The 114,151-nt window shown below is 73.7% G+C and carries 106 protein-coding genes (2 of these 106 cut by a window edge); 13 read left to right on the forward strand and 93 right to left on the reverse strand.

Annotation, left to right across the window (positions count from 1 at the left end; translation table 11 throughout):
* Positions 1–108, reverse strand: the 5' portion of a protein-coding gene (locus E8D37_RS02040) for an isochorismatase family cysteine hydrolase (RefSeq protein WP_136568117.1). 696 nt of this gene lie to the left of the window's left edge; the window shows 108 of its 804 coding nt (coding positions 1–108); its start codon is at positions 106–108; its stop codon lies off the left edge, out of view.
* A gap of 163 nt (positions 109–271) precedes the next feature.
* Here E8D37_RS02040 and E8D37_RS02045 point away from each other — a divergent pair, with 163 nt between their 5' ends.
* Positions 272–703 (forward strand): cupin domain-containing protein, encoded by a 432-nt coding sequence (locus E8D37_RS02045; protein ID WP_136568118.1) that lies wholly within the window; start codon positions 272–274, stop codon positions 701–703.
* A gap of 16 nt (positions 704–719) precedes the next feature.
* On the opposite strand, the gene E8D37_RS02050 is transcribed toward E8D37_RS02045, so the two are convergent.
* Genes E8D37_RS02050 through def form a run of 4 tightly spaced genes read right to left on the reverse strand, consistent with a single transcriptional unit; the run spans position 720 to position 4,108 of the window.
* Complete coding sequence (locus E8D37_RS02050) at positions 720–2,159, reverse strand: transcription antitermination factor NusB (RefSeq protein WP_136568119.1); 1,440 nt, start codon at positions 2,157–2,159, stop codon at positions 720–722.
* Complete coding sequence (locus E8D37_RS02055) at positions 2,152–2,604, reverse strand: MmcQ/YjbR family DNA-binding protein (protein WP_136568120.1); 453 nt, start codon at positions 2,602–2,604, stop codon at positions 2,152–2,154. Before E8D37_RS02055 ends, E8D37_RS02050 begins: the two co-directional genes overlap by 8 nt.
* Positions 2,601–3,563: a methionyl-tRNA formyltransferase gene (gene fmt / locus E8D37_RS02060; RefSeq protein ID WP_136568121.1), complete on the reverse strand. Its 963-nt coding sequence runs from the start codon at positions 3,561–3,563 to the stop codon at positions 2,601–2,603. The genes E8D37_RS02055 and fmt overlap by 4 nt, the downstream gene beginning before the upstream one ends.
* Positions 3,563–4,108 (reverse strand): peptide deformylase, encoded by a 546-nt coding sequence (def, locus tag E8D37_RS02065; RefSeq protein WP_136568122.1) that lies wholly within the window; start codon positions 4,106–4,108, stop codon positions 3,563–3,565. Before def ends, fmt begins: the two co-directional genes overlap by 1 nt.
* Positions 4,109–4,186: 78 nt before the next feature.
* On the opposite strand from def, the gene E8D37_RS02070 reads away from it, so the two are divergent.
* Complete coding sequence (locus E8D37_RS02070; RefSeq protein WP_136568123.1) at positions 4,187–4,825, forward strand: hypothetical protein; 639 nt, start codon at positions 4,187–4,189, stop codon at positions 4,823–4,825.
* Here E8D37_RS02070 and E8D37_RS20500 read toward each other — a convergent pair.
* The 14 genes from E8D37_RS20500 to carA form a co-directional block, all read right to left on the reverse strand.
* Positions 4,813–6,882 carry a primosome assembly protein PriA gene (locus E8D37_RS20500; protein ID WP_136568124.1) on the reverse strand — a complete coding sequence of 690 codons (2,070 nt, stop codon included), beginning with the start codon at positions 6,880–6,882 and terminating at the stop codon, positions 4,813–4,815. The genes E8D37_RS02070 and E8D37_RS20500 overlap by 13 nt on opposite strands.
* A gap of 44 nt (positions 6,883–6,926) precedes the next feature.
* On the reverse strand, positions 6,927–9,428 hold the full coding sequence (locus tag E8D37_RS02080) for a M4 family metallopeptidase (protein ID WP_136568125.1): 2,502 nt from the start codon (positions 9,426–9,428) through the stop codon (positions 6,927–6,929).
* Between the two features lie 119 nt (positions 9,429–9,547).
* Positions 9,548–10,744 (reverse strand): methionine adenosyltransferase, encoded by a 1,197-nt coding sequence (metK, locus tag E8D37_RS02085; RefSeq protein WP_136568126.1) that lies wholly within the window; start codon positions 10,742–10,744, stop codon positions 9,548–9,550.
* Between the two features lie 136 nt (positions 10,745–10,880).
* A complete protein-coding gene (gene coaBC / locus E8D37_RS02090) occupies positions 10,881–12,155 on the reverse strand; it encodes a bifunctional phosphopantothenoylcysteine decarboxylase/phosphopantothenate--cysteine ligase CoaBC (protein ID WP_240770138.1) in 1,275 nt (424 codons plus the stop codon).
* Between the two features lie 10 nt (positions 12,156–12,165).
* Complete coding sequence (gene rpoZ / locus E8D37_RS02095) at positions 12,166–12,486, reverse strand: DNA-directed RNA polymerase subunit omega (protein WP_136568127.1); 321 nt, start codon at positions 12,484–12,486, stop codon at positions 12,166–12,168.
* 54 nt (positions 12,487–12,540) lie between these two features.
* Positions 12,541–13,164, reverse strand: coding sequence for a guanylate kinase (gene gmk, locus E8D37_RS02100; protein ID WP_136568406.1), 624 nt, complete (start codon positions 13,162–13,164; stop codon positions 12,541–12,543).
* Positions 13,165–13,166: 2 nt separating this feature from the next.
* A complete protein-coding gene (gene mihF / locus E8D37_RS02105) occupies positions 13,167–13,493 on the reverse strand; it encodes an integration host factor, actinobacterial type (RefSeq protein ID WP_136568128.1) in 327 nt (108 codons plus the stop codon).
* A gap of 105 nt (positions 13,494–13,598) precedes the next feature.
* A complete protein-coding gene (locus E8D37_RS20505) occupies positions 13,599–14,048 on the reverse strand; it encodes a hypothetical protein (RefSeq protein ID WP_136568129.1) in 450 nt (149 codons plus the stop codon).
* A gap of 63 nt (positions 14,049–14,111) precedes the next feature.
* Positions 14,112–14,993 carry an orotidine-5'-phosphate decarboxylase gene (gene pyrF, locus E8D37_RS02115; RefSeq protein WP_136568130.1) on the reverse strand — a complete coding sequence of 294 codons (882 nt, stop codon included), beginning with the start codon at positions 14,991–14,993 and terminating at the stop codon, positions 14,112–14,114.
* The gene (locus tag E8D37_RS02120) at positions 14,990–15,949 is read right to left on the reverse strand and encodes a dihydroorotate dehydrogenase (RefSeq protein ID WP_168929579.1); all 960 of its coding nucleotides are present in this window, start codon (positions 15,947–15,949) and stop codon (positions 14,990–14,992) included. The genes pyrF and E8D37_RS02120 overlap by 4 nt, the downstream gene beginning before the upstream one ends.
* On the reverse strand, positions 15,946–16,806 hold the full coding sequence (locus E8D37_RS02125) for a dihydroorotate dehydrogenase electron transfer subunit (protein ID WP_168929580.1): 861 nt from the start codon (positions 16,804–16,806) through the stop codon (positions 15,946–15,948). The genes E8D37_RS02120 and E8D37_RS02125 overlap by 4 nt, the downstream gene beginning before the upstream one ends.
* Positions 16,803–17,915, reverse strand: coding sequence for a quinone-dependent dihydroorotate dehydrogenase (locus tag E8D37_RS02130; protein WP_136568133.1), 1,113 nt, complete (start codon positions 17,913–17,915; stop codon positions 16,803–16,805). Before E8D37_RS02130 ends, E8D37_RS02125 begins: the two co-directional genes overlap by 4 nt.
* 35 nt (positions 17,916–17,950) lie before the next feature.
* The gene (gene carB, locus E8D37_RS02135) at positions 17,951–21,346 is read right to left on the reverse strand and encodes a carbamoyl-phosphate synthase large subunit (RefSeq protein WP_136568134.1); all 3,396 of its coding nucleotides are present in this window, start codon (positions 21,344–21,346) and stop codon (positions 17,951–17,953) included.
* Positions 21,347–21,349: 3 nt separating this feature from the next.
* Positions 21,350–22,540, reverse strand: coding sequence for a glutamine-hydrolyzing carbamoyl-phosphate synthase small subunit (gene carA / locus E8D37_RS02140; RefSeq protein ID WP_136568135.1), 1,191 nt, complete (start codon positions 22,538–22,540; stop codon positions 21,350–21,352).
* A gap of 221 nt (positions 22,541–22,761) precedes the next feature.
* On the opposite strand from carA, the gene E8D37_RS19680 reads away from it, so the two are divergent.
* Entirely contained in the window at positions 22,762–23,223 is a 462-nt protein-coding gene (locus tag E8D37_RS19680; RefSeq protein ID WP_168929581.1) for a hypothetical protein, read from the forward strand.
* A 223-nt stretch (positions 23,224–23,446) separates the two neighbouring features.
* A complete protein-coding gene (locus tag E8D37_RS02150; RefSeq protein ID WP_136568407.1) occupies positions 23,447–23,881 on the forward strand; it encodes an aromatic ring-opening dioxygenase LigA in 435 nt (144 codons plus the stop codon).
* 48 nt (positions 23,882–23,929) lie between these two features.
* Here E8D37_RS02150 and E8D37_RS02155 read toward each other — a convergent pair whose 3' ends face one another.
* From E8D37_RS02155 to E8D37_RS02185, 7 genes are all read right to left on the reverse strand, one after another.
* On the reverse strand, positions 23,930–24,358 hold the full coding sequence (locus E8D37_RS02155; RefSeq protein ID WP_136568137.1) for an SHOCT domain-containing protein: 429 nt from the start codon (positions 24,356–24,358) through the stop codon (positions 23,930–23,932).
* Between the two features lie 26 nt (positions 24,359–24,384).
* Positions 24,385–26,898 carry an ATP-dependent helicase HrpB gene (hrpB, locus tag E8D37_RS02160; RefSeq protein WP_240770164.1) on the reverse strand — a complete coding sequence of 838 codons (2,514 nt, stop codon included), beginning with the start codon at positions 26,896–26,898 and terminating at the stop codon, positions 24,385–24,387.
* Positions 26,895–28,184 carry a dihydroorotase gene (locus E8D37_RS02165; RefSeq protein WP_136568138.1) on the reverse strand — a complete coding sequence of 430 codons (1,290 nt, stop codon included), beginning with the start codon at positions 28,182–28,184 and terminating at the stop codon, positions 26,895–26,897. The genes hrpB and E8D37_RS02165 overlap by 4 nt, the downstream gene beginning before the upstream one ends.
* The gene (locus E8D37_RS02170; protein ID WP_136568139.1) at positions 28,181–29,131 is read right to left on the reverse strand and encodes an aspartate carbamoyltransferase catalytic subunit; all 951 of its coding nucleotides are present in this window, start codon (positions 29,129–29,131) and stop codon (positions 28,181–28,183) included. The genes E8D37_RS02165 and E8D37_RS02170 overlap by 4 nt, the downstream gene beginning before the upstream one ends.
* The gene (gene pyrR, locus E8D37_RS02175) at positions 29,128–29,766 is read right to left on the reverse strand and encodes a bifunctional pyr operon transcriptional regulator/uracil phosphoribosyltransferase PyrR (RefSeq protein ID WP_136568140.1); all 639 of its coding nucleotides are present in this window, start codon (positions 29,764–29,766) and stop codon (positions 29,128–29,130) included. The genes E8D37_RS02170 and pyrR overlap by 4 nt, the downstream gene beginning before the upstream one ends.
* Positions 29,767–29,848: 82 nt before the next feature.
* A complete protein-coding gene (locus tag E8D37_RS02180; RefSeq protein ID WP_136568141.1) occupies positions 29,849–30,337 on the reverse strand; it encodes a hypothetical protein in 489 nt (162 codons plus the stop codon).
* A 22-nt stretch (positions 30,338–30,359) separates the two neighbouring features.
* Positions 30,360–30,791: a hypothetical protein gene (locus tag E8D37_RS02185; RefSeq protein WP_136568142.1), complete on the reverse strand. Its 432-nt coding sequence runs from the start codon at positions 30,789–30,791 to the stop codon at positions 30,360–30,362.
* A 164-nt stretch (positions 30,792–30,955) separates the two neighbouring features.
* On the opposite strand from E8D37_RS02185, the gene E8D37_RS02190 reads away from it, so the two are divergent.
* Complete coding sequence (locus tag E8D37_RS02190) at positions 30,956–31,366, forward strand: TIGR03618 family F420-dependent PPOX class oxidoreductase (RefSeq protein WP_136568143.1); 411 nt, start codon at positions 30,956–30,958, stop codon at positions 31,364–31,366.
* A gap of 9 nt (positions 31,367–31,375) precedes the next feature.
* On the opposite strand, the gene E8D37_RS02195 is transcribed toward E8D37_RS02190, so the two are convergent.
* Positions 31,376–32,395 carry an NADPH:quinone reductase gene (locus E8D37_RS02195; RefSeq protein ID WP_136568144.1) on the reverse strand — a complete coding sequence of 340 codons (1,020 nt, stop codon included), beginning with the start codon at positions 32,393–32,395 and terminating at the stop codon, positions 31,376–31,378.
* Positions 32,396–32,494: 99 nt separating this feature from the next.
* On the opposite strand from E8D37_RS02195, the gene E8D37_RS02200 reads away from it, so the two are divergent.
* Positions 32,495–32,722 carry a hypothetical protein gene (locus E8D37_RS02200; RefSeq protein WP_136568145.1) on the forward strand — a complete coding sequence of 76 codons (228 nt, stop codon included), beginning with the start codon at positions 32,495–32,497 and terminating at the stop codon, positions 32,720–32,722.
* Between the two features lie 11 nt (positions 32,723–32,733).
* Here E8D37_RS02200 and E8D37_RS02205 read toward each other — a convergent pair whose 3' ends face one another.
* The 10 genes from E8D37_RS02205 to E8D37_RS02250 form a co-directional block, all read right to left on the reverse strand.
* On the reverse strand, positions 32,734–34,200 hold the full coding sequence (locus E8D37_RS02205) for an FAD-dependent oxidoreductase (protein ID WP_240770139.1): 1,467 nt from the start codon (positions 34,198–34,200) through the stop codon (positions 32,734–32,736).
* A complete protein-coding gene (locus E8D37_RS02210; RefSeq protein WP_136568146.1) occupies positions 34,197–35,042 on the reverse strand; it encodes a DUF1206 domain-containing protein in 846 nt (281 codons plus the stop codon). Before E8D37_RS02210 ends, E8D37_RS02205 begins: the two co-directional genes overlap by 4 nt.
* Before the next feature lie 68 nt (positions 35,043–35,110).
* Positions 35,111–36,895, reverse strand: a complete 1,785-nt coding sequence (locus E8D37_RS02215; RefSeq protein ID WP_136568147.1) for a DUF5605 domain-containing protein — start codon at positions 36,893–36,895, stop codon at positions 35,111–35,113.
* A 57-nt stretch (positions 36,896–36,952) separates the two neighbouring features.
* Positions 36,953–39,823: an alpha-L-rhamnosidase gene (locus E8D37_RS02220; protein ID WP_136568148.1), complete on the reverse strand. Its 2,871-nt coding sequence runs from the start codon at positions 39,821–39,823 to the stop codon at positions 36,953–36,955.
* Positions 39,820–41,328, reverse strand: a complete 1,509-nt coding sequence (locus E8D37_RS02225; RefSeq protein ID WP_136568149.1) for a glycoside hydrolase family 43 protein — start codon at positions 41,326–41,328, stop codon at positions 39,820–39,822. Before E8D37_RS02225 ends, E8D37_RS02220 begins: the two co-directional genes overlap by 4 nt.
* Positions 41,325–43,790 (reverse strand): glycoside hydrolase family 3 C-terminal domain-containing protein, encoded by a 2,466-nt coding sequence (locus E8D37_RS02230; protein ID WP_136568150.1) that lies wholly within the window; start codon positions 43,788–43,790, stop codon positions 41,325–41,327. The genes E8D37_RS02225 and E8D37_RS02230 overlap by 4 nt, the downstream gene beginning before the upstream one ends.
* A 151-nt stretch (positions 43,791–43,941) precedes the next feature.
* On the reverse strand, positions 43,942–44,781 hold the full coding sequence (locus tag E8D37_RS02235; RefSeq protein WP_136568151.1) for an ATP-binding cassette domain-containing protein: 840 nt from the start codon (positions 44,779–44,781) through the stop codon (positions 43,942–43,944).
* Entirely contained in the window at positions 44,778–46,622 is a 1,845-nt protein-coding gene (locus E8D37_RS02240) for a dipeptide/oligopeptide/nickel ABC transporter permease/ATP-binding protein (RefSeq protein ID WP_136568152.1), read from the reverse strand. Before E8D37_RS02240 ends, E8D37_RS02235 begins: the two co-directional genes overlap by 4 nt.
* The gene (locus tag E8D37_RS02245; RefSeq protein WP_136568153.1) at positions 46,619–47,560 is read right to left on the reverse strand and encodes an ABC transporter permease; all 942 of its coding nucleotides are present in this window, start codon (positions 47,558–47,560) and stop codon (positions 46,619–46,621) included. Before E8D37_RS02245 ends, E8D37_RS02240 begins: the two co-directional genes overlap by 4 nt.
* A gap of 83 nt (positions 47,561–47,643) precedes the next feature.
* The gene (locus E8D37_RS02250) at positions 47,644–49,170 is read right to left on the reverse strand and encodes an ABC transporter substrate-binding protein (RefSeq protein WP_136568154.1); all 1,527 of its coding nucleotides are present in this window, start codon (positions 49,168–49,170) and stop codon (positions 47,644–47,646) included.
* A 344-nt stretch (positions 49,171–49,514) separates the two neighbouring features.
* Between E8D37_RS02250 and E8D37_RS02255 the strand changes: the two genes are divergently transcribed.
* Positions 49,515–50,081, forward strand: a complete 567-nt coding sequence (locus E8D37_RS02255; RefSeq protein WP_206055528.1) for a TetR/AcrR family transcriptional regulator — start codon at positions 49,515–49,517, stop codon at positions 50,079–50,081.
* 60 nt (positions 50,082–50,141) lie between these two features.
* On the opposite strand, the gene E8D37_RS02260 is transcribed toward E8D37_RS02255, so the two are convergent.
* The 24 genes from E8D37_RS02260 to E8D37_RS02370 all read right to left on the reverse strand — a co-directional run bounded on the left by E8D37_RS02260 (position 50,142) and on the right by E8D37_RS02370 (position 74,826).
* Entirely contained in the window at positions 50,142–51,590 is a 1,449-nt protein-coding gene (locus E8D37_RS02260; RefSeq protein ID WP_136568156.1) for an NAD(P)/FAD-dependent oxidoreductase, read from the reverse strand.
* Positions 51,591–51,694: 104 nt separating this feature from the next.
* Positions 51,695–52,099, reverse strand: coding sequence for a transcription antitermination factor NusB (gene nusB / locus E8D37_RS02265; protein WP_136568157.1), 405 nt, complete (start codon positions 52,097–52,099; stop codon positions 51,695–51,697).
* 10 nt (positions 52,100–52,109) lie between these two features.
* On the reverse strand, positions 52,110–52,673 hold the full coding sequence (gene efp, locus E8D37_RS02270; RefSeq protein ID WP_136568158.1) for an elongation factor P: 564 nt from the start codon (positions 52,671–52,673) through the stop codon (positions 52,110–52,112).
* Positions 52,674–52,773: 100 nt separating this feature from the next.
* Entirely contained in the window at positions 52,774–53,229 is a 456-nt protein-coding gene (locus tag E8D37_RS02275) for a type II 3-dehydroquinate dehydratase (protein ID WP_136568159.1), read from the reverse strand.
* A complete protein-coding gene (gene aroB, locus E8D37_RS02280) occupies positions 53,226–54,368 on the reverse strand; it encodes a 3-dehydroquinate synthase (protein ID WP_136568160.1) in 1,143 nt (380 codons plus the stop codon). The genes E8D37_RS02275 and aroB overlap by 4 nt, the downstream gene beginning before the upstream one ends.
* The gene (locus E8D37_RS02285) at positions 54,365–54,844 is read right to left on the reverse strand and encodes a shikimate kinase (protein WP_136568410.1); all 480 of its coding nucleotides are present in this window, start codon (positions 54,842–54,844) and stop codon (positions 54,365–54,367) included. Before E8D37_RS02285 ends, aroB begins: the two co-directional genes overlap by 4 nt.
* Before the next feature lie 41 nt (positions 54,845–54,885).
* Positions 54,886–56,073 carry a chorismate synthase gene (gene aroC, locus E8D37_RS02290; protein WP_206055529.1) on the reverse strand — a complete coding sequence of 396 codons (1,188 nt, stop codon included), beginning with the start codon at positions 56,071–56,073 and terminating at the stop codon, positions 54,886–54,888.
* Positions 56,074–56,134: 61 nt separating this feature from the next.
* Positions 56,135–56,851 carry a prepilin peptidase gene (locus tag E8D37_RS02295; RefSeq protein WP_168929582.1) on the reverse strand — a complete coding sequence of 239 codons (717 nt, stop codon included), beginning with the start codon at positions 56,849–56,851 and terminating at the stop codon, positions 56,135–56,137.
* Positions 56,852–56,855: 4 nt separating this feature from the next.
* Positions 56,856–57,752 carry a shikimate dehydrogenase gene (locus tag E8D37_RS02300; protein ID WP_136568162.1) on the reverse strand — a complete coding sequence of 299 codons (897 nt, stop codon included), beginning with the start codon at positions 57,750–57,752 and terminating at the stop codon, positions 56,856–56,858.
* Positions 57,739–58,938 carry an endolytic transglycosylase MltG gene (gene mltG, locus E8D37_RS02305; RefSeq protein ID WP_136568163.1) on the reverse strand — a complete coding sequence of 400 codons (1,200 nt, stop codon included), beginning with the start codon at positions 58,936–58,938 and terminating at the stop codon, positions 57,739–57,741. Before mltG ends, E8D37_RS02300 begins: the two co-directional genes overlap by 14 nt.
* Positions 58,935–59,405: a Holliday junction resolvase RuvX gene (gene ruvX, locus E8D37_RS02310; RefSeq protein WP_136568164.1), complete on the reverse strand. Its 471-nt coding sequence runs from the start codon at positions 59,403–59,405 to the stop codon at positions 58,935–58,937. Before ruvX ends, mltG begins: the two co-directional genes overlap by 4 nt.
* 15 nt (positions 59,406–59,420) lie before the next feature.
* The gene (alaS, locus tag E8D37_RS02315) at positions 59,421–62,096 is read right to left on the reverse strand and encodes an alanine--tRNA ligase (protein WP_136568165.1); all 2,676 of its coding nucleotides are present in this window, start codon (positions 62,094–62,096) and stop codon (positions 59,421–59,423) included.
* A complete protein-coding gene (locus E8D37_RS02320; protein ID WP_136568166.1) occupies positions 62,096–62,467 on the reverse strand; it encodes a DUF6167 family protein in 372 nt (123 codons plus the stop codon). Before E8D37_RS02320 ends, alaS begins: the two co-directional genes overlap by 1 nt.
* Entirely contained in the window at positions 62,464–62,994 is a 531-nt protein-coding gene (locus tag E8D37_RS02325; RefSeq protein ID WP_136568167.1) for a hypothetical protein, read from the reverse strand. The genes E8D37_RS02320 and E8D37_RS02325 overlap by 4 nt, the downstream gene beginning before the upstream one ends.
* A gap of 32 nt (positions 62,995–63,026) precedes the next feature.
* Positions 63,027–64,352: a replication-associated recombination protein A gene (locus E8D37_RS02330; protein ID WP_240770140.1), complete on the reverse strand. Its 1,326-nt coding sequence runs from the start codon at positions 64,350–64,352 to the stop codon at positions 63,027–63,029.
* Positions 64,353–64,411: 59 nt separating this feature from the next.
* Positions 64,412–65,641, reverse strand: coding sequence for a dipeptide ABC transporter ATP-binding protein (locus E8D37_RS02335; RefSeq protein ID WP_136568168.1), 1,230 nt, complete (start codon positions 65,639–65,641; stop codon positions 64,412–64,414).
* Positions 65,638–65,763: a hypothetical protein gene (locus tag E8D37_RS20675; protein ID WP_346763576.1), complete on the reverse strand. Its 126-nt coding sequence runs from the start codon at positions 65,761–65,763 to the stop codon at positions 65,638–65,640. The genes E8D37_RS02335 and E8D37_RS20675 overlap by 4 nt, the downstream gene beginning before the upstream one ends.
* On the reverse strand, positions 65,753–66,739 hold the full coding sequence (locus tag E8D37_RS02340; protein WP_346763577.1) for an ABC transporter ATP-binding protein: 987 nt from the start codon (positions 66,737–66,739) through the stop codon (positions 65,753–65,755). Before E8D37_RS02340 ends, E8D37_RS20675 begins: the two co-directional genes overlap by 11 nt.
* Positions 66,736–67,743, reverse strand: coding sequence for an ABC transporter permease (locus E8D37_RS02345; RefSeq protein ID WP_136568169.1), 1,008 nt, complete (start codon positions 67,741–67,743; stop codon positions 66,736–66,738). The genes E8D37_RS02340 and E8D37_RS02345 overlap by 4 nt, the downstream gene beginning before the upstream one ends.
* A gap of 185 nt (positions 67,744–67,928) precedes the next feature.
* Entirely contained in the window at positions 67,929–69,689 is a 1,761-nt protein-coding gene (locus tag E8D37_RS02350; RefSeq protein ID WP_136568170.1) for an ABC transporter substrate-binding protein, read from the reverse strand.
* Positions 69,690–69,770: 81 nt separating this feature from the next.
* The gene (locus E8D37_RS02355) at positions 69,771–70,778 is read right to left on the reverse strand and encodes an ABC transporter permease (protein WP_136568171.1); all 1,008 of its coding nucleotides are present in this window, start codon (positions 70,776–70,778) and stop codon (positions 69,771–69,773) included.
* A 172-nt stretch (positions 70,779–70,950) separates the two neighbouring features.
* Positions 70,951–72,735 carry an aspartate--tRNA ligase gene (gene aspS, locus E8D37_RS02360; protein ID WP_136568172.1) on the reverse strand — a complete coding sequence of 595 codons (1,785 nt, stop codon included), beginning with the start codon at positions 72,733–72,735 and terminating at the stop codon, positions 70,951–70,953.
* A 76-nt stretch (positions 72,736–72,811) separates the two neighbouring features.
* Positions 72,812–74,149 (reverse strand): histidine--tRNA ligase, encoded by a 1,338-nt coding sequence (hisS, locus tag E8D37_RS02365; protein WP_136568173.1) that lies wholly within the window; start codon positions 74,147–74,149, stop codon positions 72,812–72,814.
* The gene (locus E8D37_RS02370; protein WP_136568174.1) at positions 74,146–74,826 is read right to left on the reverse strand and encodes an MBL fold metallo-hydrolase; all 681 of its coding nucleotides are present in this window, start codon (positions 74,824–74,826) and stop codon (positions 74,146–74,148) included. The genes hisS and E8D37_RS02370 overlap by 4 nt, the downstream gene beginning before the upstream one ends.
* Before the next feature lie 145 nt (positions 74,827–74,971).
* Here E8D37_RS02370 and E8D37_RS02375 point away from each other — a divergent pair, with 145 nt between their 5' ends.
* Positions 74,972–76,198: a DUF349 domain-containing protein gene (locus E8D37_RS02375; RefSeq protein ID WP_136568175.1), complete on the forward strand. Its 1,227-nt coding sequence runs from the start codon at positions 74,972–74,974 to the stop codon at positions 76,196–76,198.
* Positions 76,199–76,285: 87 nt separating this feature from the next.
* On the opposite strand, the gene E8D37_RS02380 is transcribed toward E8D37_RS02375, so the two are convergent.
* The 26 genes from E8D37_RS02380 to thrS all read right to left on the reverse strand — a co-directional run bounded on the left by E8D37_RS02380 (position 76,286) and on the right by thrS (position 101,901).
* Positions 76,286–78,511, reverse strand: coding sequence for a bifunctional (p)ppGpp synthetase/guanosine-3',5'-bis(diphosphate) 3'-pyrophosphohydrolase (locus E8D37_RS02380; RefSeq protein ID WP_206055552.1), 2,226 nt, complete (start codon positions 78,509–78,511; stop codon positions 76,286–76,288).
* 199 nt (positions 78,512–78,710) lie between these two features.
* Positions 78,711–79,253, reverse strand: a complete 543-nt coding sequence (locus E8D37_RS02385; RefSeq protein ID WP_136568413.1) for an adenine phosphoribosyltransferase — start codon at positions 79,251–79,253, stop codon at positions 78,711–78,713.
* A gap of 17 nt (positions 79,254–79,270) precedes the next feature.
* A complete protein-coding gene (gene secF, locus E8D37_RS02390) occupies positions 79,271–80,515 on the reverse strand; it encodes a protein translocase subunit SecF (protein ID WP_136568177.1) in 1,245 nt (414 codons plus the stop codon).
* Entirely contained in the window at positions 80,515–82,377 is a 1,863-nt protein-coding gene (secD, locus tag E8D37_RS02395) for a protein translocase subunit SecD (RefSeq protein ID WP_136568178.1), read from the reverse strand. The genes secF and secD overlap by 1 nt, the downstream gene beginning before the upstream one ends.
* Before the next feature lie 5 nt (positions 82,378–82,382).
* Positions 82,383–82,754: a preprotein translocase subunit YajC gene (gene yajC, locus E8D37_RS02400; protein WP_168929583.1), complete on the reverse strand. Its 372-nt coding sequence runs from the start codon at positions 82,752–82,754 to the stop codon at positions 82,383–82,385.
* A gap of 232 nt (positions 82,755–82,986) precedes the next feature.
* Positions 82,987–84,051: a Holliday junction branch migration DNA helicase RuvB gene (ruvB, locus tag E8D37_RS02405; RefSeq protein WP_136568180.1), complete on the reverse strand. Its 1,065-nt coding sequence runs from the start codon at positions 84,049–84,051 to the stop codon at positions 82,987–82,989.
* Between the two features lie 17 nt (positions 84,052–84,068).
* A complete protein-coding gene (gene ruvA / locus E8D37_RS02410) occupies positions 84,069–84,680 on the reverse strand; it encodes a Holliday junction branch migration protein RuvA (protein WP_136568181.1) in 612 nt (203 codons plus the stop codon).
* Positions 84,677–85,285, reverse strand: a complete 609-nt coding sequence (gene ruvC / locus E8D37_RS02415) for a crossover junction endodeoxyribonuclease RuvC (RefSeq protein WP_136568182.1) — start codon at positions 85,283–85,285, stop codon at positions 84,677–84,679. Before ruvC ends, ruvA begins: the two co-directional genes overlap by 4 nt.
* Before the next feature lie 136 nt (positions 85,286–85,421).
* The gene (locus E8D37_RS02420) at positions 85,422–86,189 is read right to left on the reverse strand and encodes a YebC/PmpR family DNA-binding transcriptional regulator (protein ID WP_136568183.1); all 768 of its coding nucleotides are present in this window, start codon (positions 86,187–86,189) and stop codon (positions 85,422–85,424) included.
* An 80-nt stretch (positions 86,190–86,269) separates the two neighbouring features.
* Positions 86,270–86,899 (reverse strand): pyridoxal 5'-phosphate synthase glutaminase subunit PdxT, encoded by a 630-nt coding sequence (gene pdxT, locus E8D37_RS02425; protein ID WP_240770141.1) that lies wholly within the window; start codon positions 86,897–86,899, stop codon positions 86,270–86,272.
* Positions 86,900–86,943: 44 nt separating this feature from the next.
* Positions 86,944–87,999 carry a signal peptidase I gene (locus tag E8D37_RS02430; protein WP_136568184.1) on the reverse strand — a complete coding sequence of 352 codons (1,056 nt, stop codon included), beginning with the start codon at positions 87,997–87,999 and terminating at the stop codon, positions 86,944–86,946.
* Positions 87,996–88,622: a hypothetical protein gene (locus tag E8D37_RS02435; protein ID WP_136568185.1), complete on the reverse strand. Its 627-nt coding sequence runs from the start codon at positions 88,620–88,622 to the stop codon at positions 87,996–87,998. The genes E8D37_RS02430 and E8D37_RS02435 overlap by 4 nt, the downstream gene beginning before the upstream one ends.
* Entirely contained in the window at positions 88,606–89,310 is a 705-nt protein-coding gene (locus E8D37_RS02440; protein ID WP_136568415.1) for a signal peptidase I, read from the reverse strand. Before E8D37_RS02440 ends, E8D37_RS02435 begins: the two co-directional genes overlap by 17 nt.
* Positions 89,311–89,333: 23 nt before the next feature.
* On the reverse strand, positions 89,334–89,891 hold the full coding sequence (locus E8D37_RS02445) for an alternate-type signal peptide domain-containing protein (RefSeq protein WP_168929584.1): 558 nt from the start codon (positions 89,889–89,891) through the stop codon (positions 89,334–89,336).
* A 261-nt stretch (positions 89,892–90,152) separates the two neighbouring features.
* Positions 90,153–90,551 carry a hypothetical protein gene (locus tag E8D37_RS02450; RefSeq protein ID WP_136568187.1) on the reverse strand — a complete coding sequence of 133 codons (399 nt, stop codon included), beginning with the start codon at positions 90,549–90,551 and terminating at the stop codon, positions 90,153–90,155.
* The gene (locus E8D37_RS02455; RefSeq protein WP_168929585.1) at positions 90,548–91,168 is read right to left on the reverse strand and encodes a SipW-dependent-type signal peptide-containing protein; all 621 of its coding nucleotides are present in this window, start codon (positions 91,166–91,168) and stop codon (positions 90,548–90,550) included. The genes E8D37_RS02450 and E8D37_RS02455 overlap by 4 nt, the downstream gene beginning before the upstream one ends.
* Entirely contained in the window at positions 91,158–91,745 is a 588-nt protein-coding gene (locus E8D37_RS02460) for a signal peptidase I (RefSeq protein ID WP_136568189.1), read from the reverse strand. The genes E8D37_RS02455 and E8D37_RS02460 overlap by 11 nt, the downstream gene beginning before the upstream one ends.
* 1 nt (position 91,746) lies before the next feature.
* On the reverse strand, positions 91,747–92,397 hold the full coding sequence (locus tag E8D37_RS02465) for an alternate-type signal peptide domain-containing protein (RefSeq protein WP_136568190.1): 651 nt from the start codon (positions 92,395–92,397) through the stop codon (positions 91,747–91,749).
* Positions 92,398–92,597: 200 nt separating this feature from the next.
* Complete coding sequence (gene pdxS, locus E8D37_RS02470) at positions 92,598–93,506, reverse strand: pyridoxal 5'-phosphate synthase lyase subunit PdxS (RefSeq protein WP_136568191.1); 909 nt, start codon at positions 93,504–93,506, stop codon at positions 92,598–92,600.
* A gap of 88 nt (positions 93,507–93,594) precedes the next feature.
* A complete protein-coding gene (gene pgsA / locus E8D37_RS02475; RefSeq protein ID WP_136568192.1) occupies positions 93,595–94,209 on the reverse strand; it encodes a phosphatidylinositol phosphate synthase in 615 nt (204 codons plus the stop codon).
* 12 nt (positions 94,210–94,221) lie between these two features.
* Entirely contained in the window at positions 94,222–95,043 is an 822-nt protein-coding gene (locus E8D37_RS02480; RefSeq protein WP_168929586.1) for an inositol monophosphatase, read from the reverse strand.
* A complete protein-coding gene (locus E8D37_RS02485; RefSeq protein ID WP_240770167.1) occupies positions 95,043–95,555 on the reverse strand; it encodes an HIT domain-containing protein in 513 nt (170 codons plus the stop codon). Before E8D37_RS02485 ends, E8D37_RS02480 begins: the two co-directional genes overlap by 1 nt.
* A 68-nt stretch (positions 95,556–95,623) precedes the next feature.
* Positions 95,624–96,454: a TetR/AcrR family transcriptional regulator gene (locus E8D37_RS02490; RefSeq protein WP_136568193.1), complete on the reverse strand. Its 831-nt coding sequence runs from the start codon at positions 96,452–96,454 to the stop codon at positions 95,624–95,626.
* Between the two features lie 76 nt (positions 96,455–96,530).
* Positions 96,531–98,426: a 4Fe-4S binding protein gene (locus E8D37_RS02495; RefSeq protein ID WP_136568194.1), complete on the reverse strand. Its 1,896-nt coding sequence runs from the start codon at positions 98,424–98,426 to the stop codon at positions 96,531–96,533.
* A gap of 12 nt (positions 98,427–98,438) precedes the next feature.
* Entirely contained in the window at positions 98,439–99,425 is a 987-nt protein-coding gene (locus E8D37_RS02500; protein ID WP_136568195.1) for a diiron oxygenase, read from the reverse strand.
* 487 nt (positions 99,426–99,912) lie between these two features.
* Positions 99,913–101,901, reverse strand: coding sequence for a threonine--tRNA ligase (thrS, locus tag E8D37_RS02505; protein ID WP_136568196.1), 1,989 nt, complete (start codon positions 101,899–101,901; stop codon positions 99,913–99,915).
* A 274-nt stretch (positions 101,902–102,175) separates the two neighbouring features.
* On the opposite strand from thrS, the gene E8D37_RS02510 reads away from it, so the two are divergent.
* Complete coding sequence (locus tag E8D37_RS02510) at positions 102,176–103,648, forward strand: amidase (protein WP_136568197.1); 1,473 nt, start codon at positions 102,176–102,178, stop codon at positions 103,646–103,648.
* A 27-nt stretch (positions 103,649–103,675) separates the two neighbouring features.
* Here the strand turns inward: E8D37_RS02510 and pflA are convergent, their stop codons facing one another.
* The 3 genes from pflA to E8D37_RS02525 all read right to left on the reverse strand — a co-directional run bounded on the left by pflA (position 103,676) and on the right by E8D37_RS02525 (position 107,632).
* Positions 103,676–104,542 carry a pyruvate formate-lyase-activating protein gene (gene pflA / locus E8D37_RS02515; protein WP_136568198.1) on the reverse strand — a complete coding sequence of 289 codons (867 nt, stop codon included), beginning with the start codon at positions 104,540–104,542 and terminating at the stop codon, positions 103,676–103,678.
* A 4-nt stretch (positions 104,543–104,546) separates the two neighbouring features.
* Positions 104,547–106,847, reverse strand: a complete 2,301-nt coding sequence (pflB, locus tag E8D37_RS02520) for a formate C-acetyltransferase (protein ID WP_136568199.1) — start codon at positions 106,845–106,847, stop codon at positions 104,547–104,549.
* A 224-nt stretch (positions 106,848–107,071) separates the two neighbouring features.
* Positions 107,072–107,632 (reverse strand): DUF664 domain-containing protein, encoded by a 561-nt coding sequence (locus E8D37_RS02525; protein ID WP_136568200.1) that lies wholly within the window; start codon positions 107,630–107,632, stop codon positions 107,072–107,074.
* A 140-nt stretch (positions 107,633–107,772) separates the two neighbouring features.
* On the opposite strand from E8D37_RS02525, the gene E8D37_RS02530 reads away from it, so the two are divergent.
* The gene (locus tag E8D37_RS02530; protein WP_136568201.1) at positions 107,773–108,465 is read left to right on the forward strand and encodes a class I SAM-dependent methyltransferase; all 693 of its coding nucleotides are present in this window, start codon (positions 107,773–107,775) and stop codon (positions 108,463–108,465) included.
* On the opposite strand, the gene E8D37_RS02535 is transcribed toward E8D37_RS02530, so the two are convergent.
* A complete protein-coding gene (locus E8D37_RS02535; RefSeq protein WP_136568202.1) occupies positions 108,422–109,885 on the reverse strand; it encodes a LamG-like jellyroll fold domain-containing protein in 1,464 nt (487 codons plus the stop codon). The two genes, E8D37_RS02530 and E8D37_RS02535, sit on opposite strands and share 44 nt — an antisense overlap.
* Complete coding sequence (locus tag E8D37_RS02540; RefSeq protein WP_206055531.1) at positions 109,864–110,475, reverse strand: hypothetical protein; 612 nt, start codon at positions 110,473–110,475, stop codon at positions 109,864–109,866. The genes E8D37_RS02535 and E8D37_RS02540 overlap by 22 nt, the downstream gene beginning before the upstream one ends.
* 205 nt (positions 110,476–110,680) lie before the next feature.
* Between E8D37_RS02540 and E8D37_RS02545 the strand changes: the two genes are divergently transcribed.
* Both E8D37_RS02545 and E8D37_RS02550 read left to right on the forward strand, forming a co-directional pair.
* On the forward strand, positions 110,681–111,055 hold the full coding sequence (locus tag E8D37_RS02545; RefSeq protein ID WP_136568203.1) for a YccF domain-containing protein: 375 nt from the start codon (positions 110,681–110,683) through the stop codon (positions 111,053–111,055).
* A gap of 181 nt (positions 111,056–111,236) precedes the next feature.
* Complete coding sequence (locus tag E8D37_RS02550) at positions 111,237–112,856, forward strand: hypothetical protein (RefSeq protein WP_136568204.1); 1,620 nt, start codon at positions 111,237–111,239, stop codon at positions 112,854–112,856.
* Between the two features lie 7 nt (positions 112,857–112,863).
* Here E8D37_RS02550 and E8D37_RS02555 read toward each other — a convergent pair whose 3' ends face one another.
* Positions 112,864–114,057: an MFS transporter gene (locus tag E8D37_RS02555; RefSeq protein ID WP_136568205.1), complete on the reverse strand. Its 1,194-nt coding sequence runs from the start codon at positions 114,055–114,057 to the stop codon at positions 112,864–112,866.
* An 88-nt stretch (positions 114,058–114,145) separates the two neighbouring features.
* On the opposite strand from E8D37_RS02555, the gene E8D37_RS02560 reads away from it, so the two are divergent.
* Positions 114,146–114,151: the 5' portion of a TetR/AcrR family transcriptional regulator gene (locus E8D37_RS02560; RefSeq protein ID WP_136568206.1), read on the forward strand. Its footprint extends 558 nt past the window's final position; the window shows 6 of its 564 coding nt (coding positions 1–6); the start codon lies at positions 114,146–114,148; its stop codon lies off the right edge, out of view.

The raw sequence follows: 114,151 nt of genomic DNA on the forward strand, positions 1-114,151 counted from the left end.
CTCCACGCTCGCGGGACGCTCGGGGTTGGCCGGCCGGCGCAGGTCGACCCGGCCGGGGGCCAGGCCCCAGTCGTTACGCCGCAGGTGGGCGGGGGCAGCGGTGTCCATGGCGTCCTTCGTGCAGGGGGCGGGCCGGGGGCGACCGGAGGGGCCGGGCGCGCTCCTGTATACCCTCGCGGGCAGGCACCGCGGGGCCCTCGCCCCGTCGACGTCACCGACGTCACGCCCGCTCAGCGTCGAGCAGCCCCTCCCGCACCGACCAGGAGCCTCCATGAGCGGTCTGCCGCCCGTCGTCCGTCACCTCGACGACCTCACCGCCCACCTCATCTCCCCCGACGACACCGTGCGCCTCGCCGCGCTGGCCGGGCCCGAGCAGGGCTCCTCGACCAGCGTGTTCCTGGAGGTCTGGGAGCCCGGCGGCGCCCAGCCGCTCAACTCGCACGCCGACTCCGCCGAGATCTTCCTGGTCCTGCGCGGCAGTGCGCGGGCCTTCAGCGACGAGCACGAGGTCGACCTCGGCCCCGGGGACGTCCTCGTCCTCCAGCCGGGCTCCCAGCACCGCATCCTCAACACCAGCGCCACCGAGCGCCTCCACACGCTGACGGTGATGGCGAACGACGGCGGCTTCGCGCGCCTCGTCACCGACGGCACGCCCGTGCCGCTGGACGCCGAGGACCGGGCGGCGCTGCTCGGCGACGCCTGAGCAGACCGGGCCGGGCTCAGTCCTGGCGACGCAGCAGCGCGAGGAACATCGCGTCGGTCCCGTGCCGGTGCGGCCACAGCTGCACCGTGCCCGGGAGCGGCCCCGACGAGCCGGGCACGTGCGCGAAGGCCGGCGCCAGGTCGACCAGCGCGACGTCGCGGTGCTGGGCCAGCGTCCGCTCCACCACGTCCGCCGTCTCCGCGAGCACGGGCGAGCAGGTCGCGTAGAGCGCGACGCCGCCGGGGCGCAGGAGCCCCAGGGACGCCGAGAGCAGCCGCTGCTGGAGCATCACCAGCTCGAGGAGGTCCTCGGCGCGCCGGCGCCACCGTGCCTCGGGACGCCGCCGCAGCGCGCCCAGGCCGGTGCAGGGGGCGTCGACGAGCACCCGGTCCAGCGAACCGGGCGCGAACGCCGGGCGCGTGCCGTCGCCGACCAGCACGGCACCGGCGCCGGGCACCGGCGTCCCGTCGGCCAGCGTGAGGTTGCGGCGCACCAGGCCCGCGCGGTGCGGCTGCCGCTCGTGCGCCACCAGGACGGCCCCGCGCTGAGCCGCCAGCGCCGCGAGCAGCGCGCTCTTCCCGCCCGGGCCGGCGCAGAGGTCCACCCAGCGACCGTCGCGGCCCTCCAGCTCGGCACTGGCCAGGGCCTGCGCGACGAGCTGCGAGCCCTCGTCCTGGACGCCGGCGCGACCCTGCGCCACGGCCTCGACTGCCCCCGGGTCACCGCCGGACAGGTGCACGCCGAAGGGCGAGAAGGTCGTCGGCTCCCCCGGCAGCTCCTCGCGGGTGGCCAGGCCGGGGCGCGCCACGAGCGTCACGCCGGGGGCCACGTTGTCGGCGGCGAGCAGGTCGGCCACGTCGTCCTCGGGCCGGCTCGCGGCGAGCGCCTTGCGGAGCTCGGCCACCACCCAGGCGGGGTGGGAGTGGACCAGGGCGTCGTGGGCGACGGGGTCGCCCGCCCTGTCGGGGGCCAGCTCGGCCAGCCACCCGTCGAGGTCGTGCTGGGCGGCCTTGCGCAGGACCGCGTTGGCGAACCCGGCGGCGCCCTGGTGGGCGACCGCGCGCACGAGGTCGACGGTGGTCGAGATCGCCGCGTGGGCGGGGACCCTCATCGACAGCAGCTGGTGGGTGCCGAGCCGGAGCGCGTCGAGCACCGGCGGGTCGAGCGTCCGCAGCCCGCGGGAGGCGCAGCGCGCGAGGACCGCGTCGTAGGTCGCCTGGCGGCGGATCGTGCCGCTGGCGAGCTCGGTGACGAAGGCGGCGTCGCGCCCCTCCAGCCCGTGCTTGCGCAGGACGGCGGGCAGCACCAGGTTCGTGTAGGCGTCCTGCGCCCGGACGGCGGTGAGGACCTCGTGGGCAGCGAGCCGTGCCGGGTCGGTGCGCGGCGGCCGGGGGCCGCTGGGGCGCTGCCCGGGGCGGGTGCCCCGGGGGCGCGGACGGGTGGGTCGGTCAGGCACGGCCGCCTCCTGAGGGGTCGATGCCCTGCCGCCAGCCGCGGGCGAGGGTCTTGGGGGCCCGGGCGAGCCAGGCGTCGGTGAGATGCTCGGCGAGCTCGTCGCGGCTGAGCTCGCCGACGCGCGCCAGACGCAGCAGGACGTGCTTGGAGCGGGCGCGCGTGAAGTGCTCGATGGTGAAGAACGGGGTGCCGGGGTCCTCGACCAGCGAGGCGGCGTCCTCGAGGGTGGCGGTGCTGAGCACGAGGACGTCGTCCCACTGCTCGCCCGTCAGCGGGTCGGTGCAGTCGTGCCGCGGCTCGCGGTACAGCACGAAGCCCTTGCCCCGCACGAGCCAGGTCGGCACCCCGCCCCAGGACTCGCCCAGGGTGGCCTCGGGCAGCTCGGCGCAGATCGCGTCCACGTCCGCGGGCACGGCCGCACGGGCGCCCGCCCCCGCGATGCTCATGCCTGCTCGCCCCGCCCGTCGGTGGGGTCGTCACCCAGACGCACGCCGGCCTCGATCCGGGCGCCCCGGGCCCAGTCGGCGGCGGCCATCTGCTTCTTGCCGAAGGCCTTGACCTCGCCCAGCCGGACCGGGGTGGTGCCCGTGCCCACGAGGACGTGGTTCTTGCCCACGGCCAGGACGCCGGGGGCGAGCCGCTCCGCGGCGGCGGGCTCGAGCGTCACGGGCCCGATCTTGATCCGCTCGCCCTCGAACAGCGACCAGGCGCCGGGGGACGGCGTGCAGGCGCGGACCTGGCGGTCGAGGGCGACGGCCGGCTGGGACCAGTCGATCCGGGCGTCCTCGACCAGGATCTTGGGCGCGAGCGTGATCCCGTCCTCGGACTGCTGCCGGGCCCACAGCGTGCCGTCCTCGAGGGCGTCGAGGGTCTGCACCAGCAGGTGCGCCCCGCCCTCGGCGAGCCGGCCGAGCAGGTCGCCGGCCGTGTCGTGGGGCCGGATGCGCTCGGTCATGACGCCGAACGTGGGGCCGGCGTCCAGCTCCTTGACGATGCGGAACGTGGTCGCGCCGGTGACCTCGTCGCCCGCCCAGATCGAGTGCTGGACGGGGGCGGCGCCCCGCCAGTTCGGCAGGCATGAGAAGTGCAGGTTGATCCAGCCGTGGGCCGGGATGTCGAGGGCCGACTGCGGCAGGAGCGCGCCGTAGGCCACCACCGGGCAGGCGTCCGGCTCCAGCGCGGCCAGCTGCGCCTGGAAGGCGGGGTCTCGCGGGTGGTCCGGCTTGAGCACGGGGACGCCCAGCTCCTCCGCCCGCTGGGCGACCGGCGAGGCCACGAGCCTGCGGCCACGGCCGGCGGGAGCGTCGGGCCGGGTGACGACCCCGACGAGCTCGTGGCGCGAGCCCGCGACGGCCTCGAGCGAGGGCAGGGCGACCTCGGGGGTGCCGGCGAAGACGACGCGCATCAGAGGCCCAGCCCACGGGTCGGGTGCGGGGAGACCTTCACGGTGGGCGCCCCGAGGCCGAACCACTCGGACTCGCGGATCGCCCGCATCGCGGCCTTCCGCGTCGCGTCGTCGAGGCGGTCCACGAAGAGGACGCCGTCGAGGTGGTCGGTCTCGTGCTGGATCGCCCGGGCCAGGTAGTCCGACCCGTGGATCGTCACCGGCTCCCCGTGCATGTCGAACCCGCGGGCCACCACCGACAGGGCGCGCAGGCACTCGAAGGTCATGTCCGGGATCGAGAGGCAGCCCTCCACGCCGTCCTGGGTCTCCGGGGAGAGCTCGAGGCTGGGGTTGACCAGGTGCCCGACGGTGCCCTCCACGTTGTAGGTGAAGACCCGCAGGCCGACGCCGATCTGCGGGGCGGCGAGCCCCGCGCCGGGGGCGGCGAGCATGGTGTCGGTGAGGTCCTCGACGAGCTTGCGCAGCTCCTTGTCGAAGTCCGTGACCTCGACCGCGGGCTTGCGGAGGATCGGGTCGCCGAAGAGGCGGATGGGCTGCACGGACATGCCCCGATCCTAGGTGGGCGGGCCGGTCGCGCCCGAAATGGCTGGCGAGGGTCCGACCGCGGCTGGGACGGTGTGCCGGTGCACGTCGTCCTCCTCGTCGGACCGCAGGCCGTCGGCAAGATGAGCGTCGGTCGTCGGCTCTGCGCCCGCACGGGCTACCGGCTCCACCACAACCACGCCGCCATCGAGGCCCTGCTGGAGACCTTCCGCTGGGACGAGCCCGCCTTCGGCCGCCTCAAGGACGAGATCCGCCGGCGCGTGGTCGAGGAGGCGGTCGCCGCCGACCTCCCGGGGCTCGTGCTCACGTTCGTGTGGGCGTTCGACGTCCCCGGGGACGCCGAGGTGGCGCGTGCCATGCTCGCGCCCGCCGTCGACGCGGGCGTCCGCGTCGACGTGGTGGAGCTCTGGGCGGACGAGGCCACGCGGCTGACCCGCGAGGGCACCGCGGAGCGGCTGGAGGCGAAGGCGAGCAAGCGCGACCAGGAGTTCGCGCGACAGGACCTGGTGCAGTCGGGTCGGCGGCACCGGCTCTCGACGGACGCCGAGCACCCGCTCCCGCTCGACCTGCCGCACCTGCGCCTGGACACCTCGGCGCTGACCGCGGACCAGGCCGCGGCGCTGATCTGCGAGCGCCTGGGGCTGGTGACGTCCGGGGCCACTCCGCCGCCCCGGGCGGGGGCCCGGAGCGAGCGTCCGGGCGTGGATCAGAGCGAGTAGGGGTCCACCTGGAGCCGCACCGGCTCGAGCTTGCGGGCGGCCCGCACCCGCTGCACCTCCCCCAGCGCCGCCGACAGCGCCGCCCCCTGCGCCCGGGGCACCCGGACGACGACCCGGTGGCCGCTCTCGGGGTCGGACGGGTCCACGGGGACCGGCCCGAGCACCTCGGCCGCCTCCGGCGGGTCCAGCAGGACCAGCACGTCGTCCAGGGCGCCGGCGGTGCCCTCGACGATGGCCAGCCGGGAGGCCGGCGGCAGGTGCGCCTCGGCCCGCGACGCGGCCTCGCGGGCCACGAAGCCCCCCATGTCCCACCGCACCAGCGCCTGCGACGCGGCGTGCGCGGGATCGGCCACCAGGAGCACCCGGCCGCCGGGCCGGACCAGCCCGGCCGCGTTCGCCCAGCGGCGCAGCGCCTCCTCCTCCGTCCGGAGGTCGGGCCGGCTCAGCAGCACCCACGCGTCCAGGAGGACGACGGCGGCGTACCCGCCCTCGGCGACCGGCTCCGCGCCGGGAGTCGCGACGACGACCTGCGGCCGAGTGTCCACCGTCGTGAGCACGTGGTCACGCGCCGACGTGCGGACCCGGGCGCGCGGCAGGGCGCGGCCGATCTCCTCGGCCGTGCGCGCCTGTCCGAGCACGGGGGCGCGCAGGCCGTGGTCGCCGCACTCGGGGCAGGACCAGGTGGGCTGCTCCGTCCCGCACCAGGCGCAGCCGGGCGGCGTGGTCGGCCCCGTGAGCCGCAGCGGCCCCGTGCACGCAGGGCACCGCGCCGGCGTCCGGCAGCGTTCGCACGCCAGGGACGCGACGTAGCCCTGCCGCGGGTTGAGCACGAGGACGGGGCCCGACTCCAGGCCCTCCCGCAGGAGCTGGAGGGCCTGCTGCGGCAGCCGGGAGGTCCGCGCGTGCGGGTCCTTCACCAGGTCCATCTCGCTGGCCCCGGCCACCTCGATCCGGGCGGCCGCCCGCACCGTCTCCCGCGCAGCGGTCAGCTCGTGCGCCCAGCCGGTGCGCAGGAGGTGGTCCGCCTCCACCGTCCGGGCGAAGCCGCCGACCAGGGCGGCCGCACCCGCGCGACCGGCGCGCAGCAGCAGCGTCTCCCGCGCGTGCGGGTACGGGGCACGTGGCTCGGAGAGCAGGTCGTCCCCGTCGTCCCACACGACCACGAGGGCGAGGTCGGGCACCGGCGCGAAGGCGGCGGCACGCGTGCCGACCGCGATCCGGGCCTCGCCGTGCAGCAGTCGCAGGAACGAGCGGTACCGGGCGGCCGGGCCGAGGTCGGCCGTCAGCACGGCGTGCTGGGGCGCACCGGGCGGGGCGAGCGAGGTCAGGGCGGCGTCGACCCTGGCCACGTCCTTCCCGTCAGGGACGCAGACCACGACGCCGCCGGGGGCGGCGAGCGCGGCGTGGGCCAGGAGGAGGGGCCAGTCGGCGCCGGGCGGCGGGTTCCACACCGCCCGGGGCGCGCCCCCGGCCCGGAGGTGGCCCAGCCAGGCGGCCGCGTGGGGATGGGCGGCCCAGGCGGTCTCGGCGGGTCCGGGGCCGGCAGGGGGCCGCGGCTGCACCGGGGACGCCGCGCGCCGGGCGGCCTCCTCGGCTTCCGCGGTCGCGTGCCGCGGGGGCACCGCGAGGCGCAGGACGTCGGGGCGCGTCCCGGCGTACCGGGCGGCGACGTCGCCCGCCAGCGCCGCGATCTCCGGCGTCAGCACCGCCTCGCTGCCCACGACCCGCCGCAGCGGCTGGAGCAGCCCGGTGTGGTCGCTCTCGTCGGCGCGCTCCAGGAGGAAGCCGTCGGCCTCCTGCCCCGCGAACCGGACCTTGACCCGGACCCCCGGGCGCGCGGCGTCGGCCAGCGTGGCCGGCACGGCGAAGTCGAAGACCCGGTCGAGGTGGGCGGGCTGGAGGTCCAGCAGGACGCGCGCCACCGGCTGCGTCGGAGCCGGCGTGACCTCCACGGCCTTCCTCGCCCGGGTGGCCCGGGCCTTGGCCGCACGCACGCCCGCGAGGCCGGGCAGCAGGTCGGGCTGCTCCTCGGCGGGCGGCGGCGGGGGCGGGGTCACCCGGCCGGTTCTACCAGTCCCCGCCGACGGACCCGCCCCGCGGGTCAGCGGGTCACGCGGGCGGTCGCTGCCGACGTCCGCGTGGCCGCGTCCGTCCCGTCGGTGCCGTGGACCTGCACGGTGAGCCGGTGCCCGACGTCCTTGCCGACGGGCCGGTAGGTGCGGGCGGTGGCGCCGGCGATCGCGTGGCCGTCCCGGCGCCAGCGGTAGGTGAGGTCGGTCGAGCCGCCCCAGTCCCCCGCCTTGGCCGTCAGTCGGCGACCCACCACCGGCGAGCCGCTGATCCTCGGCCGCGGCGAGTGGAAGACGTCGCAGGTGTAGACGGTGACGTCGTCGAGCAGCCACCCGATGTAGGTGTAGATCGAGTCGGTGGCGTACGTGAAGACCGGCCGCACCTTCTTGCCCGCCAGGCTCGTGAGGTTGAGGCGACTCGCCTCCCAGCCCTCGGTGTGGCCACCGAACGCGACGCGCCCGCCGAGACCGGTGCTCGAGTGCGGCACGGCGTCCGGCCCGTTCACCCAGCTCATGGTGTCCGCGCGCTTCCTGGTGCCGTTGGCCACCACGTCCACGAGCCCGACGTCGTAGTAGTCGGCGCCGGAGCCGTCGTCGTAGGTGTCCATCACGTACCACTGGTGGAACCAGAGGTAGGACTTCTGCCCGGACGGCAGGGAGACCGTGCGGGAGAGCGTGAGGGCCGACCGCGCGTCGGCGGCGGTGGAGGTGTTGTACCAGGCGTCCTGGCCGGTGGCGGCGGGGACGCCGTAGGTGCTCTCCGTGCCGAAGTGCCACCGCTGCCCCGAGAGCAGGCTGCCCGGGTCGGCGGCCTTGGCCGCGTTCAGCAGCACCCGCTTCGTCCCGGAGGTGCACACCGGCTCGACGTGGGTGGCCGGGTCCACGCCCGCGGGCTCCTCGCCCAGGGCGGTGGCGAGGGTCGCGGAGTGCACGGCCACGCAGTCGTCGAGGGTGAACCCGTGGGTGCCGACGAGGTCCTGGCAGCTCTGGTCCAGCTGGTCGCCGAGGGCGGAGAAGCCGGACGCCGGGCTGAGGGACTGGATCACGTCGAGGTAGAGCACCGCGGTCTTGGTGAGGTCGGCGTCGCTGCCGTCGATGCCCGTCACCGTCTGGCCGCGGAAGGTGCCCCCCTGCGAGATCAGGTAGGCGGTCTTGTTGCCCACGCCGCTGTTGAGGTGGACGCCGCCGCTGTCGTACTCGTCCAGCACGTAGTCGCTGCTCTGCGTCGAGTCCGGGTCGCCGTAGATCGTCGGGTCGGACATGTCCCGGATCGCCCCGATGGGCAGGTCCTCCCCCATCGTCCAGCTGTCGGCGGAGTCCCCGGCCGAGGCGTGGCGGTGGTCGAAGATCTCCCCCATCACGTCGGCCATCGACTCGTTGATGGCGCCGGACTGGCCGTAGTAGACGAGGTTCGAGTACCGCTCGACGACGCCGTGGGTCATCTCGTGCCCGACGACGTCGTCGGCCGACTCGTAGCCGTCGCCGTAGACCATCTGCGAGCCGGACCAGTAGGCGTTCTGATAGGTGACGCCCGGGCAGAGGGACGAGAAGCAGGCGCGCACCACCGAGACCAGCGCGGTGCCCTCGTCGGTCTCCTGGCCGAGCAGGCTGGTCAGGTCGAGGTCACCCACCTCGTCGTAGAACCCCGCGACGCCGCCGGTGAGGTCGAACGCGGTGTCCACCTGGTCGTCCCCGGAGGCACCGCTCGTCTCCGTGCGGGCGAACCCGCTCGTGCAGACCGGCTCGGCGGTGAGCTCTCCGTTCGCGTTGTCGCACACCACCCGGTTGAGGCTCGGGAACCGGTCGATCCGCAGCAGGACTGCCCCGGTCACGTCGTCCACGTAGATCGTCTGCGCCAGCGTGGACCCGTCGCGGGCCGTGCCGTCGACCTCCACGGCCACGGCGGTCCGCGCGGACGGCAGCGGGAGGTCGAGGACGGCCGGGTCCAGCAGCACCCGACCGGTGCTGGAGGCCGCCGTGACGTCGGCCGCGCCCCGCGAGCCCGCCACCACGGCCGTGCGGCGCGCCTCGCGGGCGCCGACCCGGGCCGTGGCGAGCCCCGTCTCCGCGGACACGTCCGTGGCCAGGGAGGCGAGCGAGCCGTCCTCGCGCAGGCGCACCACGGCGCCGCCGCCCAGGACCGGCACGCCGTCGACCTCCTGGTCGAAGCGGACGACCTGGACCCCGGAGACGGCGTCCCTGACCGAGGACGGCACGAGGTCCGGCGTGGCGACGGTGGGCCGGTAGTCGTCGAGGTAGGCCCGGGCGGCCGACCGGGCCTGCGTGTCGCCGTCCACGTCCTCGGCGAGCAGGAGGGCGTCGGCGTCCACGTTCACGCTGACGTGGCCGGCCTCCCGGCGCACGCTGACGCCGTCGTCCGAACCGCGGGCGGACGTGCCGGCCACGCCGACAGCGTCCGCAGCGGGCGCGGTGACCAGCGTCGGCGCGAGCGCGCCCGGCAGGGCCACCGCGAGGACCAGCAGGGAGCGGCGCAGCCGCCGGACGGAGGCACGTCGGTGCGCGAGATCGACCACGGCGAGAGCCTAGGGTCGCGGGGCGCTCGCGACGAGATCTTTCACAGGAATCTCACCGGGAGCGCGACCCTGGACGAGGGCGCGCTCCCGGTGGGTGGGGCGAGGTGGGTGCCGTCTGCTCAGATGCCGGCGGCGAGCCGCAGCGCGGCGGCGCGGTCGGTGCGCTCCCAGCTGAACCCGGCGATCTCGCGGCCGAAGTGGCCGTACGCGGCCGTGCGGGCGTAGATGGGGCGCAGCAGGTCGAGGTCGGCGATGATCGCCGCCGGGCGCAGGTCGAAGACCTCGAGCACGGCCTCCTGGATCTTCTCGTCCGGCACGGCACCGGTGCCGAAGGTCTCGACGAAGACGCCCACCGGCTGGGCCTTGCCGATCGCGTAGGCGACCTGGACCTCGCAGCGCTTCGCCAGTCCGGCGGCCACCACGTTCTTGGCGACCCAGCGCATGGCGTAGGCGGCCGAGCGGTCGACCTTCGACGGGTCCTTGCCCGAGAAGGCGCCGCCACCGTGGCGGGCCATGCCGCCGTAGGTGTCGACGATGATCTTGCGGCCGGTGAGGCCCGCGTCGCCCATGGGGCCGCCGACGACGAACTTGCCGGTGGGGTTCACCAGCAGGCGGTAGCCGTCGGAGTCGATGTCGAACTGCTCGAGCACCGGGGCGATCACGTGCTTGGCGATGTCGGGCTGGAGCTGGGTGTCGAGGTCGATGCCCTCGGCGTGCTGGGTGGAGAGCACCACGGTGTCGATCCGGCGGGCCACGCCGGCGTCGTCGTACTCGACGGTGACCTGGGTCTTCCCGTCGGGGCGCAGGTACGGGAGCGTCCCGTCCTTGCGCACGGCCGAGAGCCGCTCCGCCAGCGTCTGCGCGATCTTGATCGGCAGGGGCATGAGCTCCGGGGTGTCGTCGCAGGCGTACCCGAACATGAGCCCCTGGTCGCCGGCGCCCTGCAGGTCCTTCTCGTCCACCGAGGCGGACGTGCGGTGCTCGTGGGCCTTGTCGACGCCCTGCGCGATGTCGCCGGACTGTCCACCGATCGCGACCATGACGCCGCAGGTGGTGCCGTCGAAGCCCTTGTCGGAGTGGTCGTAGCCGATGTCGAGGATCGTCTTGCGGACGATCGACTTGATGTCGACGTAGCCCTTGGTCGTCACCTCGCCCGCCACGACGACGAGGCCGGTGGTGAGCAGGGTCTCGACCGCCACGCGGGACGTGGGGTCCTGTCGCAGCATCTCGTCCAGGACAGCGTCACTGATCTGGTCGGCGATCTTGTCGGGGTGTCCCTCGGTCACCGACTCGGAGGTGAACAGGCGTCCGGTCATCGTTGTGCGTCCTCGTTCCTGGTTGCTGCGTGCGACGGGGCGTGCCCGCCCACGGTAGCCAGCGGGGCCTCACCCCACCGACGGTGTCTCACCGGTGCGTCGCGCCCGGGTGCGGCCGCGACGCCGTGCTCGGCGCTCAGGAGTCCATCCGGAGCGACACCTGGTCCCAGATGGCGTGGGCCAGGACACGCTTGGCGGCCCGCGGCACGAGCACCTCGGTGCCGTCGGCCGCGAGGATCACGGCCTCGTTGTCGTCCGCGCCGAAGACGGCGCCGCCGCCGACGTCGTTGACGACGAGCAGGTCGCAGCCCTTGCGGGCCAGCTTCGCCCGCCCGAGCTCGAGCACGGTGCCCGTCTCGTCGCCGGTCTCCGCGGCGAAGCCCACGACGACCTGGCCCGAGCGGGCGCGGTCGTGCGCGAGCGTGGCCAGCACGTCCGGGTTCTGCTCGAGGTGGACCGGGTCCACCGTGCCGTCCGCGCGCTTCTTGATCTTGGTGCTCGAGTGCGCCAGCGGCCGGAAGTCGGCCGGCGCCGCGGCCATGACCACCGCGTCGGCTTCCTTCGCCGCGGTCAGCACCGCGTCGCGCAGGTCGGCGGTGCTCACGACGGGCACGACGTCCACCCCGGCGGGGTCGGCGAGGGCGGTGTTCGCCGCCACCAGCGTGACCCGAGCCCCGCGGGCGGCCGCCGCGCGGGCCAGCGCGTAGCCCTGCTTGCCCGAGGAGGCGTTGCCCAGGAAGCGGACCGGGTCGAGGTGCTCCCGCGTGCCGCCGGCGCTCACCACCACGTGCCGCCCGGCCAGGTCCGTCCGGCCGGACAGGTCGGCCGGGTCCACGGCGGCCGAGCGGGCGAGCAGGTCGAGGCACGCCTCGAAGATCTCGGACGGGTCGGGGAGCCGACCCTTGCCGGTGTCGGCGCCGGTGAGCCGGCCGCTGGCGGGCTCCAGCACGACGACCCCGCGATCACGCAGCGTGGCGACGTTCGCCACCGTGGCGGGGTGCTCCCACATCTCGGTGTGCATCGCGGGGGCGAGCACCACCGGGCAGCGCGCGGTGAGGAGCGTGGAGGTCAGCAGGTCGTCGGCGCGACCGTGGGTGGCACGGGCGAGGAAGTCGGCGGTCGCCGGCGCCACCACCACCAGGTCGGCCTCCCGACCCAGCCGGACGTGCGGCACCTCGTGCACGTCGTCCCACACCCGCGTGTGGACGGGCTTGCCCGAGAGGGCCGCCCAGGTGGGCGCCCCGACGAACTCCAGCGCGGCGGCGGTCGGGACGACGGTGACGTCGTGCCCGGACTCCGTGAACCGGCGCAGCAGCTCGGCGGCCTTGTACGCAGCGATCCCGCCGGCGACGCCCAGGACCACACGGGTCGGGGCGTCGGCGACGGGATCGGACGCGCGGGTTGTGCTCACCCGCGCCAGCTCACTCGGTGAAGTCGGCGGCCGCGGCCTCGGCGGCCGCCTGCTCGGCGGCCAGCTCCGCCGGGTCGACCTTCTCCAGGGTCAGCAGGTCCTCGTTGACCTCGCGGAGCGCGATCGAGAGGGGCTTCTCCTGGACGTGGGTCTCGACCAGCGGACCCACGTACTCCAGCAGGCCCTCGCCGAGCTGGGAGTAGTAGGCGTTGATCTGCCGGGCGCGCTGGGCGCCGTAGAGGACGAGCTGGTACTTGCTGTCCGTCTTGGAGAGCAGGTCGTCGATGGACGGGTTCGTCACGCCCACGGCCTCGATGTTGGGGGCAGCCACGCTGATGAGCCTCACAAGTCTTCTCGGGGAGCAGGTCTGTGCGCCGGGTGGGCGCTACGGCCGGACCTGCGGGTCGGCCATCATCAAGGTTACCAAGTCGTCGGCGGCGTCATGAACTTCGTGGTTCACGATCGTCACGTCGAACTCCGGCTCGGCCGCGAGCTCCTCGCGCGCCGTGGCCAGTCTGCGCTCACGCTCCTCCTCGTTCTCAGTGCCGCGGCCGACGAGCCGGCGGACCAGCTCCTCCCACGACGGAGGCTTGAGGAAGACCTGGAGCGCCTCCGGCATCGTCTGCCGGACCTGGCGCGCGCCCTGGAGGTCGATCTCCAGGAGGGCGGGCCTCCCGGCGGCCAGGGCCTCGTCCACGGGGCCACGCGGCGTGCCGTAGCGGGCGACCTTGTGCACGACGGCCCACTCCAGCATGTCGCCGGACTCGACCATCCGGTCGAACTCCGCCTCGGTGACGAAGTGGTAGTGCACGCCGTCCTCCTCGCCGGGACGCGGCTTGCGCGTCGTCGCCGAGACGGAGATCCAGACGTCGGGGTGCTGCTCACGCACGGCGGCGGCCACGGTGCCCTTGCCGACCGCGGTGGGGCCGGCGAGGACGACGAGACGGCTCGGACGCTGCTCGGGCGTGCGGGACTGCTGCGTGGCGGACTCGGGCTGCGGGTCGGACAGGGTCACAGACCCGCGTCCGCGCCGAACTCCTTCTCGAGAGCAGCCACCTGCTTCGTCCCGAGACCACGGACGCGACGGCTCTCGGCGATGCCGAGACGCTCCATCATCTGACGGGCGCGGACCTTGCCGAGGCCCGGCATCGACTGCAGGAGGTCGACCACGCGCATCTTGCCGATGACCTCGTTGGTCTGCCCCTCCTTGAGCACCTCGGAGATGGAGGCGCCGGAGTTCTTCAGGCGGTTCTTCACCTCCGCGCGCTCCCGGCGCGACGCGGCAGCCTTCTCGAGCGCCGCCTGGCGCTGTTCGGGGGTCAGCGGGGGAAGGGCCACGGGCTCAATCCTTCTACGCGTATCGGTTGGTGCAGGTCGGGGCCAATCTAGTCACACGTCTGGGGCGCGGGCAACGCGCCCCGCCACAAGCCGGTCACCGGTTGGTCACGTGCCGGTCAGCGAGGTGCCGCAGACGGCCCTGACCTCGGCCTCCACGGTCGAGAGCGCGGACGCCGCGTCGCTCGACGCGAGCTGGCGCGCTGCTGCGCGCACGGCGTCCAGGTCCGCGTCCGAGACCCCCTCCGGCGGGTCGTCGACGTCGAGGTCCTCCGGGGCCGTGCCGGTGCCGTCCACGGCCGCGTCGAGGGCGTCCGAGAGCGCCTGGACCCGTCCGACCAGGTACTGCCAGTCGGCCACGACGTCGTCGGGGCTGGCGTCCCGCAGGTCCTGGAGCACGCCCAGCACGTCCACCAGCGCCGTCGGGGAGTCCGACGCCACCGCGGCAGCCAGCGGGTCCTGAGCCCCGCTCACGGTGTCGCAGTAGTCGGCGTAGGGGTCCGACGAGCACGCGGGCAGGCCGGCGAGGGCAACGGCGCAGGCCAGGCCGGCCGTCACCCGCCACCCGGCTCGCCGCCGCGTCCCCGACGATCCCGGCAGCCCCGGCATCCCCGACCGCCCTCAGCCCTGCGCGGCGAGCGCGTCGTTCGCCGCCCGCGCGGCCGCGGCCAGCCGGCCGGCGTCCGGGCCCTGGGCGAGGACCTCGCGCGAGGAGGAGGCGAGGACGTGGGGGGCGGCCGGGCCGAAGATGCGGGCGATGTCCGCGACCGTCCCGCCCTGCGCCCCGAACCCGGGGGCCAGCACCGGCCCGCCGAAGTCCACGTCCGCGTGCGTGACGACCCCGTCGGCCAGGGTCGCCCCGATGACCGCGCCGAACGAGCCGAGGCCGGTGCCGCCGGTCTCGGCGGCGTTGAGGGCGGCGAGGTGGGAGAGGACGCGGTCGGCGACCCGCTCCCCCGCGGTGCTCGACCCGTCGGCCGTCCGCGCGTGCTGGACCTCGGGCCCCTCCGGGTTCGAGGTGAGCGCGAGCACGAAGAGCCCGCCGCCGTGCTTGCGGGCGGTGTCCACGAACGGGGTGAGGCTCCCGAAGCCGAGGTAGGGGCTCACCGTGACCGCGTCGCTGCACAGCGGCGAGGCGGGGTCGAGGTAGGCGTCCGCGTAGGCCTGGCTGGTGGAGCCGATGTCGCCGCGCTTCACGTCCAGGCACACGAGCGCACCGGCCTGTCTCGCCGTGGCGATCACCCGCTCCAGGACGGCAACGCCCCTGCTGCCGAAGCGCTCGTAGAACGCCGACTGGGGCTTGAGCACCGAGCAGACGGGCGCCAGGGCCTCGGTGGCCGTGAGCGCGAACCGCTCGAGCCCGGCGACGTCGTCGTCGAGGCCCCACGCGCGCAGGAGCGCCGCGTGGGGGTCGATGCCGGCACAGAAGCGACCCCGGGCGGCGAGCGCCGCCTCGAGACGGGCGCCGAAGCGGCCTGCTTCCGGCTGGGTCTGCTCGCTCATGCGGGGTCCTCCTGGGTGCGGTGCTCGGGTGCGGGGTGCTCAGCTTGCTCGGGTGCAACGTGCTCGGGTGCAGCGTGCTCGGGTGCAGGTTTCTCGGGCGCGGGGCGCTCGGGGACCGCCAGCCCCTCGGCGATCCGCGCGGCCGCGGTGGGGTCCGTGAGGAGGGCGCTGCCGACCGCCACGGCCACGGCACCGGCGTCCAGGTGGGCCCGGGCGTCGGCGACCGTGGCGATCCCGCCGCATCCCACCACGTCGGCGCGCAGGCCTGCCAGGTCCAGGGACTTCACGACCTCCGCCACCGCGCGCAGCGCCAGGGGGGCCACCGCGGGCCCGGAGAGGCCGGCGTGCCGGCCGTCCGGGAACGCGGCCGGCTGGGCGCCACCGACCACGACGGCGGCGGCCCCGCCCTCGACGGCGGCGCGGGCGTGCTCGGGCGCCCGGACGGGGTCCGGCCAGATCTTGGCCAGCAGCGGCACCCCCGGTGGCAGCTGGGCGACGGCCGCCTCGACGAGGCGGGTCGTCGCGAACGGCTCGCGCGGCGTGCGGACGCCGGCCACCTCGGCGTCCGGCAGGGACAGCGCGAGCTCGACGGCGCTGACGCCGGAGGTGCGCGCCAGCCCGGAGACCACCTCGGCGACCTCGGCGACGCTCTCCCCCGCCACCGAGACCACGACGCGCGCGCCGGCCTGGACGAGGGCGGGCAGCTCGGTGGCGCAGAACGCGGTGAGCCCGGGGTTCGGCAGGCCGGTGGCGTGCAGCAGCCCGGCGGGCGACTCCAGCACCCGCGGGGCGGGCCCGCCGGGTCGCGCGGTGAGGGTGATCGTCCGGGTGACGAAGGCGCCGTAGGTGCTCAGGGGCGCGTAGCCGGCGAGCTCGCGGCCGGTGCCGCCGCACCCGGACGCGACGAGCACCGGGGAGGCGAGCGTGAGCCCGGCCAGGCGGACCGGCCCGGTCACGAGGCGTCCCCCGGCACGGACAGGTCGTCCCAGCGGACCCGGTCCCCGCGCAGCACCGGCCCCTCGGCGCAGGCGCGGACCGTGCGCCCCACCCCGTCCTCACCGACGACCGGCACGGGGCAGCCGTGGCACAGGCCCGTCGCGCACGGTGTCGGGACGCCCAGCGCGACCTGGCTCCACGCACCGTGGTCCTCGGCCGCCCGGGCCACCGCGTGCAGCAGCGGCACCGGCCCGGCGGCGTAGACGACCGCGGCGCCACTGCGGCGCAGGACGTCGGGCAGCAGCGCGGCCGTGGGCCCCTTGACCCCGACCGAGCCGTCGAGCGTGGCCACGGTGACGGTGCGCGCGATGCGCCGGGCCTCCAGCGCCGAGAGCAGGTGCGCCTCGTCGGCGGCCCCCAGCAGCAGGTGGACGGGGCAGTCACGCTCGCGCAGCCGCTCGGCCAGCGCGAAGAGGGGTGCGCTGTGCGCCCCCTCCCCCACCAGGACGACGGGCACCGGCTCCTTCGGCAGGGCGAACGCCCGGCCGCCGAGCGGCCCGGTCACCTCCACGCGGTCGCCGCGCGAGAGCCCGGCGAGCCAGCGGCTTCCGGGCCCGACGGGGTCCACGACGAGCGAGACGGTGGCCGCGTGCCCGCCCAGCGCACGGACCTGGTGGATCCAGAACGCGCGGCGGGCCAGCCGCGTCCGCTCCCCCGGCGCGCCGACGGACACGGCTACGAACGACCCGGGCCGGTGCCGCTCCCCCACCCCCGGCGCTGCCAGGGTGAGGTGGGAGAACGCACCGATCCGCTTGCCGGCGAGCACCTCGGCGAGGACGTGCACGGGTCCGGCGGGACGGGTCGGCTCGGGGCTCACGCGGTGCGGGCCCCGGCTCCCGCGGCGATCCTGGCCGGCCACGCGGGCCCGCCGTAGATGAAGCCGGTGTAGGCCTGCACGAGGTCGGCCCCGGCGGCGAGCCGCTCCCGGGCGTCCGCCACCGTCGAGATCCCGCCCACCCCGATGAGGGTGAGGTCGGGGCCCACGCGTCGGCGCAGCCGGCGCACCACCTCGGTCGAGCGCTCCGTCAGCGGCGCCCCGGAGAGGCCGCCGGCCCCCAGGGCCGCCACCTCGTCCTCGGGCGTGACCAGGCCCGACCGCGCGATGGTCGTGTTCGTGGCGATGACGCCGTCCAGGACGCCGTCGCGGGCGCCGGCCGTCGCCATGTCGGCCACCGCGTCCACGTCCTCGTCCGCCAGGTCAGGCGCGATCTTCACGAGGAGCGGGACGCGACGACCGCGGTGCCCGCGGCCGTCGGTCGTCGCCTCGTCGGCGACCCGCCGCACGTGCGCCAGCAGCGGGGCGAGCTTCTCCACGGCCTGGAGGTTGCGCAGGCCGGGGGTGTTGGGCGAGGAGACGTTGACGACGAGGTAGTCGGCGAACGGCGCCAGGAGCCGGGCGCTGATCGCGTAGTCGGCCTCGACGGCCGCCTGGTCGTCGTCCGGGACGACCTTGGACTTGCCGATGTTGACCCCCAGCACCGGACGGCCGCGGGGGTCACGCCCTCGCAGGCGCCCCGCACGCTGCTCCAGGCGTCGGGCCACGACCGCGGCACCGTCGTTGTTGAAGCCCATCCGGTTGACGATCGCCCGGTCGGCCGGGAGCCGGAACAGCCGCGGCTGCGGGTTGCCCGGCTGGGGCCGCCCCGTGACGGTGCCGACCTCGACGTGCCCGAAGCCCAGCGCGGCGAGCGCGTCGATGCCCGTGGCGTTCTTGTCGAACCCGGCCGCGAGACCCAGCGGGTTCGCGAACGTCAGCCCGAGGGTGTGCACCGGCGTCGCCGACGTCCCCCGCACGGTCGCGAGGCCGCGTCGGACGGCGGCCAGGGCCGGGCCGCCGGCGCGCACGCCGACGAACCCGACCCGGTGGGCCAGCTCCGGGTCCACCCGGACCGCCAGGTGGTCGAACAGCAGGTCGTAGGCGCCCATGCGTCGTCCGTGTCCCTCCGCCTCGTCCGCCCGGCTCAGCGGCCGGCCAGCGCGGCCCAGTCCTGCAGCGAGCGCACGCCCACGTCACCGCGGCCCATCGCCTCGATGCCCTGGACCGCGGCCGCGAGGCCCTGGACGGTGGTGATGCAGGGGACGTTCGCGCGGATGGCCGCCGTGCGGATCTCGTACCCGTCCAGGCGCGCGTGGCCGGAGCCGCCCGCGCCGTAGGGGGTGTTGACGATCAGCTGGATGGCGCCCTCGGCGATGAGCTGGACCGTGGTCTTCTCGCCGTTCGGCCCCTCGCCCTCGAAGTGCTTGCGCACCACGGTGCACGGGACGCCGGAGCGGCGGAGCACCTCGGCGGTGCCCTGCGTCGCCATGATCTCGAAGCCCAGCTCCGCGAGGACCTTGACCGGGAAGATCATCGAGCGCTTGTCACGGTTCGCCATGGAGACGAAGACCGCGCCGGAGGTCGGCAGGACGCCGAACGCGGCGGCCTGGGACTTGGCGAAGGCGGTGCCGAAGTCCGCGTCGAAGCCCATGACCTCGCCGGTGGACTTCATCTCCGGGCCCAGCACGGTGTCGACCTGGCTGCCGTCGGGGGCACGGAACCGGTTGAACGGCATCACGGCCTCCTTCACGGCGATCGGCTGGTCGCCGGGCAGGGTGCCGCCGTCGCCCTCCGCCGGCAGCACGCCGACCTCGCGCAGGTGGGCGATCGACTCACCCAGCATGACGCGCGCGGCGGCCTTGGCCAGGGAGGTCGCGGTCGCCTTCGAGACGAACGGCACGGTGCGGGACGCACGCGGGTTCGCCTCGAGGACGTAGAGGATGTCGCCGGAGAGCGCGAACTGGATGTTGATCAGGCCCTTGACCCCGACGCCGGCCGCGATGCCGCGGGTGGCCTCGCGGATGCGGGCGATCTCCCCCGCGCCGAGCGTGATCGGGGGCAGCGCGCAGGCCGAGTCGCCGGAGTGGATGCCGGCCTCCTCGATGTGCTCCATGACCCCGCCCAGGAACAGGTCGGTGCCGTCGTAGAGCGCGTCGACGTCGATCTCGACCGCGTCGTCCAGGAACCGGTCGACCAGCACCGGGGCCGCGGGGCTGATGAGGCCCGCCGCCACGTACTTGTCGAGGTAGGTCTCCAGGCTCTCGTCGTCGTAGACGATCTCCATGCCGCGGCCGCCGAGGACGTACGAGGGCCGGACGAGGACCGGGTAGCCGATCTCGCGGGCGATCTCGCGCGCCTCGGGCCACGAGGTGGCGGTGCCGTGCTTGGGCGAGACGAGCCCGGCGGCGGCGAGGACGCGACCGAACGCGCCCCGCTCCTCCGCCAGGTCGATTGCGTCCGGGCTGGTGCCCACGATCGGGACGCCGGCCGCCGCCAGGCCCTGCGCCAGGCCCAGCGGGGTCTGGCCGCCCAGCTGGCAGATGACGCCGGCGATCGGGCCGGCCTGCGCCTCCGCGTGCACGACCTCCAGGACGTCCTCGAGCGTGAGCGGCTCGAAGTAGAGCCGGTCGGAGGTGTCGTAGTCGGTCGAGACGGTCTCGGGGTTGCAGTTGACCATGACGGTCTCGTAGCCGGCCTCGGAGAGCGCGAGCGAGGCGTGGACGCACGAGTAGTCGAACTCGATGCCCTGACCGATGCGGTTCGGCCCGGAGCCGAGGATGATCACGGCCTCCTTCGTGCGGGGCGAGACCTCGGTCTCCTCGTCGTAGGAGGAGTAGTGGTACGGCGTCGCCGCGGCGAACTCGGCCGCGCAGGTGTCCACGGTCTTGTAGACCGGCCGGATGCCCAGGGCGTGGCGCACGCCGCGCACGACGTCCGCGGTCATCCCGCGCATCTTGCCGAGCTGCGCGTCGGAGAACCCGTGGCGCTTGGCGCGGCGCAGGAGCGCCGGGGTCAGCTCCTCGGCCTCGATGACCTCGAGCGCGACCTCGTTGATGAGGGCCAGCTGGTCGACGAACCACGGGTCGATCTTGGTGGCGTCGAAGACCTCCTGGGCGGTCGCGCCGGCCCGCAGCGCGTCCATCACCAGCTTGAGGCGGCCGTCGTGCGGCACCGACGCGCGCTCGAGGAGGTCGGCCTTGTCGAGCTCGACGAACGCCTTGTCCCAGTCGAACGTCGCGCCCTTGGACTCCAGGGAGCGCAGCGCCTTCTGGAGCGCCTCGGTGAAGCTGCGGCCGATGGCCATGGCCTCGCCGACCGACTTCATGTGGGTGGTGAGGACCGGGTCGGCGCCGGGGAACTTCTCGAACGCGAACCGCGGGACCTTGACCACGACGTAGTCGAGGGTCGGCTCGAAGGCGGCCGGGGTGCCCCGCTTCTCGCCGTCCTCGCCGATCACCGAGGTGATGTCGTTGGGGATCTCGTCCAGCGTGTAGCCGATGGCGACCTTCGCGGCGATCTTGGCGATCGGGTAGCCGGTCGCCTTCGAGGCGAGCGCGGAGGAGCGGGAGACGCGCGGGTTCATCTCGATGACGATGATCCGGCCGTCCTCGGGGTTCACCGCGAACTGGATGTTGCAGCCGCCGGTGTCGACGCCCACCTCGCGGATGACGCCGATGGAGATGTTGCGCAGGCGCTGGTACTCGCGGTCGGTGAGCGTCATCGCCGGGGCGACGGTGATGGAGTCACCGGTGTGCACGCCCAGCGGGTCGAGGTTCTCGATCGAGCAGACGATGACGACGTTGTCGGCCTTGTCGCGCATGACCTCCAGCTCGTACTCCTTCCAGCCGAGGATCGACTCCTCGAGGAGCACCTCGGTGGTCGGGCTGGCGGTGAGGCCGGCGCCGGCGATGCGGCGCAGGTCGTCCTCGGAGTAGGCCAGGCCGGAGCCGGCGCCGCCCATGGTGAAGGACGGGCGGACGACGACCGGGTAGCCGAGCTCCTCGGCACCGTCGAGGCACAGCTGGAGGCCGTGGGCGACCTTCTCGTCCTTCGTCGCGTCGGCGCCCAGCGACTCGCCGTTGCAGATCACGCTCCGCGCGACCTCGGCGCCCCACTCGGCCGGGAGGTCCTCGACGATCGCCTTGAACTGCTCGCGGTTCTCGCCCTTGTTGATCGCCTCGACGCTGGCGCCGATGAGCTCGACGCCGTACTTCTCGAGGACGCCGTTCTCGTGCAGGCTCATCGCCGCGTTGAGGGCGGTCTGGCCGCCGAGGGTCGCCAGCAGCGCGTCGGGGCGCTCCTTGGCGATGACCCGCTCGACGAACTCGGGGGTGATCGGCTCGACGTAGGTGGCGTCGGCGAACTCCGGGTCGGTCATGATCGTGGCCGGGTTGGAGTTCACCAGGATCACGCGCAGGCCCTCGGCCCGCAGCACGCGGCACGCCTGGGTGCCGGAGTAGTCGAACTCGCAGGCCTGGCCGATGACGATCGGCCCGGAGCCGATCACCATGATCGAGGAGATGTCGGTGCGCTTCGGCATGGCTCAGGCCTCCTTGCTGCTGCTGAGGACGGGGGTGGTGGCGGCCGTGGAGGTCAGGCCCCCGGCCATGAGGTCCTTGAACCGGTCGAACAGGTAGCCGGCGTCGTGCGGGCCGGCCGCGGCCTCCGGGTGGTACTGGACGCTGAAGCCCTTGAGGACGCCGTCCTCCCCCCGCAGCTCGAGGCCCTCGACGCAGTCGTCGTTGAGGTTGACGTGGCTGACGGTCGCCTCGCCGTACGGGGTCTGGGTGGCCCGGTCGAGCGGGGCGTCCACCGCGAACCCGTGGTTGTGGGCGGTGACCTCCACCTTCGAGGTGGTGCGGTCGATGACCGGCTGGTTGATGCCGCGGTGCCCGTACTTGAGCTTGTAGGTGCCGAAGCCGAGGGCCCGGCCGAAGAGCTGGTTGCCGAAGCAGATGCCGAAGTACGGCAGGCCCTGCGCGAGCGCCGCCTGGAGCGTCTCCACCTGGGCGGTCGTGGCGGACGGGTCGCCCGGCCCGTTCGAGTAGAACAGGCCGTCCGGGCTCACGGCGTTGATGTCGTCGATGGTGGCGGTGGCGGGGAGCACGTGCACCTCGATGCCGCGCTCGGCCATCCGGTACGGCGTCATCGCCTTGATGCCCAGGTCGAGGGCGGCGACGGTGTACTGCTTCTCGCCCTGCGCGGGGACGACGTACGCCTCCTGCGTGGAGACGGCGGCGGAGAGCTCCGCACCGGCCATCTCCGCGGACTCCTGGACCTTCGCCAGCAGCAGGGCCGGGTCGAGGGTCTCGGTCGAGATCCCGACGCGCATGGCACCGCGCTCGCGCAGGTGGCGGGTGAGGGCCCGGGTGTCGATGCCGGAGATCCCGACGACGCCCTGCGCCTTCAGCTCGTCGTCCAGGCTGCGCTGCGCGCGCCACGAGGAGGACACGCGGCTGGGGTCGCGCACGACGTAGCCCGCGACCCAGATGCGGGAGGACTCCGGGTCCTCGTCGTTGACGCCCGTGTTGCCGATGTGCGGGGCCGTCATGACCACCACCTGGCGGTGGTAGGACGGGTCGGTGAGCGTCTCCTGGTACCCGGTCATGCCGGTCGAGAAGACCGCCTCGCCGAAGGTCTCGCCCTCGGCGCCGTAGGAGTCGCCGTGGAAGGTGCGTCCGTCCTCCAGGACCAGGATGGCCGGCCGGGGGGTCGCGGGGGCATGCGAAGGCACGCCGTACCTCCTTCTCCGCCTCACAGGACGGGTCGTTAAAGGATGTCGGTCTGGGCGCGAGCCTAGCAGCGCACGGGTCGTTCGCCCCTGTCGGGAGGGCCGGTTCCGCGCCTCGGTCACACGCCCCCGGGTACCGCCGGGCCGGGTCCCCGCTGCCCCGACGCCGGGAGCCGTCGTCGGGTGTGACGGAACCCTCCGCACCCCCGGCGCGTCCCACCCCCGTGCGCGCCCACCACCTGACCCCCGTGCTGTGCCTGGCCCTGCTCCTCCTCGCGGCGTGCGGGGGCGGGACCTCGTCGGGCTCGCCGTCGCCGGACTCGCGGTGGGGCGCGGACGCGACGGTGCGGCTCGTCCGCGCCGACGGCAGCGGGGCCGGGGACGGCGCCCGGCTCGCCGAGGTCGCGGGCGGGCCGGGTCACGCCGGCTGGGAGGCGTCCTCGTCGACGCTCGCCTACGCCAGCGAGATCGGCTACTCGGGCTCCTGCGCCCCGACGGCCCGCCTCGGCGGCACGTCCGAGGACCCGCGCCTGGTGCTGCGACCCTTCACGAGCTCGAAGGTCCTGTGCACCGCCGACGCCGTGAGCTGGGTCGTGGTCGTCACGGGCCTCGAGGACGCCCCCGGGACGCTGCTGGTGACGGACCTCTCCGGCGGCACCAGCGTCCAGGTCTCCGGCGTCGACTGATCCGTCCACCTGATCCGTCCACCTGGTCGGGCCCACCGATCCGCTCCCGGGCCCACGGTCCGCACCTGAGCGGGGTCCTTAACACAGGTGGTACCCCTGGCGGTATCGCGCGCCCGCGGCGTGCCGGCACGCGCGAGGACCCTTGCGCCGGCGACCCGGACGTCGCTCTGCTGGCCGAGCCGGCGACTCGTCCGGCGCGTCCGAGCAGGGGGAAGTGAGCACGATGCGCAAGGCAGCATGGATCTCGTCGGTGGCCCTCGGAGTCGTCCTCGTGATCGGCGGCGTCGTCACGTGGGCCGTGGTCACCTCGACCCTGTCCGCGCAGCGGATCACCGTCTCCGGCGACGCCGACTGCATGGCGGGGACGGCCGTCGACAACCCGATCTCGGCGTACTGCCAGGCGAAGGTGATCGACAAGCACACCGCGGCGATCACCGGGGGCCAGACCTACGCCGAGCTCGCGCAGGACGACCCGCTGCGCGAGACGGCGATGACGTCCTCGTTCCTGCAGGCCTCGCTGTTCACCTCGGTGCTCGCGTTCGGGATGAGCGCCGTGGCCGTCGCGATGGGGCTGATCTTCGTGCTGATCGGCCTCGGCATGCGGGACGTCACCAAGCACTCCCCCCAGCACGCCGAGCCCGCCCACGTCGCGGTCTGACCCCGGGCCCGACCCGGGACCCGGGTTCGCCCTCCTGGCCTGGGCGGCTCAGAGGGCGCCGAGGATGCGCGCTCGCGCCTCGCGGTGCTCGTCCTCGCTGATCACGCCCTGTGCGTGCAGGTCGTCGACGGCGCGCAGCCGCTCGGCGACCGACGAGGTTGGTGCGGCGGCGCGCTCAGCGGCCGCCGCCTCGACCGGGCGGTCCTGCGAGCGCAGGGAGGCGGCGAGGTAGGTCGCCTCGAGCCCGTCGTCGGAGAGCAGCGACATCTGGACGGCGTCGGACTCGTCCAGGCCCGCGCGGCGGGCCAGGCCGCGGGCCTTGGTCACGCGCCACGCGGTCGTCGCGATGCCGACCCCGATGATCACGAGCACGAACACGACCCAGAGGCCGAAGACCGGATCGCTCGTCATGTCGCCCGTGCTGCTCGCACCGAGCTCCATCGGGTGGCCCAGGCGGCTGGAGAAGACGGCGTTCATGCGGCCATTCCTACCCTGGAAGAACGTCAATCATGCCTGGACGCGCCGCGCGACGTGCGCGCGGTGGCCGGGGCGGACCACGGGTCCTCCGGCCAGGGGTGCTTCGGGTAGCGCCCGCGCATCTCCGCCCGGACGCCGGCGTACGGGCCGTCCCAGAACGAGGCCAGGTCAGCGGTCACCGCGAGGGGTCGCCCGGCCGGCGAGAGCAGGTGCAGGAGCACCGGCACGGACCCGTCCGCCAGGCGCGGGGTGGAGGCCAGGCCGAAGCACTCCTGCAGCTTGCAGGCCACGACCGGCTGGCCGGAGGCGTCGGAGTAGTCGACGCGGTGGGTGGCGCCCGAGGGCACGGGCAGCCTCTCGGGGGCCAGCTCGTCGAGGCGGGCCGCCTCGGGCCAGGGCAGGAGGCCGCGCAGGCCCGCGAGGACGTCGAGCCGCGCGAGGTCCCGGCCCGCGCGGACCCGGGAGACGTCCAGCCAGCGGTCGAGCCCGTCCAGCAGGGCCGCGTCCTCGACGTCGGGCCAGGGGTCACCGAGCGCTCCGTGGAGGAACGCCAGCCGGGCGCGCAGCGACCGGGCCGCGTCCGTCCAGGGCAGGGCGTCGAGCCCCTCACGCCGCAGTCCGTCGCGCACCGCCGCCGCCACCGCCGCCGGGTCGGGGTCGCCCGAGGGGGCCGAGGCGAGGACGATCGCGCCCAGCCGGTCGACCCGCCGGGCGCGCACCCGGCCGTCCGCCCAGGTCACCTCGTCGGCCGTCCGGCGGCGCGCCGCCGCGGCGAGGAGCGCCAGGTCCTCGGTGAGCGGGGCCGCGCTGCGGGCCCGCGCCCGCGCCTGCCCGGGGCGCCGGTCCACGTCCGCGACCGCGAGCCACTCCAGCTCGGCCAGCGGGCCCGGGACGTCGCAGCCCGTGCCTCCGACGAGGAGGAAGCCCCCGGAGCCCGCTCGTCGGCGCGCCACCCGGTCGGGGTGCGCCAGGGCGACGACCGCTCCCACGGCCACGTCGTCGGGCAGGGACCCGGCCAGGGTGGCGGGTTGCGGGCCGGACGGTGCCGCGGCGCCCGCCACCACCGGCTCGAGCCGCCGCACCGTCTCGGTCCAGGTGCGGGGCCGCTCGCGGCGCACCTGGCGCAGGGCGGCCACGAGGTCGCCGTCGGGGGTCCGGTCGTCCGCGAGCAGCGCCACCACCTCGGCGGCGCGCCGGGCGCCGACGAGGGGCGCCCCGTCGAGGAGGGCCCGGCCCAGGCGTGGGTCGACCGGCAGCCCCACCAGGGAGCGCCCCCGTGTCGTCAGCGTGCCGTCCCCGGCCAGGGCGCCCAGGTCGCGCAGCGTGGCGGTCGCCGCCTCGAGCGCCGGCGCCGGGGGCGGGTCGGGCAGGCTCAGGCCGACCCCTCCCGGGGTGCCCCAGGCGGCGGTCTCCAGCGCGAAGCCGGTCAGGTCCGCGAGCGCGATCTCCGGCAGCGGGTGCGCGGCCAGGTGGGCGTGCTCCGCCTCGGACCAGCAGCGCAGCACCACCCCGGGGCCCTCGCGGCCCGCGCGGCCCCCGCGCTGGTCCGCCCCCGCGCGGGAGACGCGGACGGTCACCAGGCCGCCCATGCCCCGGGCCGCGTCGTAGCGGGGCTCGCGGGCCAGGCCGGCGTCCACCACGACCCGGACGCCGGGAACGGTGAGGGACGACTCCGCCACGGCCGTCGACACGACGACCCGCCGGCCGGGGCCGGGGGTCAGCGCCGCGTCCTGAGCGGCGGAGGGCAGGCGCCCGTGGAGCGGGAGCACGTCGGCCCCGCAGCCGGCCAGCGCCGCGCAGACCCGGTCCACCTCGCGTGCTCCCGGCACGAACACCAGCACGTCGCCCTCGTGGGACCCGAGCGCGTCCCGCGCCGTGGCGGCCACGTGGTCCAGGAAGGCCGGGGTCACGCCCCGCTCGTCGTGGGCCAGGACGCCGCGGGCCGGCGGCGCCCAGGCCACCTGCACCGGGTGCAGCGACCCGGGGACGTCGACGACCGGGGCGTCCAGCAGCGCCGCCCACCGCTCGGCGGCCAGGGTGGCCGACATCGCCACGAGGCGCAGCGCCGAGCGCACGTCGAGCAGGAGCGCCAGGGCGAGGTCCGCGTCGAGGGCGCGCTCGTGCACCTCGTCCAGGACGACGGCCCCCACCCCGTCCAGGGTCGGGTCGGCCTGGAGTCGCCGCACGAGGAGCCCCGTGGTGACGACCTCGACGCGGGTGGCCGGGGAGACCGCGCGCTCACCGCGCACGGAGAAGCCCACCGTCTCCCCCACCCGCTCGCCCAGGAGCGAGGCCAGGCGACGGGCGGCCGCGCGAGCAGCGACGCGGCGGGGCTGGGTGACGATCACGCGGCCGTCGACGTCCAGCGCCACCGCGGGCGGCACCAGCGTCGTCTTCCCCGATCCCGGCGGCGCGGTGAGCACGGCTGCCCCGCCCCGTGATCCGGCGTCACCCAGGGCCGCGCGGAGCCGGCCGAGCCCGCCGACGACCGGGAGGTCGGGCGGGTCGGCCAGCAGCCGCGCGAGCGCCGGGCCGGTCAGACGAGCTTCCCGTCCAGCACCGTGGCCCGGCCGCGCAGGAAGGTCGCCCGCACGGCGGCCCCGAACGTCCGACCGTGGTAGGGGTTGTTGCGCGAGAGCGACACCGAGTCGGCCCGGTCGACCGTGACGTCCGCCGAGGGGTCGACCAGCGTCAGGTTCGCGGGGGCCCCCACGACGAGGCCCTGGCCCTGCCCGTCGAGGCCGGCGATGGCGGCCGGCGTGGTGGACATGACCCGGGCGACGTCGGCCCACCCCATCAGGCCGGACTCCACCATCACCTGGGCGACGACCTGCACGGCCGTCTCGAGCCCGAGCATGCCGAAGGCCGCGTCGACGAAGGCGTGCTCCTTGTCGTGACGGGCGTGCGGGGCGTGGTCGGTGGCGACCGCGTCGATCGTGCCGTCGGCCAGGGCGCCGCGCAGCGCCTCGACGTCCTCCGCCGGGCGCAGCGGCGGGTTCACCTTGAAGGTCGGGTCGTAGCCGGCCAGCAGGTCGGTGGTGAGGAGCAGGTGGTGCGGGGTCACCTCGGCGGTCACGGCGATGCCCTGGGACTTCGCCCAGCGCACGACCTCGACCGAGCCCGCCGTCGACACGTGGGCGACGTGGACGCGGCTGCCGGTGTGGCGGGCCAGCATCACGTCGCGGGCGACGATGACGTCCTCGGCCACCCCCGGCCAGCCCGGCAGGCCGAGACGCCCGGAGAGCTCGCCCTCGTGGCAGCAGGAGGTCGAGCCGGCGAGGTCGGTGTCCTGGCTGTGCTGGCTGATGACGCCGCCGAACGCCTTGACGTACTCCAGCGCCCGGCGCATGACGCGCGCGTTGCCCACGCACCTGCCGTCGTCGGAGAAGACCCGGACGCGCGCCTTGCTCCGCGCCATGAGGCCGATCTCGGAGAGCTCCTCGCCCGCCAGGCCCTTGGTGACCGAGCCGACCGGGTGGACGTCGACGACCCCGGCCGCCTGCCCCAGGCTCCAGACGCGCTCGGCCGCCTCCGCGGTGTCGGTGACCGGGTTGGTGTTCGCCATCGCCAGGACGGCGGTGTAGCCGCCCACGGCCGCGGCGCGGGAGCCGGAGAGCACCGTCTCGGCGTCCTCGCGCCCGGGCTCGCGCAGGTGGGTGTGGAGGTCGACGAGCCCCGGCAGGGCGACGAGCCCGTCGGCGTCCACGACCTCGGCGCCGCTGGCGTCGAGGCCGGCGCCGATCTCGGCGATCGTGCCGTCCACGACGAGGACGTCGGCGGTGCGCTCCCCCTGGAGGGAGGCACCCGTGATGAGCAGGCGGCTCACTTCTCGCTCCCTTCGCCGGCGAGCAGGTGGTACAGGATCGACATGCGGACCGCGACGCCGGAGGAGACCTGGTCGAGCACGACGGAGGTGGCCGCGTCGGCGGCGTCGGCGGCGATCTCCAGGCCCCGGTTCATCGGGCCCGGGTGGAGGATCGGGACGTCGTCGCGCAGCAGCGAGAGGCGGTCCCGGGTGAGGCCGTAGCCCACGGTGTACTCGCGGCCGGTGGGGAAGAACCCACCGCTCATCCGCTCCTTCTGGACGCGCAGCATCATCACCGCGTCGGCGGTGGGCAGCACCTCGTCGAGGTCGTAGGACGTCGCGAAGCCGGCCGAGGCGCTCCAGGCGCCCACGCCGGAGGGCATCAGCGTCGGCGGGGCGACCACGGTGACCCGGGCGCCCAGCATCGTCAGCAGCCCGACGTTGGAGCGGAAGACCCGGCTGTGCGTGAGGTCGCCGACGATCACGACGTGCTTGCCCTCGAGGGGGCCCAGGCGGCGGGCGTCGAAGAACCGGGTGAGCGTGTAGGCGTCGAGCAGGGCCTGGCTCGGGTGCTCGTGGGTGCCGTCGCCCGCGTTGATGACGGCGGCGTCGACCCACTGGCTCACCTGCAGCGCCGCGCCGGAGGCGGAGTGGCGCATGACGAGCGCGTCGACCCCCATGGCGCAGATGGTGAGGACGGTGTCGCGCAGCGACTCGCCCTTGGACGTCGAGGAGCCCTTGCCGGTGATGTTGATCGTGTCGGCCGAGAGCCACTTGCCGGCGATCTCGAAGCTCGACCGGGTGCGGGTGGAGTCCTCGAAGAAGAGGTTGATGACGGTGCGGCCGCGCAGCGCCGGGAGCTTCTTGACCTCGCGGTGCTGGACGTCGTGCATCTCCGCCGCGGTCGCGAACAGGGTCTCGACGTCGTCGAGGCTCAGGTCGGCCACGGAGAGCAGGTGCTTCCTCATGCCTGGGTCCCTCCCTCGCCGGCGTCGCCGGCCGTCCCCACCCTGCTGGTGCCCTCCGCGATCCGGACCTCCTCGAAGCCGTCGGTCTCGGCGAGGCGGACCATGACGCGCTCGCTGCGCGCGCTGGGCAGGTTCTTGCCGACGTGGTCGGCTCGGATCGGCAGCTCACGGTGGCCGCGGTCGACGAGCACGGCCAGCCGGACGACGTCCGGGCGGCCGAGGTCGTTCATCGCGTCGAGGGCCGAGCGCACCGTGCGCCCCGAGTACAGGACGTCGTCCACGAGCACGACGGTCTTGCCGTCGATCCCGCCGGGCGGGATGTCCGTGTGCTGGGGGCCGCGCGCCGGGTGCTTGCGCAGGTCGTCGCGGTAGAACGTGACGTCGAGGGAGCCCACGGGCACCTCGACGCCCTCCACCGAGGCGATCCGGTCGGCGATCCGCTGCGCCAGCGGCACCCCGCGGCTCGGGACGCCGAGGAGGACGAGGTCGTGGGCGCCGCGGTTGCGCTCGAGGATCTCGTGACCGATGCGGGTCAGCGCCCGCGCGATCTCGTCGGCGTCGAAGACGACCCTGCCGGGCCTCTCCTCGGACGGGGGGACTGGCTGGTCGGGCTGCTGCTCAGCGCCATCGGGCACCACGCGGCGGACCTCCTTCTCCGCCTCACGGGACGGCTCGTTAAAGGATGTCGAACGAGCCGAGCCTAGCAGCGGGACGGTCTCAGCCGACCATCGCGCAGGCGCCCCCGCGCAGCCGCTGGAGCAGCCCGAACCCGGCGGCCGCGACAGCGAGCAGCCCGATGGTGGGCTCGGCGGGCGAGGCCAGGACGAAGCCCGCGAGGAGCACCCACGCCCCCGCCAGCGAGGCGCACGGGGTCGAGGCCGCCGAGGCCCGCGGGTCCGGCACGTAGGTGGCCAGCGCGAGGCCGCCGAGCAGGGCCGCCACGCCCACGAGGGCCTGGTGGCCCGGCGTCGCCGGACCCTGCACGGCGGCGAGGAAGAGGACGAGCAGGACCGGCACGGCCACGGCGGCGGACAGCAGGCGACGGGGCGTCACCAGGCCACGCCAGTGGGAGCCCGTGGCCATGGCCGAACCGACGGCGACACCCGAGAGGCTCACCCCGGGCACGGGCGCGAACAGGTCGTCACTGACGCGGGCGGCCGGCGAGGGGGCGGAGTCGCGGGCCTCGAAGGTGCGGGGGTCGGTCACTCCTCCAGGGTGCCACATCCCCCTAGGGGGTCACGATCGCCGGCGGCCGGTGCGGCTCGTAGCCGCCGCTCAGTCGCAGGACGAGCCCGAGCAGGAGCGCCAGGAGCGCGAAGAGGCCCACGACGGGGGCCGGCGGCACCGAGAGCGCGACGAGCCCCACGACCGCCCACAACCCTCCGGTCCAGGTCCACGAGGTCTCGACCACCCGATGGCGCACGTCCGGCAGGTAGGAGGCCACCGTCAGGGCGGTGAGCACCGCCACGACGGCCACCAGCACGTGGAAGGCCCCGGGCACCCGGCCGTCGAGGTGGGAGCGGACGACCAGGAACACCCCGGGCGCCAGCAGCGCCGCCGCCGCGAGGCGTCGCGGGCTCGTGAAGACCCGCCAGCTGGCGTCGGGCGCGCGCAGGGACTGCAGCGCGGACCCGCGCGTCAGGACCCCCCGGTACGACACAGGCTCAGACTGGCAGGAGGTTGCCCAGTTCACCAGCACCCGTAGGGTAAAAAGTCCCGGGACCTTGGTCCCTCCCCCGTGACGCCACCGCTCCGCGGGCGCTCGATCCGCTTGTCGAGCGGGCCGGCCGGGAGCCGTGGGGGAAGCCCCCTAGGCTCGGCACCATGGCATCCCTCCCGCTCCCCGACGACGTCCGCGCCCTCCTCGCCGAGCCCAACCCGGCCGTGGTGGCCACCCTGCGCCGCAGCGGCGCGCCGATCACCGTCGCGACCTGGTACCTGCTCGAGGACGACGGCCGGGTCCTGCTCAACATGGACGACTCCCGCGTGCGCCTGGGGCACATGCGGCGCGACCCCCGGGTCAGCCTCACGGTGACCAAGGCCGACGACTGGTACACCCACGTCTCCCTCTCCGGCGAGATCGAGGAGATCGCCCCGGACGAGGGCCTGGACGGGATCAACCGCCTCTCGCGGCACTACACCGGCCAGGACTACCCCGACCAGGTCAGCCCGCGCACCAACGCCTGGATGCGGGTGGCGAGCTGGCACGGCTGGGGTGCCACGAGGAGCGAGTGAGCGGGAGGCTCACTCCTCCCCGACGGTGAGGAGCACCTTGCCCACGGCGCCGGCCTCGACGGCGTCGTGGGCGGCCGCGGTCTCCTCCAGCGCGTAGTGGTGCAGCGGGACGCCGGCGTCCCGACCCACCCGGAGCGCACCGGCGTCCACGGCACGGACGACGTCGGCGGCCGCGACCTCGAGCAGGTCGGCGCCCACGAAGTAGAGCATCGCGCCCTGGAGCCGGACGTTCTTCATCATGGCGTCGCGCACCGGCATCACCGCCTCGTCGCCCGGCAGCGCCCCGTAGAACGCGATCGTGCCGCGGTTGCGCAGGACGGCGAGGTCGTCGGCGAGGTTCTGGGCCAGGGCGACCTCGACGACGAGGTCGACCCCCTCCGGGCAGATCTCGGCGAGGGCGTCCGGCACGGACCCCGCCCGGTAGTTCACGGTCTGGTGGGCGCCGGCCGCCACCGCGAGGGCGGCCTTCTTCTCCGAGGAGACGGTCGCGACCACCTGCGCGCCGGCCCAGCGCGCGAGCTGGATCGCGGCGTTGCCGACCGCGCCGGCACCGCCCTGGACGAGCACCGTCATGCCGCTCATCGACCCGGGCGCCACGCGCGAGACGTCCTCGCCGCTCGTCAGGGCGCGGTGCGCCGTCATCGCCGGCACGCCCAGGCTCGCGCCGAGGTCGTAGGAGGCGCCCACCGGCAACGGGACGACGTGCGAGGCGGGCAGCACGGTGTGCTCGAGCGCGGTCCCGTAGGCGCGGCCCTGGGCCTGGGCCAGGTAGGTCCACACCCGCTCGCCGACCCGCAGGCCCTCGACGCCCTCGCCCACCGCGTCCACGAGCCCCGCGGCGTCCTGCCCGGGGCTGACCTCGGCGAAGTCCCCGTTCATCCCGCTCGCACGGAACTTCCAGTCGGTGGGGTTCACCCCGGCCCGCAGCACCCGCACGCGCACCTCGCCGGGGCCCGGCTCGGGCAGGGGGCGCTCGACGAGGGAGAGGACGGAGGACGGACCGGTCTCGGAGTAGACGACTGCACGCATACCGGGTGCAGCGTCCCGCGGTGCCGTCGGTGTTCCCACCGCGAGGGTGAGCGCCTCAGACGCGCCACCCGCCCTGCCGATGTCAGGGTCATGTCACCGATGAAGTCGCCCCACACCGCGATGGCCGGCCTCACCGTGTGCCTGATCATGCTGGCGGTGGTCACCTCGTCGCCGGTCACGCTCGGGCTGGCGGTCACGTCGGGCTTCTTCTTCCTCTCCCTGCTGGGCCGGCACCGGCGGGAGTCGAAGGAGGCGGCGCGCCTCGAGGCGGCGGAGTCGGCGCGGGAGGCCGAGGAGGCCGCACGCCGCCGCTCGCTGCGGTTCTGAGGAGGGCCGCCTCAGACGCCCTGCTCGGCGAGCTTGTCGAGGGCCACGCCGATCGTCCCGTGGAAGGTCGGGTAGGCCAGGTGCATGCGGCGCAGGGTGCGCACCGGCACCCGGGCGTGCACGGCCGTCGAGAGCAGGCCGATCACCTCGCCGCCGTACGGGGCGACGGTGGTGGCCCCGACGAGCACGCCCGCACGCCGGTCGGCCACGACCTTCACCAGACCGCGGGCGCCGTGCATCCAGCCGCGGGGGGCCCGCCCGACGTCCGCCAGCCCGACGGCCACGTCGAGGCCGTGCTCCCGGGCCTGCGCCTCGGTCAGCCCGACGGCGCCGACCTCGGGGTCGGTGAACGTCACGCGGGCCACGGCCCGGTAGTCGGCCCACGCCTCGGGCCCGGTCTCCTCGCGGTCCGTCCCGGTGTCGAGCAGGTCCCGGGCGACCACGTCGGCCTGGTAGAGGGCCACGGAGGTGAAGGCGCCCTTGCCCGTGACGTCCCCGATCGCCCAGAGCCGCTCCCCCGCACGGCACCGCTCGTCGGTGTCCACCACGTCCGCGTCGGGGTCCAGCCCGACGGTCGCCAGGCCGATGCGACGCAGGCGCGGCGCCCTGCCTGTCGCGACGAGAAGTCGCTCGACCTCCAGGTCCTCGGCGCCCGCGGGCCCCTCGAGGGTCAGGTCGAAGCGTCCGTGCGCGTGGGCGACCCGGGCGAGGGTCGTCGACGTGCGGACGTCCACCCCCTCCTCGCGCAGGACGTCGGTCACCAGCGCCGCGGCCTCCGGCTCCTCGGGACCCAGCAGCCGCTCGCCGTCCTCCACGAGGGTGACGCGGGTGCCGAACCGGGCCAGGGCCTGCGCCAGCTCGGTGCCGATCGGACCGCCGCCCAGCACGGCCAGCGAGCGGGGCGCCTCGGTGAGCGCGGCCGCCTCGCGGTTCGTCCAGAACGGGGTGCCGGCCAGGCCCTCGACGGGTGGCACGGCGGGGTCGGTGCCGGTGTCGAGCACGACGCCGCGACGAGCCACCAGCAGCACGGTGCCGGCCTCGGTCGCGACCTGGACCCGGCCCGGGCCGTCCAGCCTGCCGTGGCCGCGCACGAGCAGGGCCCCGGCCTCGACCAGGGGACCGGCGTGGGCCTCGTCGTCCCAGTCGTGGTTGGCCTCCCGGATGCGGGCAGCGGCCGGAGCCAGGGAGGGCTCGAGGCGGACCGAGCCCGCCAGGCCCTCGACCCGGCGGGCCTCCGCGAGGACGTCCGCGGAACGGATGAGCAGCTTGGAGGGGGTGCAGCCGTGGAACGGGCACTCCCCACCCACCAGGCCGGACTCGACGACGGCCACCTCCAGGCCGCCCTCGCGCAGCCGGTGCGCGAGGCGCTCCCCGCCGCTGCCGACGCCGAGCACCACGACATCCACCTCGTGGCTGTCCGGGGTGTGCGGGTCGTCCTGCACGTGGGGGCGCGGGCCTGAGGTCGGGGCCGTCGTCACTGCGAGAGGTGCTTGGCGCGGGCCAGGCAGAACACGCCGTAGCAGGCGATGCCGACGGCGACCGCCCCCAGGAGCCACGGACCGGCCGGGGCGTCGCGCAGGGTCAGCAGCGCGTGGTCGAGACCGCCGGACTTCTTGGCGGAGTGCGTGGCGGCGGCCCAGACGAAGAGACCGCCGACGACCGCGAAGGCGATCCCGCGAGCCGTGTAGCCGATCTTGCCGAGCAGGAGGAACGCGCGCCCGGAGCTGCCGCTGCTGCCCTCGGCGTCCAGCTCCTTGCGGAACCGCTCCGTGTACGCCTTGACGACGTAGTAGATGCCGAGCCCGACGATGAAGAGGCCCACGGCGCCGACGAGCAGCTGGCCGGCGGGAGCGGACATGAGGGTGGCCGTCCAGCTGGAGGTGCTGGAGCCGCCTCCGGACTTCTGGCCGGACCCGCTCGAGTCGGCCACCGCCACCTGGATCGCGCTCACCGCGATGGCGGCGTAGACGACGGCGCGGGCCGCCGACTTCGCCCGGTGCGCGAGCCGCTCCTTGCCGTCCTCGTCCGCGTAGCCCCAGATCGCGGTGCCGGCCTGCCACACGACGAGCAGGATCAGCCCGACCGCCACCGCCCAGACGAGGGCCGCGCCCAGCGGCTGCTCGGCGAGCTGGTGCAGCGCGCCGGTGCTGGAGGCGGTCGACCCGCCGCCGTCGCCGAGCGCCAGCTGGAGCGCCAGCCACCCGACCAGCACGTAGACGACGCCGTAGGCGGCCATCCCGACGCGCCCGGCGGTGTGCAGGGCCCCGTCCGAGGGCTTGAGGTCGCGGGCCGAGGGCACCGAGTCGGTGAGCGAGGTCATGCTGACGGGGTACCCGGGTGGGCTCGGCGGCCTCTCACCCACCCGGGTGAGAGGCCCCCCGAGAGCCGTCAGACCCGGGTCGCGCGGATCGCCAGGTACTGCCGCCCCGGTAGGTCCACGCGGACCGCCCCCTCGTGCAGGCCGGGCAGGGGCGTCACGGTCATCTCCCACGTGTCGATCACCTCGACCCGCCAGCTCCCCTCGGGCAGGACGACGGTCCGGAACCGCGGCTGGGAGAACCCGAGGTAGCCCACGAGCACCCGGCCCGCCACCCCACCCCACGGCACGTCCCAGTCCGAGGGCAGGGGGTCCCACACGCCGTCCGGCGCCTGCGCCAGCAGTGAGTCCAGGAACGCCATCCGTGCCGGGCTCGAGCCGACGAGCTCGCCGCCCTTCGACCACCACAGCTCCTCGGCCTCGTTGAGGTACGTCTCGCCGTGGGCGACGTAGCCACCGCGCACGGCGCCCTCCCAGCAGCGGCGCACGAGCTCCTGGCCGGTGACGTTGCCCCAGCCCTGGTCGAGGTCGCCCTCGTAGGCGCACTCGTCGCACACCACCGGCTTGCCCCAGCGCTCGCGCCAGCCGTCCATCTCCTCGGCGGTCCGGTAGACGTCGACCCGCTGGTTCGAGACGTGCGTGACCCACGGCCGCGAGTAGTCGTAGAAGGCGTGGCAGTTGTGGATCGACAGCAGGTGGTCGTGCGGGTCCTCCTCGACCACGACCGCGGCGAGCCGCTCCCAGTCCTCGACGGTCTTGGACCACAGCAGGTCGTACTCGTTGGCCATCGACCACCAGACGTTCGCCAGGCCCGCCAGGCGCCGGACCGCGTAGCGCAGGTAGCGCTCGTCGACCGCGGGTCCGAGGTCGGTGAAGCCCCAGCGGTCGTAGGGGTGCAGCAGGATGAGGTCGGCCTGGACGCCCAGCGCGGCCAGCTGGCCGATCCGTCGCTCCAGGTCCCGCCACCACGCCACGTCGAACCGGGTGACGTCGAAGCCCTGCGCACCGGTGGCGTCCGGCGCCGCCCCCTCCCGGCGGGGGAAGGCGAAGGCGGCCGGCTCCTCGGTGTTGTAGAGGTAGGACTTCGGGAACAGGCACATCCGCACCTTGGTGAACGCGTGCTCGGCGAGGGTCGCCAGCGTGCGCTCCACCAGCTGCTCGGGCTGGTGGGTCCAGGCGTAGGCCGTGGTCCCGACGGGGCGGTAACGCGTGCCGTCGGCGTGCGCGAAGTGCATCCCGTCGACGCGCACCGGGCCGTGAGTGCCCGTGGCCGCCGGCCCGACGTCGACGTGCCCGGCCAGCCCGTCCAGCGAGCGGGCCGTCGAGGTCGTCGAGAACCGCCACCGGCCCTCGACCTCGGCGAGCAGGCGCAGCACGTACCGGCCGCGGCCGTCCGGCGCCGGCCCGTCGTGGAACCCACCGACGCGACGCTCCCGGCCGTCCGGTCCGACGAACAGCGCCGTCACCTCGACGTCGACGAACGGGTTGCCGTGGCCGGGGCCCAGGAGCACCACCTCGGCCGCGCCCCACCGCGGCACCGGCCCGGGCAGCACCACCTCGGCGGACGCGCGGGGCACCCCGGCGTCCTCGTACCCCGGGTCGGGCAGGACGGCGGGCGCGTACGGTGCCCGCGCGTCCACGCCGTCCTCGAGCAGCGCGAGCGCGGCCCAGAGCCGCTCGGTGGCCTCCGGGTCGTCGCGCAGCGCGGGCGTGATCGCCGCGACCTGCCCGAGCCGGGCCTCCCGGAACTGGGCGGCCATCGGAGAGGCGGCCACGCCCGGGAGGTAGGTCTCCAGCACGGCGCGGGCGGCGGGGCTGTCCAGGGCCTCGCCGAAGGTGGAGGCACGGTCGAACACGGCGGTTCTCCTCAGCAGGGGGTCGGCTCCCGGGGCGGGTGCCCCGGGAGCCGTCGGTCAGTCGACCTGGGCCAGCGCGGCCGCGACGTCCCCGATGAGGTCGGGGACGATGAAGACCAGCGCCTGGATCACCGGGCGGCGCTCGGTCCACACGGTGGCCCGCTTGACGGCCTCGGCCCGACCCGGGTCCTTGGCCGCGATCGCGCCGATCATCGCCGCGTAGGCCCGGGGGTCGTCGATGACGGCCGACGTGGGCGAGTCCAGGCCGTAGGGGCCGCGCGGGGCGGGCTCCTCCGGCGCCGGCACCCGCCACACGTGGGTGCCGGAGGCCACCTCGTGGGTGCACCCGTCGGGCAGGACGACGTCCGCCACCACCCCGGGCGGGACGACGACCTCGACCACGACCTCGGCGTCCGCCCCGATGCCCTCGCGGCGCCACCCGGCCTCCGCCGGGCCGTACGGGGTGAGGTGCCGGGCCGTGGCGTGCGGCAGCCCCGGCAGCGGGTGCGGCTCGACGTGCAGGCGCCGGTAGCCGGGGGCCGAGGCGGCGAGGCCAGCGACGACCCGGTGGCAGAAGTCCGCCACCGCGCCGAGAGCGTAGTGGTTGAACGACGTCATCTCGCCGGGGTTCACGCTGCCGTCGGGCAGCATCGAGTCCCAGCGCTCCCACACGGTCGTCGCGCCCATCGTGACCGGGTACAGCCAGGAGGGGCACTCGGTCTGCAGGAGCAGGCGCGCGGCCTGCCGCACGTGCCCGCCCTCGACGAGGGCGTCCGCCACCAGCGGGGTGCCGACGAAGCCCGTGCCGATCCGGTAGCCGTCGCGGCGGACGAGCTCGGCCAGCCGGTCCGAGAGCCCCTGCCGACGCCGGGCGTCGAGCACCAGGTCGAACCGCAGGGCCAGCGCGTAGGCGGTCGGGGCGTCGGAGGTCATGAGCCCGTCGTGGGTCACGAACCGCGCCTCGAAGGCCTCCCGCGTGCGGTCGGCCTCCTGGGCGTAGCGCTCGCCGTCCTCGTCGTGACCGAGGACGGCGGCCGTGTCCGCCAGCACCCGCAGGGAGCGGGCCAGGTAGGCGGAGGCGACGATGTCGCCGTCGCAGCGCGCGGCGGCCGGGTTCTCGGGCGGCGCGGTCGGGTCCAGCCAGTCGCCCAGCTGCATCTGCCCGGTCCACGTGCCCTGCCCCAGCGAGAGCTCGACCTCGCGGTCGACCCACGCGCGCATCGACGGGTAGGCGTCGGCCAGCACGCCGACGTCCCCGAACCGCTCGTACAGCGCCCAGGGCACGAGGGTCGCGGCGTCGGCCCACGCCGCCGCCGAGCCCAGCGCGTCGAAGGACGGCAGGACCGCGGGCACCACCATCGGCACGTCGCCGCTGGGGGCCTGCTCCAGCGCCAGGTCGCGCAGCCAGGAGACGAGGAAGCCGTCGCAGTCGGCCAGGTACGCCGCCGTGGGGGCGAAGATCCCGATGTCGCCGGTCCAGCCGAGGCGCTCGTCGCGCTGCGGGCAGTCGGTCGGGATCGCGAGGAAGTTGCCCCGCATGCCCTGCACGACATTCTCGTGGAACCGGTCCAGCAGCGCGTGCCCGGAGCTGAACCACCCGGTGCGCTCCAGGTCGGAGGCCAGCACCACGGCCACGACGGCGCCGGCGGCCGCGTCCGCGGCGAGGTCGCCCGGCCAGCCGTCGACGCGGGCGTAGCGGAACCCGTGGAACGTGTGGGCCGGCTCCCAGGTCTCCCCACCGTCGGCCCCGGCCAGCACGTAGGTGTCGGTGGAGACCGCGGCGCGCAGCGGCCGCAGGGCCAGGTCGCCGTCCTCGAGCACCTCGGCGTGGCGCAGGACGAGCTCGGTGCCCGCCTCCCCCGCCACCGTGAGGCGCAGCCGCCCGACCAGGTTCTGCCCGAAGTCGAGGATGGTGCCGCCGTCCGGGGCGGTGAGGGTGTCGACCACCGCGACCCGCTCCAGGCGGCGCACGGGCGGGGCGACGCGGGCCTCGGGCGTCGGCACCGGGGCGTCCGGGGCCAGGCCTGAGCGCTCGCCCCAGTCGGCGCCGACGGTCACGGGCGACCAGGTGGCCGGCGAGGCGTCCTCGTCGTAGCCGGGGGCGTCCCACCCGGGCAGGGCCCGGCGCGCGTCGTGGTGCTCGCCCGCGTACAGGCCGGAGGAGACGATCGGCCCCTCGCCGGTGGCGTGCCACTCAGGGCCGGTCTCGATCACGGTGCGGCTGCCGTCGGGCAGGTCGACCTCGAGCCGCGCCAGGAAGCGGGGCTGGCTCCCGTAGACGGTGGTGGCCGCGTCCATGAACCCGTAGGACTCCGTGAACCAGCACCCGGCCAGGGAGGCCGCGAGCACGTTCTCCCCCGCGACCAGGAGGTCCGTGACGTCCACGGTCTCGTGCACCAGCCGGTGCTGGTAGGACGTCCAGCCGGGGCCGAGCACGGTGTCGTCGACCTCGGCGCCGTTGACGCGCGGGTCCGCGGTCCCCAGCGCCGTCCACCGCAGGACGGCGCGCAGCGGTGCGGCGGGCAGGGTGAAGGCGTGGCGCAGCAGCGCCGGGGTGGCGTGCTCGGCCGGGTCCGCGAGCCCGACGGGCAGCGCGGTCCAGGCGCCCTCGGCGAGGAACGCGGCCTCCACGTCCAGCGGCGCGGACCACCCGGTCGAGACCTCCTCGCCCCCGTGGCCGGCACCCGAGACCCGCACCTCGACCGCGCAGCGCTCCCCCGCGGCGAGCGGCGCGAACGGCCAGGCGACCAGCACCTGCTCCGCCCCGTCCAGGACGACGACCTCGGTGCCGCGTCGCACCTCGGCGCCCGACTGCACCCAGCCGTCGGGGGCGTCCGCCACCGCCCACGACAGGCGCGGGGTGGGGGTCGCGACGAGCGCGCTGTCGTGCCGGAGCTCGGCCCGGAGCCGGGCGACCTGGACGCTCACTCGTCGCTCCCGGTGAAGGAGAGGCTGCGGACGGTGACCTCACCGGCGGTGGCGAACAGGCCCACCACCCGTCCGGTGAAGGACTCGGCGACCTCGGAGGAGAGGAACCGCCCGTCGAGGCTGAGCAGGACGTGCCGCTCGCCGTCGACGACGACCGCCAGGTCCACCGTGTCGCACGTGCGCTGGGCGATGAAGTCCCCCTCGGGACGCCGCGCCGTCAGCTCCAGCTCCACGGCCGCCTGGCCGCCCGTGAGCGTCAGCTCGGCGACCTGCTCGAAGGAGGGCAGGCAGCCGCGCGCCACGACGCGGCCGGGCTCGACGGTGAGCGAGTAGTGGTACCGCTCGTCGTAGCGGACGGCCAGGCCGCCGCTGCCGGCGGTGGCGTCGACGACCGCCGTGTACGAGGCCGTCTGGTGGGTCTGCCGGACGCCGACGAAGGCGGGGGCGCGCCCCGAGAGGTCGTCGTCGTTCGCGGTGAGGACGAGACCGCCGTCCCCCACGCGCGTGCAGTCGGTCGGCAGCTGCCGGACGGCGAGCCACTGCGGCCCCAGGGGGCCGGTGAAGTCCTCGCGCCAGGTCAGGCCGCCCTCGCGGGGGGCCAGCGGCACCACCTCGAAGGACGGCCAGCCGTCCTCGCCCCAGGTCACCGGCACGGCCCAGGTCTCGCGACCCAGCGCGGAGAACCCGCTGGCCGAGGTCCGGGGCCGCACGCCGAGGAGGACGAGGAACCAGCGTCCGTCGGCCGTCTGCACGAGGTCCCCGTGCCCGGTGTTCTGGACGGGCCGGTTGGTGCCCCGGGCGGAGAGCAGCGGCGTGCCGGGCGCCTCGGTGAAGGGGCCCTCCGGGGAGTCGGCCCGCGCCACCGAGACCGAGTGGCCACGCTCGGTGCCGCCCTCGGCGATGACGAGGTACCAGTGCTCGCCGATCCGGTAGAGGTGGGGCGCCTCGGGGAACTGGCCGCCGACGCCCGACCAGATGCTGCGAGCCTCCTCGAGCGCGCAGCCGCGCTCGAGGTCGACGCGCGCCTGGAGCAGGCCGCGGTGGCTCATGAACGTGTCGAGCTCGGGGTTCACGCCCAGCCCGGAGAACGTGAGGAACGCGGTGCCGTCCTCGTCCCAGGTGAGGTCCGGGTCTATGCCGTCGATGCCCTCGAGCACGACGCCGTCGGACCACGGCCCGGCCGGGTCGGTCGCGGTGAAGTGCAGCGTGCCGCGACCGAACGCGTCGGTGACGACGACGTGGAAGACGCCGTCACGGTGGCGGATGGTCGGGGCCCAGGCGCCGCCCAGGGTCGGCACCTTCTCGACGTCCAGCTGTCCGGTCCGGGTCGCGACGTTGCCGATCTGCGTCCACGTCACCATGTCGGTGGAGTGGTACACGGGCAGCCCGGGCAGGTACTCGAACGTCGAGGTGCACAGGTAGTAGTCGTCGCCGACCCGGCAGATGCTGGGGTCCGGGTTGAAGCCCGGGAGCAGCGGGTTGGGCAGCGTGGCGGGGACGCTCACAGGGAGATCCCCTCCGGGGCCTCCACCGTGACCTGCCCGGCCAGCGCCACGGCGCTGGTGCCGACCTGGAGCCGGAACGCCCCGCCCTCGAGGGCCCAGGCGCCGTCGCGCCCGCCGGTCCAGTGGGCCAGGCTGCGCGCCGCCACGGGCACGGTCACCTCCGCGGTCTCACCGGCACCCAGCCGGACGACGGCCGAGCCGACGAGCCAGCGGGCCGGGCGGTCGATCGCCGAGCAGGTGCGCTCGGCGTAGACCTGCACGACCTGCTTGCCGGCGCGCTCGCCGGTGTTGGTCACCGGCACGGTGACGGCCAGGTCGTCGGCCTCCAGGGTGCCCGCGGCCGAGACCGACCCGAGCTCCCACGACGTGTAGCCCAGGCCCTCGCCGAACCAGTAGGCCGGCGTCGCGCCCGCCTTGAGCCAGGCGCGGTGGCCGATGTGGACGCCCTCGGTGTAGCGCAGCGTCCCGTCGACCGGGGTGACGTCGAGGACGGGCACGTCCTCCAGGGTGGCGGGCCAGGTCGTCGTGAGTCGACCGCCGGGCTCGGCGGCACCCGTGAGCAGGTCGCCCACGGCGGTGCCGAGCTCCTGGCCGCCGAACCAGGTCAGCAGCACCGCGGCGACGTCCTCGCGCCACGGCATGAGCACCGGGGAGCCGGAGTTCACCAGCACCACCGTGCGGGGGTTCGCGGCGGCGACAGCCGCCACCAGCTCGTCCTGGCGGCCGGGCAGGTCGAGGTCGGAGCGGTCGAAGCCCTCCGACTCGACGTCGGAGTTGGTGCCGACCACGACGACGGCGACGTCCGCGGCGCGAGCGGCCTCGACGGCGCGGGTGATCAGCAGGTCCGGGTCCGTCTTCTCGGGTGCGATGCCGAGGGTGCCGGCGAAGGCGGCGTCCAGGGCCGTGCCGGTGCGGGCCAGCACGAACTCGAGCCGGACGTCGACCGGCACGCCCGCGCTCACCTTGACCGTGGCGGTCAGCGACGGCGGGGAGAGGAAGGCCGCGCCCAGGTCGGTGCCCTCGACGACGGGGGTCTCGTCGAGCACCTGCTCGCCGTCCAGGAGCAGGACGCCGCGGTGGCCCGAGGCGAAGCCGAGCTCGATCTCGCCGTCCTCGGCCGCGGTGTAGCGGGTCTCGAGGACGATCCGGGAGGACGCGGCGATGGGGGCGTCCCCGCCGAACCACACCAGGCTCGTGGCGAAGCGGTCCTCGGCGAAGAGGGTGTCCCCCGCCTCGTCCAGGAACGAGACCCGCAGGCCCGGCTCGCCGGTGGCGGGGTTGGTGAGACGCTCGAGCGGGATGGCCGCGACGCCCTTCTGCACCACGGCGCCGATCTCGTAGGTCACCTGCGCCTGCGGGAAGGCGGCGCGGATGCCCTCCAGCGGGCTGACGACGCGCTCCGGCACGACCGTGGCGGAGCCGCCGCCCTGCGTCCGGGCCTCGTCGGCGTTGTGGCCGAGGACGGCGATGCGCGCCGGCGCGGCGGCCCAGGGCAGCTCGCCCTCGTTGCGCAGCAGCACCGCGCCCTCGATGGCGGCCTCACGGATGAACGCCGGGCCGTCGATCGGGGCGACCTCGGTGGCGGTGCTGCCCTCGAGCGCACCCACACGCTCGGCCAGGGCCAGCATCCGCAGCACCTTGCGGTCGACGTGGGACTCCGCGACGCGGCCGTCGCGGACGGCCTCCAGCAGCGCGTCGGCCCACGCCGGCGCCGGGCCGGGCATGGCCAGGTCCTGGCTGGCGGGGGCGGAGTCGAGGCTGCGGACGGCGGTCCAGTCGGAGACGACGACGCCGTCGAAGCCCCACTCGGAGTTCAGCGGGGTCTCCAGCAGCGAGTTCTCCGTCATGGTCACGCCCTCGACGGAGTTGTAGGCGCTCATGACCGCCCACGCGCCGGCACCGACCGCGGCCTCGAACGGCAGCAGGTACAGCTCGCGCAGCGTCCGCTCGTCGACGAGGACGTCGACGGTGAACCGGTCGGTCTCGGAGTCGTTGGCGACGTAGTGCTTGGGGGTGGCGGCGACGCCGTTGTCCTGCAGGCCACGGACGTAGGCGGCGGCCAGCTCACCGGAGAGGCGCGGGTCCTCGGAGAAGCACTCGAAGTGGCGCCCGCCCAGCGGGGAGCGGTGCAGGTTGATGGTGGGGCCGAGGACGACGTCGACGTCCTTGCGTCGCGCCTCCGAGGCGGCGGCGGCGCCGTAGCGGTAGGCCAGGGCCGGGTCCCACGAGGAGGCCAGCGCCGTGGCCGACGGGAGGTTGAGCGAGGGCGAGCGCTCGTCCCACACCGGGCCGCGGACGCCCGCGGGGCCGTCGGAGAGCGTCATGGAGCGCAGGCCGATGGACTCCACCGCGGTGGTGGCCCAGAAGTCGCGCCCGGAGACGAGGGCGACCTTCTCCTCCAGGGTCATCCGGCCCAGGAGCTCGGCGAGCTGGGGTGCGTTCGGCGTGGTCGGCGTGGACATGGGTTCTCCGTTCGGGCCGGCTCACACGCCGGCGTGCTCGGGGCTGATCAGGGCTGACCTGACCTGGACGTGAGGGGGAAGAGGGGGGTTGCCGGGCGCGACGGGACGCCCGGCCGGGTTCAGGGGACCCGGCCGGGTGCCACGTCGGCGCTCACGCCTGGGCGGCGAGCTGGAGTCGCTCGGCCCGGCGGGCGGCCTGCCGGTCGGGGTCCGGCAGCGGGGCGGCCATGAACAGCCGCTGGGTGTAGGGGTGCTCGGGACGCGCGGTGACCTGGTCGCCGTCCCCGGACTCGACGATCTCGCCGCGGTACATCACGGCCACCCGGTGGCTGATGTGCCGCACGACCGCCAGGTCGTGGGAGACGAACAGGTAGGCGACGCCGGTCTGCTCCTGGATCTCGATGAGCAGCTCCAGCACCCGCGCCTGCGTGGACAGATCGAGCGCCGAGACCGGCTCGTCGCAGACGATGAGCGAGGGCCGCAGCGCGAGCGCCCGGGCGATCGCGATGCGCTGACGCTGGCCGCCCGAGAACTCCCGGGGGAGCCGGTGCGCGCTGTCGCCGGGGAGGCCGACGCGGTCGAGCAGCGTCCCCACGCGGGCCCGTGCCTCGGCGCCGGGGACGCCGGCGACCGAGAGCGGCTCGGTGAGGATCTGCTCGATGGTCATCGAGGGGTTCAGCGAGCCGTACGGGTCCTGGAAGACCACCTGGATCTCCGCGGAGAGAGGACGACGCTGGCGCCGCGAGAGGCCCTGGATCTCCTTGCCCCGGTAGCGGATCGTCCCGCCCGTGACCGGCGCGAGGCCGAGGATCGCCCGGCCCAGCGTCGTCTTGCCGGAGCCGGACTCCCCCACCAGGCCGACGCACTCGCCGGGCCGGATGTCGAGGCTGACGCCCTTGAGCGCCTTGAACGGCTTCTTGCCGAAGCCCTTGATCGGGTAGGTCACCTCGACGTCTCGGGCGTCGAGGAGCACCTCGGGCTGCTCGCTCACGCGTGCACCTCCTCGTTGTCGTCGGTGGCGTCGCCGGTGGTGCCGGCGGCAGGTGCGGCGGCAGGGGTGGCACCGAGCTCACCGCGCGGGTCGCCGTCCTCGAGGACGACGGCCTCGAGCAGCGCCCGGGTGTACTCGTGCCGCGGGTCGGTGAAGATGCCGCGCACCGGGCCCGTCTCGACGATCCGGCCGTGCTGCATGACCGAGACCCGGTCGCACAGGTCGGCGACGACGCCGAAGTTGTGGGTCACCATCAGCAGGCCCATGTCGCGCTCGGCCTGCAGGTCGCGCAGCAGGTCCAGCACCTCGGCCTGGACGGTGACGTCCAGGGCGGTGGTGGGCTCGTCCGCGATGAGCAGGTCCGGCTCGCACGAGACGGCGCCGGCGATGAGCACGCGCTGCGCCATGCCGCCCGAGACCTCGTGCGGGTAGGCCTTGTAGGTCCGCTCGGGGTCGGGGATGCCGACCCGGGCGAGCAGGGCCAGGGCCTTCTCCTTGGCCTCGGCCTTCGACATGCCCTTCGTGACGCGCATCGGCTCCGTGAGCTGGTAGCCGATGGTGAAGGACGGGTCGAGGTTGCTCATCGGCTCCTGCGGGATGTACGCCATCCGGACGCCGCGGAGCTTGCGCACCTCGGACTCCTTGAGCCCGGTGAGCTCGGTGCCGTCGAAGACGATGGAGCCACCGACGACCCGGCCGCCGGCCGGGAGCAGGCCCAGGACGCCGAACGCGGTCTGGGTCTTGCCCGAGCCCGACTCGCCGATGAGGCCGTGGACCTCGCCGCGTCGCACGTCCAGGTCGATGCCGTGGACGACGACCTTGGTCGAGCCGTCGCGCTGGGCGTAGCCCACCACGAGGTCGCGCACGGAGAGCAGGGTCTCGCCGCGCGGGCTGTGGGCGTCGTCCGGGTGCGTGGCGACCGTGTCGGCGCGCTCGACGACCGCGGCCGGGGCGTTGCGCCGGCGTCGCGGCTTGCGGGACTGCTCGAGCTCGTCGCGCATCGCGTTCGCCAGCAGCACCAGCGCGGTGCAGGTGATCGCGATGGCCAGCGACGGCCACAGCATGAGGATCGGCTCCTTGTAGATGTTCGCGAAGCCGTCGTTGAGCATGGAGCCCCAGGTCGGGGTCTCGGTGTCGCCGAGGCCCAGGAACTCCAGGCCGGACTGGATGGCCAGCGCGATGCCCATGATGATCGCGGACTGGATGATGACGGGGGCCCGGACGACGCGGAGGATGTGGCGGGCCACGATCCGCGGGTCCGACAGGCCCGACACCTTCGCCGCATCCACGTACAGCTCGGCCCGCACGGAGGTCACCGAGGCGTAGACCAGCCGGTAGTAGGCGGGCGCCATGAGGACGCCGAAGATCGCCATCGAGGTGAAGACCGAGGGCCCGAGGACGGCCCGCGCGGCGAGCAGCACGATCATGCCGGGCAGCGCCATGAGCAGCGACGTGAGCCAGCTGGAGACGGTGTCGAACCAGCCGCCGCGGTAGCCCGCGACGAGGCCGCCGGCCGTGCCGAGCACGAGCGCGACGATCAGGGCGACGAAGCCGGCCGCCACGCTGATCTGGGTGGAGACGAGCAGGCGCGAGAGGACGTCGCGGCCCGCGGAGTCACCACCGAGCAGGAGACCGTCGGTTCCCGGCGGGGCGAGGATGGTGCTGAGGGAGGCCGCGTCGGGGTCCTTCGGCGCCAGGAAGCTGCCGAAGAGCGCCACGAGGACGACGAGGAGCAGGATCACCAGCGAGACGAGGCCGGTGGGGTTGCGCAGCAGGCGGCCGGTGAGCGACACCTTCGCGGGCGTCGTGGCAGGGGCCGGGCTGACGGGGGTGCTGGTCACGAGAGCCTCACCTTCGGGTTGAGGTACGCCTGGGCGAGGTCGATGACGAGGTTCGTGACGACGACGATCACGGCCGTCACGATCACGAGGCCCATCACGACGGGGATGTCGCCCTGGCTGGTGGCGCTGACGGCGAGCTGGCCGATGCCGGGCAGGGCGAAGACCTGCTCGACGATGACCGCGCCGCCGAGGAGGCCGACGAACTGGACGGCGAGCACCGCGAGCGCGGGGCCGCCGGCGTTGCGCAGCACGTGCCGCACGACGATCCGACCGGTGGGCAGACCGCGGCTGCGCAGCGTTCGCACGTAGTCGCGGGCCAGCGCGTCGATGACGGCACCGCGGATCTGGGCGGCGACCGAGGCGATGACCGCCAGCGAGAGCGCCAGGACCGGCAGCGTCACCGACTGCAGCCAGCCCGACGCGGAGTCCGCGAAGGCGATGTAGCCCGTGGCGCGGAACCAGCCCAGGTCGATGGCGAAGAAGAGGACGAGCGCGAGGGCGACCAGGAAGCCCGGGACGGCGAAGCCGAGCACCGAGATCACCTGGACGACGCGGTCGACCCACCCGCCGCGCACCGCGGCGAGGACGCCGATCACGACGGAGACGATCGCGGCCAGCAGCGTGGCGCCGACGACGATCGAGAGCGTGACGGGCAGCCGCTGGCCCAGGGACTCGGAGACCAGCTGACCGCTGAACCACGACCGGCCGAAGTCGCCCGAGAGGGCGCTGCCGAGCCAGTCGGTGTACTGCGAGAACAGCGAGCGGTCGAGCCCGAGCTCGTGGGTCTTCTGCGCGACCGTGGCCTGGGTGGCGTTGACGCCCAGGATGCGGCGGGCGATGTCGCCGCCGCTGACGTAGAGCAGGGAGAACGCCACCGCGGAGATGACGAAGACGAGGACGACGCCGGAGACCAGGCGCCGCACGATGAAGGCCAGCAAGGGATCCTCGGTTCTTGCGGGGGTGGGCGGGGAGCGGGTCCCCGCCGCCGACCGGGGTCACCGGTCGGCGGCGGAGGCGTGACTCAGCTGGCGGGCTGGAAGTCGAAGAGGCTCGGGTAGGCGTTGGTGGTCGACATCGTCACCGTGGTGTTGGCGTCGGTGGCGAAGCTGCCCTGCACGCGGTAGAACGGCGCGAACCAGGCCTGCTCGACCAGGTACTTGTTCAGCTCGGCGGCCTTCGCCTCCTGGGTCGCGGTGTCGCCGTACTGGATCTCCTTGAGGAGCTTGTTCACCGTGTCGTCGGAGTAGTGGTACGGGTTGAACACGGCGGTCGGGGAGATCATGAACTGGATCAGCTGCCAGTCGGGGTTCTGCTCGAGCGGCATGTAGGACGCGACGTACTTCGGCGCGAGCAGGTCGGCGATGAAGTTCTCCACCGGGACCTCGGTGTACTTCACCGTGATGCCGACGTCGGCGAGCTCCTGCTTGATCAGCGTGTAGGTCGTGGCACCCAGCGCCGAGGCGCTCGGCATCTCGATGGTGACGCCGTCGGCGTAGCCGGCCTCGGCGAGCAGCTCCTTGGCCTTCTCCGGGTCGTAGGAGTAGTAGGAGTCCAGGCTCTCGTCGTAGGCGGCGGACGAGGCCGGGAACATCTGCTCCGTCACGGTGCCGTTGCCGTCCTGCAGCGCGGTGAGCAGGCCGGCGCGGTCGATGGCGTAGTTGATGGCCTGGCGGACCTTCACGTCGCCGAGCGCCTTGTTCTGGCTGCCGGCGCGGTCGAGGAGGAGGAGCCCGGCGACGTCGAGCTCGTTGGCGTTGACGGTCCAGCCGGCAGACTGCACCTCGTCGAGGCTGTCGTTGTTGACGAGCTTCACGCCGTTCGCCTCACCGGAGCGGACCGTGTTCAGCGCGGCCGTGGCGTCGGTGATGACGTTGATGGTGAGGTCGTCGTAGGTGACCGCGTCGGCGTTCCAGTAGTCCGGGTTCGCGGTGTAGACGTAGGTGGTGCCGGTGACGGACGCCTTGGTGTCGAGGACGTAGGGGCCGGAGCCGACGGGGTTGGTGTCGGCGTCGTCGGCCTTGAACATCGAGGCGGCCTCGATCAGGCCCGGGTCGCGGGTGAGGTAGTCGACGAGCGCGGGGTTCGGCTCGGCCATCTTCAGCACGACGGTGGTGTCGTCGGGCGTCGAGATGCCGGTGATGCCGGCGAGGTAGGAGGCGTCCGGGGAGGTGCCGGACTGGAAGCGCTCGAGGTTCTCCTTGACCAGCTTCGCGGTCAGGGTGGAGCCGTCGGTGAAGGTCACGTCGTCGCGCAGCGTCAGCGTGAGCTCGGTGTTGTCGTCGTTGTAGGAGTAGTCGGTGGCCAGCCAGGGCTCGACCTCCCCGTCCGCGGACATGTAGAGCAGGGTGTCGTAGCTCGCCTGGTAGAACGGCGACCGGTTGCCCCACTCGGCCTTGGAGACGTCCATGGAGGTGGGCGCCGCGACAGCGGTGAGGGTCAGCGACCCGCCGTCGGCGGAGGAGCTGTCGCTGCTGGAACCGCCGCCGCAGGCCGACAGGGTCAGCAGGGCGGTGACCGCCAGGGCGGCAGTGGCCTTGTAACGGAACATCGATGGTCCTTCGGTTCGGTGCGGTGCTCGGCATTCACCGCATGTGACGACGCACACTAACCCGAAACCCGAGTGGCTACTAGGTATTGATGCGACGGGCGCCACACTTTTACTCAAGCGGGGCCCTTGGTCCCCTTTCTGGACGACGTCCGTCGGATGGTGTGACCGCCCTCTCACGGACGGGGTAGCATCCTCCGCTCGGAGCGTGCGCAGTCTGCGCAGGCCTGACGTCAGAGAGGGTTCCCATGACCACCGGGACCGAGGCGGGAACGGCCTCACCCCGTCCGCGAGGAGGCGGCCGAGGAGGCCGCCGCGGCAGCTACGCGAAGTCCGCGGAGACGCGCGTGGCCATCCTGGACGCCGCGCTGGAGGTGTTCGCCGAGGGTGGCTACCGGGGCGGGTCGCTGAAGAGCGTCGCCGCCAAGGTCGGGATGAGCGAGGCCGGCCTGCTGCACCACTTCCCCAGCAAGGCGATGCTGCTCGCCGCCGTCCTCGAGCGCCGCGACGAGCTCTCCTTCGAGTACGTGCCGCTCGAGGCCACCGACGGCACCGAGGTGCTGGTGGGCCTGGTCCGGCTGGCGCGCTTCAACGCCCATCGGCGAGGCATCGTCGACCTGTACTGCACGCTGTCGGCCGAGGCGACGAGCAAGGACCACCCGGCCCACGACTACTTCGTCGAGCGCTACGCGTGGACGCGGCACACCCTCGGCCGCAGCTTCGCGAACCTGGAGGAGCGCGGTCTCCTGCGCGACGGCGTGGAGGCACCCTGGGCGACCGCCGCGATCATCGCCCTCATGGACGGTCTCCAGGTCCAGTGGCTGATGGACCCGGAGAGCGTCGACATGGCCGACTCCCTGCTGGAGTTCCTCGGCACCATCACCAGGGCCGACCTCTCCGCCGCGGCCGCCTGACCGTCTCGCTCTCTCTCTCCCCCCCCCAGGTCGGCCCAGGTCAGCCCAGGTCGGCCCAGGTCAGCTCAGGTCGTCCAGCGCCGAGCCGACCGCCCGGTGGAACGTCGGGTAGGCCAGGATCATCGAGCGCAGGGTCGCCACCGGCACCTCGGCGTGCACCGCGAGGGCCAGGAGCCCGAGCACCTCCCCGCCGGCCGGGCCGACCACGCAGGCCCCCACGAGGACGCCGCGCTCGGCGTCCTCGACCACCTTGACGAGCCCCCTGGCCCCGGGGCCGTGGGTGAAGCCCCGCGAGGACGCCTCCATGGCGGTCGAGCCCGTGCGCACCCGCAGCCCGACCGCGCGCGCGGCCGCCTCCGTGAGGCCCACCCCCGCCACCTCCGGGTCCGTGAACGTCACGTGCGGGACGGCGTGGTAGCGCGCGGGCTCGTGGTCCTGCTCCAGGACGTCGGCCAGGGCGATGCCCGACTGGTACATCGAGACGTGGGTGAACGCCCCGCGGCCGGTGACGTCGCCGACCGCCCAGAGCCCGGGGACGCCCCGCACCCGGCAGTGCTCGTCCACCTCGAGCGTCCTGGAGCCCGCGTCGAGACCGACGCTCGGGAGCCCCAGGTCGTCCAGGTTCGGCGTCCGTCCGGCGGCCAGCAGCAGCTGCTCGGCCTCCAGCACGCTGCCGTCGTCGAGCGTCAGCGAGAAGACCGTGCCGGCCTCCCCCGGCCCGTGCATCACCGAGGCCAGGGACCTGCCCGTGCGCACGTCCACCCCGTCGCCCACCCCGTCGCCCACCCCGCCGGTCAGGACGTCGGCCAGCACGGCCGCGGCCTCGGGCTCGTCGTTCGGGAGGAGCCGGTCACCGCGCTGCAGGAGCACCACCCGGGCGCCGAACCGCGCGAACACCTGCGCGAGCTCGACGCCGACAGGCCCGCCACCCACCACGACGAGCCGCGGCGGCACGGCACTCGCCCGGACCGCCTCTCGGTTCGTCCAGAACGGGGTCCCGGCCAGCCCCGGCACGTCCGGGACCGCCGGCCGCGTGCCGGGGTTCAGCACCACGCCGCGCCGGGCCCGCACGACCCGCTCCTCCCCGGACGGCGAGGTCAGCCGCACTGTGCGCTCCCCCGCGAGCCGCGCGGTCGCGTGCACCACCGTCGCCCCGGCCCGCTCGAGCCGCTCGACAGCGATCGTGTCGTCCCAGTCGGCCGTCGCCTCGTCGCGCACCCTGGTCGCCACGGGCGTCCAGGACGGCTCGACCTCCACGCGTCCGGACAGGGTGCCGGCCCGGCGGGCCTCGGCGAGAGCGTCAGCGGCACGCAGCATCATCTTCGAGGGGATGCAGCCGTAGTAGGGGCACTCCCCACCGACGAGGTGCCGGTCGACGGCCAGCACGTCGAGCCCGGCGGAGGCCGCCCCCGAGGCCAGGGACTCCCCGCCGGGGCCGAGGCCCACGACGACGAGGTCGACCTCCTGGTCGTGCTCGGCGGGCGGGGACGAGAGGGGGTCGGTGCTCATGCCCCCACCCTCCCCCGGCGGACGTCGCCGGACAACGCACGACGCCCCGCCCACCCGGGTGGGTGGACGGGGCGTCGGTGAGGCTGGTGGGGCGGCCGGCCGGCTCAGGCGTCAGCCGTGGCGCGCTGGACGGCGCCCAGCAGGCCGTTGACGAACTGCGGGCTCTCGTCGGTCGAGAGGTCGCGCACCAGGGTGACCGCCTCGGAGATCGCCACGGCCGCCGGGACGTCGTCCGCGTGCAGGATCTCGAAGACGGCCACGCGCAGGACGTTGCGGTCCACCGCGGGCATCCGCGACAGGGTCCAGCCGGTGGAGTGCGCCGAGATCATCGCGTCGATCTCCTCGGCGTGCTCGACCACCCCGCGCACGAGGACGCCGGTGTAGGGGTTGGTCGGGGCCTCGCCCTCGGCCACGGCCCGGTCGAGCGCCTCGACGGCGGACTCGCCGCGCAGCTCCGAGGCGAAGAGGAGGTCGAGCGCGCGCTTGCGCGCCTTGGTGCGTGCAGCCATCGAGTGGGGCTCAGCCCTTCACGCGGCCGAGGTAGGACGAGTCGCGCGTGTCGACCTTGACCTTCTCGCCCTGGTTGATGAACAGCGGGACCTGGATCTCGTGGCCGGTCTCCAGGGTGGCGGGCTTGGTGCGGCCCGTCGCGGAGTCGCCGGCGAGGCCGGGCTCGGTGAAGGTGATGACCATCTCGACGGAGGCGGGGAGCTCGACGAAGAGCACGCGGCCGTCGTTGGTGGCGACGATGGCCTCGTTGTTCTCGAGGAGGAAGTTCGCGGCGTCGCCGACGATCTCCGGGGCGACCTCGAGCTGCTCGTACGTGCTGGTGTCCATGAACACGTAGCTGGTGCCGTCGTTGTACAGGTACTGGTAGTTGCGACGGTCGACCGTGGCGGTCTCGACCTTGGTGCCGGCGTTGAAGGTCTTGTCGACGGTCTTGTTCGACTCGACGTTCTTCAGCTTGGTGCGCACGAACGCGGGGCCCTTGCCCGGCTTGACGTGCTGGAACTCGACGACGGACCAGAGCTGGCCGTCGATGTTGAGGACCATGCCGTTCTTGAGGTCGTTCGTGGTAGCCATGCGCTCGGGTGATTCCTGTCCGTGTTCAGGTGACGCGGGCGTGGCCCGCAGGGTTCGGGTGGGCACCGCCGCTCCTCGCGGGGCGCACCAGCGGGCGAGTCTACGTCCGAAGGGTGGCGGCGAGCACGTCGAGAGCCATCCGGTAGCCCTCGACCCCGTGCCCCTTGACGACCTCGAGGGCGTGCGGACGCACCACGGAGTGGTGCCGCCACGGCTCCGGGCGGGTCTCGGGGTCGGAGAGGTGCACCTCGACGAGCGGCGCCTCCAGCTGGGCGCAGGCGTCGTAGACGGCGTAGGAGTAGTGCGTCCAGGCGGCCGCGTTGAGGACGACGGGCACCTGCTCGTCGGCGGCGGCGTTGAGCCAGTCGACCATCACGCCCTCGTGGTTGGTCTGCCGTACCTCGACCGCGAGGCCCCGCTCGGCGCCCCACCGCTCGCACAGCGTCACGAGCTCGTCGTGGGTCGTCGTCCCGTAGATCTCGGGCTGACGCCTCCCCAGCCGCCCCAGGTTGGGGCCGTTGAGGACCAGGACGCGCCGGGCGTCCGGGTCGCTCACGCGTGCTCCCGCATGAGGGCGTCCGCGGCGCGCAGGTGCTCCTCGCTCGGGCCGGCGAGGATGCGGGGCCGACCGACGGCGTCGAGCACGACCAGGCGCAGCTGGTCCCCGCGGGTCTTCTTGTCCAGCCGCATGCCCACCAGCAGGTCGGCGAAGTCGGCCCCGTCGTAGCCGGTGGGGAGCCCGACCCGGCCGAACGCGGCCCGGTGCCGAGCGGCGGTGGCGTCGTCGAGGACGCCGGCCAGCCGGGCGACCTCGGCGACGTAGCAGCAGCCGATGGCCACCGCGTCGCCGTGCCGCATCCCGTAGTGCTCGGCGCGCTCGATCGCGTGCCCCATCGTGTGGCCGTAGTTGAGGGCCTCGCGGCCCGGGTGGGCGCCCGTGAGCTCCGAGCCGCCCGCCTCCTTGAGGTCACCCACGACCACGTCGACCTTCACGGCGACCGCTCGCTCGACCAGCTCCCGCAGGACGGGCCCGTCGGTGTCGAGCACCCGCTCGACGTCCGTGCCCTCGACGAGCTCGAGGATGCGCTCGTCGGCGATGAAGCCGCACTTCACGACCTCGCCCATGCCGGCGACGAGGTCGGCACGGGGCAGCGTGGCCAGCAGCGACAGGTCGCACAGGACCCCGGCCGGCTCGTGGAAGGCGCCGACGAGGTTCTTGCCGGCCTCGGTGTTGACGCCGGTCTTGCCGCCGACGGCCGCGTCCACCATGGCCAGCAGGGTCGTGGGCACGTGGACGACGGCCACGCCGCGCAGCCAGCACGCGGCGACCCAGCCGCCCAGGTCCGTGGTCGCGCCGCCGCCGAAGGTGACCACCGCGTCGGAGCGCGTGAAGCCGGCCTCGCCGAGGGCGTCCCAGCAGCGCGCGGCCACGGCCGGGGTCTTGCTCGGCTCACCGTCCGGCACGACGACCTCGGTGAGGCGGTAGGCGGCCGAGAGGGCCTCGCTGACCGGCCCGGCGAGCTCGCGCAGGGACTCGGCCACCACCAGGGCGACGCGGGTCGGTCGCTCGCCCAGGAGGCCGACGAGGCGGTCGGCGACACCGTGACCGATGACGACGTCGTAGGGCGAGGCCCCGCCCACGTGCAGGACGCGCGGCTCCACCGGGGCGGTGGTGGCGTGACCGGTGGTGCTCATCGTTCCTCCTGGAGCAGCGCGGCCACCTCGGCGGCGACCTCCTCGGGGGTGCGGCCGTCCGTGTCGACGCTGTGCCGCGCCACGGACTCGTAGACGGGGGTGCGCTCGTCGATCAGCTGCTTGACCCGGGCCCGCACGTTGCCCAGGAGCAGGGGCCGGGCGGTGCCCAGGCCGACGCGGCGGACCGCGTCGGTGAGCCCGACGCGAAGGAAGACGACGTCGTGGTCGGCCAGCAGCGCGCGGGTGGCCGGGTCCAGGACCGCTCCGCCGCCCAGGGCGAGGACGCCGTCGTGCTCGGCCAGGGCCGTGGCGACCGCGGCCCGCTCGAGCGCACGGAAGTGCGCCTCCCCGTCGTCCACGAAGATCTCGGAGATCTCCCGGCCCTCGGCGGCGACGATGTCGAGGTCGGTGTCGCGGACCTCGACGCCGAGCAGCCCGCCGAGCAGGCCCGCCACGGTGGTCTTGCCGGCACCCATCGTGCCGACGAGGACCGCGCGCGGGCGCACGGGCGCCTGGCTCACCGGTACCTCATCGCGTCCAGGTAGGAGCGGTGGTTGCGGGCCACCTCGGCGACCGAGTCCCCGCCGAACTTCTCGAGGACGGCGTCGGCGAGCACGAGCGCGACCATGGCCTCGGCGACGATGCCCGCCGCGGGGACGGCGCACACGTCGGAGCGCTGGTGGTGCGCCACGGCCTCCTCGCCGGTGGCCACGTCGACCGTGCGCAGCGCGCGCGGGACGGTGGCGATCGGCTTCATGGCCGCGCGCACGCGCAGGACCTCGCCGGTGCTCATGCCGCCCTCGGTGCCGCCGGAGCGGCCGGAGGTGCGGCGGATGCCGTCCGGGCCGGGCACGATCTCGTCGTGCGCCTGCGACCCGGGGGTCGAGGCCAGGGCGAACCCGTCACCGAGCTCGACGCCCTTGATCGCCTGGATGCCCATGAGGGCGCCCGCGAGGCGCGAGTCGAGGCGGCGGTCCCAGTGGACGTGGCTACCGAGGCCCGGGGGCACGTCGTGGACGACGACCTCGACGACGCCGCCGAGGGTGTCGCCCTCCGCGTGGCCGCGGTCGATCCGCTCCACCATGAGCTTGGCGGTGTCGGCGTCCCAGCAGCGCACGGGGTCCGCGTCCAGCGCGGCGACGGTCTCCGCCGAGGCATCCGGCGGCACGGTGCCGTCGGGGACGCGCACGCCGGCGATCTCGGTGACGTGCGAGAGCAGCGTGATGCCGACGGCCTGCTCGAGGAAGTTGCTGGCGACGCGACCCAGCGCCACCCGGGCGGCGGTCTCGCGGGCGGAGGCCCGCTCGAGGATCGGCCGGGCCTCCTCGAAGTCGTACTTCTGCATCCCGACGAGGTCGGCGTGGCCGGGCCGGGGCCGCGTGAGCGGGGCGTTGCGGGCCAGGCCGGCGAGCACCTCGGGGTCGACCGGGTCGGGAGACATGACCTGCTCCCACTTGGGCCACTCGGTGTTGCCCACCTCCAGCGCGACGGGGCCGCCGAGCGTCTCGCCGTGGCGGACGCCCCCGGAGATGGTCACCTGGTCCTGCTCGAACTTCATCCGCGCGCCCCGGCCGTAGCCGAGGCGGCGGCGGGCCAGGGAGTCGGCGATGTCGTCGGAGGTGACCCGGACGTGGGCAGGCAGACCCTCGAGGATCGCCATGAGGGACGGTCCGTGGGACTCCCCCGCAGTGAGCCAGCGCAGCATGGGGCCAGTGTTTCACGGGTCACCCGACACCCCCGAGCCGCCGTCGCCCCGCGAGACCGCCCTACCAGGCGCCGCCGCCGAGCAGACCGCCGACGAGCGCCCCCACGAGCGCCCCGGCGAGCAGGCCCGGCCCCAGCGGGAGGTGGCTGCGCAGCACGCCCCGGCGACGCGCCGCGACCGCCCGCGCCACCCCCACGACGCCGACGGCGGCGAAGCCCAGCCAGAGCCCCAGCAGCAGCTCGCGCGGGCCGAGCCGCGCGAGCGGCAGCCCGAGGAGGAGGGCCAGCCGGACGTCCCCGAACCCGAGCCCGGCGGGGGCGACGCGCCAGAGCAGCCAGAACACGCCCCGGGCCACGAGCGCCAGGGCGACGACCACGGCGACCAGGCGGCCGTGGCCGGCGACGAGCCACTCCAGCACGGCCACGAGCAGGACGACCCCGGTGGCCGGCAGGACCAGCACGCGCGGCAGCAGCCGGGTGCGGGCGTCGACCACCGCGAGCGTCACGCCGACCGGGACCACCGGCAGCACCCACCACAGCGGCCAGCCGGGGCCCAGACGCAGGGCGAGGGCGGCGGCCGCCGCCGCCGCGGCGACGCCGCACCACGGGGCGAGGTGTCGTGCGTCGGCCACCTGCTCCCAGGACGGTCGCGGCGGGTCGTCCGGGTGGGGCGCGGTCGTCGGCTCGGGCAGCCGGCGCACCACCCGGGGTGTCGCCGTCCCGAGGACCCCGCAGACCAGGGCGGCGACCAGGGCGGTCAGCAAGGTCGTCGCCGCCACGGACTCAGGCCCGTCCGGCCCGGCGCGCGGCGACGGCCGCCTCCCCCGCCGCACGCATGGCGGCGAGGGGTCCGGGCACCCCGGTGAACTGCTCGAACTGGAGCACCGCCTGGTGCACCAGGAGGTCGAGGCCGGTCACGAGGACGCTTCCCGCGGCCTCGGAGGCGGCCGCCAGCGGTGTCGGCCAGGGGTCGTAGACGACCTCGAAGACGACGGGCGCCTCGGCGCGCGCGCACTGGCGGGCGTCCTGGGCGGCGGCCGGGATCGTGGACACCAGGACGTCGGCCGGGGCGGCCGCGTCGAGACCGACCGCCTCGACGTCCACCGCCGGGGCGTAGGCGCGGACGGCGGCGACGGTCTCGGCCGCGCGTTCGGGCGAGCGGACGAGGAAGCGCACCGAGGCCGCCCCCAGGTCGGTGAGCGCCAGCGCGACCGAGGCGGCGGTCGCTCCCCCACCCAGCACGGCGACCGTGCCCACCGGGCCGCCCCACCGCTCGCGGACGGCGGCCGCGGCACCGGGCAGGTCGGTGTTGTCCAGGGCGACCGTGCCCGCGCCGTCCGCCCGCACCCAGGTGTTCGCCCCGCCGGCGGCCGCCGCGTGGGCGCTGACGTCCCAGCCCCGCGCGCGGCCCAGCGCCAGCAGCTCGCGCTTGAGCGGCATCGTGACCGAGAGGCCGCGCACGTCCGCGGGCAGCGCGTCCAGGAAGCCTGCGAGCGTCCCCTCGGGCACTCGGTGGTGCTCGTAGCCCCAACCGGTCAGACCGGCGGCCTCGTACCCCGCGCGGTGCAGCACCGGCGAGAGCGAGTGGGCCACGGGGTCGCCGATGACCAGGGCGCGTCCGGTGCCCGCCGGGGCAGGCGCGGCGACGGGTGCAGCGGAGGTCGGCTCAGCAGGAGTCATGGGTCGAGCAGTACTCCTTGGCCTTCGCCACGTTCTTGAGGTGCTCGGCGTAGGTGTCGGCGAACAGCGTCTTGCCCGAGGCGAAGTCCGGCACGAAGTACAGCCAGTCGCCCTGCGCCGGGTTGAGGGCCGCGCGGATGCTGACCTTGCCCGGGGAGCCGATCGGCCCCGGGGGCAGCCCGGTGTGCTGGTAGGTGTTGTAGAGCGAGTCGTCCTCGCGCTCCTCGGCGGTCGTCCACACGTCCCCGGAGCGGCCGCTGACGTAGCTGACGGTCGAGTCGAGCTGGAGCGCCATCCCGATGTCGAGGCGGTTGTAGATGACCCGCGCGACCTTGGCGTAGTCGGACTTGTTGTTGGCCTCGTACTCGAGGATCGAGGCCACGGTGATGACGTCGTGGGCCGAGAGGCCGAGCTTCGCCGCCTTCGCCTCGATGTCGAGCTCCTTCTCGACCGCCACCGTCTCGGAGACCATCTCGGTGAGCAGGCTCTTGGCCGTCGTCGCCGGGGTGATCGTGTAGGTGGCGGGGAACAGGTAGCCCTCGGGGTTGCCGTCCGCCTCAGCGGGGAGGCCGATGCTGTCGGGGTCGGAGAGCAGCGCGTCGAGCTGCTTCTTCGTGAAGTCGGTGTCGGCGACCAGCGTCTTGACGATGTCCCGGACGCGCGAGCCCTCGGGGATGGTGACCGTGGTGCCGACCAGGTTGTCGGGGTCCGCGAGCAGCGCGATGGCGTCGGCGGCGGCCATCTGCTTCTTCAGCTCGTAGTAGCCGACCTGGATGCCCGAGGAGTCCGCGTTCGCGTTCGCGGCGTCGATGCAGGCGTCGACGGAGGCCACCACGTCGTCGGCCTTGAGCTCGCGGCAGATGTCGGTCGCGGTGTCGCCCGAGGCGACCTCGAACTCGACCTTGCCGGTGCCCGGTCCGGAGTAGTCCGCGGGGTCGGCCATGAGGTCGCGCAGGTACTGCGTGCCCCGGTCCACCGCGAACCAGCCCCCCACGCCCACGAGGGCGAGCACGACGAGCACCGCGATGCAGCCCGGGGCACGGCTCTTCCGCTTGCGACGCCGACCACCGGGGTTCGCCGGGGCCGGCGTCTCCTCCTCGGCCGTCGCGACGGGCGCGCCCTCCGCGGCGGTCCCGAGGAAGCCCTCGGAACCCGCCTCCTGGGGGTCGTGCTCGTGCTGGGTCATGCAGGCTCCTCGACGATCTCGCCCGGCGGTGTGCCGGTGGCACGCTCGGTGTCCAGCGCGTGCTGGAGGATGACGACCGCGGCGGCCTGGTCGACGACCGCGCGGCGGTTGCTGCCCTTGCGGCCTCGGTCGCGGAGCATAGCCTCCGCGGAGACCGTGCTGAGCCTTTCGTCGACCAAGCGGACCGGAACAGGGGAAAACTTCACCGCCAGCTGCCCGGCGAACTCCCGGACCTTGGCCGCGGCAGGGCCCTCGTCGCCACCCAGCGAGCGCGGCAGGCCGACGACCACCTCGAGCAGGACGGACTCCTCCTCGATCTCCCGACCGATCCGGCGCAGCCGGGCCAGGTCCCCCTTGCCCCGCTTGACCGTCTCGACCGGGGTCGCCAGGAACCCGGACGGGTCGCTGCGGGCGACGCCGATCCGGGCGTCACCCGGATCGACGCCCAGCCTCACACCGGTGCGCACCGCTCGCTCCGCGCCTCAGGCGCCGACGGCCTTGCCGACCTCGGCCGCCACGAGGCCCAGGGCCTCGTCCACGCGACCGACCTCGGTGCCGCCGCCCTGGGCCATGTCCGGCTTGCCGCCGCCCTTGCCGCCGAGCACCGGGGCGAGGACCTTCACCAGGTCCCCCGCCTTCAGCCCGCGGGCGCGCGCCTCGTCGTTGGTGGCGGCCACGAGGGCCACCTTGCCGTCGGCGACGCCGACGACCACCACGACGCTCGGCTCGCCCTGCGGCAGCCGGTTGCGCACGTCCGTGGCGAGGGTGCGGACGTCGCCGCCCGCCGCCCCGTCGGCGCGGTGGGCCACCACGTTGACCGGGCCGACCTTGACGGCCCCCCGGGCCACGTCGCCGGCCGCCGCGAGGAGCTGGGCCACGCGGACCTTCTCGATCTCCTTCTCCGCGGAGCGCAGGCGCTCGACGAGGTCGCCGACCCGGCCCACGAGGTCGTCCGGCTGCGCCTTGAGCATCCCGGTCAGCTCCGCGACGACGTCACGCTCGCGCGCAAGGTAGCGGAAGCCCTCGACACCGGTGAACGCCTCGACGCGCCGGTTGCCCGAGCCGACGGACGCCTCGCCGGTGACGACGATCGTGCCGACCTGGCTGGAGTGCTCGACGTGCGTGCCGCCGCAGAGCTCGCGCGACCACGGGCCGCCGATCTCCACCACGCGCACCTTGGAGTCGTCGTAGGTCTCGCCGAACAGGGCGATGGCGCCCCAGTCCTTCGCCTCGGGCAGCGTCATGTACTGCCACGAGACGGGCAGGTCCGCGCGCAGCGCCTCGTTCGAGACGGACTCGACGTCCTTGACCTGCTCGGGCGTGAGCGCCTGCGTCCAGCCGAAGTCGAGGCGCAGGTAGCCGGGGCGGTTGTAGGAGCCGGACTGGAGGGCGGTGGGGCCGAGCACCTCGCGCAGGGCCGCGTGGACGACGTGGGTGCCCGAGTGCGCCTGGCGCGCGCCGGTGCGCCAGTCGGCGTCCACGGCCGCGTGGACGCTGGCGTCCAGGGCCAGCTCGCCCTCGGTCACGCGGACCTGGTGGACCACGAGCCCGCGCACCGGGCGCTGGACGTCCAGCACCTCCAGGCTGCCGCCGTCGAAGGTGAGCGTGCCCGCGTCGGCCACCTGGCCGCCGGACTCCGCGTAGAAGGGGGTCCGGTCGAGGACGACCTCGCCGACCTGGCCGGCCGAGAGCACCGGGGTGGCCTCGCCGCCGCTGACGAGCGCGACCACGCGCGACTCCGTCTCCAGCGTCGAGTACGCCAGCCACTCCGTGGGCCCGAGCTCGTCGAGCACGCCGCGGTAGACGTGGGTGTCCGCGTGCTGGCCCTTCTTGGCCTTGGCGTCGGCCTTCGCCCGCGCCCGCTGCTCGGCCATGAGCGCGCGGAAGCCGTCCTCGTCGACGCTGAGGCCGGCCTCGGAGGCCATCTCGAGGGTGAGGTCGATCGGGAAGCCGTAGGTGTCGTGCAGCGCGAACGCCTGCGCCCCGGCCAGCGTGCTGCCACCGGAGGACTTCACCTGGTCGGCGGCGTTGTCGAAGATCTGGGTGCCGGCCGCGAGCGTCTTGCGGAACGCGTCCTCCTCGGCGTAGGCCACGCGGGAGATGCGCTCCCACCCGGTCTCCAGCTCGGGGTAGGACGCCTTCATGCGGTCCCGGCTCACCGGCATCAGCTCGGCGAGGGCCCGGCCCTCGTAGCCGAGCAGCCGCATGGAGCGGACGGCGCGGCGCAGGAGCCGGCGCAGGACGTAGCCGCGGCCCTCGTTGCCCGGGGTCACGCCGTCGTTGATGAGCATCATGGCCGAGCGCACGTGGTCGGCGACGACGCGGAACCGCACGTCGTCGGTCGCGTCGGCGCCGTAGGCGCGCCCGGTGAGCTGCGAGGCCTTCTCGATGACGGGGAAGACCTCGTCGATCTCGTACATGTTCTGCTTGCCCTGGAGCAGGTACGCGACCCGCTCCAGGCCCATGCCGGTGTCGATGTTCTTCGCCGGGAGCGGGCCCTCGACGTCGAAGTCGGCCTTGGACCGGACGGTGGAGAGGGACTCCTGCATGAAGACGAGGTTCCAGATCTCCAGGAACCGGTCCTCGTCGGCGTTCGGGCCGCCGTCGGGGCCGTACTCGGGGCCGCGGTCGACGTAGATCTCCGAGCAGGGGCCACCCGGGCCGGGCACGCCCATGTTCCAGTAGTTGTCCTCGAGGCCGCGCTCCTGGATGCGCTCGTAGGGGAGCCCGGCGATGGTGTGCCACAGCTCCTTGGCCTCGGTGTCGCTCGGCAGCACCGTCACCCAGATCTTCTCGGGGTCGAAGCCCAGGCCGCCGTCGTCGACGCTGCCGGTGACCAGCGTCCAGGCGAACCGGATCGCGCCTTCCTTGAAGTAGTCGCCGAAGGAGAAGTTGCCGCACATCTGGAAGAACGTGCCGTGGCGGGTCGTCTTGCCGACCTCCTCGATGTCGAGGGTGCGCACGCACTTCTGCACGCTGGTCGCGCGGTTCCACTGGGGCGTCTCCTGGCCGAGGAAGTACGGCTTGAAGGGCACCATGCCGGCATTGACGAACAGCAGGTTCGGGTCGTCGAGCAGCAGGGAGGCGGACGGGACGACCGTGTGTCCGTTCTTCTCGAAGTGGGCGGTGAAACGCCGCCGGATCTCCGCGGTCTCCATCAGTCGGTGCCTCTCTCGTTCAGGGTCTGCTGCCTGGTCTGCTGGCTGGTCTGCTGCGTGGGTGCGACGTCGGGCGCCGCGGTGGGGGTGGTGGCGGGGCGAGCGGGGAGCTGCGCCGGACGCCGGCCACCGGCCGTCCGGCCGAGGGTCCGGGCCCCATCAGGCGGCACCCCGAGCCGCTCGCGCAAATCGGTTTCCGCCTCGGCCCGGCCCTGGGCGACCTCGTCGCGGAGCATCCGCGCCCCCACGGCGAGCCCGGCGAGCCGGTCCCGGAGCCCGTCCGCGGTGAGGGCCTCGGCGACGCGGCGGGCGCGCACGACCGCCCACGCCCCCGCTCCGGCCCCGGCGACGAACCAGAGGCCGCGGCTCATGCGGCGGACCCCGCCGCGTCTCCCCCGGCGGCCCGCTCGCGCGCCGCCCAGGCGCGCCTCGCCAGCCTGGTCTCGACCTTCCGCTGCTTGCGGGCCCGGCGCACCTCCCGGCGCACCTCGGCCCGGATGCGGTAGCGCGTCTCGGGCGCCAGCGCCCGGCGCAACCCGGCGGCCAGCGAGCCGGCCTGCACGGCGGCCTCGCGCAGCACCAGGTCGGCGAAGAGGGGCGCGTCGACGACGGGGGCGTCCGGTGCGGGCTCCTCGCGCTGCGTGCCCAGGTCGGTGATGAGGAACGGGTCGGCGGCGCGGGCGGACGCCGCGGCGTCCGCCTTCTCCTGCGCGAGCCGTCGCGTGCGCTCGTCGTCCAGGCGGACGGCGAGCGCCTCCACGGCGTCCTGGGCCCGCCGGGCCTGCGCCCGTACCCGCCCCAGCCCGACGGCCAGGAGCACGACGGCGACGCCGAGCAGCGCCACGAGCGCGAGCGCGCCCACGGCGGCCCAGGCGGGCATGCTCCAGTCCCCGGTCATGGGGCGACCCTACCTGCCCCGCCGGACGCGGCTCACGACCGCCCGCCGCCGCGGATGATCCGGCGGACCCGCTCCCAGCGCTCCTTCAGCGCCGCCTCGGCACCGATCTCCTTGGGCTGGTAGTAGCGGGCGTCGGCCACCACGTCGGGGGCGTACTGCTGCTCGGCGATGCCGAAGGGCGCGTCGTGGCTGTAGGTGTAGGTCGACCCGTGGCCCAGCTTCTTGGCCCCCGCGTAGTGCGCGTCGCGCAGGTGGGCCGGCACGGGGCCGACCTTGCCCGCGCGGACGTCCGCCTGCGCCGAGAACAGGGCGGTGGTCACCGCGTTCGACTTGGGCGCCGTGGCCAGGGCGATGGTCGCCTGGGCGAGGTTGAGCCCGGCCTCCGGCATCCCGATGAGCTGGACGGCCTGGGCCGCGGCCACGGCGGTCGGCAGGGCGGTGGGGTCGGCCAGACCGATGTCCTCGCTGGCGAGGATCACCAGCCGACGCGCGATGAAGCGCGGGTCCTCCCCCGCCTCGATCATCCGGGCGAGGTAGTGCATGGCGGCGTCGGCGTCGGAGCCGCGCACGGACTTGATGAACGCGCTGGTGACGTCGTAGTGCTGGTCGCCCTGGCGGTCGTAGCGCACCGCGGCCGTGTCGACGGCGGTCTCCGCCGTCTCCAGGTCGATGACGTCGCTGCCGCGCCCCGCGGCGGCGCCCGCGGCCGCCTCCAGGTACGTCAGCGACCGCCGGGCGTCACCGCCGGCGAGCCGCACGAGGTGCTCGGCGGCGTCCTGCTCGAGCGTGAACCGGCCGGCGAGACCGCGCTCGTCCACGAGGGCCTGCTCCACCACCCGCAGGACGTCCTCGTCGGTGAGCGACTCCAGGCGCAGGAGCAGGCTGCGTGAGAGCAGCGGCGAGATGACGGAGAAGAAGGGGTTCTCCGTGGTGGCGGCGACGAGCGTGACCCACCGGTTCTCCACGCCGGGGAGCAGGGCGTCCTGCTGGGCCTTGGAGAAGCGGTGGACCTCGTCGACGAACAGGACGGTCTCCTGCCCCCCGCGCACCAGCTCGGAGCGGGCGCCGTCGATGGCGGCCCGCACCTCCTTGACCCCCGCGGTGACGGCGGAGATCTCCACGAAGCGGCGCGAGGTCTGCCGGGAGACGATCGAGGCGATCGTCGTCTTGCCCGTGCCGGGCGGGCCCCACAGGAGCAGGGACAGCGAGCGCTGGTCGTCGATGAGCTGGCGCAGCGGGCTGCCGGGGGCGCGCAGCTGCGGCTGGCCCACCAGCTCGTCCAGGGTGCGCGGACGCATCCGCACCGCGAGCGGTGCGGAGGCACTGGTGTTCACGGCCAGGGAGCCGCCCCCGGTCACGGGGGCGGCTCCTGGGACGTCGAACAGGCCGGCGGCGTCGCCGTCCTGGCTGGGCGGGGTCAGGCGGACACCATCTCCTGGCGCTCCAGGTCGTACCACGTCTTGTCGTACCCGGGGTGCTGCGGGACCTCGGTCGGCGTCACGGACGCGTCGGGGCTGCCGGCGCTGTCCAGGCCGAGGAGGCGGGTCGTCGCCGGCTGCTCCGGCGCCTTGCCGAGCTCGCCGGGGAAGTGGCAGGCGACCTTGTGGCGGGGGCCGATCTGGAGCAGGGGCGGCTCGACCTTGGCGCAGATGTCCTTCGCGATCGGGCAGCGGGTGCGGAACCGGCAGCCGGACGGCGGGTTGATCGGGCTGGGGACGTCGCCCTCGAGGCGGATGCGCTCCCGACGACCGCCGACCGCAGCCTGCTTGATGTCCGGCACGGCGGAGAGCAGCGCCTGCGTGTACGGGTGGTGGCTGCGCTTGTAGAGCGTGTCCCGGTCGGCGATCTCGACGATCTTGCCCAGGTACATCACGGCCACCTCGGGGCAGAAGTGGCGCACGACCGCGAGGTCGTGGGCGATGAACAGGAAGGCGATGTCGAACTCCTTCTGCAGGTCCTGCAGGAGGTTGATCACCTGGGCCTGGATGGAGACGTCGAGCGCCGAGACCGGCTCGTCGGCCACGAGCAGCTTCGGGTTGAGCGTGAGCGCCCGGGCGATGCCGATGCGCTGACGCTGGCCGCCGGAGAACTCGTTCGGGTAGCGGTTGTAGTGCTCGGGGTTGAGCCCCACCACCTCGAGGAGCTCCTGGACGCGCGAGAGCACCTGCTTCTTCGGGACCACCTTGTGCACCTCGAGGGGTGCGCCCACGATCGCGCCCACGGTGTGCCGCGGGTTCAGCGAGGTGTAGGGGTCCTGGAAGATCATCTGGACGTCGCGACGCAGCGGCTTGAGCTGCCGGTTCGACATCGAGGCGATGTCCTGCCGGTTGTCGCCGAAGTACATCTGGCCGGACGTCGGCTTGTAGAGCCGGGTGATGAGCCGGCCGGTCGTGGACTTGCCGCAGCCGGACTCGCCCACCAGGCCCAGGGCGCCGCCCTTGGGCACCTCGAAGGAGACGCCGTCCACCGCCTGCACGTGGCCGACGGTCCGCGAGATCACGCCCGAGGACTTCACGGGGAACCACATGCGCAGGTTGTCGACCGTCAGCACGGGCGGGGCGTCGGGGTCGAGGCGGGGCGGCGTGTGCTGCTCCCCCGCGAGCTCGCTGAACGTGACGTCCGTCGTCGGCTCGTTGGTCTCGGTCATCGGGGGTCGTTCTCCTCGAGCAGGTCGGGCGCGATCACGGGCAGGACCTCGGCCCGGTAGATGCTGGAGGGGTCGGCGAGGTGGCAGCGCTTGAGGTGGCCCGCCTCCCCGTCACCCTGCACCAGCTCGGGCAGGACCGTCGAGCACAGCCCCCCCCTCGACCTTGTCCTTGTGGGTGCACCGCGGGTGGAACGCGCAGCCCGGCGGGGGGCTCAGCAGCGACGGCGGGTTCCCGGGGATCGGGATGAGCGGGGCGTCGGTGTCACCGGTGACGTCCGGGACGCTCGACAGCAGGCCCCACGTGTACGGCATCTGCGGACGCATCAGGACGTTCTTCGCCGTCCCGTACTCCACGCCACGCCCGCCGTACATCACGAGGATGTCGTCGGCCATCTCGGCGATCACGCCGAGGTCGTGGGTGATCATGATGATCGCGGAGTCGAACTCGCGCTGCAGGTCCTGGAGCAGGTCCAGGATCTGCGCCTGCACCGTCACGTCCAGGGCGGTGGTGGGCTCGTCGGCGATGATGAGCGAGGGGTCGTTGATGAGGCCCATCGCGATCATCGCGCGCTGGCGCATGCCGCCGGAGAACTGGTGCGGGAAGTCGTCCACGCGGCGGTCGGGCTGCGGGATGCCGACGCGGTCGAGCATCTCGATCGCCTTGCGGCGGGCCTCGCGCTTGGACGCCGACGGGTGGTGGACCTGGTAGGCCTCCGCGAGCTGGCCGCCGACCTTGTAGAAGGGGTGGAGGGCCGCGAGGGCGTCCTGGAAGATCATCGAGACCTGGCGGCCGCGGATCTTGCGCATCTTCGACTCGGGCAGGCCGACGACCTCCTGGCCGTCGACCTTGATGCTGCCGGTGATCCGGGCCGACTTGGGGTCGTGCAGGCCGAGCACGGCCATGGACGACACCGACTTGCCGGAGCCGGACTCGCCGACGATGCCGAGCGTGCGGCCCTTCTGGACCGAGTAGCTGAGCCCCTGGACGGCCGTGATCAGGCCGTCCTCCGTGGGGAAGCGGACCGTGAGGTCCTCGACGACGAGGTAGGGGTCCCCGGACGCGTCCGCCCGGGTGGTGCTGGGGGCGGTGACGGTCACGAAAGCCTCACTCTCGGGTCGAGGGCGCTGTAGACGATGTCGACGGCGAGGTTCGACAGGATGAGCACGCTGGCGCTGAAGATGGCGGTGGCGGACACGATCGGCAGGTCCATCGCGCGGATCGCCGTCAGCGTCCACAGGCCGATGCCGTTGATGTCGAAGATCTTCTCCGTGAAGATCGTGCCGGCCAGGAGCGTGCCGAAGTCGATGCCGAAGATGGTGACGATGGGGACGAGCGCGGCGCGGAGCGCGTGCTTGTAGACGACCGTCCGCGTCGGCAGGCCCTTCGCCTTGGCGGTGCGGATGTAGTCCTCGCTCAGCGCCTCCACCATGGAGCCGCGGCTGTAGCGGGTGTACTGGGTGCAGCCGAAGACGCCGAGGCAGAGCCAGGCCAGGGCCAGGCCGCCGAACCACGCCACCGGGTTCTGGGTGATCGGTGTGTACCCGGGCTCTCCCAGCCAGGGCACCTGCCAGTACACCGCCACGTAGAGGTAGGCGAGCAGGGCGAAGAGGTAGTACGGGATCGAGCTGATGACGAGGAAGGACGACACGAGCGCCTTGTCCGCCAACGATCCTCGTCTTCGCGCGGCCGCCACGCCCATCGGCACACCGATGAGCAGGTACAGGAAGGCGCCGCCGACGGCCACGGAGACCGTGGCGGGCAGGCGCTTCTTCATGTCGTTCCACACCGGCTTGCCGGTGGAGTAGGACAGCCCGAAGCAGGGGGCGTCGCACTGGACGGTCACGCTGCTGATGGTGATGTCGCGGCCGACGAAGATGCCGCCGACGTAGCGCCCGTACTCGGCGAAGATGTTGTTGTCGTAGCCGAGCTCCTCGGTGAAGACCGCGAGGCGCTCGGGCGTGCAGCGGTTCGACGTCTTGGTGTCGCACATCGCGCGCGCCGGCTCGCTCGGGCCGTACCAGAACAGCGCGAAGACCGAGAACGAGACGAGGAGCAGGACCACCGCCCCTGAGATCAGGCGCTTCAGGATGTAGGCGTACACGCGGTGTGACTCTCCTCGGTGCGGCCCTGGTGGGGGCTGCGGTTGCGGGACGGTGGTCGGGCCGTGGCCCGACCGCGGTGGTGGGGACCCCCGGGTCCCGGGAGTCCCCACCACGTTGCGGTGTTGCGGTGTTGCTGGTTACTGCTGGTGAACCACGAGGCTCACGTGAGTGCCGACGCGGAGCGTCAGTTCATCACGAAGAGGTTCTTGTAGTTCGGGGCGCCGAGAGCCTCGTCGCCCGAGGGGTTGCCGATCTTCGAGCCGAACGTGAACAGCTGGTTGTAGTACGCGGTCGGGATCGCCGGGAAGTACTCGGTCTCGATCTTCTCGTCCAGCGCACCCCAGGCGTCGGCCTGCTTGTCCAGGTCCATCGTCGGGATCTTCTTCATCTCGGCGTCGATGCTCGCTTCGGAGAAACCACCGGTGTTGTAGACGGCACCGGAGCGGAACAGCGGCGGGATGAAGGTCAGGGCCGACGGCCAGTCGGAGCACCAGGCCACGCCACGGACGTTCAGGCTCTTGTTGAGCTTGTCGGAGGTGTTCGTCCAGGTGGAGTACGGGGACTCCTGGACCGGGGTGGCCTTGACGGTGAGACCGGCGGCCTCGAAGCCCTTGGTGATGACGTTCTGGGCCTTGACCGCGAGCGGGTCGGGCTCGTAGTAGATCATCGAGACGGAGTCGACGTCGGAGTCCGCGAGCAGCTCCTTGGCCTTCTCCGGGTCGTAGCTGAACGCCTCACCGTCGACGTAGTAGTCGGGCTTGCCGGCCATGCCCGGGGGCATGATCGAGTTCGCCATGGTGCGGGTCACGCCCGGCACCTGACCGCCGGCGGTCCACACGTCCTCGTAGGGGTACGCGTAGGCCAGCGCCTTGCGGAAGTTGATGTCCGTGGAGGCGTAGTCCGGGTACAGGAAGCTCGTGCACTGCGTGGACTGCTGCACGAGGCGGTCACCCAGGTCGTTCAGCGCCGTCTGGTAGTTCGAAGCCTGCAGGTCCGTGGACAGCGAGGTCTGCGACTGGGTGTTGTCGCTGAGCATGATCTCGTCGGTCTGGTCCGGGTCGGCGTTGAACTTGAAGATCCACTTGTCGGCGTACTGGTGACGCGCGGTGTCCGTGCTCGGGTCCCACTGGTCGTTCTTCACCAGGACGAGCTCGTCCTGCGGCGTGAAGGACTCGACCTTGTAGGGGCCGTTGGACAGGATGTTCTGACCGTAGGTGGTCGGGTTCGACCGGTTGCCCAGCGGCGCCGGGCCCATGGCCATGAACGCGCCCCAGTAGTCCATGTCGGGGAACGACTTGCTCATGTGGATGGTGACGGTCTTGGCGTCGTTGTCGTAGTCGACGCCGCCCCAGTCCTCCCACGAGGTCTTCTTGTCCGTGTACGGACCCTCGTAGTCGGGGTTGGCGAAGTACGTCTTCGAGTACTCGGTGCCGGCACCGCTCGGGAACGCCTTGGAGTCCATCGAGCGGGCGATGCCGAACGCGACCTCCTTGGCGGTGATCGGGTCCCCGTTCTCCCAGGTGATGCCGTCACGCAGGGTGAAGGTCCACTCGGTGAAGTCGTCGTTGTGCTGGCCGAGGTCGGTCGCGAGGTCGGGGACCAGGGTCGCGTTGCCGTCGGAGTCGACCGAGTACTGGGTCAGCGACCGGCTGGTGAGCGCCTGCTGGATCGAGTTGCCGGTGACGGACCACCCGTTGGTCGGGTCGAGGTCGTCCGGGCCGTAGTCGCCGGGGAGGTACACCGTGATGGTGCCGCCCGAGGTGGCGCCCTCGACGTCGGCGGCGGGTGCGGTGGCGTTGGCGTCCTTGTCGGAGCCCGCGTCGGTCTCCTGGAAGGAGCCCGAGTCGCTCGGGGAGGTCGGGTCCCCGCTACCCCCGCCGCACGCGGCGAGGGTGGCGAGAGCGGCGACGCCGGCGACGAGTGCCAGCGGCTTGGTCCGTCTCATAGTCCAGCCTTTCTGTTTCTTGGGTTCGCGCCCCGAGGAGGAGGTCGGGGCGACGGGTGCACACGCTGGGCGGAGGAGGGCTCAGCGGCGTGTCTTGGGGTCCAGGGCGTCGCGCACGGCGTCACCGAGGAGGTTGAGGGCGAGCACGAGCACGACGATCGCGAGCAGCGGCTCGTAGAGGTAGAGCGGGTACTCCTTGAAGAACCCGGTGGCGTCGTCCAGCATCTGCCCCCACGAGGGACGCGTCCGGATGCCCACGCCCAGGTAGGCGAGGCCGGACTCCGCGGCGACGAACGCGGGCAGCATCAGCGAGGTGCTCACGACGATGGGCGCCACGATGTTCGGCAGCAGCTCCTTGACCAGGATGCGCCGGGTGGGCATGCCCATCACCCGGGCCGCGTGGACGAACTCGCGCTCGCGCAGCGAGAGGACCTCGCCGCGGATGAGGCGGGCCAGGCCCATCCAGCCGAAGAAGCTCAGGACCATGACCAGCAAGACGACCTGCGCCGCCTCGTAGTGGTCGCCGTCGCGGAAGCGCTCGTTGACGATCGGGGCGATCGTCAGCGCCACGAGCAGGAACGGCAGCGTGAGGAAGAAGTCCGTGAAGAACGACAGGACGCGGTCGACGATGCCGCCCATGAACCCGGCGAGCAGGCCGACGACGATGCCGAGGACGGTCGCCACGATCGTCGAGAGGGTGGCGATCTCCAGGGAGTTGCGCGCCCCCTCGAGCCAGTAGGCCAGGTTGTCCACCGCGGTCGTCGGCGCGATGCCGAACGGGTGCGACCAGACGAACGTCCCGTAAGGCGGGCCGAACTCGGCCTTGGGCACGCCGTTCAGGTTCAGGAACTGGGTCGGGAACTGCGTCTCCGCGGTGACCCCGAACGCCTTCTGCAGCAGACCCTCGAAGATCGCCAGCAGGACGAACAGGACCACGACGACCATGCAGACCACGGCGACCTTGTCGCGCATCAGGCGCCCGAAGGCGATCCGCAGCGGCGACTTCCCGGAGATCTGCGCCGCGTTGCCCTTGGGTCGGGACTTCTGCGGGTCGAGCTCCGTGGTCTCCTCGGCAACAGGTGCCGACATGCTCACCTCATCTAGTGGGGGGTCTTGCCCCGGGGGTCTCCCGGCGGGCACGCCCTACGTGCCGGTAGGACTCTAGGTGACGTCCCGCGCAACAGGGATCACTCGCGCGTAACGATCTGGTCTCGGCGCCCGACCGGTCGGAGGACGGTTTTGCGCCGAATGGTGCGGCCGGTCAGGCCTCGGGAGCGAGATCCTCCGCCGGAACCGCGTCCACACCGGCCTCCTTGCGCTGCGCCTCCGTGATCGGGGCCGGGGCCGCCGTCAGGGGGTCGTAGCCGCCGCCCGACTTCGGGAAGGCGATGACCTCGCGGATCGAGTCCACGCCGGCCAGGAGGGCCGTGATGCGGTCCCAGCCGAAGGCGATGCCGCCGTGCGGGGGCGCGCCGAACTTGAACGCCTCGAGGAGGAAGCCGAACTTCTCCTCGGCGGTCGCCTCGTCCAGGCCCATGACGGCGAACACGCGCTTCTGCACGTCGTCGCGGTGGATACGGATCGAGCCGCCACCGATCTCGTTGCCGTTGCAGACGATGTCGTAGGCCCAGGCCAGGGCGTTGCCCGGGTCGGAGTCGAACGCCTCGAGGTCCTGCGGCGAGGTGAAGGCGTGGTGGACGGCCGTCCACGCGCCGTCGCCCACGGCGACGTCACCGCTGGCCACGGCGTCGGAGGCGGGCTCGAACAGCGGCGCGTCCACGACCCATGTGAAGGCCCACGCGGACTCGTCGATGAGGCCGCAGCGGCGACCGATCTCGAGCCGCGCGGCGCCGAGCAGGGCGCGCGAGGGCTTCACCGGGCCGGCTGCGAAGAAGATGCAGTCGCCCGGCTGGGCACCCACGTGCGCGGCCAGGCCGGCCTTCTCCTCGTCGGTGATGTTCTTGGCCACGGGGCCGCCCAGCGTCCCGTCCTCGCCCACGAGGACGTAGGCGAGACCCTTGGCCCCGCGCTGCTTGGCCCAGTCCTGCCACGCGTCGAGCTGCTTGCGCGGCTGCGAGGCGCCGCCCGGCATGACGACGGCGCCGACGTAGGGCGCCTGGAACACGCGGAACGGGGTGTCCTTGAAGTACTCGGTGCACTCCACGAGCTCCTGGCCCATGCGCAGGTCCGGCTTGTCCGAGCCGAAGCGGGCCATGGCGTCCGCGTAGGTGATCCGCGGGATCGGCGTGACGATCTCGTGGCCGATGAGCGCCCACAGGCTCTTCAGGATGGCCTCGGCGAGCTCGATCACGTCGTCCTGCTCGACGAAGCTCATCTCGATGTCCAGCTGGGTGAACTCGGGCTGGCGGTCGGCGCGGAAGTCCTCGTCGCGGTAACACCGGGCGATCTGGAAGTAGCGCTCCATGCCGGCCACCATGAGCAGCTGCTTGAACAGCTGGGGGCTCTGCGGGAGGGCGTACCAGGAGCCCGGACGCAGGCGCGCCGGCACCAGGAAGTCACGGGCGCCCTCGGGGGTGGAGCGGGTGAGGGTCGGCGTCTCGACCTCGACGAAGTCCCGCTCGAGCAGGACGTCGCGGGCGGCCTTGTTCACCTTCGAGCGCAGGCGCAGCGCGCCGCCGGGGCCCGAGCGGCGCAGGTCGAGGTAGCGGTGCCGCAGACGCGACTCCTCCCCCACCTCGCCGGCGGAGTGCCCGGCCTCGTCGATCTGGAACGGGAGCGGCGCGGCCGCGTTGAGGACCTCGAGGTCGGTGGTGATGACCTCGATCTCGCCCGTGGGCAGGTTCGGGTTGGCGTTGCCGTCGGGGCGCAGGGACACCTCGCCGGTGACCTTGATGCAGTACTCGCTGCGCAGGGCGTGGGCGACCTCCTCGTCGCGGACGACCACCTGGACGACGCCGGTGGACTCCCGCAGGTCGAGGAAGGCGACACCGCCGTGATCGCGACGACGGGCCACCCACCCGGCGAGGGTGACGGTCTGGCCGACGTGCTCGGCGCGGAGGGCGCCGGCGTCATGGGTGCGGATCACTGCTTGGTCTCCTTGGTGGTTGCTGCTGCGGGTGCTGCGTACTGGTGTTGCGAGCGGGTGCCGCTGGGGCCGGCGCTCAGGCGCCGGGGACGACCTGCGGGCGCAGGTCCTGGGGCGATGGTGTCCACGTGGCGGGGTCCGCGTCCACCTGGACCCCGTCGCGGATGTCCTTGACCTGGTTGCTGCCGTCGTCCTGGGGGAACCACACGAACGGGATGCCCCGGCGCTCGGCGAACCGGATCTGCTTGCCGAACTTCGCCGCCGTCGGCGCCACCTCACACGGGATCGAGCGGGCGCGCAGGGCCGCGGCCACGGCCTCGGAGGCGGGCCGGGACTCCTCGTCCGTCACCGCCACGAGGACGGCGGACGGGACGCTGCGCGAGGCGGTCAGACCGGTCCGGGCGAGCAGCGGCACGAGCACCCGGCTGACGCCGAGGGAGATGCCGACGCCCGGGTAGGTGACCTTGCCGTCGGAGGCCAGCGCGTCGTAGCGGCCACCCGAGCAGATCGACCCCATCGACTCGTAGCCGTCCAGGCGGGTCTCGAAGACGGTGCCCGTGTAGTAGTCGAGCCCCCGCGCGATCGAGAGGTCCGCCTCCACGCGGACGCGGTCGCTGACCAGGTCGGCGACCCCACGCACGAGGGCGGCGAGCTCGTCGAGGCCCTCGTCCAGGAGCTCGTGGGTCACGCCGAGGTCACGGACGCGTTCGACGAACGAGTCGTCGCCGGAGCGGATGGTGGCCAGGGCGAGGACGCGGTCGGCCTGCTCGGACGTCGCGCCCGCCTCGTCCACCAGCATCTGGTGGACCTTCTCGACGGGCAGCTTGTCCAGCTTGTCGACGATCCGCATGACCTCGTCGAGGTCGTCGAGGCCCAGGCCGGCGTAGAAGCCCTGGATGAGCTTGCGGTTGTTCACCTGGAGGCGGAACGCGGGCAGGAAGGTGAGCCGGGTCAGGGCGTCGACCATGACGCGGGTGACCTCGACGTCGTGGTGGAACGGGAGCGCGTCGCGGCCGACGATGTCGATGTCGGCCTGCGTGAACTCGCGGAACCGGCCCTCCTGCGGGCGCTCGCCGCGCCACACCTTCTGGATCTGGAAGCGGCGGAACGGGAAGTCCAGCTTGCCCGCGTTCTCCAGGACGTAGCGGGCGAACGGCACGGTGAGGTCGAAGTGCAGGCCCATGCCGGCGTGGCCCTCGTCGCTCGTCTCGTGCAGGCGGCGCAGCAGGTAGACCTCCTTGGAGGTGTCGCCCTTGCGCAGGAGTTGGTCGAGCGGCTCGACGGCACGCGTCTCGATCCCGGCGAAGCCGTGGAGCTCGAAGGTGCTGCGCAGGGTGTCGATCACCTGCTGCTCGACCGCGCGCTGGGCCGGCAGCAGCTCCGGGAAGCCGCTGAGCGGGGTGGGCTTGCTCATGGGGTCGTGAGGTCCTTCAGGTACGGGTTGGTGGCGCGCTCGCGGCCGATCGAGGTCTGGTCGCCGTGCCCGGGGAGCACGACGACGTCGTCGGCCAGCGGCAGCACCTTGGAGGCGAGGCTGCGCAGGATGCTCGGATGGTCCCCGCCGGGCAGGTCGGTGCGCCCGATGGAGCCCTTGAAGAGCAGGTCGCCGGAGAACATCACCTGCGACACGCCCTGCTGCTCGTAGGGGGTCCGGAAGACGACGGAGCCCTCGGTGTGGCCGGGGGTGTGGTCGACGTCGAACGTGAGCCCCGCCAGCTCGAGCGTCTGCCCGTCGGCGAGCTCACGCACGTCGTCGGGCTCGGCCCACGTGAGGTCCTGCCCCAGGAGCATGCGCGCGGTCTCGCGCGACATGCCCGCCATGGGGTCCGCCAGCAGGTGACGGTCGCGCGGGTGGATCCAGGCGGTGGCGTCGTGGGTGCCGGCGACGGGCGCCACGCTCCACATGTGGTCGACGTGACCGTGCGTGACGAGGACCGCGACGGGCTTGAGGCGGTGCTCGCGCACGACCTCCTCCACCCCGCCGGCGGCGTCCTGGCCGGGGTCGACGACCACGCACTCGGCGCCCGCGCCGGTCGCCACGACGTAGCAGTTGGTGCCCCACATCCCTGCGGGAAAGCCGGCGATCAGCACCCGCACACCCTAGCGACGACACGCCCCAGCGCACGTCTTGGCCTCCTCCTCGCCCTACGACCAGTCGGTTTCCGTCTACGATGGCCCCGCCAGTGACCTGCTCCGTCCTCGACGGAGCACCGACATGCGATCAGGAAGCCGAGCCGTGACGAGCCACCAGTGGGGCCGGGTCGACGACGACGGGACCGTGTACGTCAAGACCGCCGAGGGCGAGCGACCCGTCGGCCAGTACTCCGAGGGGTCTCCCGAGGAGGCCCTCCGCTTCTTCACCGAGCGCTACGACGCGCTCGCGTTCGAGGTCGAGCTGCTCGAGAAGCGGATCGGCACGGGAGTGATGAGCCCCGAGGAGGCGGCCGAGTCGGTCACCACCGTCCGGGCCCAGGTCACCGACGCGCACGCCGTCGGGGACCTCGCCGCTCTCGAGACCCGCCTCGCGGCGCTCGAGCCCCTCATCGCCCAGCAGCGCGAGGCCCGCAAGGTCGAGCGCGCCCAGCGCAGCGCCGAGGCGAAGGCCGCCAAGGAGAAGGTCGTCGCCGAGGCGGAGGCCCTCTCGGCGGGCAACGACTGGCGCAACGGCGCCAACCGTCTCCGGGACCTGCTGGAGGAGTGGAAGGCGATCCCGCGGATCGACCGCCCCTCCGACGACGCGCTGTGGCGCCGCTTCTCCACCGCCCGCACCACCTACACCCGCCGCCGCAAGGCTCACTTCGCTGAGCTCAACGAGCGCCGCGAGGGCGCCAAGGTGGTCAAGGAGCGGCTGGCCGCCGAGGCCGAGGCGCTCGCGACGTCCACCGACTGGGGCCCGACCGCCGGCCGCTACCGCGACCTCATGCGCGACTGGAAGGCCGCGGGACCGGCACCGAAGGACGTCGACGACGCCCTCTGGAAGCGGTTCCGGGGCGCCCAGGACCAGTTCTTCGGCGCCCGCGACGCAGCGAACGCCGCGCTCGACGCCGAGTTCGCCGACAACGCGGTGGTCAAGGAGCAGATCCTGGTCGAGGCCGAGGCGCTCCTGCCCGTCACCGACCTGGAGGCGGCCAAGCGCGCGTTCCGCGACCTGGCGGACCGCTGGGACGAGGCCGGCAAGGTCCCGCGGGCGCGGATCAAGGAGCTCGAGGGCCGCATGCGGAAGGTCGAGCAGGCCATCCGCGACCTCGAGCAGGAGCAGTGGCAGCGCACCGACCCCGAGAAGTCCGCCCGTGCGGACGACATGGTCGCCAAGCTGCAGGCCGCCATCGACAAGGTCGAGGCCGACCTGGAGAAGGCCCGCGCCGCCGGCAACGCCAAGAAGGTCGCCGACCTGGAGGAGAACCTGGCCTCGCGCCAGCAGTTCCTCGAGATGGCCAAGCGCGCCTCGGCCGACTTCTCCTGACGTTCTCCTGACGGCCGAACCCGGCCGCACAGCGCACGAGGGCCCGCTCCCCCTGGGGAGCGGGCCCTCGCGTCGTCCTGCCCGCGCCTACTGCGTCACGCGGTAGGCGTCGAAGACGCCGTTCACGCCGCGCACGGCCCGCAGCACGCTGTCGAGGTGCTTGGTCTCCGCCATCTCGAAGGTGAACCGGCTCTTGGCGATCCGGTCTCGGGTGGTGGAGAGGTTGGCGGAGAGGATGTTCACGTGGGCGTCGGAGAGCGCCATGGTGATGTCCGAGAGCAGCCGCGCCCGGTCGAGGGCCTCGACCTGGATGTTGACCAGGAAGGTCGAGGACTCGGTGGGAGCCCACTCGACCTCGAGGATCTTCTCGGGGCTGCGCTCGAGCTCGGTGGCGTTGGTGCAGTCCTTGCGGTGCACCGACACTCCCCCGCCCTTGGTGACGAAGCCGAGGATCGGGTCCGGAGGCACGGGCGTGCAGCACTTGGCCAGCTTCACCCACAGGTCGCTGGCGCCCTTGACGATGACGCCGGCGTCGCCGCCCGACGCCGCGCGCCGGCTCCGGCCGGTGATGGTGACGGCCTCGGCGAGGTCCTCCTGCGCCCCCTCGGCGCCGCCGTGGATCTCCAGGACGTGCTTGACCACCGCCTGCGCGGAGAGCTGGTTCTCCCCCACCGCCGCGTAGAGCGCCGAGATGTCGGCGAGCTTGAAGTGCTCGGCGACCAGCGTGAGCGACTCGTGCGTCATCACGCGCTTGAGGGCGATGCCCTCCTTGCGCATGAGCTTGGCGATCTGCTCCTTGCCGTCCTCGATCGCCTCCTCGCGCCGCTCCTTGGTGAACCACTGACGGATCTTGGAGCGGGCGCGGTTGGACTTCACGAAGCCCAGCCAGTCCCGCGACGGACCGGCCGTCGGCGACTTGGAGGTGAACACCTCGACGACGTCGCCGTTGTCCAGCGTGGACTCCAGCGGCACCAGGCGGCCGTTCACCCGCGCGCCGATCGTGTGGTGGCCGACCTCGGTGTGGACGGCGTAGGCGAAGTCGACCGGGGTCGAGCCCGACGGCAGCGCGATGACGTCGCCGCGCGGGGTGAAGACGTAGGTCTCCGCCTGGTTCATCTCGAACCGGAGGGACTCCAGGAACTCCCCCGGGTCCTCGACCTCGTTCTGCCAGTCCAGCAGCTGCCGGACCCAGGTCATGTCGTCGAGGTCACCGCGCTGGTCGGTGTCGACGCCGGTGCGGTTGTCCTCCTTGTACTTCCAGTGGGCCGCGACGCCGTACTCCGCACGGCGGTGCATGCCGAACGTCCGGATCTGCATCTCCACGGGCTTGCCCTGCGGGCCGATCACCGTCGTGTGCAGCGACTGGTACATGTTGAACTTGGGCATCGCCACGTAGTCCTTGAACCGCCCCAGCACCGGGTTCCAGCGCGAGTGCAGCACGCCGAGCACCGCGTAGCAGTCGCGGTCCTCCTCGACGAGGACGCGGATGCCCACCAGGTCGTAGATGTCGGAGAACTCGCGGCCGCCGACGATCATCTTCTGGTAGATCGAGTAGTAGTGCTTCGGTCGGCCGGTCACCTTGGCCTTGATCTTGGCCTCGCGCAGGTCGTTCTCGACCTGGGTGATGACCTCCGCCATGAACTGGTCACGCGAGGGCGCGCGCTCGGCCACGAGGCGGACGATCTCGTCGTAGACCTTGGGGTGCAGGGTCGCGAACGCGAGGTCCTCCAGCTCCCACTTGATGGTGTTCATGCCCAGGCGGTGGGCCAGCGGGGCGTAGATGTCCAGCGTCTCGCGCGCCGTGCGCTCCTGGCTCTTGGCCGGGACGAAGCGGAGCGTGCGCATGTTGTGCAGCCGGTCCGCGAGCTTGATGACCAGCACCCGGATGTCCCGGGCCATCGCCACGATCATCTTGCGGATGGTCTCGGCCTGGGCGGAGTCGCCGTAGACGACCTTGTCCAGCTTGGTCACGCCGTCGACGAGCCGGGCGACCTCCTCGCCGAAGTCGGCGGTGAGCTCCTCCAGCGTGTACGGCGTGTCCTCGACCGTGTCGTGCAGCAGGGCGGCCGCCAGGGTCGGCTCCGTCATGCCGATGCCGGCCAGGATCGTCGTCACCGCGAGCGGGTGCGTGATGTAGGGGTCGCCGCTCTTGCGCATCTGGCTGCTGTGCAGGCGCTCGGCGGTCGTGTAGGCCCGCTCGAGCAGCGCCAGGTCGGCCTTCGGGTGGTGCGCCCGCACGGCCCGGAAGAGCGGCTCGAGGACCGGGTTGAAGCCGGGGCTCCGCGTGCCCATCCGGGCGAGGCGCGCGCGCATGCTCCGCGCCGACGGGGCCGGCTCCGGGACGCGACCCGCGGCGTCACCGCGGTCGGGGCGCCGGGGCGGCACCTGCGGGGGTGCCGGGGGCGCGGCCGCGCGGGGCGGCGTCGGCCCCTCGCTGGGCTGCGACGCCGGGGACGGCTGGTGGACCCGCTCCTCGGTCATTGGCCCAGTCTAGGCACAGGCCCGCCGCAGGTCAGCCGATGGTCAGCAGGCTGGTGACCGGCAGGTCCCCCAGCGCCTCGCGCCAGGGCAGGAAGGCCAGGTCCATGAGCACGGCCACGCCCACGACCTCGGCGCCACAGGCCTCGACCAGGTCGACGGTGGCCCGGGCGGTCCCGCCGGTGGCCAGCACGTCGTCCACGAGGAGGACGCGCTCGCCGGCGGCGACCGCGTCGGTGTGCAGCTCGAGGGTCGCCGAGCCGTACTCCAGGTCGTAGGAGACCGCGCGCGTCGCGCGGGGCAGCTTCCCGGCCTTGCGGACGGGCGCGAACCCGGTACCGAGGGACAGCGCGACGGGCGTGCCGAGGAGGAAGCCGCGGGCCTCCATGCCGAGCACCTTGTCGACGGCGGGCGCGCCCGAGGCGTCCCGCCCCGCGCCGGCGAGGGCACCGACGACGTCCGCGAGGCCCGCGGGGTCCGCGAGCAGCGGGGTGATGTCCTTGAACACCACGCCCGGCTCGGGGAAGTCCGGGACGTCGAGGACGAGCCGCTCGAGCGCGGCCCGGCCCCGTGCCAGGACGTCGTCGGCGCCGCTCACTGCTGCGGCTTCTGGGGCTTGCCCCGCTTCGAGCGCGGCTGGCGGGTGGGCTGCTGCCGACCCGCCGCGGAGCCCGAGTCCATCGGGCCGTGGGCGGCGGGGGCCGTGCGGCCCCGGCCCATCGCGTCCGCGGACCCGCGACCGTAGGCGCGGCTCGCAGCGGGAGCGACCGCCTCGTCCTCGTCCACCAGGTCCTCGTCCGGCTCGCCCACCGGCATGTCGTCACGGTAGGTGGGGACGGCGGCGTAGCGGTCGACGTTCTTGCGGCGCGAGCGGGCGCGCTTCTCGGCCTCGAGGACGTCCTTCTCCCGCGACTTCATCTGCACCAGCAGCGGCGTGGCGATGAAGATGGAGGAGTAGGTGCCCGCGGCGGTGCCGACGAACAGGGCCAGCGCGAGGTCCTGGAGCGTCGAGGCGCCCAGGGTGAGCGCGCCGATGAGCAGGATCGACGCGATCGGCAGCAGCGCCACGACCGAGGTGTTGATCGAGCGGACCAGCGTCTGGTTGACCGCCAGGTTGGCCGCCTCGCCGTAGGTCTGGTGGCGCCGGCGCATCAGCTTGGCGTTCTCCTTGACCTTGTCGAAGACGACGACGGTGTCGTAGAGCGAGAACGCCAGGATGGTGAGCACGCCGGTGACGGTCGCCGGGGTCACGGTGAAGCCCACCAGGGCGTAGATGCCGATGGTGAGGACGACGTCGTGGGCCAGGGCGACGAGCGCGGCCAGCGACATCTTGAACTCGCGGAAGTACGCCCAGATGAAGAGGACGACCAGGACGAGGAAGACCGCGAGGCCGATGAGGGCGCGCTCGGCCACCTGGGCGCCCCAGCTGGCGCCGATGTCGGACTGCGTGAGCGCGTCCTGGTCCTCGCCCGTGGTCTTCAGGATGACGTCGGCGACGGTGGCGGCGTCGTCCGCCGACATCGGCTCGGTCTGCACCACGAGGCCGTCGCTGCCGGCCGTGGTCACCGTGGCGCCCTGGGCGGCCTCGATGCCGGTGCCGACGACGGCGCTGCGGACGTCGTCCACCTCGGTCTGGGAGATCCCGCTGGAGGCCTGCACCCGGAAGCTCGTGCCGCCGGTGAACTCGATGCCGAGGTCGAGGCCCCGGATCGACATGCTGACGACGGCCAGGAGGATCAGGACGCCCGAGATGCCGTACCAGAGCCACTTGCGACCGACGAAGTCGATCGATCGACGACCCGCGTAGAGGTCGTTGCCGAAGCGTGCGAATGCGCCCATCAGGCGTTCCCTCCCTGCGGCGTGCGGGGGCTGAGCCCGATCGCCTCGGCGTCCAGGCCCGAGAGCCGGTGACCAGCGTTGAAGAACCGGAAGCGGGCGAGCCAGGAGACCATCGGCTTGGTGAACCAGAAGAAGACCACCAGGTCGACGATCGTGGTCAGGCCCAGCGCGAACGCGAAGCCCTTCACCACGCCCGCGGCGAAGATGTAGAGCACGACCGCCGCGAGCAGGGACACCGTGTCGGCGGCCAGGCAGGTGTTCCGGGCCCGCTTCCAGCCGGACTCCACCGCGACGCGCATCGACTTGCCGTCGCGCATCTCGTCGCGCACGCGCTCGAAGAGCACGATGAAGGAGTCGGCTGTGATGCCGATCGCGATGATCATGCCCGCGATGCCGGGCAGGGTCATGGTGAACCCGGCCGTGGCGCTGAGCAGGAGGATGAGCGCGTAGGTGACGGCCGCCGCGACGCCGAGCGAGGCGATGACCACGAGGCCGAGCCCGCGGTAGTAGAGCAGGCAGTAGAGCATGACGACGAGGAGGCCGATGCCACCCGCGATGAGGCCGGCGGTGAGCTGGTCACCCGCGAGCGAGGGGCCGATCGTCTCGACCAGCGGGTTCTTCTCGAACTCGATGGGCAGCGAGCCGTACCGCAGGCTCGTGGCCAGCGACGTGGCGGACTCCTCGGTGAACGAGCCCGAGATCTGGGCCTGCCCGTTGAGGATGATCGCGTTCATCGTCGGGGCGGAGAGCACCTGGCCGTCGAGGACCATCGCGAACTGGCCGCCGTCGTTGTAGAGCTGCTTGGAGATCTTGGAGAACGTCTTGGTGCCCTCGCTGTCGAACTGCAGCGTGACGACGTAGCTGATCTCGTTCTGGGGGATCTCGGCCTGGGCGTCGCTGAGCTCGGTGCCCTCGATCATCGCCGGGCTGAGCAGGTAGGCGATGCCGTCGGTGTCACAGGTGATCAGCGGGGCGTCCGGGTCGTCGGACATGATCTGCACGGCCGAGCCGTCGGTCGGGCAGGTGACCGTCTGGAACGCCAGCACGCAGTCCGTGGTCGGGCTGTCCTTCCACTTCAGCGGCGTGGACAGGGTCGAGTCCTTCGCGGCCGAGGTGAGGCACTGGGCGACCAGCTTCTTGTTGTACGTCGCCTTGTGGGTCTCGGTGTCGGCGGACGCCGTGGACGACGCCGAGGCCGTGGAGGTCGCGGACGCGCTGGCGCTCGCGTCGGCGCTGGACGTGGCGGACGCCGTGGCGCTCGCGGTCTTCGTCGCCGTGGCGGTGGCCTTCTTGGTGGAGGAGGCGGTGGCCTTCTTCGTCGACGTCGCCGTCGCCTTCTTGGTGGCCTTCTTGGTGGCCTTGGCCTTCGTCAGGTAGCTGAGCGAGGCGCGGTTGTTGCCGCTGGAGCTGCTCGACGCGCTGGCGGAGGCGCTGGCCGACGAGCTCGACGACGAGGACGAGGAGCCGGAGTTGTCCACGGTCGTGGACACGCAGTTGCCGTCGATCGTCGAGCAGGCGACGACGCGGAAGCGCAGCTGCGCGGTGCGCTCGACGGTCTCCAGCAGGTCACGCCGGTTCTCGCCGGGGATCTCCACGACGATCTCGTTGGAGCCCTGGGTGGTGACCTCGGCCTCGGCGACGCCGGAGGCGTTGACGCGGTTGTCGATGATGGCGCGCGCCTCCTCCAGGGACTCCTCGGAGGGGCTGCCCTTGGCGCGCAGGGTGATGCTGGTGCCGCCCTGGAGGTCGAGACCCAGGGAGGGGGTCCAGCTGCCGGCGACGGCGACCAGCCCGTAGACGATCGCGAGCACCACGAAGAACGCGAGGAGCATGCGTCCCGGGCGCGCGGTCCTGGTAGCCATGCTGCTCAGCTCTCCTTGTCGTCCGAGCCCGGGGTCGAGCCGGTGGTCGGGTCGGTGTCGGCGGTGTCGCCGGAAGCGGGGGTCTCGTCGCCGGTCTGGTCGCCGGTCTCGTCCTCGGCCTCCTCGACCTGCGGCGGCACGACCTGGCCGATGGCACCGCGGGCGACGGTCACGACCGTGCCGGGGCTCAGCTCGACCTGGATGCGGTCGTCGTCGATCGAGACGACGGTGCCGAAGAGACCGGCGGTCAGCATGACCTCGTCGCCGGGCTCGAGGGAGCGCTGCATGGCGGCCGTCTCCTTCGCGCGCCGCTGCTGCGGGCGGATGAGGAAGAGCCAGAAGACAACGACGAGGAGGATCGGAAGGAGCAGTTCCACGAGGGGTATTTCTCTCCGGTGACGGCGTGAGTGGGACGGTGGCGCGAGCGCGCGAGGACCTCCGCTGGAGGGCTCCGGCGCCGACGCCCGGCGAAGTCTAACCGTGGGGGTGAGACGGGGGAGCAATCCCCGGTGATCGGGGCGGCGGCACCCCCGGTGCGACCCACGTCACGGGGCGCACCCACCGCCGGAGGCCCGGGTCACCCCCTCGCCCCCGTCCGGGCGGCGTGCGTCAGTCGGCGTCGAAGAGGCCCTCGTCCAGCGGCGCCGGGGCGCTCAGGCCGAGGTGCTGCCAGGCGGCCGGGGTCGCGATCCGCCCTCGCGGCGTCCGGGCGAGGAAGCCGAGGCGCACGAGGAACGGCTCCGCCACCTCCTCGACGGTCTCCCGCTCCTCCCCCACGGCCACGGCCAGCGTGGAGACGCCGACGGGCCCGCCGCCGAAGCGGCGGCACAGGACGTCGATGACGCCGCGGTCGAGGCGGTCCAGCCCCAGGGCGTCCACCTCGTACAGCTCCAGTGCGGCCTCGGCGACGTCGCGCGTGAGCACGCCCGAGGCCCGCACCTGGGCGTAGTCCCGCACCCGGCGCAGCAGCCGGTTGGCGATGCGCGGCGTGCCGCGCGAGCGCGAGGCGATCTCCGCCGCCCCCTCCGCCTCCAGCTCGACGCCGAGCAGCCCGGCGGAGCGACGCACGATGAGGTCGAGGTCGGAGGGGTCGTAGAACTCCAGCTGCGCGGTGAAGCCGAAGCGGTCCCGCAGCGGACCGGGCAGCAGCCCCGCCCTGGTGGTGGCCCCCACCAGGGTGAAGGGCGGGATCTCCAGCGGGATCGCCGTGGCGCCCGGGCCCTTGCCGATGACGACGTCGACCCGGAAGTCCTCCATCGCCATGTAGAGCATCTCCTCGGCGGGTCGGCTCATCCGGTGGATCTCGTCGATGAAGAGGACGTCGCCCTCGTTCAGCCCCGAGAGGATGGCCGCGAGGTCGCCGGCGTGGGTGATCGCCGGGCCGGAGGTGAGGCGCAGCGCCGAGCCCATCTCGTGGGCGATGATCATGGCCAGGGTGGTCTTGCCGAGGCCCGGGGGCCCGGAGAGCAGGACGTGGTCCGGCGCCCGCCCACGCAGCCGGGCCGCCTCGAGGACCAGGCCGAGCTGGTCGCGGACCCGCTGCTGGCCGACGATCTCCTCGAGGCTGCGCGGGCGCAGCGCTGCCTCGACCGCGCGCTCGTCACCGTCGGCGTCCGCGGTGGTGAGCGACTCGAGCCGGCCCTCCTCGAGGGCGTCGAGGTCGTCCTCGTGCATCGTTCAGGTCCCTCTTCTCAGGCCTTGGAGAGCGTGCGCAGCGCGGCCCGCAGCAGCGTGGCCACGTTCGGGCTGTCCCCGGCCTGGTCGGCGACGGCCTCGACCGCCCGCTCGGCGTCCTTCACGTTCCAGCCGAGCCCCTGGAGGCCCTGGGTGACCTGCTCGCGCCAGGGCTCCCCCGCCGACGGGACGGCGGCCGCCGCCTGCGTGGCCAGCGGGGCACCGATCTTGTCCTTCAGCTCCAGGATGATCCGCTGGGCGCCCTTCGGCCCGATGCCCGGGACCCGGGTGAGGGTCTTGACGTCGCCCGCCGAGATGGCGCGACGCAGGTCGTCCGGCGCCAGCACGGCGACCATCGCCTGGGCGACCTTGGGGCCGACGCCCGAGGCCGTCTGGAGGAGCTCGAAGCACGCCTTCTCGTCCTCGTCGGCGAAGCCGAAGAGGGTCAGGGAGTCCTCCCGCACCACCAGCGACGCGGCGAGGGTGGCCCGCTGGTCGCTGCCGACCTTCGGCGAGAGCCCGGCGAGCGTCGACGGGGTGCACTGCAGCTCCAGGCCCACCCCACCGACCTCGACGACGGCGCTGGAGAGGGTGACCGCGGCGACGCGGCCCGAGACGAAGGCGATCAACGGGTCCTCCCGGGGAGTCGTGACTGGATGGCGCCGGCGGGCAGCGAGCCCGTGCCGGGGCGGGCGCCGCGGGCGACGGGCGCCCGGCGCAGGAGCGCCTCGCGGGCCGCGGCCTGCTCGAGACGGGTGCCGGCCGAGCCGCGCCAGACGTGGGTGATGGCGAGGGCCAGGGCGTCCGCGGCGTCCGCGGGCTTCGGCATGGCGTCCAGGCGCAGGATGCGGGTCACCATCGCGCCCACCTGCTTCTTGTCCGCGCGGCCCGAGCCCGTGACGGCGGCCTTGACCTCGGACGGGGTGTGCAGCGCGACGGGCAGGCCGCGCCGGGCGGCCACCACCATCGCGATGCCGCTGGCCTGGGCGGTGCCCATGACGGTGGAGACGTCGGAGCGGGCGAAGACGCGCTCGACCGCCACCGCGTCGGGGCGGTGCTCCTCGATCCACGCCTCGATGCCGGCCTCGATGGTCACGAGCCGCTGCGGCACCTCGAGGTCCGCGGAGGTGCGGACCACGCCGACGTCGACCAGCGACAGCGGGCGGCCCACGGTCCCCTCGACCACGCCGAGCCCGCACCGGGTGAGGCCGGGGTCGATCCCGAGCACGCGCACGCGCGATCCCCTCCCCTGCTCGGTGCCCACGTCCGGGTGGACGTGCCGCCTGCTCGTCCGAACAGGTGTTCTAACCGTAGACGACGACGCCCCGCGGTCCCTGGCGGGACACGCGGGGCGTCGGTAGCCGGGTGGCTCAGGCGTCCACGGACTCCAGGACCTCGTCCGGGATGTCGGCGTTGGAGAAGACGTTCTGCACGTCGTCGAGGTCGTCGACGGCGTCGACCAGGCGCATGACCTTCTCGGCCACCGAGGCCTCGCCGACCGGGATGTCCATGCTCGCGACGAAGAGGACGTCGGCGGAGTCGTAGTCGATGCCGGCCTCCTGCAGGGCGGTGCGGACGGCGACGACGTCGGCGGCCTCGGACTGGACCTCCCACACCTCGTCCAGGTCCTTGACCTCCTCGGCGCCCGCGTCGAGCGTGGCCTCGAGGACGTCGTCCTCGGAGACGTCCTTGCCCTCCTGCGACTTCTGCACGACGACGACGCCCTTGCGCTCGAACAGGCGCGAGACGGAGCCCGGGTCGGCCATGGTGCCCCCGTTGCGGGTGACCGCGGTGCGGACCTCCATCGCGGCGCGGTTCTTGTTGTCGGTGAGGCACTCGACGAGCAGGGCGACACCCTGCGGGCCGTAGACCTCGTACATGATCGTCGTGTAGTCGACGCCGCCGCCGTCGAGGCCGCCGCCGCGCTTGACCGCGCGGTCGATGTTGTCCTTCGGCACCGAGGTCTTCTTGGCCTTCTGGATGGCGTCGAAGAGCGTCGGGTTGCCCGCGGGGTCGGGCCCACCCATCTTGGCGGCGATCTCGATGTTCTTGATCAGCTTCGCCCAGAGCTTGCCGCGCTTGGCGTCGATGGCGGCCTTCTTGTGCTTCGTGGTCGCCCATTTGGAGTGGCCGGACATGGTCTTCGTCTCCCGGTGTCGTGGTTCGTGCGCTCGGTCGGTGGGGTGCTGCGGCACCGCTGGTGCGGCGCGCGCTCCCCTCAGGCGTCTCGGACCAGGTCCCGGAAAAGACCGTGGACCCGGGAGTCGCTGCCCACCTCGGGGTGGAACGACGTCGCCATCAGGTGGCCCTGGCGGACCGCCACGATCCTACCCGCCGCGGCGCCCACCCCCGCAGCAGCGGTCTCCTCGGCGTCCAGCGCGGCCAGCACCTCGACGTCCTCGCCCACCTGCTCCACCCACGGGGCGCGGATGAAGACGCCGTGGACCGGGCTGTCGAGGCCGGCGACGTGGACCGGCCCCTCGAAGGAGTCGACCTGCCGGCCGAAGGCGTTGCGCCGCACCGTCACGTCGAGGCCGCCGATGGTCTCCTGCCCCTCGACCCCGTCGAGGATGCGGTCGGCCAGCAGGATCATCCCCGCGCAGGTGCCGAAGGCCGGCATGCCGCCGCGCACCCGCTCGCGCAGCGGCTCGAGGAGCTCGAAGACGCGCGCCAGGTGGGCCATCGTCGTGGACTCCCCGCCCGGGAGCACGAGGCCGTGGCAGCGCTCCAGCTCCTCGGGGCGGCGCACGCGCAGCGGCTCGACGTCGAGGGCGGCCAGCGCCGCCAGGTGCTCGCGCACGTCGCCCTGGAGGGCGAGCACGCCGATGGTGGGTCGGGGGTTCGGCACGAGGCCCGATCCTAGGCAGGGTCCGCGGGACGACCGCGGGCGGCTCAGACGCAGGCGACGAGGCCGGCGACCACGGTCACGCTGCGCGCGGTGCTCGGGCCGCCCTCCCAGCCGCTGAGCTGGGCCCGGACCCGGAGCAGGCCCGTGGAGAGCAGGCTGCCGGCCGGCACCGTGACGCTCTGGGTGGAGGACCCCGTGGCGGTGACGGTGGTGAGGGTGGTGGAGTCGTTCGGGTAGGTCACCCGGTACGCGGTGGCGCCGGCGACCGCGGGCCACGTGAGGGTGGCCGAGCCGGAGACGCCCTGGACCAGGGCGCCGCAGGACACCACCGGCGTCGAGGTCGCCTGGGTGGAGAGGGACGCCGTGAGGGGCACCGCGTCGGTCCAGGCGCCCGTGGCCCCGGCCGCTCCGCCGCCGAGGCTGAGCAGGGCGACGAGCGCGGCCACGACGCCGGTGCGGCGGCCGCGGCGGCCCGCCCCGGCGCTCCGACCGGCCGCGCGGTGGCTGCCGGGCCGGGCCTGCGGGGTGACGGGGCCGGCGGGGTCGGTCGTGGTGGCGGGGTCGGTGGTGGCGGCGGGGTCGGCGCTGTCCGGCGCCGTGGTCGCCGGCCTCACGCGCGGGCGCACGACGATGGTGAGCAGCACGGCCGCGTAGGCGCCGAGGAGGAGCAGGCCGTAGGGGCCGGAGAGCCAGCTGACGGCGTAGCCGACCCACGGGACGTGGGCGACGACCCGGTCGGCAGTGGCGACCGTGTACGTCGTGGGGTCGTCGGCGGGGTTGGCGTCGCCGCGCAGGGTGAGGACCCCGGCGCCGTCGCCAGTCTCCTGGACGGCCACGAGCCGGTGGGTCACCCGGGAACCCGTGGCGGTCGGGACCGAGACCACGTCCCCGACGCCGAGGTCCGCGGCGTCGACCTGGTGGGCGAGCGCGAGCGAGCCCGCCGGGATCGCCGGCGCCATGGAGCCGGAGCGGAAGAGCAGGACCCGGACGTCCAGCACGAGCCCGGCGAGCAGGAGGACCAGGCAGACGGTGCCGACCACCGCCCCGGCGGTGAGCAGGAGGTCGCCGAGCCGCGACGTCCGGGTGCGGGCGGTGCTCACGAGAGGTCCGAGGTGCCGGTGAAGGTGAGCGTCACGTCGGTGGTGGCTCCCGACAGGCCCAGCGCGGCGGTGAGCGGCAACGTGACCTCGACGCAGACGGTCTCCGAGGCGCCGGCGGCCAGCGTCCGCTTGGTGGAGACGAGGCTGCCCCCGAGCACCGTGGCCGCGCCGGCCAGGCTCGACCCGGAGCAGGTCTGGGCGAGCCCACTGCCGGTGACGCTCGAGGCGCCGGTGACATCGACTTCGAGGGCGGTGAGCAGGCCCTTGCCGTCGGTGTTCGTGCCGCTGCTCGTGGCCGTCCAGGCCAGGGGCACGGTGCCGTTGTTCTCGAGGGTGAGGACGGCGGCCGTGGAGCTTCCCGGCACGAGGCCGGACAGCGAGAGGTCGCTGAAGGAGGCGACCGAGTCCGCGCCGTCCGCCTGGAGGTCGAGGGTGCCGGTGGCGATCGTGGCGCCGCCGACGACCACCGAGTCGGTCCAGAACGCCTGGGTGGAGGTCACGAAGAGCATCGCGACGGCGCCCAGCCCCAGGCCGGCGCGCAGCCGGCGGGAGGCCAGGAGGCGGGCCGGCCCGGGCGTGAGGCGGCCCGGGGAGCGCTCGGTTCGGTCAACGTGCCGCGGCATGACGTCCTGCTCGTGCTCGGGGTGTGGGGTGGGGCTCGGTGGTGCGGCAGCCGGGCTGCTCGGGCTGGTCGGGCTTGTCGGCAGCCCCGGAGCGGTGCGACGGCAGCGGCTCGGGGAGCCGCGGGGAGGCCGCGGCGACGAGGACGGGGGCCGGTGCCCCGCTGCGTCCGCGCCGGAACCAGCCGACCGTGACCCGCAGCGCCATGAGCGCCGCGTAGGCCAGGAGCAGGCCGGCGACGACCTGGACGCCGGCCTCCCGCTGGGCGGTGGTGAAGGCGTTGGAGAGGTAGCCGAGCCGAGGCACCGCGTACCAGCGCTCCCCCACGACCTGGATGGGGAGCACCCAGGCGGGGTCCGGGTCGGGGTTGTCGTCGCCCTGGGTGCGGAAGACGGTCTTGCCCTGCCCGTTGACGCCGACGGCGACGATGCGGTGGGTGACGACCTCCGGCTCGCCCGAGCGGAGCTGGTAGGTGATGACGTCGCCGACCCGCAGGGTGGAGGCCTCCACGGGCCGGACGACGACGAGCGTGCCCGGCGGCATGCCGGGACGCATGGAGCCGGTGAGGACGGTGTACGGCGTGGCTCCGCCCAGGCGGGGGACGACGACGGCCACCGAGACCGTCGCCAGGGCGGCGACGAGCACCAGCCAGGCCAGGACCTGACCGAGGAATCGCACCAGTCCGCGCATCGTGCTCACCGGCTCGGGTCCGCTCAGACCTGCGTGAGCGTGATCGAGAGAGCGTCGATGAACGCGGTGACGTTCATGTTGTCGAGCGCGTCGGTGGCCCCGCCGTCGGGGAACGTGATGTTCAGGTCCACGGTGACGACGTCGCCGTCCGTGACCGAGAGCGTGGTCGCGCTGCCGGTGATCAGGCTGGTGGCCGAGACGTCGGAGCCCTCGAAGTCGTCCAGGGCGTAGGTGGCGGCGAGGTTCATGAACGAGGCGTTCGTGAGGGACGGCTCGGAGACCTCGAGCTCCGCGTGCAGGTTCGTGCCGATCGCCGAGATGTCGAAGGTGCACTCCATCGACAGGACGTCGCCGGGGACGAGGGTGACCGAGGCGAGGTTGACGCCGTTCTGCGCGACGCCCGACAGCCCTCCGGACAGGTCCCAGGTGCCACAGCTCGGGGTCCAGCTGAGGTCACCGGTGGTGATGGTCTTCTGTGCCTGGTCGGCGTTCGTGTTCCAGTACGCGAGCGACCCGCCGCCCCCGAGGAGGAGGACGGCGGCGGTGGCGGCAGCGAGGCCGCCCTTGACGGTGTTCTTCATGGGGGGAATCTCCTGGTGCATGGCGGTGGGGGGGGTTCCCGGCTCCCTCCCGAGGTGCCGGTGACGATGAGATTGGCCTGAGGTCACGGGCGCCTGAACCCTTCGCGGTCGGGTCCGACCGAACGCAGCGGTCCGGGTCTGACCCGGGCCAGGCGTCCGTAGCCCGTTCGGGCTACGTCCCACCCCGGTCCACCTGCGAAAACGTGTGCGCGGTCGCAGCCCGGTCCAGTCCGCGACCAGACCACCGGGCGGGCGCTCGGGTCAGGTGCAGACGCCCACGAGACCGCCGACGACGGTGACCGTGCGGGTGTTCGAGGCGGTCGAGACCCACGTGCTGCCCAGCAGCGCGGAGACGGTGACGGTGCTGCTGCCGAGCACGGCCGTGAACGACTGCGACAGGGTCGCGGCCGACACGTCGTGGTCGGCGCCGCTGTAGCGGACGCGGTAGCCCGTGGCACCGGGCACGGCCGTCCAGGTGACCTGCGCGCCGCCGAGGGTCAGCAGCCCGCAGCTCAGCACCGGGCCGGTCGGCCCCGCCGCGGTCACGGTGGTGCCGGTGAGGGCACCGGCGTCCGACCAGGCCGCCTCGGCGGCGCCGCCCGTCGGCGTCACCAGCACCAGCAGCCCGGCCGCGAGCGCGGGGAGCAGCCGCCGGCTCACGTCACGACCGAGGAGGCCTGGACGCTCACGGCCACCGTGGCGACCACCCCCATGAGCGTGGAGGGCGCGGCGGCGTCGAGCGCGACCTGCACGCACAGCGACGTCGAGCCGCCCCCGGCGAGCGGGCCCTGGGCGGTCACGACCGTCGCCGAGGACGAGGTGAGCGCCACGTCCGTGGCCAGCACGGTCCCGCCGGTGCAGGTGGCCGAGGAGCCCGAGCCGGAGCGGGTGCCGCCGGCGCGGACGGTGAGCCGCAGCGCCGTCGCGGTGGAGTAGGCGGTGGCGCCCGCCCCGCCCAGGCTGCTGCTGAGGGTCCACGACAGTGCCGCGGTGCCGTTGTTCTGCACCACGACCACCTCGGCGGCCGACGAGCCCGGCACCATCGCGGCCATGGTCAGGGTCGTCGAGGCCCGGTTGTCCGACCCGTCCAGGCGGACGTCGAGGGTGCCGGCCGTGACGGTGGTGCCGGTGAGGTCCGCGGAGTCCGTCCACGCGGCCCAGGTCGGGCGGACGCCGACGAGGCCGAGCAGCGCGAGGCCGACGAGCCAGGGGGCGGCTCGTCGGCTGTCTCGTCGGCGCAGTCGACGGGGGCGGGGCCGACGGCGACTACCCGGCACGGTGGAGCCCGACGGGCAGGGCCGCCGTGCGACGCCGCGGCCGGGGGTGACGCCAGGCCCGCACGAGCGTGACGGCGGCATAGCCGAACAGCCAGGTCGCAGCGCCGAGGGCGGCGAGCCGGCGCTGCTGGTGGTCCAGCAGCAGCGAGAGCCGGCCGAGGAGCGGCACGGAGTACCAGACCTTCCCCCGCACCTGCTCCGGGCGCACCCAGGCCGCGTCGGGGACGGGGTTGGCGTCGCCCTGGGTCCGCAGCCAGGTCCGGCCGTCCGGGCCGACGGTCTGGGCCACGACCCGGTGGGTGACGACGTCCGGGCGGTCGGAGGCCACCTGGTAGGTGATGACGTCGCCGACCCCGATCGAGCCGGTCCCGACGTCCCTCACGACGACGAGCGCGCCGGGGGCGATGGTCGGCGTCATCGAGCCGGTGACGACGGCGTAGGGCACCGCACCCGACACGGCGGGCAGCCCGACGGCGAGCACGAGCGCCGAGCCGGCCAGGAGGGTGACGAGCAGGGCCACGCCGGTGACGAGCGGGTGGACGAGGCGGCGGGCGCCGCGCAGCAGCAGGCCGGCCACGTCAGTCGTGCACCTGGTCGAGGCTGACGGTGTAGCCGCCGATGTCGGCGCTGGTCAGCTGGGTGGTGTTGTCCGCGGTCCCGGCGTAGGTGATGGTCAGGGTCGCCGCGATCGTCGCGCCGTCGTCGGCGTCGGTCACCTCGGTGGCGGCCACGGAGTCCACGGTGAACGTCCCGCCGACCGACAGCTCGCCCGCGAGGGCGCCGGTGGCGGTGGGCGAGGTCGTGGAGAGGGTGGCGCGCAGGTGCTCGCCGGTCGCGGCGAGCGTGAACGTGCAGTCCTTGGTGAGGACGTCACCGGGCACCAGCCGCTGGCTGGCGGGTAGGAAGGCCGCGCCGGCCGGGTCCTCGGCGGAGTCGAGGGTCCACCCGGCCGCCGCGCACGTGCCGACGGTGGTGTCGGTGAGCGCCATGCTGCCCGCGGTGAGGTCGTCGACCCCGTCCACGGCGATGCCGTCCGTCCAGCTCGCCAGCGTGCCGCCCACCTGCAGCAGCACCAGCACGCCGGCGCCCGCGGCGAGCGCGCTGCGCACGTACGGCAGGCGACGCCCGCGGGCACGGTGGCTGTGCGGGCCGGGGTGCGGGCCGAGGTGCGGGCCGGGGTGCGGACCGGGGTGCGCGGCGCCGGGCCGAGGGGCGGGCAGGATGGGCATGGGAGGGCTCCGTGGATGAGGGGGACGCCCTACCCATCGGCAGCCGGACCAGACGTCCTGCGGATTTCCCTCACGCGTTCTTCACGCGCTTCACACGCCCCTCACGCGAGGCCCTCCCGAAGGGGCCCGCCACCGGGGGCTCCACCCGCCTCATCGGTGGGCGGAGCGGGGGACGCCGGCGACGCCGGCGTCCCCCTGGCTCACCAGCCGCGCTCGGCGAACTGGATCGAGCGGGCCGGCTCGTCCACGTTGATGCCGACCATGGCCTCGCCGAGGCCGCGGGAGACCTTCGCGACCATGTCGGGGTCGTCGTAGAAGGTCGTGGCCTTCACGATCGCGGCCGCGCGCTGCTCGGGGTTGCCGGACTTGAAGATGCCGGAGCCCACGAAGACGCCGTCGGCGCCGAGCTGCATCATCATCGCGGCGTCGGCCGGGGTGGCGATGCCGCCCGCGGTGAACAGGACGACGGGGAGCGTGCCGGTGCGGGCGATCTCGGTGACGAGCTCGTAGGGCGCCTGGAGCTCCTTGGCGGCCACGTACAGCTCGTCCTCGGGCAGCGAGGTGAGCCGCTTGATCTCGGCGCGGATGGTGCGCATGTGGGTGACGGCGTTGGAGACGTCGCCCGTGCCTGCCTCGCCCTTGGAGCGGATCATCGCGGCGCCCTCGGTGATGCGGCGCAGCGCCTCGCCGAGGTTGGTGGCACCGCAGACGAACGGCACGGTGAACTGCCACTTGTCGATGTGGTGGGCGTAGTCCGCGGGGGTCAGCACCTCGGACTCGTCGATGTAGTCCACGCCCAGGCTCTGGAGCACCTGCGCCTCGACGAAGTGGCCGATGCGGGCCTTCGCCATCACCGGGATCGAGACCGCCTCGACGATGCCGTCGATCATGTCGGGGTCGCTCATGCGGGAGATGCCGCCCTGCGCGCGGATGTCCGCGGGCACGCGCTCGAGGGCCATGACGGCCACGGCGCCGGCGTCCTCGGCGATCTTGGCCTGCTCGGGGGTGACCACGTCCATGATCACGCCACCCTTGAGCATCTCGGCCATGCCGCGCTTGACGCGGTCGGTGCCGGTGACGGACTGCTCGGTGTGCTGCGACTCGCTCATGAAGCGCATGCTACGGCGCGACACGCCGGAGCCGTGAGTCCGCCCGCCCCTGCTCGGGACGAGCGGTCCGCAACGTCGCCGGGAGGCCTCAGAGCGGGCGGCCGACGGCCTGCTTGTAGACCTTCCGGATGCGGAACACGACCGTGTAGGTGTTGGCGAACGCGAGGATCCACAGGGCCGCGTACATGAGCCACGGGAAGCCGAAGATGGCCCCCAGACCGGTGGCCACGAGGATGAGGACGAGGCGGTCGGCCCGCTCCGCGAGCCCGCCCTTCGCGTCCAGGCCCAGCGACTCGGCCTTGGCCCGCGCGTAGGAGGTCACCGCGCCCATGACCAGGCAGTACAGGCTCAGGCAGAGGTAGACGTAGTGGTCGCCGGGGCCGGCGAAGTACAGCGCCAGGCCGCCGAAGACGGCCCCGTCGCCGATCCGGTCGAGCGTGGAGTCCCAGAACGAGCCGAACAGCGACGAGCGGCCGGTGCTGCGCGCCATCTGCCCGTCGATGAGGTCGGAGAAGACGAAGCAGGTGATGAACACCGTGCCCGCCAGCAGGTGGCCGGTCGGGTAGAAGACGAGCGCGCCCGCCGCCACCCCCACCGTGCCGACGAACGTCACCGTGTCGGGGCTCACGCCCATCGCCACGAGGAGTCGCACCACCGGCGCCAGCACGACGCCCTGCCAGAAGCCCTTGAACCTGTCCAACATCGCAGCGGGACCCTACCTGTCCCGGCCGAGAAGCAGCGCCTCGGCCTCCGCGACCGCGGTCGGCGCACCCGTCACGTTCCACCGCTTGCCGCCGGCCTCGACCAGGCTCGCGGCTCCCCCGACGCCGAGCACGAGCGCGGCCCCGGGCAGCCTGTCCCAGTCGGGCAGGCTGTGCTGGAACTGGAGGCCGAACCGGCCCTCGGCCACCGCCGTGGAGTCCATGGACGACGAGCCGAGCGAGCGCGTCGTGGCCAGGCCCTGCACCGCGCGGCGCCAGGCGTCGCCCACGGGCCCCACCTGCCAGGTGGGGTGCAGGTAGGTCGCCGCGCCGCTGTGCGCGAGGTCCACGTCGTCGAGCCGCGGCAGCGGCACGCCGTTGCGGGTGGTGGGCACGTCGGGGCCGCCGACGAAGGTGCGGGCCTGACCCGCGTGGTGGCCGGGGTCGTGCACCGCCCCCAGCAGGACGTCGGTCGCGCCGGTCGTCCCGACGGGGCGCAGCGCGAGCGCGGAGCACCACCACGGCAGGCCGGCCACGAAGTTCCAGGTGCCGTCCACCGGGTCGATGACCCACTCGCGGCCGGAGGCGGACTCGCTGGTCGCGCCCTCCTCGCCGAGCACGCCGTCGTCCGGCCGCTCCTCGGCGAGCCGGCGCAGCACGTGCGCCTCGGCCGCCTTGTCGGCGGCCGTCACGACGTCGGAGACGCTGGTCTTGCGGTCGGTGGCGATCCGGCCGTCGGACTCGGCCCGCATGGCGGCCGCGAGCTCCGCGGCCTCGCGGACGAGCTCGCCGGCGAGGCGGACGTCGTCCTCGCTCACGTGCATCGCGGCCCCCATCAGCCGACCCACCGCTCGGCCAGCAGCGCCCGGGTGTCGCCCAGCAGCTCCGGCAGCGTCTTGGTGCGCCCGATGATGGGCATGAAGTTCTGGTCGCCGGGCCAGCGGGGCACCACGTGCTGGTGCAGGTGCGCGGCGATGCCGGCCCCGGCCACGGCCCCCTGGTTCATCCCGATGTTGAAGCCCTCGGCGCGCGAGGCGGCCCGCAGCGTCGCCATGGCCTGCTTGGTCAGGTCGGCGATCTCGGCCGCCTCCTCGTCGGTGGTCTCGTCGTAGAGGCTCAGGTGGCGGTAGGGGCAGACCATGAGGTGCCCCGGCGCGTACGGGTACAGGTTGAGCAGGACGAACGCCCGCTCACCGCGCCGCACGACCAGGCCGTCGGCGTCCTCGAGCCGCGGTACCCGGCAGAACGGGCACTCCCCCGACGACGCGTCCGCCGGCTTGTTCTCCCCGCGGATGTAGGCCATCCGGTGCGGGGTCCAGAGCCGCTCGAGGTCGTCGGGGCCGCCCACGCCGTCCTGGACGAAGGCGGCCGGATCAGCTCCCGGCTCCTGGTGCGCGGCCGTGGGCTCGGGGGCGTTCACGCGGGGGCTTCTCCGTCGTGGTCGGGTACGGGCTGGTCAGGCGGTTCGGGCGGTTCCGGCAGGTCGGTGCCGGCCAGTGGCGGGCCCTCGAGGATCTCCACCAGCGGCTGGTCGCGGTCGAGGTGGACGCCGAGCGCGCGGGCGTGGCCGTCGAGCAGGTACCAGACCGAGTCCGTGACCGTCTCGGCCAGCACCACGGCGTCCGGCCGACGCTCCGGCAGCGCGAGCCAGCGCCGCACCGCCGAGACGACGGCGCCGACGAGGCCGTAGGTGAGGGGGTCGAGGACGGCCACGTCGTCCTCGGAGAGCTGCCCGCCCAGCAGCTCCAGGGCGGCGCTGATGAGGGCCAGCACCTGCCCGGCCACCACGTCGGTGCCCTGCGTGACGACCCCGGGGCCGGCGGGCCCGCCGAGGTCGGACTCGATCATCCGGTGCAGGGCGGGGTGGGCCGCCGACCAGGCGACGTAGGTGGCGACGATGCGCTCGATGATGTCGCCGATCGAGCCCTCGAGCGTGACGGCCGGCAGCAGCTCGTCGAAGAGCCGCTGGACGATGTACGCCTGCACGGCCGCGTCGAGGTCGGCGCGGTCGGCGAAGTGCCGGTAGAGGACGGTGCGGGAGAGGCCGGCCCGCGCGGCGATCGCGCTGACGGGCACCTCGGCGCCGGGCTCGGTCTCCTCGACCACGGCCACCGCGGCGGCCAGCACCTGCTCGCGGCGCTCGGCCTTGTGGGCGTCCCAGCGGTCACGGCGGCCGTCGCGCCGCGGCACGGCGCGCCCCGGGGCGGGCGCGGCGGAGGACGGGAGCTGCGGCTCGGCGCCAGCCATGCCCCGCCACCTCCTGCTCGTCGGCCCGCGGCCGGGTGGCCGGGCGTGGCGCGGGAGCCCGAGGACGCGCTCCGGCTCAGCCCGTGGGGACGGACCGGCGCCGGCTGCGAGCGTACCGGCCCGGACGCGCCCGGCGGGTGACGGGCGGGAGAACGTCGGTGGTCGCCGCGAGGCGCAGCATCTCCTCGACGTCCACGACCTTGCAGCGGCTGCGGCCGGCCTCCGCCCCGCGGCGGCGTTCCTCGGCGTCCACCGCGCGCCAGCCGGCGAGGTCGACGACCCGGGTGCCGCGGGCCGCGAGCAGGTCGTCGATCCCCGGGCGGGCCGTGGGGCGCGCGGTCTGCGCGTCGGCCTCGCAGGCCTGGCGATCGAGGTGGTCGAGCAGGGCGCCGACCGTCTCGGCCGCGCACGCCTTGTTCGCACCGATGGTGCCGCGGGGGCCGCGCTTGGCCCAGCCGACCACGAAGTCCTGCTCGCGTCCGGCGACGGCCCCGCGCTCGTGGACGACCGTCCCGCGCTCGGGGTCGTGGGGCAGGTCCGCGACGGGCTCGCCGAACCAGCCGACGGCGCGCACCACCAGGCGCGCGGGGAGGAGGTCGACCTCGCCCGTCGGCAGGGGACGTCCGTCGGCACCCGGGCGGGTGGCGGACAGCTCGACCGCCCGCACGGCGTCCTCGCCCAGGACGGCGACGGGAGCGGCGCCGAAGCGGAGGACGATGCGGCGGCGGGGGCGCCCGCCGGGGAGCGGGCCGCGCGGCGTGGCCGCGGCGAGCCGGGCCAGGGCGCGGCCCCGGGGCGTCGAGGCGTCGGGCAGGGCCCAGGCTCCGGGGTCGAGGAGCACGTCGACGCCGTCGGCCGGGGCGGCCAGCGCCTCGAGGCCGAGGATCTCGGGCAGGGAGAACGCGGCCTCCGCCGGGCCGCGGCGCCCGAGCACCACCACCTCGGTGAGCGAGGAGGCGGCGAGCTCCGACCAGGCGAGGCCGGCGACGTCGGTGCCGCGCAGCCGGGCGGGGTCGGTGGTGAGGACGCGCGCCACGTCGAGCGCGACGTTGCCGGTGCCGACGACGAGGGCGCGGTGGCGGCCGTCGTCCTCTGCCCTGCTCTCTCCCCTGCTCTCTCCCCTGTTCTCTGCCCTGTTCTCTGCCCTGTTCTCAGCCCTGTTCTCAGCCCTGCTCTCGTCGGCCGGGGTGGGCGCCGGACCGGCGGGGCGGGAGGAGAGGTCGACCGGGAGGTCGACGAGGTCGGGGTGGCCGTTGTACCAGCCGACCAGCTCGGTGGCGCTGACGCTGCCGGGCAGGTCCTCCCCCGACACGCCGAGGCGCTTGTCGGACGCCGCGCCGACGGCCCAGACGACGGCGTCGTAGCGCTCGCGCAGCTCGGCGGCGCTCACGTCGGCGCGGCCGCCCGCGACGTCCTCGTCGGTGCCGACGCTCGTGTGGAGGAGGTAGCGGAAGCCGGGCTGCGCCTCGATCCGCTCGAACAGGCGCTGGACGCGCTTGGTGTCCGGGTGGTCCGGCGCGACCCCCGCGCGCACGAGCCCGTGCGGGGTGGGGAGCCGGTCCAGCACGTCGACCCTGACCTCCGGGTGGCGGAGCAGCTCGTCGGCCGCGTAGAGGCCTGCGGGCCCGGCGCCGACGACAGCGACCCGGACGGGCCGGGTGCTGCGCAGGCGACGCTGGTGCGGCACGCGGGCGACCGGCGTGCGGTCGGCGTGCGGGTTCGTCTCGAAGTAGGCCGCGTTGGCCTCCAGGAACGGCAGCTCGGCCAGGCTGAGCTGCGTGTGCGGCTTGATGGCGTCCACGGGACAGGCCGTGGCGCAGGCGCCGCAGCCGACGCAGGAGTCCGGGTCGACGTGCAGCATCTCGGCCTCGGCGAAGCCGGGCTCGCCGGGCGCCGGGTGCAGGCAGTTGACCGGGCAGGCGACCACGCAGGAGGCGTCCGCGCAGCAGGCGCGGGTGACGACGTAGGGCACGGTGGGTCGCTCTCAGGCGGCGGCCGAGGCCGGCTCGCTGCGGAACCGGGAGGAGCGGCCGTCGATCTTCATCAGCCGCCAGACCCGCCGCGAGAGCGGGTTCATCATCCCGGCGCTCTCCGCGAGCATGCGCACGTCGGCGAAGAGGTCGCGCAGGAACTTCCGGGAGCCGGGTGAGCGCCAGTAGACCTCCTTCATCACCTCGTCGGGGATGCCCATGTCCCGGCGGGCCTTGCGGCTGGGCACGAGGATCTCGTTGCACAGCCAGCGCATCACCACGGGCACGAGCAGGGAGAGGACGAACCGCTCGCCCCGGCCGAGCCGCGCCGAGCTGTGCTCGAGGTACTGGTGGGCGAACCCGATGTGCCGGGCCTCCTCCGCGACGTGGATCTGCATGATCCGCCGCAGCAGCGGGTGGGTGTCGTGGCCGGCGCGCAGCACGGACTTCTGCAGGTGGTCGATCGGCTCCTCGCCGGCCAGCACGCCCCAGAAGAACGCGTGCGGGTAGCGGCGCGCGACCAGCGGCAGCAGCATGGCGGTGGCGCGGAAGAAGGTCGAGCCGCCCGCGACGTCCTGACCGGAGCGGTTGACGAACTCCTGGAACATCTGGGTGTGGTGGCACTCCTCCGTCGCCTCGTGCGTGGAGTACCGGAACTCGGGGCTGCCGTTCGGCAGCGCGAAGGCGAAGTTCATGATGCCGGCGATCAGGAGCTGCTCGAACTGCAGCCCGACCTTGGTGACGCACGCCTGGCGGTACAGCCCGATGCGGACCTGCTCGGCCTCGGGCAGGGAGCGGTACCACTCGGTGCGGCCGAGGACGTCCTCCGCCGGCAGCCGCCAGCGGCGGTCGGTGGGGTCCACGGCGTAGGCCGGGTCGTCCCAGGAGATGTCGGTGAAGGCGTCGAAGTGGTGCTCGACCGACGCCTCGGAGAGCGTGCGCAGCCGGTCCTCGTACGCGAGCCGGTCGAGCGGGTCGGAGCGGTGGGGGGTGGTGGTCATCGCGGGTCACCTCGGGTGGGGAGGGAGCGGAACTGACGTGACGACGTTAATGCGACACGGTGTCGCTTGTAAATAGTTAGCGCGACAGCGTGTCGCATACACAGTGCATCGGGTCGGTGGGGGGCGGTGTGTCAGCAACGTTCTGGGGCCTCCACCAGGTTGCTCAGCCACCGGTGACCCCCGGCCGGCCCGAGGGGCGGTGCGCCAGCAACCTCCTGCCGGCCCCACCACGTTGCTCAGCCACCGCCGACCCCCGGCCAGCCGACCAGAGGTGCGTCACCAACCGAATCCCACGCCCACCACGTTGCCCAGCCACCGCCCACCCCCCGGCCGGCCCACCGGCGGTGCGCCAGCAACCTCCTGCTGGCCCCGCCACGTTGCTCAGCCACCGCCCACCCGCAGCCGCACCCGCCAGGAGCGGGCCGGACACGCAGCAGCGCCCCGGACCAGGTGGTCCGGGGCGCTGCGGGTGGAGCGGGCGCGGAGGTCAGACCTGCACGCGGGACTGCACGGCCTCGACGACACGCTGGACGGCCTCGGCGATCGGCACGCCGTTGTCCTGCCGGCCGTCGCGGTAGCGGAAGGAGACCGCGCCCGCGGCCTGGTCCTCACCGCCGGCGATCAGCATGAAGGGCACCTTCTGCAGCTGGGCGTTGCGGATCTTCTTCTGCATGCGGTCGTCGGAGTCGTCCACCTCGACGCGGATGCCGGCCTTCTTCAGCTCGGCCGCCACCTCGTAGAGGTAGTCGGCGAACGCGTCGGCGACCGGGATCGCCTGCACCTGCACCGGGGCGAGCCACGGCGGCATGGCGCCGGCGTAGTGCTCCACCAGGACGCCGAGGAAGCGCTCGATCGAGCCGAACTTCGCCGAGTGGATCATCACCGGCTGGTGCTTCTGGCCATCGGCGCCGTTGTACTCCAGCTCGAAGCGCGCGGGCTGGTTGAAGTCGTACTGCACGGTGCCCATCTGCCAGGTGCGGCCGATCGCGTCCTTGGCCTGGACGGAGATCTTCGGACCGTAGAACGCGGCGCCGCCCGGGTCGGGGACGAGGTCGAGACCGGTCTCGGTGGCGACGTCCTCGAGCACCTTGGTGGCGACGACCCAGTCCTCGTCGGAGCCGACGAACTTGTCCTTCTTGGAGTCGTCGCGGGTCGAGAGCTCCAGGTAGAAGTCGTCGAGGCCGAAGTCGCGCAGCACGCCGAGCATGAAGGACAGCAGGTGCTTGACCTCGGCCGGGGCCTGCTCGGCGGTGCAGTAGGAGTGCGAGTCGTCCTGGGCGAAGCCGCGGACGCGGGTGAGGCCGTGGATGACGCCCGACTTCTCGTAGCGGTACACCGAGCCGAACTCGAACAGCCGCACCGGGAGCTCCCGGTAGGACCGGCCCCGCGAGGAGAAGATCAGGTTGTGCATCGGGCAGTTCATCGCCTTGAGCTGGTACTTCGACCCCTCGAGCTCCATCGGCGGGAACATCGTGTCGGCGTAGTACGGCAGGTGGCCCGAGGTGTGGAACAGGCCGTCCTTGGTGATGTGCGGGGTGCCGACGTAGGAGAAGCCCTCCTCGATGTGGCGACGGCGGACGTAGTCCTCCATCTCCCGCTTGATGATGCCGCCCTTGGGGTGGAAGACGGGCAGGCCGGAGCCGAGCTCGTCGGGGAAGCTGAAGAGGTCCAGCTCGCGGCCGAGTTTGCGGTGGTCGCGCCGCTCCGCCTCCTCCAGACGGTGCAGGTAGGCGTCCAGCTCCTCCTTCGAGGGCCAGGCGGTGCCGTAGAGGCGCTGGAGCTGCTTGTTCTTCTCGTCGCCGCGCCAGTAGGCGGCCGCCGAGCGCATGAGCTTGAACGCGGGGATGCGCTTGGTGGTGGGCAGGTGCGGACCACGGCACAGGTCGGACCAGGCGGTCTCGCCCTTGCGGTTGACGTTGTCGTAGATCGTGAGCTCGGCGCCGCCGACCTCGACGTCCGCCCCCTCGGCGGCGCCCTCGGCGTTGCCGGAGCCCTTGAGGCCGATGAGCTCGATCTTGTACGGCTCGTCCTTGAGCTCGGCGATGGCGTCGTGGTCGGAGACGGGCCGGCGCTCGAAGCGCTGGTTCTCCTTGATGATCTTGCGCATCGCCGACTCGATCTTGACCAGGTCGTCGGGGACGAACGGGGTCTCGACGTCGAAGTCGTAGTAGAAGCCGTCGTTGACCGGCGGGCCGATGCCGAGCTTGGCCTCGGGGAAGAGCTGCTGCACGGCCTGGGCCATCACGTGCGCGGTGGAGTGGCGCAGGATGTCGAGGCCGTCCTTGGAGCCGATGAGCACGCCCTCGACCTCGTCGCCCTCGACGAGCACGTAGGCGAGGTCCTTGAGCTCGCCGTTCACGCGGGCCGCCACGACGTCCGCGTCCTCCTTGAAGAGCTCCCAGGCCTTGGTCCCCGTCGTGACCTGCCGCTCCGCACGCTCATCGGCGTTCACGAGGACGATCGTCAGGTCGGACACGGGGTGCTCCTTGGAGTAGCGGTGGGGTCGGCGGGCGTCGACGTCGAGCGCGCCGTGGCCCACGCCGTCGGCGACGGGCCACCCACAGGCTATCGGGCGGCCCGCGGCGGGCCCCAACCGGTTTCGACCCCGCCGCCACCACCGGCTCACGGCTCACGCGTCGGGGCCGCACAGGCCCCGGCACCAGGGTCGAACGTCCCTCCGGGGGGTTCGCGCCACACGCCCGCAACACGGCCGGAACGTTGCTGTTCACTGTGAGGGTGAGGATCTGGCCATGACGCTCGCGCCCTCCGACGCCGCCCGTCGGCGTCCCCACGTGCGCCCCCGCCCCGACACGGTCGTCGGGCCCCACGACGGCCCGGCCGGCTGGCCCGCGGCCAAGGTGGCCGACGCGGTGCGGCGCGGGCTCGTCTCCGCCGAGTCCGTGCTCGAGGCGCACCTGGCCCGCATCGACGTCCACGACGCGGTGCTGCACTCCTTCGTCCTGGTCGACGCCGCCCGGGCCCGGCAGGACGCGCGCGCGGTGGACGCCGCGGTGGCAGAAGGGCACGACCCCGGGCCGCTCGCGGGCGTCCCGTTCGCGGTGAAGGACAACATCGACGTGGCGGGCGAGGTGACCGCGTGCGGCTCCCTGGCCCACGGCGGACGCCGGGCAGCGACCGACGCCGAGGTGGTGGCCCGCCTCCGGGCCGCCGGCGCGGTGCTGGTCGGGCGCACCACCATGGACGAGCTCGCGATGGGCGCCTCCACGATCACCGCCGCGACCGGGCCGGCCGGCAACCCCTGGGACCCGGAGCGCTCCCCCGGCGGCAGCTCGGGCGGCTGCGCCTCGGCCGTGGCCGCGGGGCTGGTGTCCTTCGCCGTCGGCACCGACACCGGAGGGTCCGTGCGCGAGCCGGCCTCGCAGTGCGGCGTGCTCGGCCTCGCGCCCACGCCCGGCCTGGTGAGCACGCAGGGGGTCGTCCCCTACGCCCGGGGCTTCGACCGCGTCGGCCCGCTCGCCCGGGAGGCGGAGACCGCCGCCCTCGTGCTGTCCGTCCTCGCCACCCGCCCCGAGCACGGCGTCACCCCGGACCTCGCCGAGGCGCGAGACGGCCGGGTGCTCCGCGGCCTGAGGCTCGGCGTCGTCCGCGAGCTCAGCGAGCTGCCCAACACCGCCGGCGTGCGCGAGCGGGTCGGTGCCGTGCTGGCCCGTGCCGAGGCCGGGGGCGCCGAGCTGGTGCCCGTCTCGGTGCCCCAGGCCCGCGAGGCGCTGGAGGCCTACCTGCTCGTGACCTCGGTGCTCGTCGCTCCGGTCGTCGCGCCCTGGGTGGCCACCGGCCGCGCCGGCGCGCACGTCGTCCGGCGTCACCGGGACGGGCGGGAGCTGGCCGCCGGCAGCCCCGCGCTCGACCGGGCCCGCCTGGTCCGGCGGCGCCTGCGCACGGCCCTGGACAAGGCGCTGGACCCCTGCCGCCTCGGGGTGGACCTGCTCGTCTCCCCCACGATGCCGACCACGGCACCGCTGCTCTCCGCCCTGCGCACCCCGAGCGGGCTCGAGGGCATCACGGACCCGGCGCTGGCGCCGTACACGGACTGCTGGACCGTCGTCGCCAACATGGCCGGTCTGCCGGCCCTCTCGCTGCCCGCCGGACCCAGCCACGAGGACGGGTTGCCGGTGGGCGCCATGCTCACCGGTCGGCGCGGCGAGGACGCGCTGCTGCTCGCGGCGGCCGCGGCCCTGGCGCTGCCGGCCGAGGAGTCCTGAGGCAGGCCCTCGGGCGCACCCGGGGGCTCAGGACGCGACGGCGACCAGGCCGCGACGGGTGAACTGCTCGACGGCGGCGGCGAGCTGCTCGGCGGTGGGCGGCTCGACGCCCTCCAGCCGGTACGGGAGGCCGAGGTCGGCGTACTTGGCCACGCCGAGCCGGTGGTAGCCGAGGACGTCGACGCGCTCGACGTTCCCCCAGGCAGCGGCGAGCTCAGCCACGCCAGCCACGTTGGCGGGGTCGTCGGTCACGCCGGGCACGAGCACGAACCGGACGCGGACAGGGAGCCCGCGGGCGGCCAGCCGCTCGCCGAACGCCAACGTCGGCGCCAGCTCGACCGAGGTGAGGTCGCGGTAGGTGTCCGGGTCGGACGACTTCACGTCCAGCAGCACGAGGTCGGTGGCGTCGAGGAGCGAGTCGGTGGCGCGGTCGCCGAGGTAGCCCGAGGTGTCCAGCGCGGTGTGCATCCCGTCGTCCTTGCAGGCCCGCAGGTAGGCCTCGACGAACCGGGGCTGGAGGAGCGGCTCCCCGCCCGAGACCGTGACCCCGCCGCCGCTCGCGGCGATGAACCGCTTGAACGAGTGCATGCGCGAGACCAGCTCCGCGACGGTGGTGGGCGTGCCGTTGCGGCGCTTCCACGTGTCCGGGTTGTGGCAGTAGGCGCACCGCAGCGGGCACCCCGCCAGGAACGTGACGAACCGGGTGCCCGGCCCGTCGGCGCCGGTGACGACGTCCCAGGAGTGCACCATCCCGAGGTCGGCACGGTCCGGGTGGCCGGGCACGGGGTGCGCCGGGGCGTGCGACGGCTCGCTCGCCGCGGCGGACGCCCCCGTGGGGCCGCCGACCCGGGGCGTGCCCAGGTCGACGACCCCGCAGGTGAGCAGGCTGCTCATGACCTCACAGGCTCCCGTGGAAGGTGCGGTTGATGACGTCGCGCTGCTGCTCGGGGCTGAGCCGCACGAAGTTCACGGCGTAGCCCGAGACCCGGATGGTCAGCTGCGGGTAGTTCTCCGGGTGGGCCATGGCGTCCTCCAGGGTCGCCCGGTCCAGCACGTTGACGTTCATGTGGAACCCGTCGACCGCGGCGTAGCCGTCCAGGACGCCGACGAGGTTGGTGATCCGCTCCTCGCGGGTGGCCCCGAGCCCGGCGGGCGTGACGGTGGTGGTGAGCGAGATCCCGTCCTGCGCCTGGTCGTAGGGCAGCTTCGCCACCGAGAGCGCCGCGGCCACCATGCCGTGCTTGTCCCGCCCGTTCATCGGGTTGGCGCCGGGGGCGAAGGGCTCGCCGGCGCGACGACCGTCGGGCGTGGCCCCCGTGGCCTTGCCGTAGACCACGTTGCTGGTGATGGTCAGCACGGACTGGGTGTGCAGCGCTCCCCGGTAGGTGGGGTGCTTGCGCAGCTCGGCCATGAACGCCGAGACCAGCTCGGCGGCGAGCTCGTCGGCGTCGTCGTCGTTGTTGCCGTAGGTGGGGAACTCCCCCTCCACCAGGTAGTCCACGACCAGGCCGCGCTCGTCGCGGACCGGGTGGACCGCGGCGTGCTTGATCGCCGACAGCGAGTCCGCAGCGACCGAGAGGCCGGCGATGCCGCAGGCCATGGTGCGCAGCACGTCGGAGTCGTGCAGCGCCATCTCCAGCCGCTCGTAGGCGTAGCGGTCGTGCATGAAGTGGATGATGTTGAGGGCGTCCACGTAGGTCTCCGCCAGCCAGCCCATCATGATCCGCAGCCGGGCCCGCACGTCCTCGTAGTCCAGGACGTCGCCCCCCAGCGGAGGCAGCACCGGGCCCACCTGCGCCCCGCTGATCTCGTCGCGCCCGCCGTTGATGGCGTAGAGCAGCGTCTTGGCGAGGTTCACCCGCGCCCCGAAGAACTGCATCTGCTTGCCCACGGCCATGGCCGAGACGCAGCACGCGATGGCCGTGTCGTCGCCGTAGCGGGGGCGCAGCTGCTCGTCGGACTCGTACTGGATCGCGCTCGTGTCGATCGAGACCTGGGCGCAGAAGCGGCGGAAGCCGAGCGGGAGGTCGGGCGACCACAGCACCGTCAGGTTCGGCTCCGGCGCCGGCCCGAGGTTGTAGAGGGTCTGGAGGTAGCGGAAGCTCGTGCGGGTGACGAGCGGACGGTGGTCATGGCTCAGGCCGCCGATGGACTCGGTGACCCACGTCGGGTCGCCCGAGAAGAGCTCGTCGTACTCCGGGGTGCGCAGGAAGCGGACGATCCGCAGCTTGATCACCAGGTCGTCGACGAGCTCCTGGGCCTGCTCCTCGGTGAGGGTCCCCTCGGCGATGTCCCGCTCGAGGTAGACGTCCAGGAACGTCGAGGTGCGGCCCAGCGACATGGCCGCGCCGTTCTGCTCCTTCACCGCACCCAGGTAGGCGAAGTAGAGCCACTGGACGGCCTCGCGCGCCGTGGTCGCCGGCCCGGAGACGTCGTAACCGTAGGAGGCCGCCATCTCCTTGAGCTCGCCCAGCGCCCGGACCTGCTCGGCCAGCTCCTCGCGGTGGCGGATGAGCTCCTCGGTGAAGGGGCCCTTCTCGCAGGCGGCCTTGTCGGCGAGCTTGGCGGCGACCAGCGCGTCCACCCCGTAGAGCGCGACGCGGCGGTAGTCGCCGATGATCCGGCCGCGACCGTAGGCGTCGGGCAGGCCCGTGATGAGGTGCGCACGACGGGCGGCCAGGATCTGCGGGGTGTAGGCGTCGAAGACCGCCGCGTTGTGGGTCTTGCGGTGGGTGGTGAAGAACTCCTTCACCACCGGGTCGGGCTCGTAGCCGTAGGCGGCCAGGCTGTTCTCGACCATTCGCCAGCCACCGTTGGGCATGATCGCGCGGCGCAACGGGGCGTCGGTCTGGAGCCCGACGATCAGCTCGCGCTCGGCGTCGATGTAGCCGGGGCGGTGGCTGGTGATCGTGGAGGGCGTCACGGCGTCGACGTCGTGGACGCCGCGCTCGCGCTCGAGGACGAACATGTCCTGGAGCCGCTCCCACACCGCCGTGGTGCGGGGCGTGGGGCCGGCGAGGAACCCGGCGTCACCGGTGTAGAGCGTGTAGTTGCGCTGGATGAAGTCGCGGACGTCGATCCCGGTGCTCCACGAGCCCTCGGCGAAGCCTCGCCAGGCGCGCTCGTGAGCGGACGGACCGGACCCCGCGGCACGGGCGGTGGCGGCGGCCTCGGCGGTCTGGTGGGACAGGACGGACATGGGTACTCCCTCTGGTCAAGCACCCGGCCGGGTCTCGGTCGGACACCTCGACCATCCCACCGTCGGGAGAGAAAAGCGCCTGCTCAGACCCCGTGTGCCACAACACGTGAGAGAGGTCCCTACGCCCGTCGGGACCTGCGACCACCGGCGTTCGCTGGGCGCTCACCGGCGTCCGCACACCGACGCCGCGGACCGCCTCCGCCCACCGACCCAGCGCCCCGCGCTCAGGGCTGGGTCGGGGCGTCGAGCACGAGCCGCTGGCCCCCGTCCGCCAGCTCCCGGACGGCGTCGAGGTGGCCGGCGTGGGTGGCCGTCTCCACGAGCACGTGCAGCAGCACCTCGTGCAGGCTGGAGTAGGGCAACTCCGCGGGACGTGTCGGCGGGTCGTCCAGGTCGAGGGACGTCGCCACCTCGTCGCTGTGGACGCACTCGTGCCGGTAGCCGTCGAGAACCGCCTGGTCGTGCGGGCCGCCGTCCTCGACGGCGGCCACCTGCCAGCCCGCGTAGCCCTCGGGCAGGTCCACGTCCTCCCCCGCCAGCGTGTGGGCGAACCAGAAGCGCTCGACGTCGACGGTGAGGTGCTGCACCAGGCCCAGCGGTGTCCAGCCGGACGGCAGCCGGGCCGTCCGGCGGTCCTCCGGCGTCATCGCCTCCACCTGGGCGAGCACGTGGCGCCGCTTGCTGCCCAACCAGGCGAGCAGCATCGCGCGGGTCTCGTCGTCGGCGCTCGGCTCCGAGCCGTGTCCGGCCTCGTCGGCGGGGGCGTCCTCGTGGCGGTGGGTCATGCCCCCCACCCTCGCCCCACCCGCCGACAGCGCGCCACCTCCGCTCCGCGACGCTGCGCTAGCCGTGCCGCGCAGAGCCGTGCCTCGTCGAGGCGTGCCGCAGCCAGCGGGAAGGGGGCGGAGGACGGCAGGATGCCCGGGTGGACCACGCCGAGCAGCGCCGCGCCGTCGTCGCGCACTACGACCACCGCGCCCCCACCTACGACGACAGCGCCCTGCACCGCGGGCTCGTCGAGCAGGTGGCCGACCTGGTGGACGAGCTCGTGGGTAGGACGCTGGACGGGCCGGCGGACGGGGCCGCACCTCACGTCCTCGACGTCGCCACCGGCACGGGCCTGGCGCTGCGCAGCCTCGCCGGGCGTCGTCCCGACTGGCGGCTGCTGGGCGTCGACCTGTCCCCCGGCATGCTCGCGAGGGCGCGCACGGCGCTCCCCCGCGCCGGGCTGCTGCGGGCGGACACCGGCGCGCTGCCGCTGCCCGACGGCAGCGTCGACGTCCTCACGTGCGTGACCGCGCTGCACCTCCTGGCCGACCCCGACGCGGCCCTGGCGGAGTGGGCCCGGGTCCTGCGCCCCGGAGGCCTGGTCGTGACCGCCACGTTCGGGCCTCCCGCCGCGCCGGCACCGCCGTCGCCGGCGCCACCGCGCGGCCCGCAGGGGTTCGTCCGCCGCCACGAGCCCTACCGCACGGCGGCCGGGGTGACCGCCGCGCTCGCGCCGCACGGCCTCGAGGTCGTCCTGCACCGCACGTGGCGGCACGGGGACGACGTCCTGCTGCTGTGCGCGGCGCTCAGGAGCGGGCCGCGTAGTGCCCCGCCACCTCCGTCGCCGTGAGCGGGCTGTCGTAGACCACCACGTCGTCGAGGGTCCCCCCGAAGAACTCGCTGGTCGGGTGGCCGGGCCAGCCGCTCAGCCCGCCGTACCCGATGCGCCACCACCCGGTGAAGCTCTGCGAGACCGTGTTGGCGGACGAACCGACCTGCGCGCCGTCGAGGTAGAAGTGCATCCCGCCGGTCGAGGAGAAGGTCGCGTCCACGAGGTGCCACGCGCCGTCGTTGTAGGCGGACGAGGTCGTGACGGTCGTGCTGCCCACGCCGAAGGAGAGGGTGCCGTCGTCGTGCATCCACACCTGCCGGTCGTAGGACCAGCCCCACCCGGCGAGCGCCGACTCGAAACCGATGAGCTTGCCTCCCGCGGTGGTGGTGGTCTTGAACCACAGCTCGAGGCTGAACTGCGTCGGCCCCGAGTAGGCGGTGCTGCTCACGGCGTAGCCGCTCGAGCCGTCGAGACGGACGGCGGTGCCGGAGTCCGTCGCGCAGGCCTTGGACTGCCCCAGGGTCACGCCGCCGTAGTAGACGCCGTGGTTGCCCGTGCCCGAGGAGTCGTTGACGACGGACCCGGACGTCTCGTCCAGCTTCCAGAAGAGGACGCTGGAGTGCTTCTTCGGGGCCCGTGAGCAGGAGTAGTAGCCGGCGTCGAGGGCGCTCGTCGGGTTGCTCGTGGTGCCCTTCCACGCCGCCTGCGCGGTGGTGGGCGCCACGACGTGCAGCGGGACGGGGGTCAGGCGCACGACGAGGACGGCGAGCACGCTGACGCCGCCCAGGAGCAACGCGCCCCGGGCGGCGGGCACCAGCCCGGTCCGCACGCGGGAGGGCAGGCCGGCGTCCGCACGCCGACGCGAGCCGGGCCCGCGGCGCCACCAGGGGCCGGGCGGGCGTGGCTCGTCGTGGCGGTACCAGCCGGAGAGCAGCACGAGGAGGACGAGGACGGCAGCGGTGCCGACGGCTCCGGGCGTCAGCGGGTGCCCGGAGTGCCACCAGACGTAGGGGCGGCCGACGTAGGGCACGAGCAGCTTGGCCTCGCCGAGCACGTCGGCGCGCGGCACGGGGTCGGAGTCGACCTCGGGGTTCGCGTCGCCGCGGGTGCGGATGGCGTCGCCGGGAGCCCGACCGACCATCCGGTGCACCAGGAGCGTGCCCGGCTGAGCCGGGCTGCGAACGAGCAGGATGCACCCGCGACGCAGCGTCGCGTCGGCGTCCAGCGGCTCGGAGAGGACGACGTCGCCCGGCTCGATCCGGGGCGTCATCGACCCCGACATGGTGACCGTGGAGTACCACCCCAGGGCCACCGGCAGGACCGACCACAGGACCAGGGTCGCGAGCACGACGAGGCAGGCCCGCGCCGCCGAGGTGAGGAGCAGCGCGAGCCAGCCGGCCCGGTCGAGGTACCGGGTCAGGAGGACTGGGCTTCCCACGTGAATCCGACGGCCGCGGTGCCGCCCTGCGTCGAGTCGGGAGCCGAGGCGTTGAGCGTGTAGGTGATCTTGTAGACCTGCGTCTCGGTCGGGGTGCCGGTCAGCGTCCAGGAGCCGACGCCCGTGCCGAACGTGGTCTTGGTCGTGCCGAAGCTGGCGAGCGTCCCGGTGAAGGCGTTGCTCGCGGCCGAGAACGACCCGCAGGAGGAGAAGGTGCCGACGGTGCCCTGGTCGATCGTGATGTCGAGGTAGGTCGCGAGGCTCGAGGTGGTGCTGTAGCTGGTGCCGTACAGCTTCACCGAGCCGGCCAGCGTCGAGGTCGAGGAGACCTTGATGCACTTGGACCCGGTGGACCCGGGCTTGAGGCCGGTCACGCTGAACATCGCGGTGCCGGAGTCGTCGTCGGTGAGGGCCACCGTGCCCGCCGCCCACGAGTTGCCGGTGTTGACCGTCGTGGAGGAGTACGCGGAGCTCGAGGCCTGGTAGACCAGCGCCGAGCCGGCCAGGAGGGCTCCCACCATCCCCAGCGCCTGGACGGCGTGGGCGGTGCGACGGCGCGGACGTCGCGCGATGCGTCGACCTGTGGACATGGCTGCTCCTGAGGGTGGGCTGGGCGACCAGGGTCGAACGACCCTGATGCCTGGCCAACGGCACGCGGGTACCGCACCCTCAACCGTTTGCGCGAACCTTCACGGCATCCTCATGGGGGGTTTTACCTCGGCTGGTCCGACGGGAACCGACTCAAGGTGGTCAGGCACGTGCCGGGCGTCGGCGCGAGGCCCTAGGTTGGGAGGCGTGACGCTGATCCTGAACCTCATCTGGCTGGTGCTCTCGGGCGTGTGGATGGCCCTCGCCTACGTCGTCTTCGGGATCCTGGCGTGCCTGACCGTCGTCGGCATCCCCTTCGGCATCGCGTGCTTCCGCATCGCCAACTACGCCCTGTGGCCCTTCGGCCGGGACATCGTGCGTCGGCCGGACGCCGGCGCCGCCTCGACGCTGGGCAACGTGCTGTGGTTCCTGCTGGCCGGCCTCTGGCTGGCGATCGGGCACGCCGTCTCCGGGGTGTCGCTGTGCCTCACCATCATCGGCATCCCCCTGGGCATCGCGAGCTTCAAGCTCATCCCCATCTCGCTCACGCCGCTCGGCCGGGAGATCGTGCCGAGCCGCTGACGCCTGGGCAGCGCGCCGGGGCCTCAACCCTCCGGCTCGGGGCGGACGAGACCCACGTCCCACGTAAAGATGCCGCCAAGACGCCTCGGACGACGGCGGTGTCTCCATAGGTTCGACCCGGACGCTCCGATCTGGAGTGGGCCAGGGCACCGCGCAGGTGCCGCGTATCCGGGGGGATCACATGTCTCACAGCACTCGTCCGCGCCGTCTCACAGCCCTGGCGGCCACGGTGCCGCTGCTGCTGGTCGGCCTCGCGGCCGGCCTCGGGCAGGGCTCCGCCGACGCCACCCAGCCCTCGGCACGGGCGGCCACGGCCTCGACCTCCGCGCGCTCGTCCTCGCTGAAGGTCTCGCCCTCGGTCTACGTGGCCGGCCAGAGGCTCACGTTCTCCGGGACGATGCCGAACCGAGGCGTCCAGAAGATCCGCCTCCAGTTCAACATGGGCAACGCCGGCAACGGCTGGACGGACGTCGAGCGCGGCCGCGTCGGGAGCACGACGCGCACGGGCGCGTTCCGGTTCACCTTCCCCGCCCCGGCGATGCTCAACGTCTCCTGGCGCGTCGCCTCCGCGAAGGGATACAGCCCGGCCAAGGTGATGCAGGCGCGCTGGCAGGAGGTGACCCTCACGGTCGCGGGCGGCACGGACACCGCGACGGCCGGCTCGACGTTCACCGTCGTCGCCGACACCGCGCCCGACGTGTTCCAGGGCCCCCTGCCGATCGAGGGACGCACCGTGGCCCTCCAGAAGCGGGTCGGCACCGACGGCTGGCGCACCATCGGCACCGCCCAGGCGGGCGCCGCGGGCCTCGCCCGGTTCGCGGTGGTGGCCCCGGGCAAGCCGGGCACGGCCGTCTACCGCGCCGTCGAGCGGAACTGGACCAAGAACGGCGACAAGATCGGCTGGTTCGCCTCCTACCCCCACTACGTGGACGTCGTGAAGACCAGTGCGTCCTCCTCCTCGGACGAGAGCGCCGCGACCTCCCAGCGGAGCACGACGACCACGACGACCAGCGAGAGCACCACGACCACCGCGGCGAGCAGGACGACGAGCGCGTCGACCCCGACCGCGAGCACGACGTACGGCTGGGCGCCGGCCCTGTTCGACTTCGCCTGGGAGTCGGGTGAGTCGCTGTCCAGCGGCCCGGCCCGCGGCACCCGGCTCACGGGCGGCTGGAAGGACACCTCCGACGGCACCGGCCGCGCCAGCCACCACAACGGCGGGATCGAGATCGACACGGGCTGGGACAACCGCGACGGGTACGGGTCGCACGGCACCACGACGCTGACCCTGGCCAAGAACTCCCAGACCTACGGGCGTTGGGAGTTCCGCATGCGCTCCGAGGTCGAGGAGGCCGGCCCGGGGCAGCACACCATCCTGATGCAGCTCGTGCCCGCCTCCGCCGGCACCGGCTGCTCGGCCACGAGCATCACCGTCGCGAAGGTGACCGCCTCCGGCACCACCCTCACCGTCGGTGCCTCCTCCGCCAAGGCCGGCACGAGCTGGACGTGGACGAAGAAGGGCGTCAAGCGCGGCGTCACGCCGCACAACTTCGCCGTCGAGGTGGCCCGCAACCACATCACGTGGTTCTACGAGGGCAGGCCGATCGCCACCACGAAGAACACGAAGGCGATCCCGGGCGTCCCGCTCACCCCGCGCATGAGCATGGTGGGCAAGGGCCAGCGCAAGACGTCGGAGACGCAGGCGATCTACGACTGGGTCCGCGGCTTCACCATGGACCACGGCAGCCAGGTGCGCCGCGGGCACGGCCTGAGCGCGAAGAGCCTGGGCAGCACCTGCTGACGTCTGCTCAGGCCCGGAGCGCCGACCGCCGAGCCCGTCCACGGAGGGCTGCCGCCCCCGCGGCCGCCACGACCAGGACGACGTCCAGCCCGGCGTAGGCCACCACCGTCGTCCGCAGCCCCCACGAGTCGACGGCGAGGCCGGCGACCAGCGCCGGGACGCTGAAGGCGAGGTAGGAGACGACGAACATCGTCGCGAAGACCTCGCCGCGGCGGGCCGCCGGCGCGGCCGCCCCGAGATCGCTCACGACCGCCCGGAAGGTGCCGCCGAACCCGAGCCCGGCCACTACGGAGCCGACGAGGTAGACCGGCAGCGAGTCCGCCAGGACCGCAGCGATCGTGACCAGGACGCCGCCTCCCAGCGTCCCGTAGCCCAGGACGGCACCCGTGACCGCCGGCAGGCGGATCGAGGCGACGGTGCCCGCGACGCCGGCGAGGAAGAACACCCCCAGCACCAGTCCGACGACCAGGTGGTCCTCCACGCCGAGCAGGTTCGCCAGCACGGACGAGCCGAGCGACAGGTAGAGGCCGCCCAGCGCCCAGGTCGCCGCCATGGCGGGCAGGTGCCCGACGAACACGGGCCGGGTCTCGCGCGGCAGGCCGAGGCTCGGCAGCAGGGAGCGCAGGAGCGGCCCGGCAGGCGCGGCGCGCCGCTGCTCGGGGATCGCCCACAGGAGCGCGGCGAGCAGGACGTACAGGGCAGCCAGCACCCAGAAGACGAGGTGCTCGGGGTACGGCGCGTGCTCCACCAGCGCCCCGGAGAGCACGGCGCCGACCGCGATGCCCAGAAGCGGCGCGGAGCTGCTCACGACGGCGCCGGTCGCAGCAGACGGGGCGGTGTCGACGACGAGCGCCGTGGTCGTCCCGGCGGCTGCGCCGACCGCCAGGCCCTGCACGATGCGCGCAGCCACCAGCCATCCCGTCCCGTCCGCGAGCGCGAACAGGACCATCCCGAGCGCCAGCAGGACGAGCGCGGCGGAGGCGACGGGCCGACGGCCGACGCGGTCCGACAGCGAGCCGACCGTGAGCAGCGAACCCAGGAGCGCGAACACGTACACCGCGAAGACCAGGGTCAGCACGAAGGACGAGAAGCCCCACTCCGCCTGGTAGACGGGGTAGAGCGGCGAGGGTGCCGACGCCGCGGTGAGCGTCGCCGCGCCCACGGTGCCGGCGAGGGCGAACGACAGGGGACGGCCGAGCACGCGGAACCTCCAAAAGCAATGAACGTTGCTTTAGAAGCTACGGGTCGAGCGCCACTAACGCAAACTTCTTTGCAGTAACCTGGGTTCCATGACC

This window comes from Nocardioides sp. GY 10127, from assembly GCF_004919085.1.
Classification (GTDB): Bacteria; Actinomycetota; Actinomycetes; order Propionibacteriales; family Nocardioidaceae; genus Nocardioides.

Bases quoted from the DNA above. Each gene is read 5' to 3' on its own strand.
- E8D37_RS02045 (WP_136568118.1), top strand. From the start codon at position 272: ATGAGCGGTCTGCCGCCCGTCGTCCGTCACCTCGACGACCTCACCGCC.
- E8D37_RS02055 (WP_136568120.1), bottom strand. From the start codon at position 2,604: ATGAGCATCGCGGGGGCGGGCGCCCGTGCGGCCGTGCCCGCGGACGTG.
- fmt (WP_136568121.1), bottom strand. From the start codon at position 3,563: ATGCGCGTCGTCTTCGCCGGCACCCCCGAGGTCGCCCTGCCCTCGCTC.
- def (WP_136568122.1), bottom strand. From the start codon at position 4,108: ATGTCCGTGCAGCCCATCCGCCTCTTCGGCGACCCGATCCTCCGCAAG.
- metK (WP_136568126.1), bottom strand. From the start codon at position 10,744: ATGACCGGACGCCTGTTCACCTCCGAGTCGGTGACCGAGGGACACCCC.
- pyrF (WP_136568130.1), bottom strand. From the start codon at position 14,993: ATGAGCGAGCAGACCCAGCCGGAAGCAGGCCGCTTCGGCGCCCGTCTC.
- E8D37_RS02130 (WP_136568133.1), bottom strand. From the start codon at position 17,915: ATGGGCGCCTACGACCTGCTGTTCGACCACCTGGCGGTCCGGGTGGAC.
- carB (WP_136568134.1), bottom strand. From the start codon at position 21,346: ATGCCGAAGCGCACCGACATCTCCTCGATCATGGTGATCGGCTCCGGG.
- E8D37_RS02150 (WP_136568407.1), top strand. From the start codon at position 23,447: ATGCGCAAGGCAGCATGGATCTCGTCGGTGGCCCTCGGAGTCGTCCTC.
- E8D37_RS02155 (WP_136568137.1), bottom strand. From the start codon at position 24,358: ATGAACGCCGTCTTCTCCAGCCGCCTGGGCCACCCGATGGAGCTCGGT.
- E8D37_RS02170 (WP_136568139.1), bottom strand. From the start codon at position 29,131: ATGAGGAAGCACCTGCTCTCCGTGGCCGACCTGAGCCTCGACGACGTC.
- E8D37_RS02190 (WP_136568143.1), top strand. From the start codon at position 30,956: ATGGCATCCCTCCCGCTCCCCGACGACGTCCGCGCCCTCCTCGCCGAG.
- E8D37_RS02195 (WP_136568144.1), bottom strand. From the start codon at position 32,395: ATGCGTGCAGTCGTCTACTCCGAGACCGGTCCGTCCTCCGTCCTCTCC.
- E8D37_RS02200 (WP_136568145.1), top strand. From the start codon at position 32,495: ATGAAGTCGCCCCACACCGCGATGGCCGGCCTCACCGTGTGCCTGATC.
- E8D37_RS02210 (WP_136568146.1), bottom strand. From the start codon at position 35,042: ATGACCTCGCTCACCGACTCGGTGCCCTCGGCCCGCGACCTCAAGCCC.
- E8D37_RS02230 (WP_136568150.1), bottom strand. From the start codon at position 43,790: ATGTCCACGCCGACCACGCCGAACGCACCCCAGCTCGCCGAGCTCCTG.
- E8D37_RS02250 (WP_136568154.1), bottom strand. From the start codon at position 49,170: ATGTTCCGTTACAAGGCCACTGCCGCCCTGGCGGTCACCGCCCTGCTG.
- E8D37_RS02260 (WP_136568156.1), bottom strand. From the start codon at position 51,590: ATGAGCACCGACCCCCTCTCGTCCCCGCCCGCCGAGCACGACCAGGAG.
- nusB (WP_136568157.1), bottom strand. From the start codon at position 52,099: ATGGCTGCACGCACCAAGGCGCGCAAGCGCGCGCTCGACCTCCTCTTC.
- efp (WP_136568158.1), bottom strand. From the start codon at position 52,673: ATGGCTACCACGAACGACCTCAAGAACGGCATGGTCCTCAACATCGAC.
- aroB (WP_136568160.1), bottom strand. From the start codon at position 54,368: ATGAGCACCACCGGTCACGCCACCACCGCCCCGGTGGAGCCGCGCGTC.
- E8D37_RS02285 (WP_136568410.1), bottom strand. From the start codon at position 54,844: ATGGGTGCCGGCAAGACCACCGTGGCGGGCCTGCTCGGCGGGCTGCTC.
- aroC (WP_206055529.1), bottom strand. From the start codon at position 56,073: ATGCTGCGCTGGCTCACTGCGGGGGAGTCCCACGGACCGTCCCTCATG.
- E8D37_RS02300 (WP_136568162.1), bottom strand. From the start codon at position 57,752: ATGACTCCTGCTGAGCCGACCTCCGCTGCACCCGTCGCCGCGCCTGCC.
- mltG (WP_136568163.1), bottom strand. From the start codon at position 58,938: ATGACCCAGCACGAGCACGACCCCCAGGAGGCGGGTTCCGAGGGCTTC.
- alaS (WP_136568165.1), bottom strand. From the start codon at position 62,096: ATGGAGACCGCGGAGATCCGGCGGCGTTTCACCGCCCACTTCGAGAAG.
- E8D37_RS02320 (WP_136568166.1), bottom strand. From the start codon at position 62,467: ATGAGCCGCGGCCTCTGGTTCGTCGCCGGGGCCGGAGCGGGGGCGTGG.
- E8D37_RS02325 (WP_136568167.1), bottom strand. From the start codon at position 62,994: ATGACCGGGGACTGGAGCATGCCCGCCTGGGCCGCCGTGGGCGCGCTC.
- E8D37_RS02335 (WP_136568168.1), bottom strand. From the start codon at position 65,641: ATGACCGAGACCAACGAGCCGACGACGGACGTCACGTTCAGCGAGCTC.
- E8D37_RS02350 (WP_136568170.1), bottom strand. From the start codon at position 69,689: ATGAGACGGACCAAGCCGCTGGCACTCGTCGCCGGCGTCGCCGCTCTC.
- E8D37_RS02355 (WP_136568171.1), bottom strand. From the start codon at position 70,778: ATGTCGGCACCTGTTGCCGAGGAGACCACGGAGCTCGACCCGCAGAAG.
- hisS (WP_136568173.1), bottom strand. From the start codon at position 74,149: ATGAGCAAGCCCACCCCGCTCAGCGGCTTCCCGGAGCTGCTGCCGGCC.
- E8D37_RS02380 (WP_206055552.1), bottom strand. From the start codon at position 78,511: ATGCGCGCGCGCCTCGCCCGGATGGGCACGCGGAGCCCCGGCTTCAAC.
- secF (WP_136568177.1), bottom strand. From the start codon at position 80,515: ATGGGCGCATTCGCACGCTTCGGCAACGACCTCTACGCGGGTCGTCGA.
- secD (WP_136568178.1), bottom strand. From the start codon at position 82,377: ATGGCTACCAGGACCGCGCGCCCGGGACGCATGCTCCTCGCGTTCTTC.
- ruvB (WP_136568180.1), bottom strand. From the start codon at position 84,051: ATGCACGAGGACGACCTCGACGCCCTCGAGGAGGGCCGGCTCGAGTCG.
- E8D37_RS02420 (WP_136568183.1), bottom strand. From the start codon at position 86,189: ATGTCCGGCCACTCCAAATGGGCGACCACGAAGCACAAGAAGGCCGCC.
- E8D37_RS02435 (WP_136568185.1), bottom strand. From the start codon at position 88,622: ATGCCGCGGCACGTTGACCGAACCGAGCGCTCCCCGGGCCGCCTCACG.
- E8D37_RS02440 (WP_136568415.1), bottom strand. From the start codon at position 89,310: ATGCGCGGACTGGTGCGATTCCTCGGTCAGGTCCTGGCCTGGCTGGTG.
- E8D37_RS02445 (WP_168929584.1), bottom strand. From the start codon at position 89,891: ATGAAGAACACCGTCAAGGGCGGCCTCGCTGCCGCCACCGCCGCCGTC.
- E8D37_RS02465 (WP_136568190.1), bottom strand. From the start codon at position 92,397: ATGCCCATCCTGCCCGCCCCTCGGCCCGGCGCCGCGCACCCCGGTCCG.
- pdxS (WP_136568191.1), bottom strand. From the start codon at position 93,506: ATGAGCGAGTCGCAGCACACCGAGCAGTCCGTCACCGGCACCGACCGC.
- pgsA (WP_136568192.1), bottom strand. From the start codon at position 94,209: ATGTTGGACAGGTTCAAGGGCTTCTGGCAGGGCGTCGTGCTGGCGCCG.
- E8D37_RS02480 (WP_168929586.1), bottom strand. From the start codon at position 95,043: ATGGGGGCCGCGATGCACGTGAGCGAGGACGACGTCCGCCTCGCCGGC.
- E8D37_RS02490 (WP_136568193.1), bottom strand. From the start codon at position 96,454: ATGGCTGGCGCCGAGCCGCAGCTCCCGTCCTCCGCCGCGCCCGCCCCG.
- E8D37_RS02500 (WP_136568195.1), bottom strand. From the start codon at position 99,425: ATGACCACCACCCCCCACCGCTCCGACCCGCTCGACCGGCTCGCGTAC.
- E8D37_RS02510 (WP_136568197.1), top strand. From the start codon at position 102,176: ATGACGCTCGCGCCCTCCGACGCCGCCCGTCGGCGTCCCCACGTGCGC.
- pflA (WP_136568198.1), bottom strand. From the start codon at position 104,542: ATGAGCAGCCTGCTCACCTGCGGGGTCGTCGACCTGGGCACGCCCCGG.
- pflB (WP_136568199.1), bottom strand. From the start codon at position 106,847: ATGTCCGTCCTGTCCCACCAGACCGCCGAGGCCGCCGCCACCGCCCGT.
- E8D37_RS02525 (WP_136568200.1), bottom strand. From the start codon at position 107,632: ATGACCCACCGCCACGAGGACGCCCCCGCCGACGAGGCCGGACACGGC.
- E8D37_RS02540 (WP_206055531.1), bottom strand. From the start codon at position 110,475: ATGTCCACAGGTCGACGCATCGCGCGACGTCCGCGCCGTCGCACCGCC.
- E8D37_RS02550 (WP_136568204.1), top strand. From the start codon at position 111,237: ATGTCTCACAGCACTCGTCCGCGCCGTCTCACAGCCCTGGCGGCCACG.